Here is a 113,031-nt window from a genome sequence, read left to right as displayed (position 1 = left end):
GCCGTGGTCGACACCGGCTTGAAGTCGGCGACCTGGGAGCCGACGCCGTTGTCCAGCGGGTCCACCCCGGTGTTGGAGAGCGGGTCGAGGCTGAGGTGCCGGACCGGCTCGACACCGGCGCCCAGGGCGCCGGTCACGGTGCCGGTCGGGAGCGCGGCGTCGGGGGCGGCCGTCCCGGCAGGTGCCGGGGTGGCCGCCACCGCGGCGGCGGCCGGCAGGAGGGTCGCCGCGGCGGCGGTCAGGCTGAGGGTGAGAGCGGTACGCAGGCGTGACATGGTCCCAGGGTAACGGAACGAGTGCGGTGAGTAGTTGCGTCACGCCCCGGGATCACTCGGCCGGGGATACGGGAGAATGGTGTCCCGTGAGTTCACTTCCCGCCCGCGTGATCCTGCTGGCCGGGCCGTCAGGCTCGGGCAAGTCCTCGCTGGCCGCCCGTACCGGGTTGCCGGTGCTGGCGCTCGACGACTTCTACAAGGACGGCGACGACCCGTCGCTGCCGTTGCTGCCCGGCGGCACCGCGATCGACTGGGACGCGCCGCAGTCCTGGAACGCCGAGGCGGCTGTCGCCGCGATAGCGGAACTCTGCGCGGAGGGCGCCGCGGACACGCCCGTCTACGACATCTCCACGAGCGCGGCCGGCGGCTGGGACCGGCTGGAGCTGGACGGGGCGCAACTCTTCGTCGCCGAGGGGATCTTCGCGGCGGAGATCGTCGGACGCTGCCGTGAGCTCGGTCTCCTCGCGGACGCGCTCTGCCTGCGAGGCCGTCCCTCCACGACGGCTCGCCGGCGCTTCGCGCGGGACCTGCGCGAGGGGCGGAAGGCGGTGCCCTTCCTCCTGCGCAGGGGCTGGCACCTCATGCGCGCGGAGCGCGCGATCGTCGAACGCCAGGTCGCGCTGGGCTGCCACCCCTGCGGTGCGGCCACCGCCCTGACCCGCATCCTCGCCACCCCCACCCCAAGCCTGCGGCCCGCCTGACCCCCGTCCCCGCCCGTGCACCCGGCGGGACGCCGGGGACCGGCGGCTACGGAGTGGGGACGTGGGTGGCGGCGAGGGGGGCACCCTCGCGCAGGAAGACGGCGTCGCGACGGCGCAGCCGGCGCCGCACGGCCGGCACGACCAGCAGATGCGCCAGCGCGACGCCCGCCGTGTTGAGGATCAGCGCGTCGACGTCGAACAGCTGGCCAGGGACCATCGTCTGGGTGAACTCGACCGAGATCGAGACCATCAGCCCGGCGAAGACGGTACGGACGAAGGACGCCACGCCGGACGTCTCGACCCGCCCGCCGGCCATCGGCAGCAGCACCCCGAGCGGGGCCAGCAGGGCCAGGCCCGCCAGCAGATGGCGGGTCGCCTGCTCGGGGCCCATCCGCAGGTCCGCCCTGATCGTGTCGAAGGGCCGCAGGTTCGGCGACGGCACCCACGCCACGTAGTGCGGCCGCAGCAGCAGCCAGGCGGCGAACGCGAGGTACGCGGCGGTGAGCAGGAGCCCGGCCGCGCGCACCCGGTACAAAGAGCCTTCGTGCTGCACACCGCCGAAGACGCGGCGCGGTCGCCTTCCGGTTCCCGTACCCCCGGTGTGACGCCCCGCACGTCGGCCGCCGGTCAGGACACCTCGACGCCTGCCGTGTCGGCTGCCTGCGGGCGGGTCCGCAGGTCGGGCGTGCAGGTGTAGCGGCGGACCTTGTCGCCGTTCTCGGGGCCGCCGAGCACCACGCTGTGGCCTGCGGAGGCCAGCGGGCTCACCGCGAGCGTGCAGACGATCTGCGCCAGCGCGAAGGACGGCAGGTCCTCGATCGGCTGGCCGAGCCGCAGCGCGTCGTCCGGGTCACCGGGCGCGGGACCCGAGACCTCGAGCGTGCCCGGCACCGCCGTGGCGAAGCCGGCCTTCGCCTCGTCGCCGAGCACGCTGCGCTGCAACTGGGCGATCAGCTCCCTGACCTGCTCGACCCGGCCGGCCTGCCGGGCCCGTATCTGCACGGTCCGCGGCACGGGTGTGGTCTGGCTCCCGCACACCAGGTAGACCTGCTCCACCGCCGCGTCCGTCACGCCCGGCGAGTTGTCGGCCTTCGGCACCGCGCAGGAGACCCGCGAGGGCGCGGGCCCCGCGTCGACCGGCACCGTCGTCGTACGGATGCCGCAGCCGGACGCCAGCGGCAGCACCGCGAGCAGCACGGCACCGATCGCGGCGAGGCCGCCGGAGGGCCGGGAGGCCCGGGTCGGGATGCGCCCGCTCATCGCGCACCGCCCCCGGCTCCGCCGGCGGGGCCGCCGCCGTTGACCGCGTCTGAGGCCACGTCCTCGCGCGGGTGGCGGGGAAGCCGCAGCGTGAAGACGGCGCCGCCGGACGGGTCGTTCGCGGCGGTGATGTCCCCGCCGTGGATGTGGGCGTTCTCCATCGCGATGGACAGGCCGAGCCCGCTGCCCTCGGACCGGGCCCTGGAGGCGTCGGCCTTGTAGAAGCGGTCGAAGACGTGCGGCAGCACCTCCTCGGGGATGCCGGGCCCGTGGTCGGTGACCGCGACCTCGATGTACTCCTCGTCATCCGGCCCCGCCTCGGTACCGCGGACCGTGACCTTCACCGGCGATCCGCCGTGCTTGAGCGCGTTGCCGATCAGATTCGCCATGATCACGTCCAGCCGCCGCGGGTCGAGCGTGGCCAGCACCCCGCGGGGCGCGTCCAGCTCCACGGAGTCCAGCCAGGCCCTGGCGTCCATGCAGGCCATCACCTGCTCACCGACGTCCACCTCGTCCACCCGCAGCTTCGCGGTACCCGCGTCGAACCGGGTGACCTCCATCAGCGTCTCCACCAGTTCGTTGAGCCGCCGGGTCTCGCTGACCACCAGGCGGACGGCGGGCGCGATCATCGGGTCCAGCGCCTCCGCCTCGTCCTCCAGCACATCGCTGACTGCGGTGATCGCGGTCAGCGGGGTGCGCAGCTCGTGCGACATGTCCGCGACGAAGCGGCGGCTGGACGCCTCCCGGGCGCTCAGCTCCTCGACCCGGGTCTCCAGGGCCTCCGCCGCGTTGTTGAACGTCCGTGACATCTCTGCCAGTTCGTCGGTGCCCGACACCTTCAGCCGGGTGTCCAGGTGCCCCTCCCCCAGCCGCTGCGCGGCCTCGCCGAGCCGCCGCACCGGGCGCAGCACCGCGGCGCCCGCGGCCTGCGCGAGCAGCGCGGAGCCGATCAGCGCCAGCAGCGTCGCGATGCCGAGCGACCAGGCCAGCGAGTTGAGGTCCTTGCGCTCCGCGTCCAGCGACTTGAGCATGTAGCCGGTCGGCCCGTCGCCGTTGATCCGGGCGCCCGCCACCAGGTACGGCCTGCCCTGCAGGGATATGCGCTCCCAGAGCAGGTGGTATTTGCTGTCGTCCTTGGTGTGCACGGTGTTCACGGCCGTCTGCAGGGTCGGCGGCACGTCGTCCAGGGTGAAGACGTCGCGGTTCGACGTCGCCGCGCACTCCTGGTTGTCGGGGCCGGTGCTGATCAGCACCACCTGGTAGGTGTCAGGGCCGCCTATCCGGCTCGCGGTGCTGTCCAGCGACTGGCACGTCGGGCTGACCGGCAGCGAGGCGGCATTGCGCTGCAACGAGTCGCGGAAGTCGTTCAGCGCGCTGTTCTGGGCGCGGGTGAGCACGGCGTCGCGGTTCAGCCAGTAGGCGATGCCGGACACCGACACCGCCGCGGTCAGGGCGACCGCCGCGAAGACGGCGACCAGCCGCAGGCGCAGGCTCGTCCAGCGCAGCAGGCCGAAGCGCCACCTGCCACCGGGGCCTGACGTCACTGCGGCGTGTCCAGGCGGTAGCCGACACCGCGGACGGTACGGATCAGCGCCGGCGAGGACGGCACATCCTCGATCTTGGCGCGCAGCCGCTGCACGCAGGCGTCCACCAGCCGGGAGTCGCCCAGGTAGTCGTGCTCCCACACCAGCCGCAGCAGCTGCTGGCGGGACAGCGCCTGCCCCGGCCGGCGGCTCAGTTCGAGCAGCAGCCGCAGCTCGGTCGGCGTGAGCTGGAGGTCCTCGCCGTCCTTGGTCACCGTCATGGCGTTGCGGTCGATGACGATCGAGCCGAAGGCCGCGGAGTCGGTGCTGTCCCGCTCCCCGCGGCGCAGCACGGCACGGATCCGGGCGTCGAGCACCCGGGGCTGCACCGGTTTGATCACGTAGTCGTCGGCGCCGGACTCCAGGCCCACCACCACGTCGATGTCGTCACTGCGCGCGGTGAGCAGGATGATCGGCAGCTGGTCGGTGCGCCGGATACGCCGGCACACCTCGAAGCCGTCGATACCCGGCAGCATCACGTCGAGCACGATCAGGTCAGGACGCTGCTCCTTGAGGAGCTTCAGGCCGTCCTCGCCCGTCGCCGCGGCCACCACGCGGTGACCCTGGCGGGACAGGCCGAGTTCGAGACCGGTGCGGATGGCGTCGTCATCCTCGATCAGCAACAGGAAGGGCACGCCGGACATTGTTGCCTACCTCTGGTGGCCTGATGAAGTGCGGGGCCACAGGCACCCTCGCCGGACGGACCTCTGTGACGGGCCTGTGACACTCGGCGGACAGCCCCATGAAACTGGCCCGGCAGTCTTGTGGCACATCGGAAGAGCGCACGCCGCACAGGCTGCGACGCCGGAAACCACGCTGAAGGTTCCATCGACGGGGGCGCGACATGAACGCACTGCTCGGCACCACCACCGCCGCGGTCCACTCGACGCGTGCGCACTCCGTTGCCAGGTCCACCGAGATGTCCGGCGCCGCGAGCGGACGGGGGTACGCCCGCGGCGCCGGACGCACCACGGGTACGACGGTGGTAAGGCAGCGGCCCGCGTACATCACACCGCTCGAGCCGCAGGCCGCGCCGGTCGCGCCCTCGGTCGACGCGGAGGCCGAGTTCACCGCGTACGTCCAGGAGCGCCGCGCGTCGCTCTACGCGACGGCCTACCACCTGACCGGCGACCGCTTCGCGGCCGAGGACCTGCTGCAGAGCGCGCTGTTCTCGACCTACCGGGCGTGGGACCGCATCAGTGACAAGGCCGCCGTGGGCGGGTACCTGCGCCGCACCATGACCAACCTGCACATCAGCGCCTGGCGGCGCCGCAAGCTCAACGAATACCCGACGGAGGAGCTGCCGGAGACGGTCGGCGACACCGACGAGATGGGCGGCACCGAGCTGCGCGCCGTCCTGTGGCAGGCGCTGGCGCGGCTGCCCGAGCAGCAGCGGACCATGCTGGTACTGCGCTACTACGAGGGCCGTACCGACCCGGAGATCGCCGACATACTCGGCATCAGCGTCGGCACGGTCAAGAGCAGCATCTGGCGCTCGCTGCGCCGGATGCGCGATGACGAGGCGCTGAGCTTCGGCCGCGACGAGGACTCGGCCTTCGGCGAGCTCGTCGCCTAGGACCAGGGGGTACGGGGGGCAAGGGGGCGCGGGGGTACGGGGGAACAGCGGGGCCGGACGGCAGGGGGGATGCCGTCCGGCCCCGTCGCGTGCGCCAGGCGCGGGTCAGCGGACCGGGATGCCTCCGAGCAGCCCGGAGACGGGGGCGATCTGGTTGCCGTCCAGGTGGTTGCCCGAGGGCAGCAGCTTCGCGGGGTTGCCGGAGAGCGCCGAGGTGCCGTTGGCCAGCGCGTTCTGGGCACCGCCCGTGGAGTCGAGGGCGCCGGGGACCAGGCGGGTGGCCGATCCGCCGATCACGTCCGCCGGGGCGGCGGCGGAAGCGGTGCCGGCCGCCGCGGCGGCGAAGGCCAGGCCGAGTGCAGTGGTCGCGAGGGTCTTCTTCGTTCGGGTCTGCATGACTCCGGAACGTAGTCATGCCTTCACCCGCCGCGCAAGCGGCGCCGCCGCGAGGCCGCCGGGCCGCAGGACGCGCCGCCCGTGAGCGGGTGTCAGCCCTCGCCGGTGGCGGAACCGCTGGCCAGCGGCCGTCCCCCGGTCGCCTGGTCGAAGAGCCATTCGGCCTTGAGTTCGGCGTAACCCGGCTTGATCACCTCGTTGATCATGGCCAGACGTTCATCGAAAGGGATGAACGCTGATTTCATCGCATTGACGGTGAACCACTGCATGTCGTCGAGCGAGTATCCGAAGGCCTCGACCAGGTGCTCGAACTCCCGGCTCATACTCGTGCCCGACATGAGCCTGTTGTCCGTATTGACCGTCACCCGGAAATACAGCCGCCGCAACAGCCCGATCGGATGCTCGGCATACGAACTGGCCGCACCCGTCTGCAGGTTGGACGTCGGGCACATCTCCAGCGGGATCCGCTTGTCGCGCACGTACGACGCCAGCCGGCCGAGCGAGACCTCACCGCCGGGCCCGGTCTCGATGTCGTCGATGATCCGCACCCCGTGGCCGAGCCGGTCGGCGCCGCACCACTGGAGCGCCTGCCAGATCGACGGCAGGCCGAACGCCTCGCCCGCATGGATGGTGAAGTGGTTGTTCTCGCGCTTCAGGTAGTCGAAGGCGTCCAGGTGCCGGGTGGGCGGGTAACCGGCCTCCGCACCCGCGATGTCGAAGCCGACGACACCCGAGTCGCGGTAGGAGTTGGCCAGTTCGGCGATCTCCTGGGAGCGGGCGGCGTGCCGCATCGCGGTGAGCAGGGCGCCGACCCTGATCCTGTTGCCTCCGCCGGTGCCCGCGGCCCGGGAGCCACCCCCCTCGCGCGCCCGGCGTTCGCCCTCGCGGAAGCCCGCGTTGACCGCCTCCACGACCTCTTCGAGGGTGAGCCCGCCCTCCAGGTGCTGCTCGGGCGCGTAGCGGACCTCGGCGTAGACGACGCCGTCGGCCGCCAGGTCCTCCGCGCACTCGGCGGCGACCCGGAAAAGTGCGTCACGGGTCTGCATCACCGCACAGGTGTGCGCGAAGGTTTCCAGGTACCGTTCCAGTGAGCCGGAATCGGCGGCCTCCCTGAACCAGGTCCCCAGCTTGTCGGGGTCGGTCTCGGGCAGCGCCTCGTAACCGGTCGCCCGTGCCAGGTCGACGATGGTGCCGGGTCGCAGCCCACCGTCGAGATGGTCGTGCAGCAGCACCTTGGGGGCGCGGCGGATCTGTTCCCGGGTCGGAACGCCCGGTTTCGGCTTCTGCATGGTCGAAACGATACGCCCTACGCGCGTAGAACTGGCGGACGGGGCAAGAATTTTCCACCCGGCCATACTGTGCACACCCCTGTGTCTGCCATCGTTGCGACATGGCTTCACAAGCATTACCGGCGCGTGGCGCCCGGCTCGGGCGCCCGGTCGCGCCCGGGCTGGTACCGGCGCCGGGCCGCGGGCACCTGCCCGGTCAGCGGCACCGCGGAAGCGAACGGCCCGACGACGGCGACGCCGCCGGCGCGACCGTCCGCGCCGTCGTGCTCGCGCTGCCCGGCGGCGACGCGCTGAGCACCCGGCGGCGCTCCCCGATGGCCGCCGCCGTGATGTGGCCGCTGGCCCGGCACCTGGTCCGCCAGGGGCAGGCCGACGGAGTCGTGGCGCACGTCGTCCACTACCGCTTCCGCGGCTGGAACGGCGGCCACGCGCATCCCGCGGAGGACGCCGAGTGGGCCGTCGGCGAAGCGGTGCGCCGCTACGGCGACGTGCCGGTGTGCCTGGTCGGCATGGACATGGGGGCGCGCGCCGCCCTGCACGCCGCGGGGCACCCCGCGGTGGGCTCCGTGGTGGCCCTCGCCCCCTGGCTCCCCGGCGGCCCGGAACCCGAGCCGGTCAAGCAGCTGATCGGCCGTCGCGTGCTGATGGTGCACGGCACCCAGGACGACTCCACCGACCCCGACCTGTCCTACCGCTTCGCGGAACGCGCCAAGAAGGTCAACCGCCAGGTCTGCCGGTTCGAGGTCCACTCCGACGGCCACAGCCTGCACCAGCACCGGGCCGAAGTCTTCGCCCTCACCACGGACTTCGTCCTCGGCTCACTCCTCGACCGCCCCTACGCCCGCCCGGTCGCCGACGCCTTGGCGGCCCCCCCGCCCCTCGGCCTCCGCATGCCCCTGGCCACGGGCTTCGGCCGCGCCCTACGCGCATAGCGCGCGTCTGCCCGAGTGGGTGCCCTCGCGGCGGGCGGTCCGCCTCTCCCCCTGCGGGGGTGCCCTCTCCGCAAGAGGGCACCCCCGGGGGCGCGGGGAACTGCGCGACAAGCCACGACGAACCGTCGTGTGAAAACGGGCAGCAACCGCCCCTGGGGCTCGGGGAACGGCGGACCCGGCCCCCACCGGGTACAAGGCGCGCGGACCACCGCACCTGGCACCCCTTACCCGGCCGGAAGGCCCACCGCAGGGGTTGTTCAGGCGATGCGGTCGAGGATGATCGGGCCGGCGGTGAAGGTCGCGGGGTCGGGTGCGACCGTGATCGCCTCGGCCAGGGCCTCCTGGGCGTAGGGGAACTTCTCCGGGGTGTCGGTGTGGAGGGTGAGCAGCGGCTCGCCCTCGCGTACCCGGTCGCCGGGCCTGGCGTGCCACTCGACGCCGGCGCCGGCCTGGACGGCGTCCTCCTTGCGGGCGCGGCCCGCGCCGAGGCGCCAGGCCGCCAGGCCCACGGCGTAGGCGTCCAGGCCGGTGAGGACGCCGGTCGCGGGGGCCGTGACGACGTGCCGTTCGCGGGCGGTGGGCAGGGTCGCGTCCGGGTCGCCGCCCTGCGCCCGGATCATGCGGCGCCAGACGTCCATCGCGGAGCCGTCCGCGAGGGCCTTGGCCGGGTCGGCGTCCGGCAGACCGGCGGCGGCGAGCATCTCGCGGGCCAGCGCGAGGGTGAGCTCGACGACGTCGGCGGGCCCGCCGCCCGCCAGCACCTCGACGGACTCGCGGACTTCCAGCGCGTTGCCCGCGGTCAGGCCGAGCGGTACGGACATGTCGGTGAGCAGCGCGACGGTGCGCACCCCGTGGTCGGTGCCGAGCCCGACCATCGTGGCCGCCAGCTCCCGCGCGTCATCGAGGGACTTCATGAAGGCGCCGGAGCCGACCTTCACGTCGAGCACCAGCGAGCCGGTGCCCTCGGCGATCTTCTTGGACATGATGGACGAGGCGATCAGCGGGATCGCCTCGACCGTACCGGTGACGTCACGCAGCGCGTAGAGCTTGCGGTCCGCCGGCGCCAGGCCGTCGCCCGCCGCGCAGATGACGGCGCCCGCGTCGCCGAGCACGCCCAGCATCTCGTCGTTGGACAGCGACGCCCGCCAGCCGGGGATGGACTCCAGCTTGTCCAGGGTGCCGCCGGTGTGGCCGAGTCCGCGCCCGGACAGCTGCGGCACCGCGGCGCCGCACGCGGCGACCAGCGGGGCCAGCGGGAGGGTGATCTTGTCGCCGACACCGCCGGTGGAGTGCTTGTCGGCGGTGGGGCGGTCGAGCGACGAGAAGTCCATCCGCTCGCCGGAGGCGATCATCGCCGCGGTCCAGCGGGCGATCTCGGCGCGGTCCATACCGTTGAGCAGGATCGCCATGGCGAGTGCCGACATCTGCTCGTCGGCGACCGCTCCGCGGGTGTACGCGTCGACCACCCAGTCGATCTGCTCGTCGCTGAGCCGGCCGCGGTCACGCTTGGCGCGGATGACGGAAATGACGTCCATGGTGCTCTGCTTCCTTGCGGTTTCCGGGGGCCGGTGCGGCCCTTGCTCGCGGCGGGGTGCCGCCCGGCGGACGGCGCGTGCCGTCCGCCGGGGGCTGCGTACCGCCCTACCGCCCGAGGTCGTCCGCCCCGAAGGCGTCGGGCAGGATCTCGCTCATCGGGCGCACTCCTGCCGCGGTGTCGACCAGCAGCGCGGGGCCGCCGTTCTCCCACAGCAGCTGGCGGCAGCGCCCGCACGGCATCAGCGGGTCGCCGTGCCGGTCCACGCAGCTGAAGGCGGTCAGCCGGCCGCCGCCCGAGGCGTGCAGGGCCGAGACCAGGCCGCACTCCGCGCACAGCGCGACCCCGTAGGCCGCGTTCTCGACGTTGCAGCCGACGACCGTGCGCCCGTCGTCGACCAGCGCGGCGGCGCCGACCGGGAAGCCGGAGTAGGGCGCGTAAGCCCGCTCCATGACCTCCCTGGCGGCGGCCCGCAGCGCCTTCCAGTCGACGTCGTCAGGCGTCATCCGCCCTGTCCCTTCCGGTACGGCAGCCCGTCCGCCTTCGGCATCCGCAGCCGCTGCGAGAACAGGCCCATCACCAGCAGCGTGGCGACGTAAGGCGAGGCCTGGACGACCTCGGACGGCACGGTGTCGGTGGTCGTGTACCAGACTGCCAGCAGCACCGCGAAGCCGAGCGCGAAGCCCGCCGAGATGTACGCCTTGCGGACGTACTTCCAGATCGCCATGGCCAGCAGCAGCACCGCGAGCAGCAGGAGCAGCGCGTGCACCGAGTCGCTGCCGCTGCGCAGCTGGAGGCTGTCGGCGTAGCCGAACAGGCCCGCGCCCATGGCGAGGCCGCCGGGCCGCCAGTTGCCGAAGATCATCGCGGCGAGGCCGATGTAGCCGCGGCCGCTGGTCTGGCCTTCGAGGTAGAAGTGCGTGCCGACGGCCAGGAAGTAGCCGCCGAGCCCGGCGAGGCCGCCGGAGACCACCACGGCCACGTACTTGTACAGGTAGACGTTGACGCCGAGGGACTCCGCGGCCACCGGGTTCTCACCGCAGGAGCGCAGCCGCAGGCCGAAGGACGTGCGCCACAGCACGAAGAAGGTGCCGACGAAGAGCAGTACGGCAAGCAGCGCCAGCGAGGAGATGTTGGTGACCAGGCCGCCGACGATGCCGGCCAGGTCGGAGACCAGGAACCAGTGGTGCTTCTCCAGGCCGGCCAGCCAGTGCGAGAGTCCCGGCACGGTGAAGGACTTGATGTCGTCGATGGGCGGCGACTGCTTGGGGGTGCCGCCCTCGGTGGCCGCCTGGCCGACGTTGAAGATCCGCTTGGCGAGGTACTGGGTGACGCCCGCGGCCAGGATGTTCATCGCCACACCGGCGATGATGTGGTCCACGCCGAAGGTGACGGTGACGATCGCGTGCAGCAGGCCGCCGGCCATGCCGCCGAGGATGCCGGCGAGGACGCCCATCCACGGGTTGAGGCTCCAGCCGGCCCAGGCGCCGAAGAAGGTGCCGAGGATCATCATGCCTTCGAGGCCGATGTTGACCACGCCGGCCCGCTCGGCCCACAGGCCGCCGAGGCCGGCCAGCGCGATCGGTACCGCGCCGGTCAGCGCGCCGGCCATCTGGCCCGACGAGGTGACGTCGTCGGCGCCGGCGATGGCGCGGACCGCGGAGACCACGACCAGGACCGCGGCCACGATCAGCAGGATCACCGGGACGGAGAGCCTTGCCCTGCCGCCCCTGCCACCGGCGGCCTTGGCTGCGGCGGGCGGCGGGGTCTGGGTTGCGGTGGCAGTCACGCCGTCACCTCCTGCTTGTCGACGGAGCCGGCCGCGGCGAGTTCCGCGCCGACCTGGCGCTGCTGCCGCGTGAGGCCGTAGCGACGTACGAGTTCGTAGGCGATGACGACGGCCAGCACGATGGCGCCCTGGATCACGCCCACGATCTCCTTGTCGTAGCCCTCGAACTCCAGGCCGTTGGAGGCACGCTCCAGGAAGGCCCACAGCAGCGCGCCGACTGCGATACCGATCGGGTTGTTGCGGCCGAGCAGGGCGACCGCGATGCCGGTGAAGCCGATGCCGGCCGGGAAGTCGGTGCTGAACTGGTAGGACTGGTTGAGCAGGGTGGACATGCCGACCAGGCCGGCCATGCCGCCGGAGATCAGCATGCTGACGATGACCATCTTCTTCACGCTCACGCCGCTGGCCTGTGCCGCGGACTCCGAGCGGCCCACCGAGCGCAGGTCGAAGCCGAAGCGGGTGCGGGAGAGCACGAACCAGTACAGGACGCCCGCGAGGCCGGCGAAGACGATGAAGCCGACGACCGGGTCGGTCTGGGTGGTGAAGTTGAACAGGTGGCTGCCGGACGGGATCGGCTTGGTGGTGATGGTGTTGGCCAGCTTGTCGGTCACCCCGAGCCGGCCGTCCTGCAGGAAGAAGCCGATGACGATGCCCGCGATCGAGTTGAGCATGATCGTCGAGATGACCTCGCTGACCCCGCGGGTCACCTTCAGCACGCCGGCGATCGCCGCCCACGCGGCGCCCACGACCATCGCGGTCGCGATGATGATCGGGATCTGGATGAAGCCGGGGATCGACATCGACCCGCCGACGGCGGCCGCGAAGAACGCGGCGAGCCGGTACTGCCCGTCGACACCGATGTTGAACAGGTTCATCCGGAAGCCGATGGCCACCGCGAGACCCGACAGGTAGTAGGGGGTCGCCTTGTTGAGGATGTAGACCTGGCTGTCGGACTTGCTGCCGTAGGTCAGCATCACGTGGAAGGCGTGGAAGGGCTCCTTGCCGCTGACCAGCAGCACGAGGCCGGTGACGACCAGCGCGCCGAGCACGGCGAGCACCGGGGCGGCCAGCCCGAGCAGCGCCCGGTCCTTGTCGAACTTCTTCATCGGTCCTCTCCCCCGGCCGTCTCCGCCGCCGCCTCTTCGGGCTGCGCCTGCTTCGGTACGGCGGTGTCCGCCGCGGCCGGCTCGTGTTCCAGGTGGCCGGCGGCCGCTCCGGTCATGGCGGAACCCAGCTCCTCCGGGGTGATGGTGGCGGGGTCGGCGTCCGCGACGAGCCGGCCGCGGTACATCACCCGCAGCGTGTCGGACAGGCCGATCAGCTCGTCGAGGTCGGCGGATATCAGCAGCACCGCCAGGCCCTCGCGGCGGGCCGCCCTGATCTGGTCCCAGATCTGCGCCTGCGCGCCGACGTCCACGCCCCGGGTGGGGTGCGCGGCGATCAGCAGCTTGGGCAGGTGGCTCATCTCGCGGCCGACGATCAGCTTCTGCTGGTTGCCGCCGGACAGGGACGCGGCGGTCACCTCGATACCGGGGGTGCGGACGTCGTAGTCGGCGACGATCCGCTCGGTGTCGCGGCGGGCGGCGGCCGGGTCGATCAGGAACCCGCGGCTGTTGGGGCGCTCGGTGACGTGCCCGAGGATGCGGTTCTCCCACAGCGGCGCCTCCAGCAGCAGGCCGTGCCGGTGCCGGTCCTCGGGGATGTAGCCGATGCCGTCCTCGCGCCGGGCGCGGGTGGGCACCCGGGAGATGTCCCTGCCGTCCAGGGTGAGGACGCCCGCGTTCAGCGCGCGCATGCCCATGACGGCCTCGACGAGTTCGGCCTGGCCGTTGCCCTCGACGCCCGCGATGCCGAGGACCTCGCCCTTGTGGATGGTGAAGCCGATGTCGTCCAGGACCGTCCGCTCGACGCCGTCGGAGTCGGTCTCCGACAGCCGCAGGCCCTCGACCGTGAGCATCGGCTCGGTGGTGACGGTGGACTCGCGGGTCTCCGGCGACGGCAGCTCGCTGCCGACCATGAGCTCGGCGAGCTGCTTGGCGGTGGTGCTCCTCGGGTCGGCGTCGCCGACCGTGGTGCCGCGCCTGATGACGCTGATCGCGTCGGCGACGGAGAGCACCTCGCCGAGCTTGTGCGAGATGAAGATGACGGTCAGGCCCTCGGACTTCAGCCCGCGCAGGTTCTCGAACAGCGCCTCGACCTCCTGCGGGACCAGCACCGCGGTCGGCTCGTCGAGAATGAGGATGCGCGCGCCGCGGTAGAGGACCTTGAGGATCTCCACCCGCTGCCGGTCGGCGACGCCCAGGTCCTCCACGAGCACGTCGGGGCGCACCCCGAGGCCGTAGGCGTCGGAGATCTCCTTGATACGGGCGCGGGCGCGTCCGCCGATGCCGTACGCCTTCTCGCTGCCGAGGACGACGTTCTCCAGCACGGTGAGGTTGTCGGCGAGCATGAAGTGCTGGTGCACCATGCCGATACCGCGGGCGATGGCGTCGCCCGGGTCACCGAAGGCGACCTGCTCCCCGTTGATCGCGATGGTGCCCTCGTCCGGCTTCTGCATGCCGTAGAGGATCTTCATCAGGGTGGACTTGCCGGCGCCGTTCTCGCCCACGAGGGCGTGCACGGTGCCGCTGCGCACGGTGATGTCGATGTCGTGGTTGGCGACGACACCGGGGAACCGCTTGGTGATGCCGCGCAGCTCGACGGCGGGTGGACTCGTGGACGCGTTGATGGCGCACTCTCCTCGGGGGAAAGGCTCGGGGCGGTGGTGGTGGCGAACGTATCGCGACAGAAAGACGCTACGCGCGTAGCGTCGGGTTTTTACAGCACGGAATCGTCACGAACCGGTCGGCGGGCGAAGAGGCCGCCGCGGGTCGGCCGTCGGCCGGCCCGGCGGACCCGGTACAGCTCGGGATCGTACGGGACCGGACCGTGACCGAGGCCCGGCGGGGGGCTGCCGCAGCATCCCCCCGCCGGGCCTCGCAGGCCGTGCCGGCTCAACCCGTCACGGGGTGGAGCTCACCTTGATCTGGCCCGAGACGATCTTCTGCTTGGCGGCGTCGATCTGCGACTGGACGTCGGTGATGAAGCCACCCGAGGTCGCCAGCGACACACCGTTGTTGGCGAGGTTGTAGGTGTTGGTGCCGACCTTCGGCTTGTTGTCCTTCTTCACGGACACGATCAGGTCGTAGACCGCCACGTCGACGTTCTTGATCGCCGAGGTGAGGATGCTGTTCTTGTACTTCGACAGCGCCGGGTCCTGGAACTGGTCGGAGTCCACACCGATCGCCCAGGCACCGGACTTGCCGGCGACCTTCTGGATCGAGCCGTCACCGGACAGGCCGGCCGCGGTGTAGATGACGTCGACGCCCTTGTCCAGCATGCCCTGGGCCTTGGCGGCCGCCGAGGTCGCGTCGTTGAAGCCGCGCGGGTCGGTCTTGTAGAGGTACTCGCGGGTCAGCTGGACGCTGGGCTTGGTGTCCTTGACGCCCTGCGCGAAGCCGGCGTCGAAGGTGCCGATCAGGGTGTTCTGCACGCCGCCGATGAAGCCGACCTTGCCGGTCTTCGTCTTGAGCGCCGCCGCGACACCGGCCAGGTACGAGCTCTGCTCGGTCGCGAAGACCATGCTGTCGACGTTCGGCGCGTCGACGACCGAGTCGACGAGGCCGAAGGTGGTGTTCGGGTACTTCTTGGCAACCGTCGTGACCGACGTACCGTAGGTGTAGCCGACCGCGACGACGGGGTTGTAGCCGGCCGCGGCGAGCGACTCGAGCCGCTGCACGCGGTCCGACTCGGTCTCGCCGTTGGCGGCCGTCTGGTCCTTGGAGTCGAGGTTCAGCTCGCTGTCGGCCTTGTCCAGGCCGCGCGCTGCGGAGTCGTTGAAGGAGTGGTCACCGCGACCGCCGACGTCGAAGGCGATACCGGCGCCCTTGGTCTTGCCGCCGCCACCGGCAGAGCTGCTGGTGGTGCCGCCGTCCTTCGAGCCGCTGTCCGACGTGGTGCTGCTGCCGCACGCGGTGGCGGTCAGCGCGAGAGCCGCGGAGACCACACCCGCGGCAGCGATCTTGGATACCCGGCGCAAGAGGGTCCCCTTCGGTTCGAAGCGCCCCGTCCGGCGCTGGCTAAGCCGGAGCTTAACGCGCGTAGATGTCAGGTAAAGACCGTATGAAGGCCTGTTATCGGATCGACGCATTTCCGCCGGGTGAAGCTCCGGTAGCCAGGCCCTCACCCGGTGTCAGACCAGCAGCGCAACCCCGGTGAACAGCTCCACGCCGACGGTGATCGCGCCTTCGTCCGCGTCGAAGTCGCCCTGGTGGAGGTCGCGCTTGGCGGTGTCGCCCACCGGCCGCACCCCGAGCCGGGCCAGCGCGCCGGGCACCTGCTCCAGATACCAGGAGAAGTCCTCGCCGCCGAGGCTCTGCTCGGTGTCCTCCACCGAGTGCAGGCCGCGCCGCGCGGCCATCGCGTCCCGCAGCATCTCGGTGGACACCGCCTCGTTCACCACCGGCGGCACCCCGCGCTGGTAGGTGATCTCGCACTTGGCCCGGTACATCGCGGCGACCTGGTCGATCACCTCGTGCACCAGGTCGGGCGCCTCGTGCCAGGCCACCAGGTCGAGGCAGCGGACGGTGCCCTCGAGCTCGGCGTGCTGCGGGATGACGTTCGCCGCGTGGCCGGCCTCGATACGGCCCCACACCACGCTCAGGCCCGAGCGCGGGTCGGCGCGCCGGGTCAGCACGACCGGCAGCTCCGTGGCCAGCTTGGCGGCGGCCATCACCAGGTCGGTGGTCAGGTGCGGGCGGGCGCTGTGGCCGCCGGGGCCGTCGAGGGCGAGCAGCAGCTTGTCGGCGGCCGAGGTGATCGGGCCCTGCCGCAGGCCGATCCGGCCGACCTCGACCTTGGGATCGCAGTGCACGGCGAAGATACGTTCCACCCCGTCCAGCACGCCGGCCTTCACCGCGTCGAGCGCGCCACCGGGCATGACCTCCTCGGCCGCCTGGAAGATCAGCCGCACCGGCCGCGGCAGCACGCCGCGCGCCGCCAGGTCGGCGAGCACCAGTCCTGCGCCCAGCACGACGGAGGTGTGCACGTCGTGCCCGCAGGCGTGCGCCACGCCCTTGACGGTCGAGCGGTACTCCACGTTCTTGGTGTCGGGCACCGGCAGCGCGTCGATGTCGGCCCGCAGCGCCAGGCGCCCCCTGACCGGGTCGTCCGCGCCGATGTCGCACATCAGGCCGGTCCCGCCGGGGAGCACGACGGGGTCGAGCCCCGCGAGCTCGAGCCTGGCCCTGATCTTCTCGGTGGTCCTGAACTCGCGGCGGCTCAGCTCCGGGTGCCGGTGCAGGTCGCGGCGGAACGCGATGAGCTCGTTGCGCAGTTCTTCGGACAGCGCACCGGACGGCGCTGTGGGTGAGTGGTTCACCCCAGTCAGGGTAGGCCCCATGACCGGCTCCTCTGGGCTGATCGGACAAAAACAAGTGCGGCTGGAGGAGAAGAAGTCGCCCGATCGGCGCATACCCGGTCATCCTCTGGGGTATGCCCTCCCTTTTGGGGTTCGGACATGAACACACCCATACTCGCTCAACGAGCAGCCGCCCGCGAGGCAACGCGCGCCGGTCGGGCGACGCTGCTGTGCCGGCTGGGACCAACCTACGCCCCGGTTGTTTCGGAAACGTGGCGAGCGCCGGCCGACCGGGCCGCGCGCCCTTTTCCGCGGCAACTGAACTCCATGGTTCAGTTTCCCTGGGCGGAGGGCGCATCGGGCTCCGGCGGCGGACCGCCTCAGCTCGTACGGGCCGGCCTCGGCCTCATGGACCCAGCAGGCGGGCGTAGAGGTCGAGCAGGGGGGCGGACTGGGTCTGCCAGGACCAGTCGTTCAGCACGTCGACGCGGTCGTAGGCCTTGCGGTAGCGGCGCGGGTTGGTGAGGACCGCGCCGACCGCGCGGACGAAGTCCGCGGTGTCGCCCGCCCGGAAGACCTCGCCGTTGCCCAGCTCCAGCGTCGCCGCGGCCATCGCGCGCACATCGCTGACCACCACCGGCAGCCTGGCGTGGGCGTACTCGAAGTAGCGGGTGGCCAGCACCGACTGGTGGTGCGGGAGCTTGTGCACCGGGAGCACGCCGATGTCGGCCGACGCAAGGAAGGCAGGGATCTCCGCGACGGGTACGTACGGCAGCACGTGCAGCCTGGCGTGCACGCCGAGCTGGGCGGCGCGCTCGCGCAGGGCGGCCAGGTCGGGGTGGGCGGGGTCGGGCACCACGAAGGCCGCGTGCAGGTCGTACAGCTTGGGCAGCGCCTCGATGACGGTGGCGGGGCCGCGGTCGGGCGTGACAGGACCCGCGTGCACCAGCAGCGGGACGTCGGGCGCCAGCCGGCAGCGGTCGCGAACCCCCAGCGGGTGCCGGGTGCCGGCCTCGGTCAGCGGCGGGGCGTTGCGCACCACGGCGGGGGCCGCCGCCAGCCGGTGCCTGGCCCGCAGCTCGCGGGCCAGCCCCTCGCCGACGGTGACGACGCCGTCCGCCTCGCGGGCGAACGACCGCTCGTGCGCGTCGCCCGCGACGGTCGCCCGGCGCGACGGGCCCGGGGCGCGCGGCGGGACGTCCCACACCACCTCGATGCGGTGCCCCGCGCCCTCCGCACGCAGCGCGGCCCTGATCGCGACGCCCAGCGCCCGGTGGCCCAGCGCGTGGATCAGGTGCGGGCGCACCTCGTCGAGCACCGGGCCGTAGGCGACCTCCTCGTCCAGCAGGCCGGGGTCGAGCCGGCGCCAGGCCCTGCGGCCGAGCAGCAGCCGGGTGACGTCCGTCATCAGGTTGTCGAGCCGCGCGTCGGGGCTGCGCCTGCGGCGTACCGCGGCGAGATACTGCGCCGCCCGCACCCGCGTCCAGCCGGCACGTACCCCGTAGCGCAGCCAGGCCGCGGCGTGGCCGCACCTGGCGAGGGCGAGCAGCGGCAACGGGCGGTGCACCAGGTTCAGTTCTGCCGACCGGGTCACCAGCAGCGCACGGGCCGCGGTGATCCGGACGGTGCGGTGGTCGTGCGCGCCCGCGCTGCGGTAGGCCAGCGGCCAGCGCAGGCCGGGGCGCGGGCGCCGGACCCGGTGGTTGCCCAGCACGCCCTGGACGACGACCCGCCGTACCTCGATGCCGGGCGGCGCCACGGTCGCGGGCGCCTGGCCCACCAGGGTCACCCGGTAGCCCGCGGCCTGTGCGGCCGCCGCCACTCTCAGCGCCCGGGAGTCGCCGTCGACTCCGCCGCCGGCCACGACCGCGACGGTACGCGCCGCGGGCGCGGAGTTCTCAGGGTCCGGGGAAGGACCCGCTTCCGAGGGGTGCGCCGGCTCGGTGCCGCGTAAGGATCCCGCCATTCCCGCACCCAATCCTACGGAGATGATCATTGGGTTACGCCGGGTTGGACGCGAGGCGAACGGGCCGTCAGGCGCGCGGATGCGGCGCTGCGGGCCTTCAGACGCTGGGAGTTGCCGCCGGGGGCAGTTTGTGGAGGTCGCGGGCCGTGTGGGTGATCCCCGAGAGGAAGGTGTGCGCGCGGGGTCCCGCGCCCGCGGTGAGCCAGCTCGGGTCGATGTCGACCGCGACGATGTCGATGCCCGTGCCGTCCAGCACCAGCGGCAGGGTGTGGACCACCGTCGAGGGGAAGGACAGCACCTTGCGCCCGGTCGGCCCGCGGCGGGCGACGAGTTCGAGCGGCAGGTCGGGGCGGACGATCTCAAGGCCGGTCTCGGCGGCCAGCCGGTGCAGCTTGTCCGGTGCCTCCTTGCGGTGCGCGAAATACCGCTTCGCCCCGTGCCTGCGGGCCAGGTCCGCGACCACCGCCGCGTAGCGCTCGGGGTCGACGACGCCGGTCTCCACCAGGGAGGTGCCGATCAGGTCGGTGCTGTCGAGCACGGTCGGCGGCCCGAAGCGGCTGCGGGTCCACGCGAAGCGGTTGGCGCGCAGCGCCATCCCGGCCGGCGGTGTCGCGGGCATGGCGCTGAACAGCTCGACCCGGCGCCGGCCGCCGGGCGTGAGGCGGCGCCTCGCGGCGGAGGCGAAGACCCCGAAGGCGGCGTCGACGGGTGAGCGCCGCCGCCCGCTGCGGTGCCAGCGCACCAGCCGCCCGCCGCGGGTCAGGATGTCGGTGAACTCCATGGTGGCGGTGCCGTCGTCCACCACCGTCAGCTCCTTGGCCCGGCACAGCGGCAGCAGCACCTGCACCAGGCGGGAGAAGGGGTCCCCGATGACCAGTTGCCTGACCCGCAGCAGCAGCGGCGCGAGCGCGATCGCGGTGCGCAGCAGGCCGCCCCGGCCGCCGCGGGCCTCGTACCAGCGCACGACCGCGCCCTCGTCGCGGGCGAGTTCGGCCATCCGCCGCAGCTGGCCGCGGCTGGTGGGGTCGGCGGGTGAGAGCACCACGACGGTCAGCGGCCGCACGGCGGACTCCCGTCGGGGAGTGCCGCCGTGGCCGCCGCGGGCGGCGGGGATCGCGGGTGGATCCGTGTGCGCCCATTCCAGGACGTTGAGCAGCTGAACGGGTGACTCGACCAGCGCTACGGCCCCCTTGCCCGGTTCGGGCTGCGGGAGGGTGCCGGCGGCGTGGGTGTCGGTCATCGACTCGTCCTTGTCCTGACTCGTTGCCGGTTGATGGGCGCCGGCCCGCGGTCTCCGCCGCCGGCCGGCGTCAGCTGGTCCGTGTCAGACCGAGACCGATTCGCCCTCCGCCTCGGCGACCACACCGGCGACCCGGCGCAGCTTCTTCATCGGGCCGAGCTCGCCCTCGTAGACCTTCTTGACGCCGTCGCCGAGCGAGGTCTCGATGATGCGGATGTCGCGGACCAGCCGCTCCAGGCCCTGCGACTCGACCGAGGCGGCCTGGTCGGAGCCCCACATGGCGCGGTCGAGGGTGATGTGGCGCTCGACGAAGACGGCGCCGAGCGCGACGGCGGCCAGCGTCGTCTGCAGGCCGACCTCGTGGCCGCTGTAGCCGACGGGCACGTTGGGGTACTCGTTCTGCAGCGTGTTGATCATCCGCAGGTTGAGCTCTTCGTGCTTGGCCGGGTAGGTCGACGTGGCGTGGCAGAGCACGATGTTGTCGCTGCCCAGCACCTCGACGGCGTGCCGGATCTGCTTCGGCGTCGACATGCCGGTGGACAGGATCACCGTGCGGCCGGTGGCGCGCAGCGCGCGCAGCAGGTCGTCGTCGGTCAGGCAGGCGGACGCCACCTTGTGCGCGGGCACGTCGAACTTCTCCAGGAACGCGACGGACTCCACGTCCCACGGCGACGCGAACCAGTCGATGCCCCGCTTGCGGCAGTACTCGTCGATCGAGCGGTAGCCGGCCTCGTCGAACTCGACCCGGTGCCGGTAGTCGATGTAGGTCATCCGGCCCCAGGGGGTGTCCCGCTCGATCTCCCACTGGTCGCGCGGGGTGCAGATCTCCGGGGTGCGCTTCTGGAACTTGACCGCGTCGCAGCCCGCGGCGACGGCGGCGTCGATCAGGGCGAACGCGTTCTCCAGGTCGCCGTTGTGGTTGATGCCGATCTCGCCGGTGATGTACACGGGCTGGCCGTTGCCGATGTGGCGGGAGCCGACCGGGCGGAGATTGGAGGGGAGGGAAGCGAGAGGAGAGGTCACGGGGAGTTCCTTACGGTTTTCGGGACTGAAGGGGGTGAGGTGGCCGGGTCAGCGGGCCAGAGTGGGGCCGAGCAGCCACGCGGCGATCTCGCGGATCGCTCCGTGGCCGCCCTCGGCTGTGGTGATCGCGCGGGCCGCGGCCCGTACGACGTCATGGGCCCCGGCGACGGCGACGGGCCAGCCGACCAGGCCGAAGCACGGCAGGTCGTTGACGTCGTTGCCGGCGTAGAGCACCCGCTCGGGCGCGATGCCGTTCTCCTCGCACCACTGCTTGAGCGCGAGGTCCTTGCGGTCGATGCCGTGCAGCACGGGGACGTCGAGCTTCCTGGCCCGCGCGGCGACGACCGGGTTGGTCTCGGTGGACAGGATGAGGACGGGAAGTCCCGCACGGCGGATGGCCGCGATCCCGAGCCCGTCACCGCGGTGCACGGTGACGGCCTCATGTCCGTCCGAATCGATCAGCACCCGGTCGTCCGTCTGGGTGCCGTCGAAGTCCAGTACGACCGCGTCGACGTCGTCGCGGGTCGGGGTGGCCGCCGTCGGGTCGAGCAGCGGGGCGAGCACGCGGGCGCGCTGGAGGTCGGCGGGCTCGTCGATCTCCAGCACCTTCGCGGGGTCGGTGCGGACCAGGGCGGTACGCCCGAAGAAGCGGTGGCCCGCGGCGCGGAAGCCGTCGGCGCGCATGGCGTAGGCGGCGCCGGTCTCCAGCAGGTCCTGCGGCCGGTCCTGGCGGCGCGGGCGGGTGGCCTTGTCGTGGTTGACGCCGTAGGCAGAGTCACCGCCGGCGAAGTCCTCGGCCAGGTCCTCGGCGGCCTCGCGCCAGATGAAGCCGTGGAAGGGGGCGACGGTGTGGGCGGTGTCGGCGCCGCCGTCGACGACCGCGGCCACCACGCCGTCTATCTCGTCCGGGGTGATGAAGGGGCTGGTGCACTGCACGAGCAGCACCACGTCCGCGGCCCTGCCGGCCGACGCCTCGTGCGCGTCCATCGCGTGCAGGACGGCGGCCTCGCTGGTCGCGGTGTCGCCCGCGATGGCGACCGGCCGCAGGACGACCTCTGCGCCCGCGGTCCTGGCGACCTCGGCGATCGACGGGTCGTCGGTGGACACCACGACGGCGCCGACCCGCCTGGCCCGTACGCAGGCCAGCACCGCCCGCGCGACCAGGGGTATGCCGCCGACCGGGGCCAGGTTCTTGCCGGGTACGCCCTTGGACCCGCCGCGGGCGGGGATCACGGCCAGCACGGCGGCGCCCGCGTGGTCCTCGGTCTCCGCCGGCGGGCGGAAGGTCTCGGTCATCGGGTGGCTCCTGTCGTACGTGCGGCTCTGCTGCGCTGCCCACGCAGCCGGGGGCGCCCGAAGGGCGCGCGGGCGCGGGGGCCGGTCACAGCTGGCCCCAGCGGCGGATGGTGGGGGCCACGCGCTGGACCCCCTGCCGGTAGGCGGTGCGTGCGGAGTTGCGGACGAATTCGCGGACCGCCTGCCGGACCGGGCCCGCCTCGCGCGGGGCGAAGCCGGCGATCGGCTCGCCCTTGGGGTCGAGGCCGTGGCGGGCCAGCACGCCGGGGAGGTAACCGGGGGCGGTGCGCAGCGTGTAGTAAGGGGACAGGTCCGGGAGTTCGGGCTCGTCGAGCAGCGCGCGGACCCGGCCGCGCAGGGCGGCGTAGGGCGAGCTGCCGGCGACGCCGTGCGCCGCGGTCCAGTCCGCCGAGGCCCGCGGGCGGTGCCCGCCGTCCAGTTCGTCCCACGAGGCGTAGCAGCCCGAGCCCAGGAAGTGGTGGTTGCCCAGGGACTCGCGGATGCCGAGGTCGGTGAGGATCGCGGTCGGTATGCCGCGGTGCAGCGACTCCAGTGCCGCCGTGGAGCTGACCGTCGCCAGCAGGTCGGTGCGGTCCAGGACTTCGGCCATGTTGCCGTAGACCAGGCGCAGGTTGGCCGGCGGGTCGAGGGAGGCGGCCAGCTTCTGGTAGGGCTGCTCCTCGATGTGCGTGGTGTGCTCGCCCGGCTTGCTGCGCAGCTTGACCAGCACCTCGCGTGCCGGGTGCAGCCGGGCGTGGTCGACGGCGCGCCGCAGCAGGTAGAGCCGGTCGGTGCGGCTGTCGGGTACGGAGGGCTGCACCGCGAAGGTGACGGTGAAGGGCCGGCTGTCGTCGGCCCGGTAGGGGTCGCCGCCGAGGAAGGGCAGCGCGGTCTCGACGATGCTGCCGGTCCGCTGGCCGACGCCCTCGTAGACGTCCTTGAACCGCCGTGCGTCGTCGGCGCTGTTGGCCAGGACGACGTCCGCGCCCGCGCGCAGCAGCAGCCCGTCGGCGAGCTTCTCGTAGACCACGCCGACGTATCCGGTGACGACGACCGGGCGCCAGTCGCGGCCCTGCCAGGCGCGGGACAGGCCGTGCAGCAGTGCCTGGACGGTGCCGCCGACGCAGGAGACGACGACCACGTCGCAGGTGCCCGCGTGCGTCTCCGCCAGGATCTCGGCCGCGGTCGACTCGACCATCGAGTCGGCGGGGATCCCGAGTTCGGCGAGCTGCCGCGGGGTGGGAGTGGCCCGGCCGCGGAGCAGCCGTGCGTCGAGGCGGGCATCGGGGTCGATTCGGCGCGCGGTCAGCGCACCCCATTTCCACCGGGTGTCCGAGTCGGCGATCACAGTGACCCGCAAAGGTCCTGGCGTACGTTCTGGCACACGCCGACAGTAGGAAGCAGGCGGGTGGAAAGCGCTAATCGCAGGCCAACAGCAGGTAAACAGAATGCCGCTACTTCGAAAGTACGCCCACGCGTTGATCACATCACCCGGCGGCCATTTTCCGTTTACCCAAACGTTCCCCGCCCGCCCATCGTGCCGCCGAACGAGACCTTAGGATTCGGCGGGTGGTCAAGCTCTCCGTCATCGTGACATTTTTCAACGTGCAGCAATTCGTCCCCGACGCGCTCCGCAGCATCGAGGCGAACGCCCGTTCCGACTTCGAGTTCCTGCTCATGGATGACGGGTCCACGGATCAGACGCCCCGCCTGCTGGAGGAGGGCGCCCGCACGCTGCCCGGCGCCCGGGTGATGCGGCGGGAGCACGCCGGGGTCTCGGCCCTGCGCAACGCGGGCATCGACGCGGCCGAAGGCGAATACCTGACCTTCATGGACGGCGACGACTGGATGGCCCCCGGCTACCTGCCCCAGCTGGTCAGCGCCATGGACCGGTTGGACGTGGACTTCCTGCGCACCGACCACGTCAAGTGCACCGGCAGCTCCCGCGAGATCGTCCGGGTGCCGCACGGCCGCCGCAACGCCCCGCTCGATCCGCGCACCGCCATCCTGCCCGCCGACCGGCCCTCGCTCGTCGACTACCCCAACCTCCCCTTCGGCGCCTACCACCGCCGCACGGTCGACCGCGGCCTGCTGCGGATGCCGGAGGAACTGCGCACCGCCGAGGACCGGTTGTGGTCCTGGCGGATGCACCTCCAGGCCGAGTCCGTCGCCGTGGTCGGCCTGATGGGCATGCACTACCGCCGCAGCGTGGCGACTTCGCTGACGCAGATCGGCGACGAGCGGCAGCTGGACTTCATCCGCTCCTGCGAACTCGTCTTCGAGATGCTGGCCGAGGACCCGGAAGGTGAGCGCTTCCTGCCGAAGGCCGTCCGCCAGTTCTGCGCGCTCATCGTCTTCCACCTGGACCAGATCGACCGCTTCGAACCGGCGATGGCCCGGCGGCTCAAGTCCTCCTGCGCGGCCGCACTCGGCCGGCTGCCCAAGGACGTGCTGAACACCGTCCTCGACTCGATGGACATCGAGCGGAGCACCAAGATCCGCAGGCTGCGCCGGCGGATACCGGGCAAGGACGACCCCGACGCCCGCACCAACACCAACGGAACGGCGGTCGCGTGATGGCCACCACCCAGCTCTTCCTCGCGTCCACCCTCTACGGCGCCGCCACCCTGGCGGCGGCCATGGACGTCGGCACCATACCCCCCGCCGACCGGCGCATCCTCGTGGTCAGCAACAACGCGTCGGTCCCCGAGACGCACCCGGGCCTCGACCTGGCGCCCGGCTTCGAGGCGCTGCGCTCCCGCTTCGACCGCCTGGTGTCGTGGAACGAGGTGATCCTCCCGCTGCACCCCGGCGGCTGGACCCCCCGCGCCAACGAGGTCCCCATGTGGGAGCGGCACCTGCGGATGCTCTGGCAGCTCGGCGACAACGACGTCGAGCTGATCGTGGAATCCTTGCAGGTCCCGCCCGCGCTGTCCTTCGCGCAGATCTTCCTCGGCGCCCCGATCACGGTGTACGCCGACGGCCTGATGTCCTACGGCCCGACCCGCAACAAGCTCGGGCTGCTGGTCGACACCAGGATCGACCGGCTGCTGCACCTGGACCTGGTGCCCGGCCTGGAACCGCTGCTGCTCACCGAGTTCGGGGTGCCCTCGCAGGTGGTGCCGAGCGCCGAGTTCACCAAGGTGCTCACCGAGGTGGCCGACGCGGCGGAGGCCGCGGTCGGCCGCGACCTCGACGGCGTCCCGCGGGACGCGGCCCTGCTGCTCGGCCAGTACCTGTCGGCACTGGGCATCCTCAGCGCCGACGAGGAGGAGCAACTGCACCTGTCGCTGATCCGCGGCGCCGTCGCGCTCGGGCACAAGAAGATCGTCTTCAAGCCGCACCCCACCGCCCCCGCCCACTGGATGGAGCCGCTCAGGGCCGAAGCCGCCGGTCTCGGCGCCGAGTTGACCGTCCTTGACACCCCGGTGCTCGCCGAGGTGATCTACCAGCGGGCACGTCCCGCGCTGGTGGCCGGCTGCTTCTCCACCGCGCTGCTCACCGCGTCGGTGCTCTACGGCATACCGGTCGCGCGTACCGGCACCGGGCTGCTGCTCGACCGCCTGGCGCCCTACCAGAACAGCAACCGGGTGCCGGTGACCCTGGTGCACGCCATGCTGCCCGACCTGGCCGACGCCGCCGCGGTACGCGGCTGGGCGCCGCCGTCGCCCGAGCAGGTGGCGGCCGAACTGAAGCCGCTGCTGCGGGCGGTGGGCTACTGCATGCAGGCGCAGGCCCACCCGGAGCTGCGGGACGAGACGGTGGCCTGGCTCGGCGCGCACCTGACCGCCGAGACCTGGCCGTACTTCAAGCGGCGGCGGCTCACCTCGCTCGGGCTGCCGGGCGCGGTCCCGGCCCGCCTGGCGTTCGTGCCGCGCAACCGCACCGTCCGCAGGGTGGCCCGGCGGGCCCGCGCGCTGAAGAAGGCCGCGCTCGGCTGAGCGCGGCCTTCCCACCCCGGGGCCGGGGCGCTCACACCGTGGGCGCCCCGGCCCTGTTCGCGTTCCCGGCCACCCGCCGGTACCACCAGCCGGTCGCGATCAGGCAGACGAGCGCGGCGACCCCGACCGCCCCGCCGAGCTTGAGGCCCGGCGGCTGGAAGGTGCAGCTGATCGACGTCGCCTTGCCGTCGAGCGGTACGGCGATCAGGCCGAGGTACTTCTTCGCGGCCGTGGCCGACCCGTCGCCCGCGGAGCACCGCCAGCCGTTGATCCGCGGCACCGCGACGACCGCGGTGCCGGTGCTGCCGGCAGGCAGGTCGGCGCTGAGGGTGTGGCCGTCGACGTGCACGGCGGTCGCGCCGGTCGCCGTCAGCTTGCTCACCGCCGCGTCCAGCCGGCTCTTCACCAGGCAGCCGATCGACTGCTCGGGCAGCCTGAGGTGGCCGGTGAAGCGCAGCGCGACCTGCACGGCGCCGGACGCGGGGACGGTGCCGACGGCCGCCATCCCGCTGCGGACGGCGGGCAGATGGCCGTCGAAGCCCACCGGCTGCCCCTGGCCGAGAGCGGCGGTGCCCTTGTACTGCGGTGCCCAGAAGTAGACCTGCGCGCCGGGGGTGCAGGTGGTGCTCAAGGTGGCGGCGCCGATGGCGGTGTCGGTCCGCACGATCGGGGCCTGCCGGTCGTAGACCTTGGCGCCGAGCACCATCTCCTGGTTGGCGAAGGCGGAGTCGTCCCAGTGCTGCGCCGTGCCGGCCAGCCGCAGGTCAGGGCGTACGGTCACCAGCGGCGGCACCGCCATGGTGGTGGACGTGGTGGTGGCGCGCGGCAGCCGGTCGCTGCGCACCGGGCCGATCGGGGTGGAGTGCAGCCGGGTGCCGATGGAGAAGATGGCGTCGGTGACCGGGTTGGCGAGGGAGACCGGGTGGCGGCCCTTGGCGTAGTAGCCGAAGCCCAGTTCCGACAGCATCCACGAGGTGTCGTCCGCCGTCAGGCTGCTGTAGTACTCGGCGCCCTGCCCGCCGACGACCATCTCGTCGTTGCCGCCGGGCACGTTGTCGGGGTCGGTGCGCGACGCCGGCCAGTCGTCCTTCGCGGCGACGGCCGCCGCCATGTCCTGCTGCGCCGGGCCGAGCCGCGGTGTCCAGGACACCTCCTTGAGCTGGAGTTCCGCGACCCGCATGCCGGTCACCGCGGTCTCACCGCCCTGGGCCAGGACCAGCAGGGCGACGGCCGCCACCGGCAGCGCCCGCGCGCCGACCCCGTACCGCCGTGCGACCAGCACCGCGGCGGCGGCCAGCGCGCCGAGCAGCAGTGCGACCGCGAAGCTCGGGTAGGTCCACCGGTCGACGACCTCGCGGCCGTGGGCCGCCAGGGTGAGGACGGCGAGCACGGCCGCGCCGCCGAGCAGTGCGGGCAGCGCGGGCAGGCCGTCGGCGGTGGACAGCCAGGCCGCGATCAGCAGCAGGCCGCACACCACGAAGGTCTGCCGGTAGGGGATGCCGTTGGGCGACGCGCCGGCGTGCCAGATCAGGTGGGTCGGCTCCCAGTTCAGCGACAGGGTCACCAGGCACACGCACGCCGACCAGGCGACGCGTACCCGGGTGGCGACGGCCCGATTGAAGGGCAGTGTCAGCGCCAGCACCAGGGCGGGGGTGCCGATGTAGAGGGCGGGCGTGGCCGTGCTGGTCGTCGCGGGCAGCAGACGGGCGAGGATGTCCGCCCATGCGGCCGGGGCGAAGACCACCTCGGGGGTGGGGTCGGCGACCTTGGTGGCCTTGTAGATCACCAGCACCAGCGGGGCGGCGAGGCCGATGCCGATCAGCACCCCGCGGGTGGCGTGCAGCAGCCCGGCCAGCCTCCGCCTGCCGGCCTCGTCGGCGGTGAACAGCCGCACCACCAGCACGATGGCGGCGCCGATGGTGGCCATGTAGGCGGTGTAGAAGTTCGCCACCCAGAACAGGCCCACCACCAGCGGCCCCACCACGGGCCGCCGGCCGGCCCGCGCCCACTCGCCCACCAGGCACAGCAGCGGGAAGGCCAGCAGGCCGTCGAGCCACATCGGCACCGAGGCGCCGTTGTCGAGCGCCCAGCCCGACAGGGCGTAGGCCGCGCCCAGCACCGCGGCGACCGGCCACGGCCCGCGGCGCAGCCGCAGCAGCAGCACCGCCATCGCGGCGCCCGCCGCGGTGATCTTCGCCGCGGTGATGACGTAGAGCGCCAACTCGATCCGGTCGGCGGGGAAGAGCACCACCAGCAGGTCGAAGGGGCTGCTGAGATACGTGCCGAAGTCGCCGAGGAAGTTCGAGCCGAACCCGGAGTTCCAGTTGACGAACATGTCGCCGTCGGCGCCGCCGAGCAGCATCTTGCGCCAGTAGGCGTGGTAGGGCAGGTACTGGTTGCCGAGGTCCACGATGTTGCGGGTGTGCGAACCGAGCGGGTAGCTGCCGGCCATCAGACCGCCGAGGCAGAAGACCACGCAGGCCATCAGCGCGGCGCCGAGTCCGCCGCGCAGCGTGTGGCTGCGCCGGGCCCGGTCGAGGAGCCGCCGCCCGGCACCGCCGGGCAGCGGCCGGTCCTCCGCTGTCGTGACAGCTTCGTCCTGGTCGGATACGGCCTCGGCAGAAGGAGACACAGGTCCTCCGGAATATGGTGCGCGGCGCGCCCGATGCGCGTATCCCGGTGAGTCGTGTCACCGCACCAGTGGAGGGCCATCCCAGCCGAGCCGGGCGACGTTCATCCGACGACCGGACCAACCGACTGCTTCGGTCGGGTGAACGGCAGGCGCCGTACGCCCGTCGGAGCCCGACCGCTCAGAAGGCGTCGGTCGGCACGTACGTGCCCCACACCTCGCGCAACGCGTTGCAGACCTCGCCGACCGTGGCCCGCGCCCTGAGCGCGTCCTTCATCGGGTAGAGCACGTTGTCGCTGCCCGCCGCGGCCTTCCGGAGCGCGTCGAGCGCCGCCTCGACGGCGTCCCCGTCGCGGGCCGCCCGCAGCTTCCCCAGCCGGGCCGCCTGCTGCGCCTCGATCGCCGGGTCCACCCGCAGCGGCTCGTACGGCTCCTCCTCGTCGAGCTTGTAGCGGTTGACGCCGACCACCACCCGCTCGCCCGCGTCGGTCTCCAGGGCGATGCGGTAGGCGTTCCGCTCGATCTCCCCCTTCTGGAAGCCGTGCTCGATGGCGGGGACCGCGCCGCCGAGGTCCTCGACCTTCGCCATCAGCGCGACAGCCGCGGCCTCGACGTCGTCGGTGAGCTTCTCCACCACGTAACTGCCCGCGAAGGGGTCGACGGTGGCGGTGACGTCGGTCTCGTAGGCCAGCACCTGCTGGGTGCGCAGCGCGAGCCTGGCCGACTTGTCGGTGGGCAGCGCGATGGCCTCGTCGAAGGAGTTGGTGTGCAGCGACTGCGTGCCGCCGAACACCGCCGCCAGGCCCTGGACGGCCACCCGCACCAGGTTGACCTCGGGCTGCTGCGCCGTGAGCTGCACACCCGCGGTCTGGGTGTGGAAGCGCAGCATCAGCGACTTGGGATTCTTCGCGCCGAACTCCTCGCGCATCACCCGCGCCCAGATCCGCCGGGCCGCGCGGAATTTCGCGACCTCCTCCAGGATCGTGGTGCGCGACACGAAGAAGAAGGACAGCCGCGGCGCGAAATCGTCCACGTCCATTCCCGCGGCGACCGCGGTACGGACGTATTCGATGCCGTCGGCGAGCGTGAAGGCGATCTCCTGCGCGGGCGAGGCCCCGGCCTCCGCCATGTGGTAGCCCGAGATCGAGATGGTGTTCCACTTCGGGATCTCGGTCCTGCAGTAGGCGAAGATGTCGGCGATCAGCCGCAGCGACGGCTTGGGCGGGAAGATGTACGTCCCCCGCGCGATGTACTCCTTGAGCACGTCGTTCTGGATGGTGCCGGTCAGCCGGTCGGCGGAGACGCCCTGCTCCTCGCCGACGAGCTGGTAGAGCAGCAGCAGCAGGGCGGCGGGCGCGTTGATCGTCATCGAGGTGGACACCTTGTCCAGCGGGATGCCGTCGAAGAGCACCAGCATGTCGTCGATCGAGTCGATGGCGACCCCGACCTTGCCGACCTCGCCGTGCGCGATGGGCGCGTCCGAGTCGTGGCCCATCTGGGTGGGCAGGTCGAAGGCGACCGACAGGCCCATGGTGCCGTTGGCGATGAGCTGCTTGTAGCGCGCGTTCGACTCCGACGCGGTGCCGAAGCCGGCGTACTGCCGCATCGTCCAGGGCCGTCCTGTGTACATCGACGGGTAGACCCCGCGGGTGAACGGGTACCCGCCGGGCTCCCCCAGCTTCTCCGCCGGGTCCCAGTCCCCCAGTGCCTCCGGACCGTAGACCGGCTCGATCGGCAGGCCGCTTTCCGACTCGCGCGTCATGCTTCACGCCTCCGCAATGCTGGTGGGGTGGGATCGAGGGGGGTTCCCGCCACGGACTGTAGCGGCGAGCGTGCACGCGGTGCACCGCTCCGCGCTGGGACCTTCCTCACAGTCCACCCGCGGGCCGCGGCGGATCGGCCGCCGCCCCGCCCGCGGCCCGCTGCCGTTGCGGAGTCTCCACCGGGGGGCCGCAACCGTGCGGGCCGGAAAGATGTCTAGTGGTGCACAAGGGCAGACACAGGGGGATGAGAGTGATGTCGACACGCAGGAACAGGGGAAGACGCCGGGTCTCGGTGACGGTGGCGGCCGCCGGGGCGGCGCTCGCCATGGCGGTGCTCGCCGCGTGCGGCCCGCAGGACACCGGGGCCGACCAGCAGCCGTCGTCGAGCACGACCGCGGCAGGCACCACGGAACCGGCCACCACGAGCGCGGCCCCGGCCACCACGCAGGCGCCGACCACGCCTGCCACCACCGCGCCCGCCAAGTCCACCAAGCCGGCCGCCCCGAAGACCAAGGCTCCGACCAAGCCGCCGGTCGAGCCGGCCGTGATGAAGGTGGGCACGACCAGCTCCCAGGTGCGCGAACTCCAGGCAAGGCTGGGCCAGCTGCACCTGTTCTCGCAGAATCCGACCGGCTACTACGGCAGCGTCACCCAGCACGCGGTGAGCGACTTCCAGGAGCGGCACGCGCTGGCCTCGACCGGCAGCGTCAGCCAGGCCACCTGGTCCAAGCTGCGGTCGCTGACCCACCAGCCGACCCACAAGGAGCTCTACCCGCCGATCCCGGCGAAGCCGGCCGGCAAGCTGGACGCGCGCTGCATGACCGGCCGCGCGCTGTGCATCAGCAAGACCAGCCGCACCCTGTCATGGGTGGTGAACGGCAAGGTGCAGGCCACCATGGACGTCCGCTTCGGGTCGCAGTACACCCCGACCCGCGAGGGCCTGTTCCACGTGGACTCCAAGAGCCGCGACCACGTCTCGACGATCTACCACACGTCGATGCCGTACGCGATGTTCTTCAGCGGCGGCCAGGCGGTGCACTATTCGTCCGACTTCGCCGCCCGCGGCTACGCGGGGGCCTCGCACGGCTGCGTCAACGTCCGGGACAAGGCCGCGATCTCGCGGCTCTTCGACGAGGTGCACGTCGGCGACAAGGTCGTCGTCTACTGGTGAGCGCCCGGCGGCGGTGAGAAGGGAGCGCGACCGGGCAGGGGGAAATGCGCCCGGCCGCGCTCCGTTCCGCCCGACCCCGGTACGGGGAGAACCGGGGTCGAGGGGGCCGATGACCAGTCGGCCTTACTCCCTACAGCGCACGGACCGTCAGAAGTGTCACCTGCCCGGCGCACGTGACGCCGAGTGCCGCCCGGGGCGGATGTGACGCGGGCCGCCGCCGCCGTGCCGCTTGTCCGCCTTGCCGCCCTTGCCGCCTGTTGCGCCCTTGCCGCCCTTCCCGCCGCCGCCCTGCGATGCGGGCCAGTCGGCCTTCCCCCCGGACCTGCCGCCCGGGCAGTGGCCGGGGTGCGTCCGGTGGCAGGAGTGCCCGCGCCCTTCGTGGCCGGCGCCGCGCCGCTGCTCGTCGACGCCGCTGTGGGCCGGCGGTGGCGCGCTGACGCCCCCGTTGATGCGGGGGCCCGCCGTCCACGGCCCTGACGTGCTGCTGTCGGGCGACACCGCCGCCGGGGGCCTGGTGCCCACCGGCGCGTTCCCCGCGCCCTCCCCAGGGGTGAACGACCTGGCGACCGCGGCCATCCCCACCGCCACCCCGCCGAGCGCCAGCGCCGACATGACGGCCGCCGCCATCACCCGGGGCCGCCGCACCGTGAAGGCCGCCCGCAGCGCGGCCAGCGGGCCGCCGCCCTTGCCGCGGGCCCGCCCCACGGCGGCCGTGCGGAAGGCCGCGAGCGCGGCCGCCTCGCGGACCGGGTCGAGCGGCGCGCGCCCGCCGCGGGCCGCGGCGAGCAGCCGGACCAGCCGGTCGGCGGGCACGCTGGGCGGCGCGCAGGACCCGTCACCGGTGAGCAGGATCTCCGCGGTGCGCGCGTCCGGCCAGCTGCCGGCGCGGGGCACCGGAAGGCACTGGGGCGGGTGGGGGTCGCGGGCCGGGTGGGGCAGGTCCGCGGATGCGGCTTCGCGTCGGGTGTTGTCGCTCATCCCACTTCCTCACAGCGCCTTGGACGCGGAAAACGTGACATCCGCGTGCGGCCGGTCCGTGGGACGCTGCCCCGGGACCGCGCCGGGGGCCTCGCCGTAGGTGTCCCCGTCGCCGTACTGGTCCCCGTGGTCGTACTCCAGGATCTCCGCCAGCCGCCGCAGGCCGCGGTGGGTCGCCATTCGCACCGAGCCGGCGCGTTTGCCGAGCACCCGCGCGGCGCTGGTCGAGTCCAGCCCCATCACCACCCGCAGCAGCACCGCCTCCGCCTGCTCGCGCGGCAGCGCGGCGATGGCGGCGAGCGCCCGGTCGGTGGCGACCGCGTCCAGGGCCTCGCCCGCGGTGTCGGCCCGGTCCGGCAGCTGGATGAGGTCGTCCACGCCGCCGCCGGGCACCGGGCGCCTGCTGCGCGCCCTTATGTGGTCGAGCGCGCGGTTGCGGGCGATCCTGGCCGCCCAGCCGCGTATCGACCCGCTGCCGCAGCGGTAGTTGGGCAGATCGCGGGCGATCTGCAACCAGGCCTCGGACGCCACGTCCTCGGCGTCCACCGGCCCGACCAGGCTGCGGACGTAGTTCAGCAACTGCGGCTGGACAGCCCGGTAGACGGTACGGAACGCGGCGTCGTCGCCCTGCTGGGCCGCGCTGACCGCGGCCTCCAGAGTCTCGTGCGGTTCCACGTCGGGCCCCACCCCCTCGAACACAGGGCCAATCCTGCCTCATGCGCGGCTGTGACACTTTTGCTCTGGGATACGCAGTACAAGTCGGCGGCCGGGGACGCTCCTGTGGGGGGAGGCGGCCCCCGGCCGTCGTCACTCTTCCGTGTGGCCCACAGGAGAGCATCCTCCGCCTGCCCGTGGACCGCCCCCGCCGTGACCGTTTCCGGTGGGACGGAGTGCGGGGCGGCGCCGGGAGACCGGGGCGTATCCGCGTCCGAGCAGGGCGGCAGCGTCAACCGGCGGGTCAGCAGCACTTCGTACGAGTGAAGTTCGCACACCTGCGTGCCTCGTTCGAACCGGCCCCGCCTACAGTGGAGTTCTCCCCCGCCGAATCCGCCGTACGGGGTTCCCGTACGTCCGCCCATCACGCCCCTGGAGCTCCGCTGCTGTCCAGCGACACCGCGTCCGACGCTCCGCCGTCCCCGCTGACGCGGCTCAACGAGGCGCCGGCCACCGCCGCCGAGACGGCGCTGCTGGCCTGCTGCGGCAGCCACAGGTGGGCCCGGCGGATGACCGCCCACCGCCCGTATCCGACCGTCGAGGCGCTGCTGGCCGCGGCGGACGAGGCCGCGTACGACCTGACCTCGGGCGATCTCGCCGAGGCGCTGGCCGGCGAGGCGACCACGGCGCTCACCGACCGCGGCGGCCTGACCGTGCACACCGCGCTGCGCGCCGCCCACGCGCACTACGAGGCGAAATTCGGCCACGCCTTCATCCTCGCCCTCGACGAGCCCACCGCCGCCGACCCGGCCGCGGCCCTCGACGAGACCCTGGCCAGCCTGCGCGAAAGGCTCGGGCACGACGAGGACGAGGAGCGGGTGGTCACCGCGGAGCAGCTGCGCAGGCTCTGCAGGACCCGGCTGATCCGGCTGACCGGGCATACGGACCTGTCCGCGCGGGCATTCGAGGCCGCCGGTTCACCCGACCGTGCGGGATCGATCACACCTGGCCTACCCCGCGGTACTCAGGCCGTATCGCGTCGCTACGATGGCCGGGGCCGGTGGACCGTACCCGGCCGGGCGTGACCGACACCCCTAGCCGGCACCCCTCGCCCCGCTCCCGGAGGGTTTTTTCCGTGCCGGCTGGAACGCTTTACCGCGGCCGGGAAGGCATGTGGTCGTGGGTGGCTCATCGAGTCACCGGTGTCCTCATCTTCTTCTTCCTGTTCGTGCATGTCCTCGACACCGCCCTGGTGCGGGTCTCCCCCGAGGACTACGACAAGGTCGTCTCCACCTACAAGACGCCGATCGTCAGCCTGCTGGAGTACGGCCTCGTCGCCGCGATCCTCTTCCACGCGCTGAACGGACTGCGGATCATCGCCGTCGACTACTGGACCCAGGGCCCGCGCTACCAGAAGCAGATGCTGTGGACCGTGGTCGGCCTGTGGATCCTGCTGATGCTCGGCGCGATCTACCCGGTCCTCGGCCACGCCGCTCGAGTCCTGTTCGGGAGCTGAACGACACATGTCCACTGACATCACCGACGCCGTCGAGCTGACCGGCTCCAGCGTCGCCCCGTACAGCCCGCAGAATCCCGCCCCGGTCATCGAGCCGCCGCGGGCCCGCACCAAGCGCACCCCGCGCAGCAGCCGCACCAACTTCGAGATGTACGGCTGGCTCTTCATGCGGCTGTCCGGTGTGGTCCTCGTCGTGCTGGTGCTCGGCCACCTGCTGATCCAGCTGGTGCTGGACGGCGGTGTGCAGAAGGTCGGTTTCGCCTTCGTCGCGGGCCGCTGGGCGTCGCCGTTCTGGCAGTACTGGGACCTGGCGATGCTCTGGCTCGCGATGCTGCACGGCGGCAACGGTCTGCGGACCGTCATCAACGACTACGCCGAGCAGGCCAACACCCGCGTCTGGCTCAAGACGCTGCTGTTCACCGCAGTGGCGTTCACCATCGTGCTCGGTTCGCTGGTGATCTTCACCTTCGACCCGAACATCCGCTAAGCCAGGGCTGGACAGGGAAAGCGACCCCATGCAGATCCACAAGTACGACACCGTCATCGTCGGCGCGGGCGGCGCCGGTATGCGCGCCGCCATCGAGGCCACCAAGCGCAGCCGCACCGCCGTCCTGACCAAGCTCTACCCGACCCGCTCCCACACCGGCGCCGCCCAGGGCGGCATGGCCGCCGCCCTCGCGAACGTCGAGGAGGACAACTGGGAGTGGCACACCTTCGACACGATCAAGGGCGGCGACTACCTGGTCGACCAGGACGCCGCCGAGATCCTGGCGAAGGAGGCCATCGACGCGGTCCTCGACCTGGAGAAGATGGGCCTGCCGTTCAACCGGACGCCCGAGGGCCGGATCGACCAGCGCCGGTTCGGCGGCCACACCCGCAACCACGGCGAGGCCGCGGTCCGCAGGGCGTGCTACGCCGCCGACCGCACCGGTCACATGATCCTCCAGACGCTTTACCAGAACTGCGTCAAGGAGGGCGTGGAGTTCTTCAACGAGTTCTACGTCCTCGACCAGCTGCTCACCGAGGTCGACGGCGTGCAGCGGTCCGCGGGTGTGGTGGCGTACGAGCTGGCCACCGGCGAGATCCACGTCTTCCAGGCGAAGGCCGTGATCTACGCGTCCGGCGGCACCGGAAAGTTCTTCAAGGTGACCTCCAACGCGCACACCCTCACCGGTGACGGCCAGGCGGCCGTCTACCGCCGCGGGCTGCCGCTGGAGGACATGGAGTTCTTCCAGTTCCACCCGACGGGCATCTGGCGGATGGGCATCCTGCTGACGGAGGGCGCCCGCGGTGAGGGCGGCATCCTCCGCAACAAGGACGGCGAGCGCTTCATGGAGAAGTACGCCCCCGTCATGAAGGACCTCGCCTCGCGCGACGTCGTCTCCCGGGCGATCTACACCGAGATCCGCGAGGGCCGCGGCTGCGGTCCCGAGGGCGACCACGTCTACCTCGACCTGACCCACCTGCCGCCGGAGCAGCTGGACGCGAAGCTGCCGGACATCACCGAGTTCGCGCGCACCTACCTGGGCATCGAGCCGTACACCGACCCGATCCCGATCCAGCCGACCGCGCACTACGCCATGGGCGGCATCCCCACCAACGTCCAGGGCGAGGTGCTGCGCGACAACACCACCGTCGTGCCCGGCCTGTACGCGGCCGGCGAGGTCGCCTGCGTCTCGGTGCACGGCGCCAACCGGCTCGGCACCAACTCGCTGCTCGACATCAACGTCTTCGGCCGCCGCTCCGGCATCGCCGCCGCCGAGTACGCGCACTCCTCGGACTTCGCGCCGCTCCCGGACGACCCGGCCTCGCTCGTCGAGGCCCAGGTCGAGCGGCTGCGCTCGGCCACCGGCAGCGAGCGGGTGTCCGACATCCGGCGCGAGCTCCAGGAGTGCATGGACGCCAACGTGATGGTCTTCCGCACCGAGCAGACCATCAAGACCGCCGTCGAGAAGATCGGCGAGCTGCGCGAGCGCTACCTCAACGTGTCCATCCAGGACAAGGGCAAGCGGTTCAACACCGACCTGCTGGAAGCCGTCGAGCTGGGCAACCTGCTGGACCTCGCCGAGGTCATGGCCGTCTCCGCGCTGGCCCGCAAGGAGTCCCGCGGCGGCCACTACCGCGAGGACTACCCCAACCGCGACGACGTCAACTTCATGCGGCACACGATGGCCTACCGCGAGGTGGACGCCACGAGCGGCGCCGAGTCGATCCGCCTGGACTACAAGCCGGTCGTGCAGACCCGCTACCAGCCGATGGAGCGTAAGTACTGATGAGCACCCCGAACACTCCGACGCTGGACAAGCACTCGTCCGCACTGGACGCCGCGGAGAGCGGTACATCCCACCTGATCACGGTCACCATGCGGGTCCGCCGCTTCAACCCCGAGGTCTCGGCCGAGGCCGCGTGGGTCGACTACCAGCTGCCGATGGACCCCAAGGAGCGCGTCCTCGACGCCCTCCACAAGATCAAGTGGGAGATCGACGGCACCCTCACCTTCCGCCGCTCCTGCGCCCACGGCGTCTGCGGCTCGGACGCGGTCCGCATCAACGGCCGCAACCGCCTCGCGTGCAAGACCCTGATCAAGGACATCAACCCCGAGAAGCCCATCACGGTCGAGCCCATCAAGGGCCTCACCGTGCTCAAGGACCTCGTGGTCGACATGGACCCCTTCTTCCAGGCCTACCGCGACGTGATGCCCTTCCTCATCACGAAGGGCAACGAGCCCACCCGCGAGCGCCTGCAGTCCGCCGAGGACCGCGAGCGCTTCGACGACACCACCAAGTGCATCCTCTGCGCCGCCTGCACCTCGTCCTGCCCGGTCTTCTGGAACGACGGCCAGTACTTCGGTCCCGCGGCCATCGTCAACGCCCACCGCTTCATCTTCGACTCCCGCGACGAGGGCGGTGAGCAGCGCCTGGAGATCCTGAACGACAAGGACGGCGTCTGGCGCTGCCGCACCACCTTCAACTGCACGGACGCCTGCCCGCGCGGCATCGAGGTGACGAAGGCGATCCAGGAGGTCAAGCGGGCGCTGATCACGCGCCGCTTCTGACCCTTCTCCACACCCGAGGCCCGCTCCCCTTCACCGGGGGCGGGCCTTCGGCGTGCCCGCGGCCGGTCCAGAGCGGCTCATGGGCGGCCGTCCACAGCGGCCGGTCCGCACCGGCCGGCTCATGGGCGGCCAGGCGGGCGTGTCGAGGCCCAGCTCACGGGCGGTCGGCGGGGACCGGCCGGAGGGTCGGCCAGCGGGCGAGCATCCGGCCGTGGAGGGCGGCCGTCAGGGTGTGCAGGGCGGGCAGCGCGTCGGAAGCCGCGGTCATACGGGTGACGACGGCCAGGCGGTGGGCGAGGCGCTGGCGGGCGGTCGCGGTACCCCATTGCCAGTCGCGGTCGGGAAGGCGCGCCAGGTGGTCGGCGGACTCGCGGTGGGCGCGCTCGACCAGGGCGTCGCCCCGGATCAGCCAGCCCGCGCACGCGTCGGTCAGGCCGGGGCCGAGGTCGACACCGGTGCCGGTCTCGGCGTGCCAGGCGGCGGCGTAGGCCTGCTCGGCCCGCTCCAGCAGCGGCGCGGCGGCGGCGGTGACGCACCAGCAGGTGGGGAAGCCGATGCGCAGGTAGGCGAGTTCGACCAGGCCGCTGCCCCAGGACGCCTGCTCGAAGTCGATGAATCTGACGCCGCCCGCGGTGTGCAGGTCGTTGCCGGGACACGGGTCGCCGTGCAGCAGAGCCTGCCCAGGTGCCCGGGCGAGGCGGTCGACGAGCGCGTCGAGTTCCGCGGCGGCGCCGGCCGGGACCGGGCTTCCGAGGCGGTCGGCCAGCCGCAGGAAGGCCTCGGCGTCGGCCGCGTCCGGGCCCTTCCAGCGCGGGAGGACATCCGCCACGGCCGGTCCCGCGCAGGCGTGCAGCCGCGCCAGCGCGGTGGCGTAGTCGACGATCCAGTAGGCGCCCGGCCGCCGGTCCTCCACGCGTTCGAGGACCAGGACCCGCTCGGCCGGGTCGGTCCCCAGCAGCGCCGGCACCACGGGCGCCGCGGCCCGCAGCGCGAGCCGCAGTGCGGCCACCTCGCGGGCGTACCGCTGCTCGGCGTCGGGGCCGCCGACGATCTGCTTCACGACCGCGGGCCCGGCGGCCAGTTCGACGCGCCAGACCCGCGAGCGAGGACTGCTGCCCAGCCTGCGGGGCCGCCGGGGCGGCCCCAGTACTTCCCGCAGCGCGTCTCCGAACGGCAGTCGCGAGAGCGGCATGGGTGCCTTCCGTCGGGGGCGGCGGGTCTGCGTCGTGCGTCCCACCGTACCGACACCGCCGGGTGCCGCGCCGAGGGCGGCACCCGGCGGCCGGCGCGAACTCGGCCGTGGCCCCTCCCTGGTGCGGCCGCTCCCCCGGTCCGGGAGACAATCCAGACCCGCAGGTTTCCCGGGCAGAGGATCGTGAGCTTGTGACCGAGTACGCACTGCGCCCCGTCGGGCGCGTCCAGTCGGCGCTGACCGAGCGGGCGGCGGCGCCCAAGCAGGCCGACGAAGGAGCGCCGGACGCCTGGCTGATCCTGGACGAGCGCTACGCGCCCGCCCTGGAAGGCCTCGAGCCCGGCATGGACGTGGTGCTGCTGACCTGGCTCGACCGTGCCGACCGGGACACGCTCACGGTGCGGCCGCGCGGTGACGCCGCCCGCCCGCTCAGCGGTGTCTTCGCCACCCGCGCGCCCGACCGGCCCAACCCGATCGGGCTGCACACCGTCCGCGTCCTGGCCATCGCCGGCACGCACATCCACGTCCGCAGCCTCGAAGCGCTCGACGGCACCCCGGTCCTGGACGTCAAGCCCGTGCTCACCGACGACCGCTGAGCCCGGCCGTCACAACTGGCTGAGGATCGTGCGGTCGGTGATCTCCCTGTCGCGGGACAGCATCAGCGCCTTGCTCAGGATGAGGCTGAGGGTGCGGTCGCCCTCGAAGGGGAGATAGCCGTCGTAGCCGGTGCCCGGCCCGGACTTCGGGACGATGCACAGGTAGCGGTCGTGCGGCGAGATCAGGATGTTGCCCGAGCCGAGGTGGATCCGGTACGTGTGCAGGTCGCCGCGCACGTGCAGGAATCGGCCCTCGACGCTGCACCGGTCGGCTATCGCCAGCCGGGGGACGAGCCGGCTGAGCAGGTCGCGGCGCCCCTGGGCGGTCTGGGTGAGGTCGCCGAAGCCGAAGGACTGCCAGTAGTCGCGGTAGCGCCCCTGCGGGCCGCCGTCCTGCCAGGCGGGGTCGTTCCCCACGCTGGCGACCCCGACGAAGAGGTCGACGTCGCGCAGGACCTCGCTGAGGACCAGCGCGGGCACCTGGTCGAGCGGCAGCCCGTCGGCGGGCGCGCCACCCGAGGGGTGGTGGTAGCCGCCGCCTCCCGCGTAGGCCTGGTTGACCGGCTCGTCCAGCGGGTGGAAGCGGACCTGGTCGGTGGTCAGGTGGCGGAAGCTGCCGGACTCGGTGAGGTCGTCCTCGCCCGCGCCCTCGATCCAGAACTCGGCCCGCAGCCCCCACTGCGGCAGTTCCCGCACCGCGGGCGGGTAGCAGTCGTCCACCGCGAGCCGCAGCTTGCTGGTCCAGCCGCGGACGGCGGCAAGCGACTGGAACTGGTGCTGCCGCAGGATATGCGCGGCAAAGCGGTTGGAGTACGTACGGGTGCCGCGCTCCGCGTCGGTCAGCAGATAGACCTCGCGGTGCGCCTGCTTGAAGGGCTGGGTGATCGCGTGCCGCTCCAGCCAGTCGCGCCACGCGACGACCTCGGCGGGCTCCCGGTCCACCGGGTGCCACAGCTCCACCGTGCTCCCCGCGGGCACGGGCGCGCCCGCGAGCGTGCGCAGCTGTCCCTCGGCGTATCCGCAGGAGCGCCCGTCGACCGTCCAGAGCAGGCGGCGGGCGAGGGTGCCGACCAGCGGGTGGTCCAGGCAGCGCTCCCGCCATGCCTCGTACGCCCACTGCCTGCGGGCGAGGAACTGCCGGTCGAGCCGCTCGGCCTGTGCGGTCAGCATCCGGTCGATGTCCTTCGCGGCGGCCTTGAGCTCGGCGACCTCCTCGGGGTGGTCGCGCCGGACCGCCGCGGGGATGCCCCTGACCTCCTTGCCCGCCGCGTTGCGCCAGCTCAGGACAGTTTTGCCGGCGCGCACCGCCAGCTCGCCGTGCTCATGCCGCAGCAGCCCGACCTCGGTCAGGCCGTAAGCGGGCACCGCCAGCTCCTCGACCTCCTCGCGGCTCAGGCCGAGGGCCGCGGCCCGCGCCTCCAGGGCCAGGTCGAGCTGCTTGAGGGTGCCGCGGAAGGTCACCCGGGAGGCCAGCCTGGCGATCTCGCCGAGCGCGGACCCGCCCTCGCAGCGGGCCAGCGCGAGCACCCCTGCGTTGGCGAGCTTGGGGTTGCGTGGGCCGTGGCCGGGGACCTTGCGCAGCGACATGTCCACCAGCGCGCCCAGCGCCCGCGTGATGGCGGGGTCCGGCGGCAGCAGTGCCAGCAGCCAGGCCAGGCCGCGCAGGGCGTTGGCGTTGAAGGGGTCGAGCAGCGTGTTGGGGTCGGGGCCGTACTCCTGGGGCGCGAAGGGCACAGGCCTCGGGCGCCCGGCCAGGCCGAGCCAGCGCACCGCCTTCTCCTGCACGGCGTCGGCGCCGAGCCGGTCGATCAGCGCCCTGGCGTCCTTCTCCCAGCGGGGGGAGGGCCGGGCGGCGGTCGCGGCGGCGGCCAGCCGCAGCAGCCGCGGCCAGGGGTCGCCGAGCAGGGCCGCGGTGGCCAGCGCGTCGTCCGACCACTCCTCGCCCGCGTTGACCGGCGGATCGGGGAGCCGTCTCAGCAGCGCGGGCAGGCCGTCGGGGGGATACGTGCAGGCCGCGGTCCTGCGCATGACGGCGACGGCGTCGGCGGGCACCGTGCGGCCCGCGGCGATCTCGGCCTCGGCGAGCAGGTCGGGGCGCTTGTGGTCGTGCCAGACGGTGCTGACCCCGGTGAACTCGGCGAGCCGGGCGGCGCGCTCCTCCGGCAGCGGGTCGGCGTCGAGGCCGCGGGCGGCCATGATGGCAAGCAGCAGCAGGGCGTAGCGCGCGTCGTCGGCGGACGGCGGTGTCGCGTCGTGCCGGTCAGAGAGCCGCTCCACCAGTTCGAGCCGCTGCGGGGTCGTCAGCTCCGCGACGCACGCCAGCATCTTCCGGGTGGAACTGTGGTCGAGCATCGGCGGGCTCTGGACGGCGTCGGCCAGCCGGCAGGCGAGCCCCTCGACGTCCCCGGCGGCGGCGAGCCGCCGCACCGCCACCACGTGCTCCCCAGGACTGGCCATCAGCCACCCACCAGCGGAACGAGCTTGAGGAAGACGACCTCGGTGCCCGCGGGCAGGTCGACCTCGTCGTCCAGGTCCTCGACCTGGCGGTCCGCGACCAGCATCAGGAAGCCGTTGCGGCCGAAGGCGTCGAGCGCCAGCTCGCACTGCCGCTCGGGGTCCAGGCGGCGCGGAGTGCGCAACCGGTAGCCGTTGAGCGTGTGTTCGGTGTCGGTGGGCTGGACGAGGCCGTGGAAGACCTCGGGCTGCCGCGCGTTGTACTCCGCCACTTCCCTGAGGACCCGGCGCCTTATCAACTCGCGGGCGCTGAGGCGCTCTTCCGCGAAATCCAGCCCCCAGGAGCCGCGGGTCTCCCCTGATGTCGTCTCGTCGACGAAGGTCACCATTCCCATGACCGCGAGCGTAGGGGCGGCCACTGACAACAGGGGCTCCGGGCGCCCGCACCCCGGTGGCGGGGTGGGCGAAGGGCCGAGGGGACGGGTCGGCGGCCCAGGTGTTCGGGTGCGCGGGTGGTCGGGTGCTGGTGGGTGTATCCGATGATCTTTCCGTTCCGGAAAAGTTTTCCACAGGGAGATTTTTCCGGACCGGCAAAAATGCTAGATTGGCAAGCATGGACACCAGGGAGGGCCCGGTGGAGCCGGCGGACGCGGCCGACGCCACCGACGGGCTGCGCGAGCGGAAGAAGCGGCAGACGCGGGCCGCGCTGAGCCGGGCCACGATCGCGCTGAGCGTCGAGCGCGGCTGGGACGGGGTCCGGATGGAGGACATCGCCGCGGCGGTGAACGTCTCGGAGCGCACCTTCCGCAACTACTTCTCCAGCAGGGCGGAGGCGGTGGCCGCCACCCACCTGGACCGGATGCTGCGCGTCGCCAGGGCGCTGGACGAGCGGCCGGCCGGGGAGCCGCTGTGGGAGTCGATAAAGGCGTCGGTGCAAGCCGAGTTCAGCCCCGAGGACAGCAGGCCGGCCGACCCGGCGGCGGGCAGGCGGCACACCGCGGCGATCTGGAAGGTCCTCTCGGAGCCCGCCGTGCAGGGCGAGGTGCTGCGCGCCGACCAGGCAGCGCAGGTGGTGCTGGCCGAGTCGATCGGCGCGCGCACCGGCTCGGACCCGCGGGCCGACCTCTATCCGAAGCTGGTCGCCGCCTCGGTCGGGGCCGCCATCGGCACAGCGCTGGGCCACTGGCTGCGGGCCGATCCCCCGGTCCCGCTGGGACCGCTGATAAGCGACGTGCTCGGACAGCTGACGGCCGGCCTGCCCGCACCGGCACGCACCGGGAGCCGACCGCCGGACCTGCCGGCCTGACCCGCGGCACGGCACACGAGGACACCGGGCACGAAGAGTCGAGGCACGAAGAGTCGAGAGGGGTGCGTCGTGATGGCCAACGAAGCAGATGTGGATGTGGATGTCGCGATCGTCGGCGGGGGTCCCACCGGACTGATGCTGGCCGCGGAATTGGGGCTGCTGGGCGTGCGCCCCGTGGTGCTGGAGAGCCTGCGGGAGCCGAGTCCTGAACCCCGGGCGAACGGGCTGGTGGGCCAGGTCGTCCAGGCGCTCGACCGGCGCGGGCTCTTCGAGAGCCTCAGTGGCAGCGCGGGACCGCCCCAGCCCGACACCGCGTATTTCATGTTCGCCGGGCTGCCGCTCGACCTGAGCCGGCTGGAGGAGAGCCCGGTCCACACCCTCGCGGTGCCGCAGCACCGCATCGTGCAGGTGCTGACCGCCCGCGCCGCCGAGCTGGGCGCGGAGATCCGCGCCGGGCACCGGGTGACCGGCCTGGCGCAGCGGGAGGACAGGGTCGAGCTGGAGACAGCCGGGCCCGACGGGCCCTACCGGCTGACGGCCCGCCATGCCGTCGGCGCCGACGGGGCGCACAGCGTCATACGCAAGCTCTCCGGCATCGGCTTCCCCGGCGTCACCTACGACCGCTCGGTCAACCGCCACGCGCATGTGAGCGTCCCCGACGGGTGGGCGGGCCCCGAGGGGCTGCGAGTGCCGGGCGCCGGGGCGGTGCCGCCGTTCCTGCCGCGGCGCACCGAGCGGGGGGCGTTCACCTGGGCGCCGCTGCCGGGCCGGCCGCCGCTGGTGGCCACCACCGAGTGGGATCCGGTGGAGGGCGACGAGCCGATGAGCCTGGCCGAGATGGCGGCGAGCATAGGGAGGGTGCTCGGGGCCGAGGTGCCGGTGGCGGCGCCCGAGGGGCAGGGGCCGTTCGTGCTGCGCCGGCTACTCGGGGGCAACACGCGGGTGGCCGACCGGTTCAGGGACGGGCGGGTCTTCCTGATCGGCGACGCGGCCCATGTCTATGCCTCGGGCGGCGGCCCCGGGCTGAATGCCGGGCTCCAGGACGCCCTCAACCTCGGCTGGAAGCTGGCGGCGCAGCTGGCCGGCACCGCGCCCGAGGGGCTGCTCGACACCTATGCCGCCGAGCGCACCGCCGCCGCCCGCCGCACCCTGGTCTCCGCCCAGGCGCAGGCCGCGCTGCTGGCACCCGGCAGCGATGTGGACGCGCTGCGTGCGGTGTTCGGCGAGCTGCTGGGGGACCCGGCGGCGGTCCAGCGGGTGGGCGCCCTCGTCGCGGGATCCGATCTGCGCTACGACCCCGGCTCCGACGGCGCCCACCCGCTGGTCGGGTACCACGTCAGGGACGTGGCGCTGACCACCGCGGCCGGCCCGACGCGGCTCGCGGAACTGATGCGCGGCGGACGCCCGTTGCTGCTCGACCTCACCGAGTCGGCGACGGCGGCGAAGGTGGCGGCCGGCTGGTCCGACCGGGTGGACGTGGTGACGGCCCACGCCCGGCCGCCGGCCGGGGCCGGCTTCACGGCGGCTTTGATCCGGCCCGACTCGTATGTCGCCTGGGCCTCCTCCGCCCCGGTCCCGGACGCGCGCGAATTCGGGGAGCTGCGGGTCGCGGGGGGACGGTGGTTCGGGGTGGGGTGAAGGACGGGCCCCGAGGGCCGGCCGCGCCCGCGGCACCGGGCGCGGGGGTCAGGAGGCCGCGTCCCGCTCCGCGAAGATCTCGCGGGCGGCGGCCACCCCGTTGAGGGCGGCGGGGAAGCCCGCGTAGCCGGCGAGCTGGGTGAGGAGGGCGACGAGCTCCTCCCGGGTGCCGCCGACGTTGAGGAAGCCGCGGATGTGGACACGCAGTTGCGGGGCCGCGGTGCCCAGGGCGGTGCACATGGCCACGGAGGCGAGTTCACGGGTGACCAGGTCGAGGCCGGTGCGGGCGTAGACGTCGCCGAAGACGTAGTCGACCACGAAGCGGCCGAGGTCGGGGGCCAGGTCCGCCAGGGAGTCGATGATGCGGGGTCCCGCCGGGCCGTCGACCTGCTCGAGCAGGGCCACACCGCGGGCGCGGCGCTCGTCGGCCGGGGTCGACTCCGGCTCCGGGTCCCCCGCGCCCTCGGGGTGGGCGGCGAAGACCTCGCGGGCGGCGGTCAGCGCGTTGAGGGCGGCGGGGAAGCCGGCGTAGACGGTCGTGTGGATGACGGTCTCCACGATCTCCCGCCGGGTGCAGCCGACGTTGAGTGCCCCGGCGATGTGGAAGCGCAGCTGCGGGGCCGCGTTGCCGAGGGCGGCGAGGGCGGCGACCGTGCCGATCTGCCGCTGCCGCGGGGTCAGGCCGGGCTGCGACCAGACGTCGCCGTAGCCGAACTCGACGGTGAAGCGGGCCAGGTCCGGGGCGATCTCGGCGACCGGGTCGAGCACCGTGGGGTGTTCGGTGCCGGTGACCAGGCTGAGCGCGGCCAGACCGCGGGCGTAGCGGTCGTCGGTGCCGGATGCGGAGGGCGTTGCGGAAGCGGGTGCTGGCGTCATGGTCACGACGCTACGAGTTGGAGTTCACTCCAACGCAAGTCCCTTTCCCGAGGCCGCTGGCTCGGGCGCGGGGGCGGGTGGGCAGGCGGGCGGCAGCGTGATGCGGACGGTGAAGCCCTGGCCGGGCGCGGTGTCGAGGGTGACGGTGCCGTGGTGGGCCTGCACGGCGGCTTGGACTATCGCCATGCCAAGACCCGCCCCGCCGGTGTCGGGGGCGCGCTCGGGGTCGGCGCGGAAGAAGCGGTCGAAGGCCCTGGCGGCGTCCCGCGGTTCGAGCCCGGGGCCCGAGTCGGCGACCCGCAGCCGCACCGCGGACTCGTCGCCTTCGACCTCGATGACCAGCAGCGCGTCCGGGGGCGTGTGGATCCTGACGTTGCTGAGCAGGTTGCCGACGATCTGCCGCAGCTCCGCCTCGTCGCCGAGCGCGTACGCGGTGCGGCCGTCCGCAGGCAGCAGCAGGGTCTGCGGGCGGCCGGGCTGCTGGGCGGCCAGGTCGGCGGCCGCGTCCCGTACCAGCGCGCAGACGTCGACCGGCTGGAAGTCCAGCGCGGGGCGCTCCTCCAGCCGGGCGAGCGCCAGGAGTTCGTCGACCAGGCGGCTCATCCGGGTGGCCTCCGCGGCCACCCGGTGCAGGGCGCGCTCCTTGTCGTCGGCGTCGAGCATGCCCTTCTCGTAGAGCTGGAGGTAGCCCTGGACGGAGGCCAGCGGGGTGCGCAGCTCATGCGAGGCGTCGGCGAGGAAGTGCCGCAGCTGGGCGGTGGCGCGCTCGCTCTCGGTGAGCGCGGTCTCGATCTGCTGGAGCATCGCGTTGAGCGCGGTGCTCAACTGCCTGACCTCACTCGATCCGTGGCGTGCGGTGGCGATCCGCCGTGACAGGTCGCCCTCGGCGATGGCGGAGGCGGTCTCGACCATGGTCTCCAGCGGGCTGAGCCGCCGCCTGGCGGCGGTCAGCGAGCCGATCGCGAGCAGCCCGAGCAGCCCGAGCCCGGCGATCGACTCCCAGATCAGCAGCTTGTGGATGGCGTGTTCCAGCCCGCTGTAGCGCATGCCCTGGACGACCATGCTGCCGTCGCTGAGCCGGGTGACGACCACCCGGTAGTCGGTGCCGTCGGCACGGACGTTGACGGGCTTGCCGCTGCGGGCGAGCCCGGCGGGGTCGGCCAGTGCCTTGTTCAGGTCCTCGCGGATCCGGCTGTTGGCGCCGCTGGTCTTCTCGCACACCGACGAGCTGCCGCCGTCGGAGTCGAGCACCACGAACAGGTCCTGCTTGAAGGCCTTGGCGAAGGACAGGCCGTCCTCCTTGCCGTCCTGGAGGATGTCGGCGAGCGTGCACAGCTGCTGGAGGCCCACGGCGGTGACCGGTGCGCTGCTCACCGAGCGCTGCGAGTCCCGCAGGGTGTTGTCGATCTCGGTGCCCAGCACCTTGTAGGTGGCCATCACGCTGAAGGCGGCGGTGGCCAGCAGCCCGAGCGCGACGAAGGCGACGTTGGCGAGGGTGAGGCGGGCGCGCAGGGTCTTGGGCTGCGGCACCAGGCGTCGTCGGGTCACCGTGCCACGCCTGTCCCCGGGGTCGATGCGCAGGTTCTTCGGGTCACGGGGTCACGCCTGTTCCACCGCCCGCAGTCCGTAGCCGATGCCGCGCCTGGTCTCGATCATGGGCGGTCCGAAGCGGTCGAGTTTGCGCCGCAGGTAGGAGATGTAGGTCTCGACGACGGTCGACGGCACGACGGTCTCGTACTGCCACACGTGCTGGAGCAGCTGCTCCTTGGAGATGATCCTCCCGGCGTGCCGCAGCAGGTGCCGCAGCAGGTTGTACTCGGTCGGGGTCAGTTCGACGGGCTGGCCGGCCCGCCGGACGGAGTAGGTGGCCTCGTCCATCTCCAGGTCGCCGTGCCGCAGCACCCGGTCGGCGACGCCGGTGTCACGCCGGGTGCGGCGCAGCACCGCGTGCACCCGGGCGACGACCTCGTCGACGCCGAAGGGCTTGGTGATGTAGTCGTCGCCGCCGAGGGCGAGGCCCGCGACCACGTCGCGCGGGGCGTCACGGGCGGTGACGAAGATGACGGCGAGGTCGTCCGTTCCGGGTTCCGCGGCATGTTCTGCGGCGTGTTCCGCGCGCAGGGCGCGGCACACCTCCCATCCGTTGCCGTCGGGCAGCATCACGTCGAGCAGGACGAGGTCGGGGCGGTGCGCCCGGACGGCGGCGAGCGCCTCCCGTCTGGTCGCGGCACAGTGCACCGTGAAGCCGTTGTAGCTGAGCGTGATGCGCAGGATGTCTGCGATTCCGGGCTCGTCCTCGACGACGAGCACCCTGGGAGCCGTGCCGACAGCTGTCTCCATGTGTCAAGTATCCGCACCCCGGGTCGCCGTCGGCGGCCGCGAACTTTGGAGTTCCTTGAGAGAAGTCGTTTCGGCTTGGTCCGGGCGCGAGGACCACTGACTCTGGAGTGGGGCGAGTGGATCAGCCGACACGGTCACGTGGCGACGGATCACGTGGCATGACGACGTAGATGACGTAGATGACGTAGATGGGGGATGGATCGTGGCCGTTCTGGCGCGATGGTGCTTCCGGCACAAATGGCTGGTGATTCTGCTGTGGGTGGCGGCGCTGCTCGGTGCCGGGTCCGCGGGCAGGATCGCCGGCGACACCTACTCGAATGTGTTCTCGCTCCCCAACACCGAGTCGAGCAAGGTCATCGACCTGCTGGACAAGGCGGTGCACGACCAGTCGGGCGAGTCCGACACGGTGGTGTGGCATGTCGACTCGGGTTCGGTACGCGACGCGTCGGTGCGGCAGCGCATCGCGCCGATGCTGGAGAAGGTCCGGCACCAGAAGGACGTCGGCAAGGTCGTGAGCCCTTACGACCCGGCGGGGGCGGCTCAGATCAGCAAGGACGGCAGGACGGCGTACGCGACGGTGACGTACGACGTGCTCGGCGCCGAGCTGGACAAGTCGCAGGTGCACGACCTGATCGACACGGCGCAGGGCGCGCGGGCCGACGGGCTCAAGGTGGAACTGGGCGGCAACATCATCGCCTCGGTCGAGGAGCCGCCCGCCGGGCTGAGCGAGTTCGTCGGCATCGCCGCGGCCGCGGTGGTGCTCTTCCTGGCGTTCGGCTCGCTTTTCGGCATGCTGACGCCGATCGTGACGGCCCTGTTCGCCATCGCGATCTCCGGGTCGATGATCACACTGCTCACCCACACCATGAACGTGCCGGACTTCGCGGGCCAGCTGGCCATGCTGGTCGGCCTGGGAGTGGGCATCGACTACGCGCTGTTCATCGTGACCAGGCACCGCAAGGGCATCCTGAGCGGCAAGTCGCCCGAGGAGTCCGCGGTCACGGCGGTGAACACCTCCGGCCGTGCGGTGCTCTTCGCCGGCGGCACGGTCTGCATCGCACTGCTGGGCATGTTCACGGTCGGCCTGCCGCTGCTCTACGGCGTGGCCATCTCGGCCGCGATGACCGTGGTGGTGTCGGTGCTGGCGGCGATCACGCTGCTGCCCGCGATGCTCGGGGTGTTCGGGATGCGGGTGCTCAGCCGCCGCCAGCGGCGGAAGTTCGCCGCGACCGGACCGCGGACCGGGGACGCGGTCGGCGCGGCGATGCGCTGGTCGACCTTCGTGCAGCGGCACCCGAAGTCGCTGGCCGTGGTCGCGGTCGTGGTGATGGCGACGCTGGCGATCCCGACGCTGGCGCTGCGGCTCGGCTCGTCCGACCAGGGCAATGACCAGAAGTCCAGCACCACCCGCAAGGCGTACGACATCCTCGCGGACGGTTTCGGGCCCGGCTTCAACGGGCCGCTGACCATCCTGGCGGAGGTGCCGGGCGGCGCCGGTGACAAGGCGGCGCTCGACAGCCTGGTCACCACGCTCGGCCACACCAAGGGCATCGCCCAGGCCGCCGCGATGCCGATGCAGCCGAACAGCACGGTCGCGCTGGTCCGCGCGGTGCCGACGACGTCGCCGCAGGACAAGGCCACGACCGAGCTGATCAACCATCTGCGGGACGACGTGGTTCCTGCCGCAGAGCGCGGCACCACCATGAAGGCCTACGTCGGCGGTCCGACCGCCACCTTCAAGGACTTCGCGTCGGTGCTGGGCGGCAAGCTGCCGCTCTTCATCGGGGCGATCATCGCGCTGGGCTTCGTGCTGCTGCTGCTCGCCTTCCGCAGCGTGGTCGTGCCCTTGACCGCGGCGGTGATGAACATGGTCGCGGCGGCCGCGTCGTTCGGCGTGCTGGTGGCGACCTTCCAGTGGGCGTGGGGCGGCAGCCTGCTCGGGGCGACCCGGGAGGGGCCGATCGACGCCTTCCTGCCGGTGATCATGCTGGCGCTGCTGTTCGGCCTGTCGATGGACTACCAGGTCTTCCTGGTCAGCCGGATGCACGAGGAGTGGGTCCACACCAAGGACAGCGCCCGTGCGGTGCGGGTCGGCCTGGCCGAGACCAGCCGGGTGATCAACTCGGCGGCCGTGATCATGATCTGCGTCTTCGGCGCCTTCGCGCTCAGCGGGGTGCGGGTGCTGGGCATGTTCGGCATCGGCCTGGCCGGCGCGGTCGCGCTGGACGCGTTCATCCTGCGGACGGTGCTGGTGCCCTCGCTGATGCACATGTTCGGCAAGGCGAACTGGTGGCTGCCGGCCTGGCTGGACAAGCGGCTGCCGCACATGGCGGTGGAGCCGGCCGAGGACGAGCCGGCCGCGCCGAAGGACGGGCACCCCCACGACCTGGCGCTGGCTTCTTCCGCCGACTGAGGCAACGACCGGCACGACCGCGCCGGCAGATCCGGCAGATCCGGCAGATCCGGCAGGCGCGAAGGACCGGCCCGGCTCCGAACACTCGGAGCCGGGCCGGTCCTTTTCTTCTGCCCGCGAGGGTGTGCGGCGGGTCACAGACCGGCACCCCAGCGCCAGCTTGAACATGTTCAAAAACGGGTCTAGTGTCGGCGACATCAGAGTTTTGAACACGTTCAAGGAATGTCTGGGGAGTGGAACTCGACATGGACCTGACCGTCCTCGCCTACGCCGTCTACCTGGTGATCAGCATCGGGCTGACCGTCTGGGTCGCCAGGACACTCAGCAGCAACGGCAGGGTCTTCCTCGCCGATGTGCTGCACGGCAACGAACAGCTCGCCGACGCCGTCAACCACCTGCTGGTCGTCGGCTTCTACCTGGTCAACCTGGGCTTCGTCGCCCTCTACCTCAAGTCGGCTGACACCGTCGACAACGCCCGGGGGGTCTTCGAGCAGCTGTCGGTCAAGCTCGGGGTGGTGCTGCTGGTGCTCGGCGTCATGCACCTCGGCAACGTGTACGTGCTCAACAAGATCCGCCGCCGCGGCCTGCTGGAGCGCGAGCAGTTCCCGCCGGTGGACCCCGACGGGCAGACCGCGACCGGCGCGCACCCCGCGGTGGTCTGAAATGGGCATCCCTGCCACCCCTGCCACCCCGACCACCCCTGCCACCCCCGGGCCGCCGCCCGCAGGGCCCGCCGCGGCCGGCCGGCAGGCGGCCCCGCGGCGGCAGCCGCTGCGCGGCCTGACCGTGCTCTTCGACCCGGACTGCCGGGTCTGCGCCTTCGTCGGGAGCTGGCTGAACCGGCAGCGCAAGCTGATCCCGGTCCTGCTGGTCCCGGTCGGCTCCGCGCAGGCCCGCAGGCTCTTCCCCGCCCTCGACCACGACGGCGCTACCCGCAGGGAGATCACCGTCGTCGGCGACGCCGGCCAGGTCTACATCGGCGACTCCGCCTGGGTGGTGTGCCTGTGGGCGCTCGCAGAGCACAGGACGCTCGCCCACACCATGAGCACCCCGGCAGGCCGCCGGCTGGCCCGGGCGGCGCTGCTGGCCGTCGCCAAATACCGCGGCACCCAGAGCAGCGCCCCCGGCGCAGGCCACGGCGGCGGTCACGGCGGCGGACTGCCGTCCTACCCGCCGGCCCAGCGGGCGGCGGCACGCACCCCCGCCCCGCGGCGCCCCGCTGGCCGGCGGGCACCAGGCCGCCCGCACGCGTACGGCCTGGTCATACGACGGCGACGGCGGCTGGACCGCGCTCGGCCGGGACCCCGCCGACCGCCCGTCGGCAGGCGGCTGCGCCGACGGCTGCGAACCACCGCCCTAGGCGGCGGCCGAGCGGGACCTCCCGGGTCATTCCCGCCCACGAGAGGCCCTAGGCTCACGGTGATGGAGGACAACAGCAGCCCTACGCCAGGACCCGCCGCGGATCCCGCCGCCGGTGCCGCCGCAGGCTCCGCCGAGGAGCTGCCGGGCGGCCGGGCGCGGCCCAAGACCGGCAAGAGCGAGCAGACCCGGGCGCTGATCCTGGAGACCGCGATGCGGCTCTTCAAGGAGCGGGGCTACGACAAGACCACCATGCGGGCCATCGCCCAGGAGGCCGGCGTCTCGGTCGGGAACGCGTACTACTACTTCGAGTCCAAGGAATTCCTGATCCAGGGCTTCTACGACCGGATGACGTATGCGCACGCGCTGGACGCCACCGCCCGGATGGCCGGCGAGCGGGACTTCGACGTCCGGCTGCGGACCGCCCTGGAGTCCTGGCTCGACTGCGCGGCCGAGTACCACGGGTTCGCCGCGCAGTTCTTCCGTACGGCGGCCGACCCGGACAGCTCGCTCAGCCCGTTCTCCAACGAGTCGCATCCGGCGAGGGAGACCGCGGTCGAGCTCTTCCGTGACGTCCTGTCGGGGTCCGACCTGGCCCCCAAGCTCGACGCGGAGCTGGCGGAGCTGCTGCCCGACCTGCTCTGGCTGCACCTGATGGTCGTCGTCCTCTACTGGGTCTTCGACCGCACCCCCGACACCGAGCGCACCCGCGAGTTCGTCCGCCGCTCCACCCCGCTGGTGGCCAAGTTGATCGCCCTGTCCCGCTACCGGGTCTTCCGCCCGATGGTCCGCGACGCCAAGGGCCTGATCCACGACTTCATCCTGCCGACCATCGGCAGGACCGCCGTCACCCGCAGCGCCCCACCGTCCGCTCCCCCGCGGCGCACCTGACCCAGGGTCGGGCGTCGCCGCCCCCGCCCCAGGAAAGGCCCGGCGATGCCCGCAACGACCCACCTCCCCGAGGCATGGCCCCCGCGCGCCCCGGCCGACGACCGGGCCGGCTGCGGCTGCGCGCTCCTGGTCATGACCGCCCTGCTCGGCACCCTGGTGTGCGGGGTGCTGGCCGGGACGCGGCTCGGCGGTCCGCCGTCAGTTCTGCCGGACCAGGACCGCTGGGACGCCTACCTCCTCACCGCGCTGCTCTGGGGCACCGCAGCAGGGGCCGCCGCCGTCGTGGCGGCCTTCGCCCCTTCGGCGCGGGGCGGCAGGGCCACCGCCCGGCGGATCGCGGTGCTGGACGCGGGCATGGCGCTCGCGATCCTGTGGCCGGTGCAGGCAGCGGCGCTCGCCGTCCGGTTCGCCACCCGCCGGGGTCTGCGGCCCTGGATACGTCCGGCCGTCCTCGCGCTGGGCACGGCCGCGCTGGTCGGCGGCGGATGGTGGGGCGCCACGGGTTACGGCGAGGCCACGCCGCACCGAGCGGCGGGCGTCACACAGGCCTCACTGGTCGGCGGATGGCGCACCTCGAACGGCGGCCTGCTGCGGCTGGAGGCGGACGGCCGGTTCACCGCGACGGGAGTGTCGGGCGGCCTCTTCACCCTCGGCTCGGAGTTCGACGACCGCACCGACGCCGCCGGCACCTGGTCGTACGGCTGGAACAGCGACACCCATGTCAGCGGGTTCACCTTCAGCGCCGGAGCCGCCGGCGGCCTGGAGGCTCATCTGGACGTCTACAGGACAGGGTCGACGCTGATGCTGTGCGTGGTGGAGGACCCCGACACGCCCTGCGCGGACGGCCTCACCTTCCTGCGGGTGCCGGGTCCTGCCGCTGCGGCTCGGTGACCTCCGGCTGCCGGCGGCGCAGCGCGCGCAGGCCGCGCAGGCCGCGCAGGCCGATGACGCCGATGGCAGTGCCGAAGACCGTGGAGACCACGGCCAGGGTCAGGTGGATCCAGAAGTACGCGGTCGGCGACGAGTGGTCTCCGTGGTGGAAGGCCAGACCGCTGGTGTCCTTCCACAGATTCTTCACAAAGGTGACCCAGACGATCCACGACCACACCCCGAAGGCGGCGAGGAACCAGGACACCGGGCGACTGAGCTTCATACGTCCCAGTATGGGCGGCACCGGGGTGCACCCGGCAACCGGGGCGGGACCCGGGAAAGGGGCATCTTCACCCGGCTGCGTGCGCACCCTGGCGAGGGCGCCGGCACCTGAGCCCTGTACGTTCTTGCGGGTGCTTACGCCTCAGACCGCGCCCGCCCGCCGCACGCTGCGCCACCGCGTCATGGCCGTGACCGCGACCGCCACGACCGCCGTACTGCTGGGCGGCACCGCACTCGCCGGCACGGCGGGAGCCGCCCCGGGCCGCGGGCCGAAGGTGCCGCAGCCGCCCGCGCGGATGTCGACTGTCGGCGGCGACCGGCTGGGGTCGCCCGGCACCCAGGTGGACCTCGCCGGGGCGCCCGCGCTGCCCGGCAAGCTGAGCGCCCGCTCGTGGATCGTGGCGGACGCCGAGACCGGCGACATCCTCGCCGCGCACAACGCGCACTGGCAGCTCGCCCCGGCCAGCACCCTGAAGATGCTCTTCGCGGACGCCGTGCTGCCCAAATTCCCCAAGACCGAGCAGCACATCGTCGCGGCGAGCGACCTCAAGGGCATGGGCGAGGGCAGCAGCCTGGTCGGGATACAGGAGAACCAGGGCTACTCCGTGAAGGACCTGTGGCTCGGCGTCTTCCTGCGCTCGGGAAATGACGCGGTCCATGTCCTCGCCGCGATGAACGGCGGCGTGCCCAAGACCGTGTCCGACATGAACGCCCTGGCCAAGGAGTTGCAGGCGAACGACACCAACGTCGTCACGCCCGACGGCTACGACGAGCCCGGCCAGCACAGCAGCGCCTACGACCTCACGCTCTTCGCGCGGCAGGGCCTGCAGAACCCGGACTTCCGCGCCTACTGCTCCACGGTCACCGCGCAGTTCCCCGGCGACTTCAAGAAGGACAAGAAGGGCAAGCCGACCAAGATCCGCGAGTCCTTCCAGATCCAGAACACCGACCGCCTGCTCAGCGGCGACTACGACCTCGCCCGCTACCCGGGCATCGCCGGTGTGAAGAACGGCAACACCACCAACGCCGGCGCCACGTACACCGGCGTCGCGCAGCGCAACGGGCGCACCCTGCTGGTCACCGTGATGAACCCGGCGCCGGGGCACAACGAGGTCTACCGCGAGGCCGGCGCCCTGCTGGACTGGGGCTTCAAGGCCGCGGGCACCGCCCAGCCGGTCGGCACGCTCGTGCCGCCGCTCAGCCAGGTGAAGGCGTCGGCCTCGGCCACGCCCAAGCCGAACGGCACCGCGGGCGCCAAGCGGATCGACGCGTCCGCGAGCACCTCGTCGTCCTCGTCGTCCCACGGCATGTGGACGGCCGCCGGCATCACCCTCGGTACCGCGCTGGTCCTGGCGGTCGTCATCACCGTCATCCGCCGCCGGCGCCCGCTGCCGGCTGAGGGAGCCGCCGGGGCAGGGACGTCGGAAGGGCCCGGGACGTCCGGGACTGCCGAGGCGTCCGCGGTGTCCGACGAGCCCTCGGCGACCGGGACGTCGGAAGGAACCGGTACCGCCGAAGGAACCGGTACCGCCGAAGCCACCGGTGCCGCCGAAGCCACCACGGCGACCCCGCGACCCAGGGAGAAGGGCCACCGCCGGCGCCGCCGGTGATCACGCAACCCGTAGCCGTACAACCGTTGTTCACCCCTGATGGTCTTGTCGTTCATGAACGAGAGCAGGGGGGGCGTTGTCATGGCGAGGTACAAGGCGCGGAGATCGAGGGGGCGGAAGCCGTGGTGGGCGATGCGGTCGGCAAGGGGGGCGGCCGCGGTCCTCGCGGCGGCGTGCGTGCTGTGGGCGGGCGGCGCCGCGCCGGCCTTCGCCGCCGACAGCCTGTCCCTGACGAGCCCGGCCGAGCTGACGCTGCCGCTGGGGCCTGAGGGCGGGAGCGTGCCGGCGAAGACGCTCTCGGTGAAACTCCACCACTCCGACTGGCAGCACCCTGCCGAGGGCCGGCTGGTGTTCGACACCACGGACCTCGCAGGTGTCGCGGACGTGGCCTGGCCCGCGGCCTGCACGCCGGCCGCCGGCGGTGGCGGGGCCACCTGCGACGCCCCCACCGACACGGGGACGAGCGACGGCACGATCGTGCTGAGCCTGACGCCTGCCCACGGCTCCGGCGACGGCACGTCCGGTGCGCTCCGCTACACCGGCTCAGGGGCCGCCGGCCTCGCGGAGGTGCACGGGCAGACGAAGGTGACCGTGCGGTCGCAGCCGGACATCTTCCTGAGCGGGGTGCCGCAGAGGATGACCGCCAAGCCGGGAGACACCCTGGCGCTGCCCTTCGCGCTGACCAACCGCGGCGGCGAGCCGGGCCCCGGCAGCATCCTCCAGATCATCCCGACGCTGGGGCTCGACGTCGTCGGGCGGCACTCGAACTGCGAGTACGAGGAGAGCGGCACCGCCGGCCGCCCGCACGCGAAGTGGATCCTGTGCGTGCTCGACCCGGTGGAGGCCGGTGCCACCGCCTCGTACGGGAAGGGGCTGTCCTTCGTCGCCGGCCCCGACTCGCTGATCGAGGACGCCGAGTTCGATCTGAGCCCGTACTCGCAGGCGAGGCTCGACCAGATGCGCAAGGGCCACTCGATGACCCCCGGCACGGGACCGGCGATGGCACCGGAGAAGGCCGGCGCCACCACCCAGGCCTGGCCCTACTCGGGCGACGACTGGGCCGACGCGAAGATCACCGTCGACAACATCGCGGACTTCTCGCTGGCCACGGCGAACCTCAAGGGCGCCAGAGGCGCGGTCGTCACCGCGAAGGTCGACATGACCAACAACGGCCCGGCCGGCTACGCGGACAACTGGAACGAGAGGTCGGCGGCCCGCATCGACTTCCGGCCGCCGCCCGGCACCACCGTCGTCAAGGCGAGCGAATTCTGCGACGCCTTCGACAAGAACGGCAAGCGGCTGGGCTACGGGGTCCCCGGCGTCCTCTACACCTGCAAGCAGAGGTACTACTTCCTGGCCGGCGCGACCGCCACCGAGAGCTTCGGCCTGCGGATCGACAAGGTCATTCCCAACGCCACCGGCAGCGCCACCATCGCGCCGGAGTCGGTGACGCCGTACGACAAGAACCCGGCGAACAACACGGTGAAGATCGTGCTGAACGCCTCGGCGGGCGGCGGCACCTCGGGCGCCGCTTCCGGCGGCGGCCAGACCGGCGGTGCCGGCGGCTCCACGGCGGGCGGCACCACCACGGGCGGCAGCGCGTCGGGCACCACGGGAGGCAGCAGCGCCACCGGCGGTACGAGCGGCACCTCCGGGTCCTCCGGCGGCGACCTCGCCGCCACCGGCGGCGGCCCGGTCGCCCTGATCGGCGAGATCGCCCTGGGATGCGGCCTGCTCGGCGGGGCCCTGCTGCTCGTGCTGCGTTCGCGGCGCCGGCGCACCGCGGCCTGACGCGGCCGGCCGCCGGCCGGAAGCCGTGGCCGTACGGGCGTCACGCCCCCGCGGCCACGGCTTCCAGCGGGTCACGGCTTCCAGCGGGTCGCGCCGCCCTCGGGCTGCTCCTGCGGCTCCTCGGGCGGCAGCGGGTCGGGGGCGTGCCGCGGGGTCACGGTCCAGGCGGCGCAGTAGAGCAGCAGTTTGGCCATGAAGTTGAACCAGAGCAGCAGGGCGACGGGCGTGCCGAAGGCACCGTAGATGTTGCGTCCCGCGACCTGCTGGAGATAGCCGGCGAGGGCCACCTTGAGGGCTTCGAGGCCGACGGCGCCGATCAGCGAGGCGACGACCACCGACTGGCGGGGCGGGTCGACGCCCGGCATCAGGGTCAGCAGGTAGATCAGGATCAGGAAGTCGGCGACGACGGCGATGAGGTAGCCCACGACGGTCAGCAGGACCCGTCCGCCGCTGTGTTCCGAGAGGCCGATGTGGTCGGCGGTCCAGTTGACCGCGGCGGTGGCGAAGCCGGACGCGCCGAGCGAGACGAGCACGGCGATGCCGAGGCCGAAGAGGATGCCCGCGTCGGTGAGCTTGCCCACCACCACGTTCTGGTCGCTCTTGTCCCTGCGCCACACCGCCCGCAGGCAGTCCCGCAGCGAGCTGACCCAGCCGATCCCGGTGAAGAGCAGCACCCCGGAGGCGATCAGGCCGACGGTGCCCGCGTTGGCGACCAGGCCGTTGATGTCGATCTGGTCGGCGATGCCGGGGATCTGGTCGGTGAGCTTGCTCTCCAGCCGGTCGAGCTGACGCTGCGACAGCAGTGCCGCGCCCACCGCGGCGGCGACGGTGATCAGCGGGAAGAGCGCCAGGAAGCTGGTGAAGGTCATCGCGGCGGCCAGCCGCGTCCAGTGCACGTCCAGCAGATGCGCGAACGCCCGCCAGGCGTGGGTCCGCGCCCCGCGGTCGACCAGCGGCTGCACACGCCTGCCGTACCACGGCCCGAGCCGTGGACCGATCCACGGCACCCGGGTCAGCCAGTCCATGTGGGTCGGCTACCCTCCTCCGCCCGCGGCACGCCGCCGCTACGCCGGTTGGCGGTGCGGAAGACCAGGGTGCGGGTGCCCCAGAAGCGCAGGGCGGTCGCCAGCGCCATCCCGACACCCGCGCCCGACACGATGTCCGCGCCGGGGCTGGTGAAGCCCAGGACGTAGTGCGACCCGGTCAGGCAGAGCAGCTGGACGCCCGCGCCCGCGGTGTTGACGGCGAAGAAGACGCCGTAGCGGCGGGCGCGGCTGGTCACGGGGACGCGGCGGCGGTAGGTGCCGAGGGCGTTGCCGAGATACGCGACGGTGCAGCCGGCCAGGAAGGACAGCGACTTGGCGGTGAGCGGCCCGAGGCCGGTGTGGGCGCGCAGCCAGACGAAAAGGCCGAGGTCGGCGGCGTAGGCGGCGCCCCCCGCGAGCGCGAAGCCGGCGATCTCCGGCAGCATCGCGCGCAGCCGGCCGCCGCGCCTCCTGCGCGGGCGGTGCGTACGGCGTGGCGGCCGTGGCGTCGCTTTGCGGGCCGGCTCCGCGCGAGCGCTCATCTGTTGACCGCGGCGAGCACGTAGAGCGCGCCCCAGGCCAGGCCGATCACCATGAGGGCGCGGTCGCGGAGCAGGACGTCCTCCGGGGCGCCGGCCGATCCCGCGTCGGCGAAGACGGCGTAGCGCAGCACCCAGAGGATGAACGGGACCATCGACACCTGGCGCCACGGCAGCCAGCCCGACGCCTCACCGCCGGTCTCCATCGCCCACAGGCAGTACGCGAGCACCCCGACGCCTGCCGCGAGCTGCCACACGAAGCGCAGGTAGCCGGTGGTGTACTCGCCGAGCAGCGCGCGCGACGCGCCTATCTCGCCGCTCTCGGCCGACATCAGCACCAGCTCGGAGTAGCGCTTGGCGGCGACGACGAACAGCGCGCAGAAGCCGGAGGTGATCAGGAACCAGCGGGACAGGCCGATGCCGAGGGCCAGGCCGCCGGCCATGGCGCGCATCAGGAAGCCGGTGGTGACGATCACCAGGTCGACGACCAGCATGTGCTTGAGCCAGACGCAGTAGGCGAGCTGCATGACCACGTAGCCGGCCAGGAGGCCCGCGGTGTCGGGGTTGCACACCAGCGCGGCCGTCGCGGGCGCGGCCACCGCGAGCAGGCCGCCCGCGGTGTAGGCGGCGCCGACCGGCACCTGCCCGCACGCCACGGGGCGCTGCCGCTTGACCGGGTGGGCCCGGTCGGCCTCGGCGTCGCGGGCGTCGTTGATCAGATAGACGGCCGACGCGCAGGCGGTGAACAGCACGAGGACGACGCCGAGCTGGACGGAGTCGCGCAGCGAGAGCAGCCGGCCGGCGGCGAAGGGGGCGGCGAGCACCAGGCCGTTCTTGACCCACTGCCGCGGCCGCGCGGTCCGCAGCAGCCCGGCGGGCAGCCCGCCCGCGGGCTTGCCGCGCACCGCGATCCCGGCGACGCCGGCCGCGCCCGAGGTCTCCTCGACGAGGACGGCTGAGGGGTCACCCATGGAGCCCACCCCCTGCACCGGCCCGCACGGCCCGCCCCGCCGCCGCGGCGTGCACCACGGCCCGGACGTTCCTCACCACCGGCCGCGCCGGCCGGGCCGCACGCGCGGCGCCCCCGGGCAGGACGCGTGCGGCGAGGGCGCCCATGGACCCGGCGGCCGCGCCGGTGTGCGCGAAGCCGGCGGCGAACCCGGCGACGGGCAGCACGCACCACCCGCCCCCGGAACCGCCGGCCGCCCCCGGAACCGGGAGACCGGCGACGCGCGCCACGTCCGCACCCGCAGGGGTGGCCTGGAGCCCCGCACCCAGGACGCCAGGACCTGCGGCCGGCACGAGGTCCGCACCCGCCGCCCGGACCCGGCCGCCATGGGCGACCCCGAACCTCTCACCCGAAACGGCGATACCGGCGACGCGCGCCGCCTCGACCCGCGCCGGCCTGGCAGGGGTGGGCCCGGGCCCCGCGTCCGCGGGGGCGGAACCGGCGGGGCGGCCCTGGCGGCGGGCGGCTCGGGTCGGGCGGGTGAGGGCCGCGCCCGCGAGGACGGCGGCGGCGAGGGGCAGGGCCAGCCGGGGGGTGGCGGGCGGGCGCCCGGTCAGGGACCAGGTGCGCCCCAGCCGGCCCGCCGCCGCTCCGAGCAGCGCGCCGCAGGCGACATCGCTCGGGTGGTGGACGCCCGCGACGAGGCGGGAGACGCATATGGCGCCGGCGACGAAGGGCACCGTGGTCGCGCCCGGCAGCAGCGCGCCGAAGGCGATCACCGCGGCGGCCGAGGACGTGGCGTGCGAGGAGGGGAAGCTGTGCAGTCCCGCGGTGCGGACCAGGGGTGCCGCGCCGGGGATGCGCGGGCGGGGGCGGCGTACCAGCCGCTTGACGCCCATGCTCGCCCCGTGGGCGGCGCCGACGACGGCGGTGGCGCGCAGCCAGGCCCGGCGGCGTTCGCCGTCCGCGAGGGCGCCGGCGGCGCCCGCGGCCATCCACACGGCGCTGTGTTCGCCGATCTGCCCGAGTACCCGGGCGGCGCCGGCGATCCGCGGGTCGGTGCCGCAGTCGCGCAGGGCGGTGAGCAGCCTGCGCTCGGCCCGCGCGGCCGCCGCGGCGAGCGGCTGGGTCGGACCGGGTGGCCAGGGCGGCCCGGCCGCGACGGGGCGGGGCTGCCGGGATATCGAGGTGCCGCGCTGTGCGGTGGAGTCGGATCTGCGCATCGGCGGTTTCTCCCTCCGCGTGGTGGCCCGCGGTGGTGGCCGCGAGGCCGCGGCCCGCGGTGTGTCCACGGGCCGCCCGCGGAGCTTTTCCGCGGGGCGCACGCCGGGCGTGCTCGGGCTGTCCGCACGTGGGGCGACGTAGGGGGCGAGCGCCGCACCGCGATGCGTCCAGCCCTGAGTGATTACCGTGCGGGCAGCCCGCTCACGCAGCGGCACTCACCCTTTACGGTGAGAAATGCGGCATAACCCCCTTTTGGTATCTTCCGGACGATACGGTCAGCGATATGCCCGTACCCTTCGCCGCCGAGACCACCTCCGTCACCGGTTGGGGCCGCACCGCGCCCAGCTCCGCCCAGGTGCTGCGTCCCCGGTCGTACGAGGAGGCGGTGCGTGCCGTGCGCGAGTGCGGCGGGCGCGGCACGATCGCCCGCGGGCTCGGGCGCGCGTACGGCGACGCGGCGCAGAACGCCGGGGGTGCGGTGCTTGACATGACGGGTCTCGACCGCATCCACGAGATCGACGCGGTCAACGGCCTGGTGGTGTGCGACGCGGGGGTCTCGCTGCACCGGCTCATGGAGGTGCTGCTGCCGCTGGGCTGGTTCGTTCCGGTCACCCCCGGCACCCGCTATGTCACCGTCGGCGGGGCGATCGGCGCGGACATCCACGGCAAGAATCACCATCAGTCCGGCTCCTTCTCCCGCCATGTCCGCGCCATCGAGCTGCTCACCGGTGACGGCGAGACCCGGCTGGTGACACCCGAGGACGAGCCGAAGCTGTTCTGGGCGACGGCGGGCGGCATGGGCCTGACCGGCATCGTCCTGGCGGCCACGATCGAACTGCTGCCGGTGGAGACGTCGCTGATGACGGTGGACACCGAGCGGGCCGACGATCTGAACGACCTGCTGGCGCGCCTGACCGCGGACGACCACCGCTACCGCTATTCGGTGGCCTGGATCGACCTGCTCGCGCGCGGCGCGAAGACCGGCCGCGCGGTGCTGACCCGCGGCGACCACGCCCCGCTCGACGCGCTCCCGACCCGCGCCCGCGCCACCCCGCTCGCCTTCCGCCCCGGGCGCCTTCCGGCGACCCCCCGGCACCTGCCGGACGGCCTGCTGGGCCGCCGCAGCGTGAGCCTTTTCAACGAGTTCTGGTATCGCAAGGCGCCGCGCGAGCAGCGTGGCAGGCTCCAGAAGCTGTCGTCCTTCTTCCACCCGCTCGACGGCCTGCCCGAGTGGAATCGGATCTACGGCCGCGGCGGCTTCGTGCAGTACCAGTTCGTCGTCGGCCGCGGTGAGGAGGACGCGCTGCGACGCATCGTCCGGCGGATCGGCTCGCGCCGCTGCCCCTCCTTCCTCGCGGTGCTCAAGCGCTTCGGCGAGGGCGATCCCGGCTGGCTGTCCTTCCCGATGGCCGGCTGGACCCTGGCCCTGGACATCCCGGCCACGCTGCCCGGCCTTGCCGCCTTCCTCGACGAGCTCGACGACGAGGTCGCGGTGGCGGGCGGCCGGGTCTATCTGGCCAAGGACGCCCGGCTGCGACCCGACGTGCTCGCCCGGATGTATCCGCGCCTCGACGACTTCCGCACGCTGCGCGCCCGCTATGACCCGCGCGGCGCCATCACCTCCGACCTCGCCCGACGACTGGGCGTATGAGGCAGGACCCCACTCCCGAGGAGAGCCCATGAAGGACGCCTTCGGTGCGCCGCAGACCCTGCTGGTCCTCGGCGGCACGTCGGAGATCGGGCTGGCGACCGCCCGCCGGCTGATCACCCGCCGCACCCGCAGGGTCTTCCTGGCCGGGCGGCCGTCCGACGAGCTGGAGGCGGCCGCGGAGTCGCTGCGCGCGATCGGCGCGGAGGCGCACACGGTGGCCTTCGACGCGCTCGACCCGGGTTCGCACGAGGTCGCCCTTGGCAAGGTCTTCGCCGAGGGCGACATCGACATGGTGCTGCTCGCCTTCGGCGTGCTCGGCGACCAGGCGCGCGACGAGCAGGAGCCGATGGCCGCCGTGCACGTGGCGCAGGTCAACTACACAGGTGCGGTCTCCGCGTCGCTGGTGTGCGCCGCGGCCCTCCAGGAGCAGGGCCACGGCTCGCTCGTGGTGCTGTCCTCGGTCGCGGGCGAGCGGGCCCGCCGCACCAACTTCATCTACGGCAGCAGCAAAGCGGGCCTCGACGCCTTCTGCCAGGGCCTGGCCGACGCCATGCACGGCTCGGGGGTGCACGTGATGACGGTCAGGCCCGGTTTCGTCCGCACCCGTATGACGGCGGGCCGCCACGAGACCCCGCTCGCCACCACACCGGACGCGGTCGCCACCGCGATCGAGCTGGGCCTGCGCCGCAGGAGCGGCACGATCTGGGTCCCCGGCACGCTGCGCGTGGTGATGTCCGCCGTACGCCACCTGCCCCGCCCGCTCTTCCGCCGCCTGGCGATGTGAGCCGCCCCGCGGGGCGCCGCTCCCCGGCGGGCGGGCCGGGCTCAGCGGCTGAGGAAGTCCCGCAGGACCGCGGTGAGTTCCGCGGGGGCGTCCAGCGGGATCAGGTGGGCGGCACCGGGGAATTCGACCAGGGCGGCGCCCGGGATCTCCGCGGCGTGGCGGCGGCCGAAGGCCTGGAAGTCGGCGACGTCGAGCAGTCCGATGCCCACCAGGGTGGGCACGGCGATGTCGGCGGCGACGCCGGCGTCGGTGTCCTCGGAGTACCCCTCGACGGTGTCCTGGTTCACCAGCGACGTCCGCAGCGGGCCGCGCAGCGCCTCGGCCAGGCCGGGGGCGACGTCCTCCCAGCCGCGCGAGGGCCCGCGCAGCCACATGTCCAGGTTCACCCGGACCGCGGTGTCCAGGTCGCCCGCGGCCAGCGCCGCCGCCTCCGCGCGGTCGTAGCCGGACAGTTCGGCTGACCTGGGGCTGCCGGGCCACGGCGGGGAGAACAGCGCGAGGGAGTGCACCCGGCCGGGGTGGGTGAGGGTGAATTCCACGGCCACCAGGCATCCGAACGACGCGCCCACGAGCCGGACCCGGTCGTGGCCGAGGTGGTCGAGCAGCCGGCGCAGATCGTCGGTCTCGCCGAACGGCCCGCTGGGCGGTGCGGACTCGCCGAATCCGCGCAGGTCGTAGCGGATGACGGTGTGCCCCTCCGCGAGGGCGGGCACGACCGCGTCCCACATCCGGTGGTCGGCGACGCCTGCGTGCACGAGGACGACGGGCGGGCCCTCGCCCTCGACGACGTAGCAGAGCCGGCCGCGGTCGTCCTCGAGTTCGCGCATGCGCCCCATGGTCACAGCTCCGGCCCGGCGGCCGCCACCCGATTGGCGGCCGGCCGCAGCGAAGGCCGATCAGAGGCGGGCGGTCACAGGCGGGGTGGTCACAGGCGGGGTGGTCACAGGCGGGTGGTGGCGCGGGCCGTCTGCTGGTGCGGGACGGTCGGTGGCTCAGTGCCGAAAGGGTAGTCACGCATCTTGCGCCACACCCCGTCGCCGCCCTGCTCGTAGAGCGCGAAGCCGGTGGCGGTCCAGTGCGCCGCGAAGTCGGCGAGCTCGCGCTGGGCGCGGTCCATGGCCGGCTCGGGGATGCCGTGCGCGACGGTCACATGCGGGTGGTAGGGGAACTGGAGGTCGCGGACGACCGGCCCGGACCTGACCCGCTCCTGGAGCTCGGCGCAGGCCCCCGCGCCCTCGGCCAGCCGGACGTAGACCACGGGGGACAGCGGGCGGAAGGTGTCGGTGCCGTGCAGCCGCATCGCGAAGGCCGCGCCCTCCGCGGCCACCTGGGCGAGATGGCGCCGGAAGGGCGGCAGCTCGGTGCGGGCGACCTCGGTGGGCGGCAGCAGCGTCACATGGGTGGGGATGGCGTAAGCGGCCAGGTCGCCGAAGGCCGCCCGCCGATCCTGGAGCAGCCGTCCGTACGGCTCCGGGACCGCGATGGACACGCCGATCGTGGTGGTGGTCTCCATGGCGTTCACCCCTTTCCCCCAGGTCGGTGCCGACGGCAGATCGTCGCCGTCGCCTTGCGTCTTTCCTCGTGCGTACCCCGTCGTCCGCGTCGTCCCCTTGGTCCTTGCCGTCGTGCCTCGTGCTCCCCGTGCCGCCCCGCGCTAGTGCTTGGCGGGCACCAGGCCCAGTCGGTCGTACGCCGCCGCCAGCGTCTCCGCCGCGACGGCCCTGGCCTTCTCCGCACCCTTGGCCAGTACGGAGTCCAGGCTCTCCGGATCCCCCAGATACTCCCTCGTACGCTCGTGGAACGGTGTGACCCACTCCACGAAGATGTCCGCGAGGTCGGTCTTGAGCGCACCGTAGCCCTTACCCTCGTACTGCTGTTCCAGTTCCGGAATTCCGGTACCGGTGAGGGCGGAGTGAATGGTGAGCAGGTTGCTGACGCCCGGCTTTTCCGTTTCGTCGTACCGGATGACCGTGTCGGTGTCGGTGACCGCGCTGCGGAACTTCTTCGCCGAGACCTTCGGGTCGTCCAGCAGGTTGACCAGGCCCTTCGGGGACGGCGCAGACTTGCTCATCTTGGCGGCCGGGTCCTGGAGGTCGTAGATCTTGGCGACCTCGCGCACGATGTGCGGGGCGGGGATGGTGAAGGTCTGCCCGTAGCGGCCGTTGAACCGCTCGGCCAGGTCGCGGGTCAGCTCGATGTGCTGGCGCTGGTCCTCGCCGACCGGGACGGCGTCCGCCTGGTAGAGCAGGATGTCGGCGACCTGGAGGATCGGGTAGGTGAACAGGCCGACCGTGGCGCGGTCGGCACCCTGCTTGGCGGACTTGTCCTTGAACTGCGTCATCCGGGAGGCCTCGCCGAACCCGGTGATGCAGTTCATGACCCAGCCGAGCTGCGCGTGCTCGGGCACGTGGCTCTGGATGAAGAGCGTGCAGCGCTCGGGGTCGAGCCCGGCGGCCAGCAGCTGGGCGGCTGCCAGCCGGGTGTTCGCGCGCAGCTCCGCCGGGTCCTGCGGGACGGTGATCGCGTGCAGGTCCACGACCATGTAGAACGCGTCGTGCGACTCCTGGAGCGCCACGTACTGGCGGATCGCACCGAGGTAGTTCCCCAGGTGGAAGGAGCCGGCGGTGGGCTGGATGCCCGAGAGGGCGCGGGGACGGTCTGTGGCCATGTTCACCATTCTCTCAGGTCGGCGCGCGGTCCCACACCCCTGATCGTGACGGGCGGATCTGCGACGACACGGCGTTTTCGCCGTAAGGTTTCACGCCATCGCCGGTGAGCGACGATAGAAATGGGGCCGCAGCCCCAGGGGCACACCCCGCCCCGCTCCCAGGCGAGGGCCTGGCTCCCGACGCACGACGAACGGAGTACCCACGTGAGCACCAGCACATCCCGGACCCCCGCTGCCGACGGCAGCCCCGCCGCCTCCGCCGCCTCCGCCACCGGCCGGCAGATCGCCGAGACCGAGGCGCACAGCGCGCACAACTACCACCCGCTGCCGGTGGTGATCACCGAGGCGGAGGGCGCCTGGGTGACCGACGTCGAGGGCCGCCGCTACGTCGACATGCTCGCCGGCTACTCGGCGCTGAACTTCGGCCACGCGCACCCGCGGCTGATCGCCGCGGCCAAGGCGCAGCTCGACCGGGTCACCCTCACGTCGCGGGCCTTCCACCACGACCGCTTCGCGCAGTTCTGCACGGAGCTGGCGGAGCTGTGCGGCATGGAGATGGTGCTGCCGATGAACACCGGGGCGGAGGCGGTGGAGACCGCCGTCAAGACGGCCCGCAAGTGGGGCTACCAGGTCAAGGGCGTACCCGACGGCCAGGCGAAGATCGTCGTCGCCGACGGCAACTTCCACGGCCGCACCACGACGATCATCAGCTTCTCGACCGATCCCGAGGCGCGGGCCGACTTCGGCCCCTACACCCCCGGCTTCGAGATCGTCCCCTACGGCGACCTGGCCGCGCTCGACGCGGCGGTCGACGCGGACACCGTCGCGGTGCTGCTCGAGCCGATCCAGGGCGAGGCGGGCGTGCTGGTCCCGCCGCCCGGCTATCTCGCCGGGGTGCGCAGGCTCACCGCCGAGCGCGGGGTGCTCTTCATCGCCGACGAGATCCAGTCGGGCCTCGGCCGCACCGGCCGCACCTTCGCGTGCGAGCACGAGGACGTCGTGCCCGACATGTACGTCCTCGGCAAGGCGCTCGGCGGCGGGGTCGTCCCGGTCTCGGCGGTCGTGTCGTCGCGGGACGTACTCGGGGTCTTCCGGCCGGGCGAGCACGGGTCCACCTTCGGCGGGAATCCGCTGGCCTGCGCGGTCGGCCTCGAGGTCATCGGGATGCTGCGTACCGGCGAACACCAGCGGCGCGCCGCCGACCTCGGCGACCACCTGCACCGGGAGCTCGGCACCCTGCTGGCCGCGGGTTCGCTCACCGCGGTACGGGGGCGGGGGCTGTGGGCGGGACTGGACATCCCGCCGGCCCTCGGCACCGGCCGCAGCGTCTCCGAGGCGCTGCTCGCGCGGGGCGTGCTGGCCAAGGACACGCACACCTCCACGATCCGGCTGGCGCCGCCGCTGGTCATCTCCAAGGACGACCTGGACTGGTCGCTGACGCAGCTCCGCACCGTCCTCACCTCCTGAGGTACCCGCCCTCCCCCACGTGCGGTACCGCCCCCACCGGGGGTCCCGCGGACACCACCGCGCGCGGCGGTGCCGCCGGGACGGCGGGAGGCACCCCCGCAGCCGTAGGGTGCGGGGGTGATCATCGGGATGGTGGCGGCACTCGGCGCGGCCCTGTGCTTCGGCGTGGCGTCCGTGCTGCAAGCCGTGGGCGCCCGCGCCGCGGAGCCGGGAAGCGGCTCGGGCGTGGACACCCGGCTGCTCGCGCGGGCGCTGGCCCAGCGCACCTACGTCGCCGGGCTCGCCTTCGACGCGATGGGCTTCGCGCTGGAGCTGGTCGCGCTGAAGGCGCTGCCCATCTACGCCGTCGGCGCCGCGATCGCCGCGAGCCTCGCGGTGACCGCCGTCACCGCGAGCCGGCTGCTGCACGTGACGCTGCAACGCGTCGAGTGGGCTGCGGTCGGCACCGTCTGCGGCGGCCTGGCCCTGCTCGGGCTGGCCTCCGGCAGCGAGGGGCACGGGCACGGCAGTGCCGCGCTGGGCTGGGGCACGCTCGCGGCGGCCGGTGCGGTGCTGCTGGTGGGGGTCGCCGCGGGGCGGCTGCCGGACCGCACCCGGGCCGCCGTGCTGGGTCTGGGCGCCGGGTTCGGCTTCGGCGTCGTCGAGGTCGCGGTGCGGCTCGTCGACGGCCTGGCCGGCCCGGCCCTCTACGCCCTGCTGCTCGGCGGCGGCGCCGCCTTCCTGCTGCTGACCTCGGCCCTGAGCCGCGGCTCCGTCACGACGGCGACCGCGGGGATGGTCATCGGCGAGACCGTCGGACCGGCCCTGGTCGGCGTGCTGGCCCTGCACGACCGCACCCGCCCCGGCTGGGGCCCGGTCGCGGTCGCGGGCTTCGCGCTGGCCGTCCTGGGCGCCCTGGTGCTGGCCCGCTTCGGCGAAGTCGGCACCCCCGCGCCCCCCGCGGAGCCCGCCCCCGAGCCCACCGCGCCGGCCACCCCTTCCCACGGCACCGGCTGAGACCGCCCGCGGCGCCTCGAAGACCCGCGGGCGCCTCCCCCGCGGCACCCCCGGCTGACCCGCCGCACCGTCCCGGGACTCCCCCCGCGGCAGCCCCGGGACGGGACGGTGGCAGCACCTCCCGCGGCGGCCCGCAGGCGCGCCGCCGGGTCGGCCTGCCCCGCGGGACTACGGGCGCGGCGCCGGGGAGAGGCGGCAGGTCACGCCGATGCGGTTCCAGGCGTTCATCGCCACCCCCATCGCGATGAGCCGCGGCATCTCGTCCTCGTCGAAGAGCTGTGCGGCCTCGTCGTAGACGTCGTCGGGCACGCCGTGGCCGCCCAGGTGGGTCATCGCCTCGGCCAGGGCGAGCGCGGCGCGTTCGCGGGCGGTGAAGAAGGGCGTCTCGCGCCACACCGTCAGGCCGTGCACCTTCTGCTCGGACACGCCGATCTTGCGGGCGTCGGCGGTGTGCTTGTCGACGCAGTAGGCGCAGCCGTTGAGCTGCGAGACGCGGATCCTGACCAGCTCGCGCACCACCGGGTCGAGGCCCAGGGCCGCGGCCTTGTCGAGGGCGAACATCGCCTGGTAGAAGTCCGGCGCCTTGTCGTTCAGGTCGATCCGGCGGACCGGAGCGGGAACGGCTTCTTCAACTGGGGAGATCGTGGTCATGCAGCCACCGTAGACGCGAAGTGGCACGGCACTGTGGTCCACTTGGAGGGTGAACGACTGGGCCACTCCGAAGCGCGGCAGCGGCAACTACGACCTGCTGATCGACCTGGCGGGGCAGCGTACCCGGGCCGGCCTTGAGGAGGCGCTGCGGGCGGCGGTACGCGACGGGCGCCTCGCCCCCGGCACCCGGCTGCCGTCCAGCCGGGTGCTGTCCCATGACCTGGGCCTGGCCCGCAACACCGTCGCCGACGCCTACGGCCAGCTGGTCGCCGAGGGCTGGCTCACCGCCAGGCAGGGTTCGGGCACGACGGTCGCCGCGCGTCCGGCGGTGCCGCCGCGCAGGCCGCCCGCGCCGCCCGCGCCGCCGGCCCAGGTCCTGCCGCGTACCGGGACCAGGGACGTCGTACCGCACGACATCCGGCTGCCCTACGTGCTGTGGCCGGGATCGCCCGACCTGTCGTCCTTCCCCCGCGCCGCCTGGCTCCAGGCCGCCCGCCGCGCGCTGACCGCGGCGCCCAACGAGGCCTTCGGCTACACCGATCCGCGCGGCCGCCCGGAGTTGCGCACCGCGCTGGCCGGCTACCTCGCCCGGGTCCGCGGGGTCCGCACCGACCCCGACCACCTGGTGGTGTGCAGCGGCTACACCCAGGCCGTCGGCCTGCTCGCCCGGGTCCTGCGCGGCCGCGGGGCGCGCGCGGTCGCCGTCGAGTCGGTCGGCCTGCCCGACATCCCGACGGTGCTGCGGTCCGCGGGGCTCGACCCGGTGGCCCTCCCCGTCGACGCGGACGGCGCCCGCGTGGCGGACCTGGACGCCGGCGTCCCCGCGGTGCTGCTCACCCCCGCGCACCAGTTCCCGCTGGGCGTGCGGCTGTCCCCCGAGCGCCGCACCGCGGTCGTCGCTTGGGCCAGGTCCACCGGCGGACTGGTCGTCGAGGACGACTACGACGGGGAATTCCGCTACGACCGGCAGCCGGTCGCGGCGCTTCAGGCGCTCGCCCCCGACCATGTCGTCTACGCCGGTACCGCGAGCAAGAGCCTGGCCCCGGGGCTGCGGCTCGCCTGGATCGCCGTACCGCCGCAACTGCTGGACGCGGTGGTGCGGGAGAAGCGCCTCGCCGACCACCAGTCCCCCGCGCTCGACCAGTTGACGCTTGCGGAGTTCATCCGCTCGGGCTCCTACGACCGGCATGTGCGGCGGATGCGGGTGCGGTACAGGACCCGGCGGGACCGGGTGGTGGAGGTGCTGGCCGCGCGGGCGCCGGGGGCGCGGGTGTCCGGGATCGCCGCCGGGCTGCACGCGGTGGTCGAACTCCCGGCGGGCGCGCCGCCGCTCGACACCGTGATCGCCCGCGCCCACCGGCTGGGCCTGGCCGTCCCCGGCCTGTCCGACTTCGGCTCGACTCCCGGCCGTCCCCCGGCCCTGGTCGTCGGCTACGGCACCCCGCCGGACCACGCCTTCGCGACCGCGCTCGACCTCCTGTGCGACGCGCTCGGCACCAGGGCGTGAAGCGGACCCGGCCGCGCCGGCCGTCAGGAGGAGGAGTCCTTCACATGGCCTGACAGGGCGCAGGCGCGGGTCGGTGACGTGGAGTGGGGCGGGGTCCACCGGAACACACCCCGGCCCCGCAGCCGGCGTGCGGCGGCGGGGCCGTGACGAGCCATCGGGCCCGGATCGGAGCGATCGGGCTCAGATCAGGCCGAGTTCGCGCACCGCGGCACGCTCCTCCTCGAGCTCCTTGACCGACGCGTCGATCCGCGTCCGCGAGAAGTCGTTGATGTCCAGGCCCTGGACGATCTCGAACGCGCCGTCCTTGGTGGTGACGGGGAAGGACGAGATGAGGCCGGCCGGGACGCCGTAGGAGCCGTCGGAGACGATGCCCATCGAGGTCCAGTCGCCGTCCGCGGTGCCGTTGACCCAGGTGTGCACGTGGTCGATGGCGGCGGACGCGGCCGAGGCGGCCGAGGAGGCGCCGCGGGCCTCGATGATGGCGGCGCCGCGCTTGGCGACGGTCGGGATGAAGGTGTCGGCCAGCCACTGCTGGTCGTCGACGACCTCGGCGGCGTTCTTGCCCGCGACCTCGGCGTGGAAGATGTCCGGGTACTGCGTGGCGGAGTGGTTGCCCCAGATCGTGACGCGGCGGATGTCGGCGACCGCGGCGCCGGTCTTCTTCGCCAGCTGCGCGATGGCGCGGTTGTGGTCCAGGCGGGTCATCGCGGTGAAGCGCTCGGCCGGTACGTCGGGGGCCGCGGACTGCGCGATGAGCGCGTTGGTGTTGGCCGGGTTGCCGACCACCAGGACCTTGATGTCGTCGGCCGCGTTGTCGTTGATGGCCTTGCCCTGCGGCTTGAAGATCCCGCCGTTGGCGGACAGCAGGTCGCCGCGCTCCATGCCCTTGGTGCGGGGGCGGGCGCCGACCAGCAGGGCGACGTTCGCGCCGGCGAAGGCGATGTTCGGGTCGTCGGTGATGTCGATGCCGCGCAGCAGCGGGAAGGCGGCGTCGTCGAGCTCCATGGCGGTGCCCTCGGCGGCCTTGAGGCCCTGCGGGATCTCCAGCAGCCTGAGCTTCACCGGCACGTCCGCGCCGAGCAGGTGGCCCGAGGCGATGCGGAAGAGGAGGGCGTAGCCGATCTGGCCGGCCGCTCCGGTGACGGTGACGTTGACGGGAGTGCGAGTCATTGCCTTCTCCTGGCCTTTGCTGCGGTCTGCTGCGGTCGCGGGGTTGGCCGCTACGGCAGTGGCCCGAGCGGCCCCGAACGCGGATCTCTCGTCGTCAAGAGAGCCACCCGTCAGGCTATCGCGCGCCGCGCACGCCGTCGGACCGCGGTCGTGTGGCGGCGGTCACCGCGTCAGGACCCGCCGGCCCGGGGTCAGCCTATGCAGACGCCCAGCACGATCAGTCCCAGGCACAGGCCGGTGTGCGTCGGGCTCGGGGTGGCGCCGCCGCCCGACGCGGTCGGTGCGGGGGTGCCGGTCGGCGTGGCGGTGCCCGGCGCGGGCGGCGCCGCCGTCGTGCCGGCGGCGGACGGCGGCGGCTGCGAGCCGCCCGCCGCGGGCGCGGTCGGGGCGGCGGCGGTGGTCGGGGCGGACGGCGCGGCGCCGCCTGCCGTGCCCGCCGCGCTCGGAGCTGCCGGGCCGCGGCCCGGCAGGCTCGCGCCGGGCGCCGGCTTACGGGTCGGGTGCGAGGCACCGGCGGGTACGGAGGCGCCGGTGGCGGCGGTGCCGTCGCCCGGGGTGCCGGCGTCGCCCCCGGGGGCGCGGCCGTCGCTGGTCCCCGCCATCAGCACCACCGCCAGCAGCGCGCCCACCGCGAGCAGGCCAGCGGCGGCGAGCAGGACGAGGCGCCTGCGGCCTGGGGGGAGGCCGTCCTGCGCGCTCAGCGGGTCGAGCGGGTCGGGCTGCGGCACGGGCTTGCCCTGCCCGCGGTCGCCGGTGCCGGCGGAGGCCTTCTCGGCGAGCTTCCACAGGGCGCCGACGCGGTCGTAGTCCGCGCCGCTCGCCTGCGCCAGCACCTCGACGGCGGCGAGCGGCGGCACCTTGCGGGCGGCGAGGTAGGCGGCCCACGCGTCGGCGGGCTCCGCCGTCCGCGCGGCGAGTGCGGGCACCGTCATGCCGCTGCGGTCCTTCATCCGGCGCAACTGCGTCGCGAGGCGCCGCATGTCCACAGGGATGCGGTCGGCCAGCGGCTCCCACTGCCCCATGACGTACCCTCCGTGTCCCGCCGAATACCCGGGGCAACGGTAGGACACCGCTGACCGTACGGATGTTCTTTCGCCAACTCCGCACGCGCGCAGCACCGTTGTGGCATTGTTGCCCCGGCGCGTGCCCGTCGCGGCCGCCGGGGGGTCAGCGCACGGAGAAGTGGATGATGTCCTCGAGGAACGGGATCCGGATCAGCGGATCCGGCTGAGCCATCAGCGCCAGCAGGACGATCGCGACGCCGAGGATCCCGTACGTGATCACGTCGGTGAAGCGGCTGCGCACCGCCAGCATCCCCACCGACTGCATCCCCCACCGCAGGGCCCCGCCGACCAGCAGCGAGACCCCCACCACTATCGCGCCCGCGCGGAACTGCCCCGCGGCCGTGACGACCAGGCCGGCCACCGCGCCGCCGATGACCAGCAGGATGGGCCACTGGCGGGCGGGGGCGGGCGCGCCCCCGGCGGCGGCGCGGCCGCCGCCCTCAGGGCGGGCAGTGGAGGTGGTCACGGCGGGGCGGCCGCCGGGCCCGAGGTCACCGGACATCGGTCGCCGCCCGCTCCGCCGCTTCCACCACGTTCTGGAGCAGCAGCGCACGGGTCATCGGGCCCACGCCGCCGGGGTTCGGGGAGATCCAGTCGGCGACCTCGCCCACGCCGGGGTGGACGTCGCCGACGATCTTGCCGTGCTCGTCACGGCTGACGCCGACGTCGAGGACGGCGGCGCCGGGCTTGACGTCCTCCGGCTTGACGATGTGCGGCACGCCGGCCGCGGCGACGATGATGTCGGCCTGGCGCAGCTGCGCGGACAGGTCGCGGGTGCCGGTGTGGCACAGGGTGACCGTGGCGTTCTCCGACTTGCGGGTGAGCAGCAGGCCGATGGAGCGGCCGACGGTGATGCCGCGGCCGACGACCACCACATGGGCGCCGTTGACGGCCACGCCGTGCCGGCGCAGGAGTTCGACGATGCCGTTGGGGGTGCAGGGCAGCGGGGCGGGCACGCCGAGCACCAGCCGGCCCAGGTTCGTCGGGTGCAGCCCGTCCGCGTCCTTGGCGGGGTCCATGAGCTCGAGCACCCGGTTGGTGTCGATGCCCTTGGGGAGCGGGAGCTGCACGATGTAGCCGGTGCAGGTGGGGTCGTCGTTGAGCTCGCGGACGACCGCCTCGATCTCGTCCTGCGTGGCGGTGTCGGGGAGTTCGCGCTGGATGGAGCCGATGCCGACCTGCGCGCAGTCGCGGTGCTTGCCCGCGACGTACCACTTGCTGCCCGGGTCGTCGCCGACCAGCAGGGTGCCGAGGCCGGGTGCGACACCGCGGGCCTTGAGCGCCTCGACGCGCTCGGTCAGTTCGGACTTGATCGCGGCGGCGGTGGCCTTGCCATCGAGAATCTGGGCGGTCATGGACCCCATACTCCCGGATCGGGGGCCTGCGGTACCAATCAGTCCCCTTCCTGTGCAGTGTTGCCCCTTGCGCCCCGGCGCCGCCGGGCCGGACGATGTGGCGGATCCGTCCCGTCCTCCCGCTCACTAAGGAATCCGCACGTGAGTCAGCCACCCGGCCCGCCGAACCCGTACAGCGGCCCTCCCCAGCAGCCCTACGGCCAGCAGCAGCCCCCCGGCATCCCGCAGCAGCCGTATTACGGGCAGCAGCAGCCGGGCTACGGCTACCCTCCGCAGCAGCAGTACGGGGCCTACCCGCAGCCGGGCGGGCTGCCGCCGGGCGTACCGCCGCTGGCGAGCTGGGGCGCGCGGCTGGGGGCGTACATGCTCGACTTCCTGATGTTCAACCTGGTGCCGACCGGATTGATATTCGCGGCGGACATCCCGTACAGCATGAAGGTGCAGGACGCCAGGGACGCCTGCACCGACCAGGGCATCCCGTCCGGCAGCTGCGAACTGCCCCACATGTCGAGCACCGGCGTGACGCTGCTCGTGGTCGGCGGCATCCTCAGCCTCGCCGTGTTGGTCTTCCTCAGCATCCGCGAGGGGAAGACCGGGCAGACGCCGGGCAAGAAGATCGTCGGCATCCGGCTGCTGCGCGCCTCCGACGGCGCCGCCCTCGGCTTCGGCCGCGCCTTCGGCCGCCGCTGGCTGCACCTGCTCGACGCCGTCCCCTGCGCCCTGGGCTTCCTGTGGCCGCTGTGGGACGACAAGAACCAGACCTGGGCCGACAAGATGGTCAGCACCGTGGTGATCAAAGACCAGTTCTGAGCCGCGAGGCGCGGACGCACCGAGGCCGTACCCCTGGCGCGGGGTACGGCCTCGGTGCGCTGCGGCTCTGCCGCCCCGGGCGTCGGCGGCTCAGTGGAAGAAGTGCCGGGTGCCCGTCAGGTACATCGTCACGCCGGCCTTCCGCGCCGCCTCGATCACCGCTTCGTCGCGGATCGAGCCGCCGGGCTGCGCCACCGCGCGGACGCCGGCCTCGGCCAGCACCTCGAAGCCGTCGGGGAAGGGGAAGAAGGCGTCGGACGCCGCGTACGAGCCGGCAGCGCGCTCCGCGCCGGCGCGGGCCACCGCGAGCTTGGCCGAGTCGACCCGGTTGACCTGGCCCATGCCGACGCCGACGGTGGCGCCGTCCTTGGCCAGCAGGATCGCGTTGGATTTCACGGCACGCGACGCGCGCCAGGCGAAGGCCAGTTCGGCCAGCTCCGCGGCCGCCAGCGGCTCGCCCGCGGCCAGCGTCCAGGTGGCCGGGTCGTCGCCCTCGGCCTGCAGCCGGTCCTTGACCTGGAGCAGGATGCCGCCCTCGATGGGCTTGTACTCGGCGACCGCGTCGGGGGCGGCGGCGACCCGCAGCACCCGGATGTTCTTCTTGCGGGCCAGCACCTCGACGGCGCCGTCCTCGTAGTCCGGAGCCACGATGACCTCGGTGAAGATCTCCGCGACCTGCTCGGCCATCGCCACCGACACCGGCCGGTTCACGGCGATGACGCCGCCGAAGGCGGAGAGCGGGTCGCAGGCGTGCGCCTTGCGGTGCGCGTCCGCGACATCGGAGCCGACGGCGATACCGCACGGGTTGGCGTGCTTGATGATCGCCACGCAGATGTCCTCGTGGTCGTGGGCGGCCCGGCGGGCGGCCTCGGTGTCCACGTAGTTGTTGAAGGACATCTCCTTGCCGTGCAGCTGCTCGGCGCCGGCCAGGCCGCCGCCGTCGCCGGTGACGTAGAGCGCGGCGGGCTGGTGCGGGTTCTCGCCGTAGCGCAGGGTCTGGCGGCGGGTGAAGACCTCGCCGACGAACTCCGGGAAGGCGCTGTCCTCGTCGGCCGCGTAGCCGTCCGCGAACCAGGACGCCACCGCCACGTCGTACGCCGCGGTGTGCCGGAACGCCTCGGCGGCGAGCCGCTTGCGGGTGTGCAGGTCGAAGCCGCCCGACTCGGCGGCCGCCAGCACGTCGGCGTAGCGGGCCGGGCTGGTGACCACGGCGACCGAGGGGTGGTTCTTGGCGGCGGCGCGCACCATCGAGGGCCCGCCGATGTCGATCTGCTCGACGCACTCGTCGTCGCCCGCGCCGGACGCCACCGTCTCCCTGAACGGGTAGAGGTTCACCACGACCAGCTCGAAGGGCTTGACGCCCAGCTCGTCCAGCTGCCGGCGGTGGTCGTCGAGCCGCAGGTCGGCGAGGATGCCGGCGTGCACCCGCGGGTGCAGCGTCTTGACCCGGCCGTCCAGGCACTCGGGGAAGCCGGTCAGCTCCTCGACCGGCGTCACCGGCAGCCCGGCGGCGGCGATACGGGCGGCCGTCGAGCCGGTCGACACCAGCTCCACGCCCGCCTCGTGCAGGCCGCGGGCCAGCTCCTCGAGACCGGTCTTGTCGTAGACGCTGATCAGCGCGCGGCGGAAGGGGCGAGTGCCCGCGCCCTGTCCTTGGCCCTGGGTGTCTTCGGCGCTCATGCCGGAATCCGTACCTTTCGTCCTTCGATGCGGTAGCCGTCGCGCGACAGCCGCCCTACGACGTCGACGAGCAGGCGCCGCTCGACGTCCTTGATGCGCTCGTGGAGCGCGTCCTCCGTGTCGTCCGCCCTGACCTCGACCACGCCCTGGGCGATGACCGGGCCGGTGTCGACGCCGTCGTCGACGAAGTGGACGGTGCACCCGGTGACCTTGGCGCCGTACGCGAGCGCATCGCGTACGCCGTGCGCCCCGGGGAAACTCGGCAGCAGCGCGGGGTGGGTGTTGATGAACCGGCCGCCGAAGGCCGCGAGGAAGTCCTTGCCGACGATCTTCATGAAGCCGGCCGACACCACGAGGTCGGGCTCGTACGCGGCCGTCGCCCCGGTCAGCGCGGCGTCCCAGGCGGCGCGGTCCGGGTGGTCGCCCACCTTCACCACGAAGGTGGGCAGCCCGGCGCGCGCGGCCCGCTCCAGCCCCGCGATGCCGTCGCGGTCGGCGCCGACCGCGACGATCCTGGCGCCGTAGGCGGGGTCGGCGTCGATGGCGTCGAGCAGCGCCTGGAGGTTGGTGCCGGAGCCGGAGACGAGGACGACCAAGCGCGCCGGGGTGCTGGCGGGAGTGTGGGCAGCCACTGGCGGGGGCTCTTCTCTCGCTGAAAATCGTTCGGATGATCGTACGAGTCGGGGATTGGCCGGATTCCGGGGAACCCTACGAGACCGCCGACCGTCAGCAACGATACCGGCACTCCGGACGGCCCCCACGGGACGGGGGACCGCGCGGGCGGTAGCGTCTGGCGGGAGCACGGGACTTCGCGCGCGCTGCGCGCGGGTGAACGTGATGTATCCGACACCTGTGTCACGTATGACTTGTGGTGCAGGACGGCGAAGAGCCCGGTAAGAGGAGTCGAGCCCAAGGGGATGGCGCATCACATCATGAGCAGCGGCCGTAATCATCTTGCGCTGCGCGCGCCCGAGGGCGACCAGGACCAGGACAACCCGTTCGCGCCGCCCCCGGAGGGGACGCCGGACCGGCCCTGGCAGCCCAGGCGGCCCGATGGATCGGGCGACGCCGACTCGGGCACGCACGGTTCCACGGGCCCGTCCGGGTCCTCGGGCTCGTCCGATCCGTCAGGTTCCGGGGGTACGCCCCCGCCCCCGCCGCCGGGACGGCGGCCCGGCGCGCCCCAGGCCTGGGGCCACCAATGGGGGAACCAGCAGCCGCAGGACGGCCGCCCCAACCCCCACCAGGGCCCGAACGGCCCCCAGGGCACAGGACCGCGCTTCGACCCCACCGACCCCGCGCAGCGGCGGTCCCGCTACGCGCTCGTCTGCGGCGGCTGGGGCCTGATCTTCGCGGTGCTCGGCTGGGTCGAGGTCGGCCTGCTGCTCGGGGCGCTCGCCCTCTACTGGGGGATCAGCGCACTGCGGATGACCCCGGAGGACCGGGCCGAGGCCAGGGCGACCGCCGCGTCGGCCCTCGCCGACGCCACGCAGACGCCGCGGCCGACGCCGCCGGCGCCGGGGCCCGACGCGCAGCGGTCCTTCATGACCGCGGCGTGGAGCGGGATCGTCACCAGTGCGGTGACGATCGCGATCGTCGCATCGAGCTTTGCGCTGCATCTCGCTTACCGCGACTACTACACGTGCAAGCAGGATGCGTTGACGCATCCTGCGTCGCAGGCGTGCCAGAAGCTGTTGCCCGAGCCGCTTCGGAGCATTCCCGCACTTCGCGGCTAGGCGGTTCCACCGCGGGGTTGCGCCGACGGGCCGCCCGCGGCGGGGTGACCTCCGGGGGCTTGCGCCCCTGGGGGCCCGCGGGGGGCGGTTGGCCGCCGGTGCGGTCTCGGCTGGGCGCGCCGTTCCCCGCGCCCCTGACGGGGTGCCCCCTTGCGGTGGGCGGTTGGCCGCCGGTCCGCGGTGGCCCGGCGCGCAGTTCCCCGCGCCCCTGACGGGGTGCCCCCTTGCGGTGGGCGGTTGGCCGCCGGTCCGCTGTGGCTGGGCGCGCAGTTCCCCGCACCCCTGACGGGGTGCCCCCTTGCGTTGGGCGGTTGGCCGCCGGTCCGCTGTGGCCGGACGCGCCGTTCCTCGCACCCCTGACGGGGGGCCCCTTGCGGTAGGCGGTTGGCCGCCGGCTCGCGGTGGCTGGGCGCGCCGTTCCTCGCACCCCTCAGGGGGTGCCCCTTGCCTTGTTTTGGTGCGGGTCAGTGTGGGGGGAGGGGTGGGGTCGGGGGGTAAGGGGGTGGTGGGGGGAGGGGTGACGGGCGGGTGCGGGTCCAGGAGATGAGGGTGGCGGTCGGGAGCGCCAAGGCCAGCGGCCAGACCGTTGCGGCGGCCGCGCACGACCACCAGGCCGGCCCGAAAGCGCCGAGCGCCCCCGTACCCATGGCCCCGCCGGACGCGGCGGCGAGGAGGCCGAAGGCGAGCCCGCACACGGCGGACCCTCCCGCGGCGACCAGGGCGGTACTGCGCACTCCGAGGCGCGCCCTGACGCAGCAGACGGCCAGCGCGCACCCCGCGGCGGCCGGCACGGCGAGCGCGGCCCAGCCGGCACCGTGGCCGCCGGGCCCCGGCACCGCGGCCAACAGCGGAAAGCGCGGCAGCAGCGGGTGTGCCGACACACCGTCAGGCGCGACCGTCCGGCCGGCGCCGAGTACGAACCCCGGCCCGAGACCGTAGGCGGCGGACCACACCGCGAGGTTCGGTACCAGCAGCACGCACAGCAGCATGACCGCCGCCTGCCCGGCGAGCCCCGCGCTGAGCTGCCCGAAGGTCCGTCCCGCGGCACCGGCGTGCCAGGCGAGCGCGGTGCCGCCGACGAGCGCGCCGCCGCCGACCAGGACACCGGTGGCGATGCCGCCGGACCGTAGCGCGACGGCGGCGTCCGCGCCCCACGGCACGTACCGCTCCAGCGGTGGCCTGCCGCTGCCGGCCCAGGCTCCGGCCGCGGTGGCCGCGGCCGCGAAGAGCGGTACGCAGACAGCCGCCGAGAGCGCGTCGACCCGCAGCGGCCCGCGGGCCGCGTACCCGGCGACGAGCGCGGCGACGGAGAGGTAGCCGCTGAGCACCCACCCGGCGGAGCGGTACGTACCACTGCTCGCGACCGCCGACGCGGTCCCCCGGTACAGCAGCCACCCCAGCAGTGCGCTGAGCAGCAGCGGCATGACGCCGATCGGGGCCGGCACCCCGGAGAGCGTGTCGTCGCGCACCAGGTCGGCGCCCTGCGCGAGCAGCCACACCGAGGCGCCGAGGTGCAGTGCCCCGCCGATTCCGCTGTCGGGGAACGGTGAGACCACCCAGAGCAGCAGGACGACCGCGGCCAGCACGGCGAGGGCGAGCCCGGCCGCGGCCGCCCCGGTGGCGGCGGCCGACGCGCGGGCCGCGGCGGCCGCCCGCCGGGTCTCCGGGTCGGATTCCGCGGGCGGGTAGGGCTGTGCCTGTTCGGTCAGTTGGGTCACGGCGTTCCATGGTGCCAAGAACACCCGTTTCGCCCCAGCAGCGGGCGTTTGGTCGTCGTGTCGCCCATGATGTCCCGTATACGTGCTTTTTTCGGACCGTCGGACGAAAGGCTTCGCCGGTGAGCGGGCGCAAAAGGTCACAGAGGACCGGGTCGAAGGCGGACCGGAAGCCGCCTTCCGCGTCCCGCGCGACGGCCGCGGCCCACCAGGCCACCGCCACCACCCCCGCTCCCCCGCCCGGCCCCAAGACCTCCCGCCCGCGCAAGCCCGGACCCTCGACGTGCCGCCCCGGCGTGCGACCGCCCGGCCCGATGCGGGTACGTGTCGTCTACCGCCCGGTCGCCGCGACCGTCATGCCGCTGAGCCCCGAGGGTGCGGCCGCCGCCGAGGACCCCAGGGGCGCCTTCGACATGCTCTACCTGCACGGCGCCGCCGCCCTGCGGCAGCAGGTGGCCGTACTGACGGCGGACCGGGGATTGGCGGCGCGGGCGGCACGGCGGGCGTTCGACCTGGCCTGGCAGAACTGGCCCGATGTGGCCCGCGACAGCGACCCCGCGGGGTGGGTGCGGGCCGCCGCGCACGGCTACGCGCTGACCCCGTGGCAGCGGCTGCTGCGGCGGCGCCGCGCCGCCGCCACCGGCGACCCGCACCGGGCGCTGGTACGGCTGCACCCGGAGCGGCGGCGGGCGCTGCTGCTGCACGACGGCCTCGGGCTGAGCCTGTCGGTGACCGCCGCGGAGGTCGAGTCGAGCACCACCGCCGTGGCGTCCCGGATCATCGGCGCCCGGCGCGAACTGGCCGCCGCGTTGCCCGACGACTACGACGGCGGCGACGCGGGCCCGCTGCTGACCGCCCTGCTGGCGGCGGAGCGGGACGCGCCAGGCGGCGAGCCCGAGCCGTCGCGGGTACGGAACACCAGCGAGCGGCGCACCCGGCTGCGTACGGTCGGGGCCTTCACGGTGGCCGGGGCGGTCGTGCTGGCGACCACCGTGGGCATGATCGTCGGACCGCAGCATGGCACGCCGCCCAGGCACGGTCCCGCGCACCAGCAGCACGCCGAGCCGGCAGCGGGCGGCTGACCCTACGGCGACGGCGTGGGCGCGCCCCCGTGCAGGGGCGGGCCCACGCCGTCGCGGGGTGACGCGGTGTCAGCCGACGAGGATCTCGCGGGCCAGCCTGGCGGTCTCGGACGGGGTCTTGCCGACCTTGACGCCCGCGGCCTCCAGGGCCTCCTTCTTGGCCTGCGCGGTGCCGGAGGAGCCGGAGACGATGGCGCCGGCGTGGCCCATGGTCTTGCCCTCGGGCGCGGTGAAGCCGGCGACGTAGCCGACGACCGGCTTCGTCACGTTCTTCTCGATGAAGGCCGCGGCCCGCTCCTCGGCGTCGCCGCCGATCTCGCCGATCATCACGATCAGGTCGGTGTCGGGGTCGGCCTCGAACGCGGCGAGCGCGTCGATGTGCGTGGTGCCGATGATCGGGTCGCCGCCGATGCCGACCGCGGACGAGAAGCCGATGTCGCGCAGCTCGTACATCATCTGGTACGTCAGGGTGCCGGACTTCGACACCAGGCCGATGCGGCCGGGCTTGGTGATGTCGCCCGGGATGATGCCGGCGTTGGACTGGCCGGGGGTGATCAGGCCGGGGCAGTTCGGACCGATGATGCGGGTCTTGTTGCCCTTCTGCTGGGCCAGCGCCCAGAACGCGGCGGAGTCGTGCACCGCGACGCCCTCGGTGATCACGACGGCCAGCGGGATCTCGGCCTCGATGGCCTCGACCACGGCGTCCTTGGTGAACTTCTCCGGGACGAAGATGACCGTCACGTCCGCGCCGGTGGCCTCCATGGCCTCCTTGACGCCGCCGAAGACCGGGACCTCGCGGCCCTGGTCGAAGGTGACGGTGGTGCCGGCCTTGCGCGGGTTGACACCGCCGACGATGTTCGTGCCGTCGCCGAGCATCAGCGTGGTGTGCTTCATGCCGGTGGCGCCGGTCATGCCCTGGACGATGACCTTGCTGTCCTTGGTGAGGAAGATAGCCATGGTTGTCTTGTGTCCTCGTCCCTTACTTCGCGGCCAGCTCGGCGGCCTTGTCGGCCGCGCCGTCCATGGTGTCCACCCGCTGCACCAGGGGGTGGTTCGCGTCGGAAAGGATCTTCCGACCCAGCTCCGCGTTGTTGCCGTCCAGGCGCACGACCAGGGGCTTGGTGACGTCCTCGCCCTTGGACTTGAGCAGTGCCAGGGCCTGCACGATGCCGTTGGCGACCTCGTCGCAGGCGGTGATTCCGCCGAAGACGTTGACGAACACCGAGCGCACGTCCGGGTCGCCGAGGATGATCTCCAGGCCGTTGGCCATGACCTCGGCGGAGGCGCCGCCGCCGATGTCCAGGAAGTTGGCGGGCTTCACGCCGCCGTGCGCCTCGCCGGCGTAGGCGACGACGTCGAGGGTGGACATGACCAGCCCCGCGCCGTTGCCGATGATGCCGACCTCGCCGTCGAGCTTGACGTAGTTGAGGCCCTTGGCCTTGGCCTTGGCCTCCAGCGGGTTGGCGGCGGCCTTGTCCTCCAGCGCCTCGTGCTCCGGCTGCCTGAAGGCGGCGTTCTCGTCGAGCGAGACCTTGCCGTCGAGCGCGACGATCTTGCCCTCGCCGGTCTTGACCAGCGGGTTGACCTCGACCAGCAGAGCGTCTTCCTTGATGAAGACGGTCCACAGCTGCTGCAGCACGTCGGCGACCTGGTCGGCGATGTCGGCGGGGAACTTCGCCGCGGCCACGATCTCGGCGGCCTTCTCCGGCGTCACGCCCTCCAGCGCGTCCACCGCGACCTTGGCGAGCGCGTCCGGGTTTTCCTCGGCCACGACCTCGATCTCGACACCGCCCTCGACCGACGCCATCGCCAGGAAGGTGCGGTTGGTGCGGTCCAGCAGGAAGGAGACGTAGTACTCCTCCTTGATGTCCGCGGTCTCGGCGAGCATCACCTTGTGGACCGTGTGGCCCTTGATGTCCATGCCGAGAATGGCCTCGGCCTTGGCGACCGCGTCGGCCGGGTCCGCGGCCAGCTTCACACCGCCGGCCTTGCCGCGGCCACCCACCTTGACCTGCGCCTTGACGACCGCTCGGCCGCCGAGTCGCTCCGCCGCCGCGCGTGCCGCCTCAGGCGTGTCGATGACTTCACCGGCCAGCACCGGTACACCGTGCTTGGCGAAGAGATCCCTCGCCTGGTACTCGAACAGGTCCACGCGCGTCCGTCTCCCTTTTCCCTGGAATCCGCTGGAAGTAAGCCTGGATGTCACTCCGACGTCGACAGGAGGCTGCCGCCATGAGTACAGCGCCGCCTGCCGGCTGGGCGTGCCGCTACGGGCAGGGCGACGGCACGTCACCAGCTGTCACCAGGGAAGCGCACGCGGTGTCCGAGTACGCGGCATGTCCGTCTTGCAGGCTATCGCCGCGCACGGGCACGTCCTAAATCGCGGATCGCTTGCGAGCGGTGAGAACGGTCACAGATCGGCTGCCACCTCCCCCGTTTCAGGCCTCGGGTACGGGGATGCGGCGCTTCTCGATCGCGGCCGCCATCACCTCGGGGAAGAGGTCGGGGGTGCAGGCGAACGCAGGCGCTCCGAGCGCGGCCAGCGCCGCCGCGTGCTCCCGGTCGTAGGCGGGCGCGCCCTCGTCGGACAGCGCCAGCAGTGCGACGAACTGCACCCCTGACGCCTTCATCGCCGCCACCCGCTTCAGCATCTCGTCCCGGATGCCGCCCTCGTAGAGGTCGGAGATCAGTACGACCACCGTGTCCGCCGGACGGGTGATCAGCGACTGGCAGTAGGCGAGCGCCCTGTTGATGTCGGTGCCGCCCCCGAGCTGGGTGCCGAACAGCACGTCGACCGGGTCGTCCAGCTGCTCGGTGAGGTCCACCACCGCCGTGTCGAAGACCACCAGCCGGGTGGCGATGGACCGCATCGAGGCCAGGACCGCGCCGAAGACCGACGCGTAGACGACGGACGCGGCCATCGAACCGGACTGGTCGATGCACAGCACCACGTCCTTCTTCACCGAGCGGTCCGCACGGCCGTAACCGATCAGCCGCTGCGGCACCACCGTGCCGTGCTCGGGGAGGTAGTGCCGCAGGTTGGCCCGGATGGTGCGGTCCCAGTCGATGTCGCGGTGCCGGGGCCTGCTCACCTTCGCCGACCGGTCGAGCGCCCCCGTCAGCGTGGCCCGGGTGCGGGTCGCGAGCCTGGACTCCAGGTCGTCGACCACCTTCCTGACCACGGCCCGCGCGGTCTCCTTGGTCGTCTCGGGCATCGCCTTGTTCAGCGACAGCAGGGTGCCGACCAGGTGGACGTCGGCCTCCGCCGCCTCCAGCATCTCCGGCTCGAGCAGCAGCGCGGACAGCCCGAGCCGGTCGATGGCGTCCCGCTGCATGACCTGGACGACGCTGCTGGGGAAATACCGGCGGATGTCACCGAGCCACCGGGCGACCTGCGGGGCCGACCCGCCGAGACCCGCGCCACGGTCGCCGCCGCGACTCTGCTGCCCGCCGCCGGTGCGGCCCGAGCCGTACAGCGCGGCGAGCGTGCGGTCCATCGCCGCGTCACGCCCGGCGAGTTCGCAGCCCGTGCCGTCGGCCGCAGGGCCGCCGCCCAGCACCAGACGCCAGCGCCGCAGCCGCTCCTCGGGCACGTCGGTGCTCCCGGCGCTACCGATGCCTCCGGTGCCTCCGGTGTCAGTCATCCTGCGCTCCCCCATCCCCGAGCGTGCCCAGGTCGGTCGTCGTGGTCGTCCCCAGCAGCAGCCGCACGGTGTGCGCCGCCGCGTCCGCCCTGGCCGGGTCGAGGGTGGCGCCGAAACCGGGCAGCCCCGGCTCCGCGGCTGCCCCGCCAGCCCGCCGCGCCGCCGAGGGGCCGCGCCGCACCAGTTCCCCGACGGTGCGCCGCACCCCCGGCTCGAACTCGGCGAAGGTCCGCCGCAGCAGGGGCAGCACATCGCTGAACGCCTCCGCCGACACCCCGCCGAGCCACCCGTCCACCAGCGCCAGCAGCTTCTCGTCGTGCACCAGCAGCATCCCGCCGCCCGCGAGGAAGCCCTCGATCCAGCCCGCCGACTCCGCCGGGCCCGTCCCCGCCGACAGCGCGAGGCCCATCAGCCGGGCCGCCTGGTCCGCGTCCAGCCGCCCGTCGTCCATCAGCAGCCGGGCGGCGGCGCCGCGCAGCAGCCCGGGTATGCCGCCGTCGCGCTCCGCCAGGGTCCGCAGCGCGGCCGCCCAACGGTCCCGCAGCGCCGGATCCGGGAGCAGCGCCACCGCCCGGTGCACCTCGTCGACCAGCGCCCGCATGGCGGCGGCGCCATCAGCGTCCAGACCCGTGCAGGCCGGCGGCAGCCCGACACAGATCCGCAGTGCCAGGCCCGCGGCGACCTCGCCGAGCGCCGCCGAGTCCGTGCCGCGCACATCCCCGTAGCGCACCGCCCGGACCAGCGCGGGCAGCGCCGCCGCCAGGTGCGCCACATCGGTGTCGAGTGCCGCCCGGTCCGCCAGCACCCGCATCACCACGGGCAGCGCGTCGGGCAGCCCGGCCAGCAGGCACGCCTCGGCTGTCCCCGTGACCTCGGCGAGGGTGCGGGAGTGCGTCGCCGCGTCCGCCGCCCGCGCGGTCGCGGCCGACACCACCGTCGTCCCCCATATCCCGGCCTCGGCGACCCGCACCGCCGACTCCGGCTCCCAACGCAGTCGCCACGCCTCCCGGAAGGTGCCCTTGTTCTCCCGGCCCCTCGCGGGCTCGCCCCAGCCGACGCCGAGCAGCGCCAGCCGGTGCAGCAGCCGGCTGCGGGCCGCGTCGGTGTCCTTGCGCAGGTCGAGGTCCACCTCGCGCTCCAGGGCCTCCGGCTTGAGCCGCAGGGTGCGCTGCTCCCTCGCCAGGTCCCGGGCCAGCGGCACCGCGGGCGCGTCCGGCGGGACCTCGCCGAGCACGTCTCCCACCACCAGCCGGTCCCTGATCAGCGCCAACGGCACATCGGAGCCGTCGCACATCACGGCACGGACCGCGTCCGTCGTCTCGCCGAGCCCCGCCAGCGGACGGCCGCGCATCGCCGCGAGCGTGTCGGCGAGCCGCACCGCCTCGATGACATGCGCCGAGGAGACCGGCAGGTCCTCCTCCCGCAGCAGGCCCGCGACCTTGGTCATCCACCGGGTGACCGGCCGGTCGGCGGCGGTGAACAGATGCCGATACCAGCCGGGCGAGTCGATCCCCGCGCCGTATCCGCTCGCCCGGGCCAGTCTGCGGTGCGTCCACGGCACCCAGGTCGTCTCGACCCGGGCCTTCGGCAGCCCCTTGAGCAGCTGCCGATCCGCGGCCACCGCCGTACGCGCGGCGAGCGCCGGCACATGCCACGCGCCGCACACCACGGCCGTCCGCTCGTGCGCCCGCCGGGCCTCACGCAGCCGCAGCCGCATGTGGGCTTCCCGCACCGGGTCATGGGGGTGGCCCCCGTCCCCGTGGATCGCCCGGATCGCGGCCATCGCCTCGCCGAGCGCGGCGAACGGTGCCAGCGGGTCCCCGCCGTCGCCGCCCCGGTGTTCGACCGCGTCCTCCCACCAGCGCTCCGGGTCGTCATACCCGGCCGTCGCGGCGAGCACCGCCAGCGGATCGACCCGCACGTCGATCCCCTCGGCGCCGGGCGCCCCAGGCGCCGCACCGTCCGCCGGGAGGTGCCCAGGTGCGGGACCGGGCTCCACGCCGGTCGCCGGACGCGCCCTCGGCACCGAGGGCTCGGGAACGAGCGGGTCGCCGCCGGAATTCCCCCGCCGCTCGCCCGGAGCCAGGCCGCGCTCCGCCCCCGCCCCCGAGACATCCGGAACACCCGCGCCACTGCCGGAACCCCCAGACGGGCCATCGCCCGAGGCCGGAACGGGCTCGGGCCCGGTCGCCGAAGGCGCCCCCGGTGGACGGCGACCCGGCACGGGCCAGGGCTCCTCCCCCGTCGCCGGGCGAAGGGCCAGGCTGTGGGCGGCCGGCAGGTCGATGAAGCGGACCTCGGCGCCGGCCTTGGCGGCCCACCGCAGGGCGACCCACTCGGGCGAGAACTCCGCGAAGGGCCAGAAGGCGGCCCGCGCCGGGTCGTCGACGACGTGGGAGAGCAGCGCCACCGGCGGGCGCATCGCCGGGTCGGCGGCCAGCCCGACCAGCGCGTCGGCCTCCGGCGGCCCCTCGATCAGCACCGCCTGCGGGCGATACGCATCGAGCGCGGCCAGCACCGCACGGGCGGAGCCCGGCCCGTGGTGCCGCACCCCGAGCAGGACGACGTCCCCGGCAGCCCGCGCCACCGCGGTGGCGGCCGCGCGGTCGGCGGCCTCCCGCGCACCCGGGTCCAGCGGGGCACCGGGCGCGCCAGGACCCCGGGCAGCGTCGGGCGCGGCGGCACCGGTCGGCCGGTCCATGGCGGGCCGGGTCATGACGACACCTCACGGCAGGCCCGGTAGAAGTCCTTCCACCCGTCCCGCTCCCGGATCACCGTCTCCAGATACTCCTGCCAGACCAGCCGGTCCGCCGCCGGGTCGCGGACGACCGCGCCGAGGATGCCGGCCGCGATGTCGCCCGCGCGCAGCACCCCGTCACCGAAGTGGGCTGCCAGGGCCAGCCCGTTGGTCACCACCGAGATCGCCTCGGCCGTCGAGAGCGTGCCCGAGGGCGACTTGACCTTCGTCCTGCCGTCCTCGGTGACGCCCCCGCGCAGTTCGCGGAAGACGGTGACGACCCGGCGGATCTCGTCGGCGCCCCGGGGAGCGGCCGGCAGGTCGAGGCCGCGACCGATCTGGTCGACCCGGCGGGAGACGATCTCCACCTCGTCCTCCGCGCTGGCGGGCAGCGGCAGCACCACGGTGTTGAACCGGCGGCGCAGGGCACTCGACAGGTCGTTGACCCCCCGGTCGCGGTTGTTGGCGGTCGCGATGAGGTTGAACCCGCGGACGGCCTGCGTCTCCGCGCCCAGCTCCGGGATCGGCAGCGTCTTCTCCGACAGGATCGTGATCAGCGAGTCCTGCACGTCGGCCGGGATGCGGGTCAGCTCCTCCACCCGGGCGATCCGGCCCTCCGCCATCGCCCGCATCACGGGGCTGTGCACCAGCGCGTCACGGCTCGGGCCGTGGGTGAGCAGCTGCGCGTAATTCCAGCCGTAGCGGATCGCCTCCTCCGGGGTGCCCGCGGTGCCCTGCACGAGAAGTGTCGAGTCGCCGCTGATCGCGGCGGCCAGATGCTCCGACACCCAGGTCTTCGCGGTGCCGGGCACGCCGAGCAGCAGCAGCGCCCGGTCGGTCGCGAGGGTGGTGACGGCCACCTCCACGATCCGCCGCGGCCCCACGTACTTGGGTGTGACGACCGTGCCGTCCGGCAGGCTCCCGCCGAGCAGATAGGTGGCGACCGCCCAGGGGGACAGATTCCAGCGCGCCGGGCGCGGGCGGTCGTCGGCGGCGGCGAGCGCGCCGAGCTCGGCCGCGAAGGCCTCCTCGGCATGCGGCCGCAGGGCCTGCTCGGCGCCGGCCGCGGCGCTCGTCGTAGCGGTCATGGCTCTCCCCCACTCCTCGAACGGACCCTCTCGATCCGTGCTGTTCCCACCTTGCACCCCACCACTGACAATCCGTCACAGCGCGCTATCCATGCAGGTCAGAGTGATTGTCAGTGGTCGGTCCTACCGTGGTTCGCATGGAGGAGACGGAAGCTCGGTGGACAGCGGACCAGGTGCTCGCACTCGCACCTGACACGGCGTCACGCACCGCGGGAGCACGGCTCGCGGCGCCCGCGCCGTGGTCCGGCACGGGGGCGTCGCGCACCGCGGTGTGGGGGCTGTGCGCGGGCAGCGGGAGCCGGCCGTATCAGACGGCCGTCGATCTGACCGGGCCGGCCTTCGCGTGCTCGTGCCCGAGCCGGAAGTTTCCCTGCAAGCACGCGCTCGGGCTGCTCCTGCTCTGGGCGGCGGGGGACGGCGGGCCGGTGCCGGAGGGGGCGGCGGAGCCGGAGTGGGCCGAGCAGTGGACGGCGGCGCGGCGCAAGAAGGCGGCGGAGGCCGCCGCGTCAGCGCCGCCTCCTGTGCCCGGTCAGGCCGGACAGGAGGCGGCGAGGAAGCGGGCCGATCGCCGGGCGGTCAGGGTGGAGGGGGGCGCCGCCGAGCTGGAGCAGCGGCTCACCGACCTGCTGAGGGGGGGTCTCGCGGGGTCGGATCGCGCGGGGTATCAGCAGTGGGACGAGATCGCCGCCCGCATGGTCGACGCTCAGGCCCCCGGTCTCGCCACCCGGGTGCGCGAGCTGGGGGCGGTGGCCGGTTCCGGGGGCGACTGGCCCTCCCGGATGCTGGAGGAGACGGGTCTGCTGCATCTGCTGGCCCGCGGCTTCCTCGGCCGCCAGCGGCTCCCGGCACCGCTGGCCGAGACGGTGCGCACCCGGATCGGCTTCACTGTCGACTCGGCAGAGCTGCTGGCGGGGCCGCTGGTCAGGGGGCAGTGGCTGGTCCTCGCGCAGTACGACTCGGCGGACGAGCGGCTGACGACCCGCCGGATCTGGCTGTATGACGGGGCGTCGGGGCGCTTCGCTCTCGTCCTCTCCTTCGGAGCGGCGGGCCGCGCACCCGAGCTCGCGCTGCCGGTCGGCTCGGTGCTCGACGCGGAAGTGGCCTTCCACCCGGCCGCGGTGCCACTCCGCGCGGTCCTCGGCGCCCGTTACGGCACCGGGTTGCCCGAGGCGGTGCCCTCGGGCATCGGGGTCGGCCAGGCGCTCGACTCCTACGGCACCGCACTCGCCGACGACCCCTGGCTCGACGCGTGGCCGGTGCTGCTCACCGACGTCGTCCCCCTTCCGGGCCGGGACCGCTGGCATGTGGCCGACGCCACGGGCGACGCGGCGGTACCGCTGCTCGGCTCGCAGCACTGGCGGCTCGCCGCGATATCCGGAGGGCATCCCGTCACCCTCTTCGCGGAGGCCGGCGCCACGGGCCTGCGCCCGCTCGCGGGGTGGACGCGGGCCTCGCCCCGACCGATTCCGCTGTAGGGCGCGACGCCGCAGAGCGCCGCCCGCGTCCACGGCCGGGCGCACCGTTCTCGCCTGAGCCGCGCCCGAGCGGCAAGCGGCACTCCCGGGCCCGGCACGGCACTCGGCCCGGCGACGGGGGGCGTTCCGAAGCTGGGGAAGGCGGTCGGCGGACGGGAGCCGGTGCCCCGGGGGGGGGTCGAGGCGGAAGGCGGTCGGGAGCCGGGAGTGGAGGGAGGTCGGCCAACGGGAGCCGGGGGCGGTCGAGAGCTGGGGGAGGTCGGCGAACAGGAGCCGGGGGCGGCCCGGGGGACGGGAGTGGAAGGCGGTCGGCGAACGGGAGCGGACGGGGGCGGGGGGTGACCGAAGGCGGGAGGTGACCGGCGCGGCGGAGGACCGGGGGTGGAAGGCGGTCGGCGGACGGATGGCGGCCCAGGGGGGCGGACGGGGGCGGGTTCGGCCGACCGGGTTCGGGGGACGCGATGGCGCGGCGGACCGCGCCGCAGGTGCTCGTGATCGAACGCGGAGGGATGCGGATGGACGCCGGTTGGGACGACCTCGTCGGAAGCGCGTTGCTCGGGACGGAGCGGCGGCGGCCCGGCGGTGTGGTGGGGGATGCGGAGGAGGCCGCCGCGGGCCTGCTGGACGCCGCGGCCGCGGGGGCGGTCCGTCGGCGGGCAGGGCTGCGGCCCGCCTCGGCCGGTGAGCGGCCCGCCGTGGCGGCGGACGACCGGCGGGCGGAGCTGCCGGAGGCGGCTCGCCGCCGGCTGGCGGTGCTGCTGGCCGACCGGGCAGGCGGCACCGGCGGGAGCCGGCGCGGCTCCGCGCCGAATCTGGCAGAACTGCTGCCGCAGTGGCTGGCGGCGGCGTGCGGCGAGGGCTATGCGGCACCGCCGGAGTTGCTGCCGGCGCTGCTGGACGCGGCCAGGGCGCGGACGGATCTGCGGACGGACGCGCTGGCCTTCGCCGGCCCGCGCGGTCAGTGGCTCGCGGGGCTGAATCCGGACTGGAAGTACGCCTTGCGGGCCGGCGCGGGGGCGGTTCCCGGGCCGGGCCCGCAGGATCGGGACGAGGTGGAAAGGCTGTGGGAGGAGGGGCTGTTCGCGGAGCGGATCGCCCTGCTGTCCCGGCTGCGGCTGGCGGCGCCCGCCGACGCCCTGGCGCTGCTGACCGCGACATGGAAGGGCGAGCGGGCCGAGGACCGGCTGATGTTCCTCGACTCGCTGCGGTCGGGGCTGTCCGCGGCGGACGAGGCGTTCCTCGATCAGGCGCTGACCGACCGCAGCCGCAATGTGCGGGCGACGGCGGCCGAACTCCTGTCGGCGCTGCCGGAATCGGCGCTGGCCGCACGGATGGCGGCCCGTGCCCGCAGTTGCGTGTCGCTCGGGCCCGACGGCATATCGGTGGAGGCGCCGTACGAGTGCGACGCGGCGATGGAGCGTGACGGGGTGGCCCCGCGGCCGCCCAACGGCCGCGGGGAGCGGGCGTGGTGGCTGGGGCAGCTGGTGGACGCGGCCCCGTTGGCGACCTGGCCCGCGCGGTTCGGGGGCCGCACCCCTGAGCAGATCATCGCGCTGCCGGTGCTGGACGACTGGCAGCCGGATCTGCACGCGGCGTGGTGCCGGGCCGCCGTCCGGCAGCGGGACACCGCGTGGGCGCGGGCGCTGCTGGGGCCGCCGCCCGCCCCTTCGGGACCGCTGGCCGCGGTCGGCGATCCGGCGAAACTGCTCTCGATACTGCCTGTGGAGGAGCGGGCGGAGTGGGTGGCGGCGTTCATCGAGGCGCACGGGTTGTCCGAGGCGTTCCAGATGCTCGGGGTGTGCGCGGTGCCGTGGGCCGCGCCGCTGGGGCGGGCGGTGGTGGACGCGCTGGACATCGCGCGGGACGCGGGGAGTTACCCGTGGAGCTTCAGCGGGGTGATGGGGCTGGCCGAGCGCTGCCTCGACCCGGCGGCGGCGGACCAGGTCGCCGCGCTGGCCGGGGGCGGGGACGAGCCGGCCGACTCCGCGCCGGGCGCCGCAGCGTACTGGGGTGAGGCGTTTTTGCGGCTGAGCGCCACGTTGGGGCTGCGCGCGACCATGCTGGGCGAGTTGCGGGCGGCCCCGGCGTGACCCCGCCGGGGTGTGGCCCCGGGCCGCCACCGGGGGTCAGAGGCTGCCTCGGACAAGGCCGTGCCAGCTCCAGCCGCCGGTGAGGACGACGTGTTGGAGGGCGTGCTTGAGGTCGTCGGTGTCGAAGCGGTGGGTCTCCGTCTTCTCGCGCCGGCCGTCAGGTCCGGGCCCGTGGGCGGTGCCCTGGAATCTGCGCCGCATCTGGCCTCGGCTGTGCGAGGTGGTCCTCCGCCGGGTGAAGCCGTCCCCTGACAGGGTGAATTCCATGGAGTGGTCCATGGCGCGGACCTCGCGGGCCTCCGGGACCAGGCGCATCCGGATCTGGAAGGCCTCGCCCGGTGTGAAGTGCCCGAAGACGCCCCGCCGGGTGCCGCGCAGGTGCTGCCACTCCCCGACGAGGTCGACGCCCTCCGGGGCGCCGTCGCGGATGACGTAGGGGACGTCGGAGGTGTCGAGCCCGAGCAGGGCGGCCCGGACCTCGGCCGCGGTGCGCGGCGGGACACCGGCGGCGGGGAGCAACGGGCTGTCGGACCGGTCGAAGAAGCTCATCGTCCCCCTGCACGGTCGGTCGGTACGTGGTAATCCGGCACCGGGGTCGTCCGGCGGCCCGGGTGGGGTCCACTGTCGCGGCCGCGGGCGGCGCCGGAGGCCTCAGGCCGCCGAGGGAACGTTCGCGTTGACCCAGTCCACGACGTCGCCCGTCGGGGTGCCGGGGGTGAAGATCGCGGCCACGCCGAGCGCCTTGAGGGATGGGATGTCCGCCTCGGGGATGATGCCGCCGCCGAAGACCTTGATGTCCTCGGCCTCGCGCTCCTTGAGCAGCTCGATCACCTTCGCGAAGAGGGTCATGTGGGCGCCGGAGAGGATGGACATGCCGATCGCGTCCGCGTCCTCCTGGATGGCGGTGTCGACGACCTGCTCGGGGGTCTGGTGGAGACCGGTGTAGATGACCTCCATGCCGGCGTCCCTGAGCGCCCGGGCGATGACCTTCGCCCCCCGGTCGTGGCCGTCGAGCCCAGGTTTGGCGACCACTACACGGATCGGACCGGACACACCCATTTCTGCCTCCATGCGTATGACCCGCGGGCCTCGGACAGCGCTGCGTGAACGCGTGTGAACGAACGTTATCGTCCACCTCCCGCACCCGTCAGTTTTACGGAGGGCGCCGAGGGGGAAATCACACAGTGGGACACATTCCCCAGATGTCGGGCCGACGGCGGCCTCCGAGGGCGAGGGACACGCCCGGGCTGTCCGCCGACCCGTCGGGTTCTCTGAGGAGCCGCTGTCAGGACGCCGCATTGCCGCGCTCACCAGCCGCAGGGCGCGGTGATGCGGCATCCGCGGAATCGTCCGCGGGCACCGGCTTCTCCGATGGCGCCGGGGTCAATGCGGACTCCGGGCCGCGACGGGAGGTGGGCCATGGCCGGCCAGTCGTCGGGGGCGGAGCAGGGTGCAGGCGCGGAAAAGGGCCCCGGAGAGGGTCAGGGAAAGGGTGTGGACCCGGAGGACGGGCCCGGCGACGGGTCCGAGGCCGCAGGCGGCACGGGGAGCCGCCTGTGGCACGGGGTCGGCCTGGCCAGGGCCACCGCGGTGGACCTGGCGGTCCTTGCGCGGCACCTGGTGCAGTATCCGACCGGCATGTTCCCCGAGCGCGATCAGGCGCGGGACACGGTCAGGGCGCACCAGCCGGTGCTGCTGCTGCACGGCTTCGTGGACAACCGCTCGGCGTTCGGCGTCCTGCGCCGGTCCCTGCACGAGCACGGCTGGACGCAGGTGCAGGCGTTCAACTACTCACCGCTGATCGGCGACATCCGGGCCGCTGCCGAGCTTCTGGACCGCCATGTGGAGGACATCTGCGCGCACAGCGGCCGCCGCAAGGTGGACATCGTCGCGCACAGTCTCGGCGGGCTGATCGCCCGCTATTACGTGCAGCGCCTCGGCGGTGACCACCGGATCCGCACCCTGGTCACGCTGGGTACACCGCATGCGGGCACCCGGGCGGTGCCGGCTCTCGCGCCGCATCCGATCATCCGGCAGATGCGGCCGGGTTCTGAGGTGCTGACCGAGTTGGCGGGGCCCGCTCCCGGGTGCCGTACACGCTTCGTTGCGTTCTGGAGCGACCTGGACCAGCTGATGATCCCGGTGGAGGCCGCCCGGCTGGTGCATCCGGACCTGCCGGCGGAGAATGTCAAGGTCAGCGGGGTGGGACACCTCGCGCTGCCGGTGCACGACACGGTGGTGGCGGAGATCAGGCAGGCCCTGACAGGGGGTGGACCGCTCCGGCGGGCCATCGAGGCCGCATAACGGACACATAACGGTCGGATTTCGACCGAACGCCGGGCAAGCCGGACGTCAGGTTACGGGCAGAGATTGTCGCCGTCCCCTACAGGCGGCTACAGTCACCGCTAATTCTCCTGCTGCCGAGGCGAAAGAGAAGCTGGCGGTGAACGAACGTCACCCGTCGGGGTACGCCCCCGACTACGACGCCTACGCGTACGACGTCTATTCCACGGGCGGCTACCAGGCTGTCGGAACCGTCTTCGCGGACGACACCACCACCGGGACGTATGCGTACATCCCGCCGCAGACGGCGCAGTACGGCTACGACCAGCCGCAGGCCGCTCCACAGGGCCAGGACTACGCGTACGGCACCGGCTACGGCTACGACCAGGGCCCGTCGCACGCCCAGCAGGAGCCGCAGGTCCAGCAGGAGCCCCAGGCCCAGCAGCAGAGCTACGACCCCTACGGATACCCGGCCGGCGCGACGTACTACGACACCGGCACCTACGACGCCCAGCAGTTCACGTCGTACCAGCCGCAGCCCGAGCCGCAGGCCTACGCCCCGCAGCAGGACTGGGACTCGGGCGCCTACCCGGCCTACGGCTACGGGTACGGCTACGACGCCGCCGGGGACACCGGCGTCCACGAGCAGTTCCCCGCGCAGCAGCACGGACAGCACGACCAGTACGACCCGTACGCGCAGCAGCAGCACCAGCAGGCGCCGGAGCCCGATCAGTATCCGGCCGCGGTGCAGACCGGGGCCGAGGCGGCACCGGAGGCCGCGGCCCCGACCGCGCCCGACGAGTACGAGTACGCCTACCCGTACGAGCCCGAGGCCCCCGGGTTCGGATCCGAGCCCGAGCCCGAATCCGAACCCGCCGCCGAGCGGCACGACTACGCCGCCGACGGCTACGAGCCCGGCGTGCCGGTGGCCCGCAGCCGGCGGCGCAAGCCCGCCAAGCGGTCCGCGCTGCTCACCGTCGCCGTGCCCTCGGTCGCGGTGATGGGTGTGGCCGCGGTCGGTGCCGCCGCCGTGACCGGAGTGGGCGTGGCGCAGGACTCGGGCAGCGCGCAGGCCGACGCCCCGACGACCGGCAAGGCGCCGACGACCCAGCTCGACCGGCAGCTCGCCGGGGTGAGCCAGGACGCCAACGACTTCGCGGACCGCGCCAGCCGTACCCAGGAGCGGATCGACCTCAAGGACCGGCAGGCGGCGGCGAAGCGTGCCGCGGCGGCCGCGGCGGCTCGCAAGGAGGCGCTGCGGCCGAAGTTCGTGCTGCCGGTGAAGCAGAAGGGGCTGAGCGCCTACTTCGGGCAGGCCGGCGTCAACTGGATGGCCCTGCACACCGGCATCGATTTCCCGGTGATGGTCGGCACCCCGGTGATGGCGGTGACCGACGGCACGGTCCGCACGCAGTGGAACAGCTCCTACGGCAACATGGCGATCGTGACGGCCCCCGACGGCACCGAGACCTGGTACTGCCACCTGAGCAGTACGAAGATCCGCAGCGGTTCCGTGAAGGCCGGCACCGTCATCGCCTACTCGGGCAACACCGGCAACACCACGGGTCCGCACCTCCACCTCGAGGTACGGCCGAACGGCGGCTCGCCGATAGACCCGCTGCCGTGGCTGCTCAAGCACGGCCTCGACCCGCGATAGCCGCACCCTCGACAGGCCGGCATCCGCAGGACCGCCCGCGACCCGCTCACGGCCCAGCCCTCGCCGGGCCGCGGGCCGGACGGCCCGGCCCGCCCGCCGTCCTGCCTACAGCTTCTGCACCGGCGCGTAGCGCAGCAGCAGCTGCTTGGGGCGTTCGTCGCCGAAGTCGATCGTCGCCTTCTCGTCGCCCGGCTGCCCGGTGACGGAGATGACCGTGCCCAGGCCGAACTGGTCGTGGGTGACCCGGTCGCCCACCTTGAGCGAGATGACCGGCCGGTCGCCCGCCGAGCGCCGGGTCGCGAACCCGCCGGAGCCGGAGGAGCCGCCGCGCCGTGCGCCGCCGAGCGTCGAGGACAGCGACGCGGCCGCCTTCGACACCGGGCTGCCGCCGACCGCGGGCCCGGTGCGCTTCCACTCGATGAGCGGCTCCGGGATCTCCTCGAGGAAGCGCGAGGGCGGGTTGTAGGAGGGCTGCCCCCAGGCGCTGCGCATCATCGAGCGGGTCAGGTAGAGCCGCTCGCGGGCGCGGGTGATGCCGACGTACGCCAGCCGCCGCTCCTCCTCGAGCTCCTTGACCTGCCCGAGCGCGCGCATGTGCGGGAAGACGCCGTCCTCCATGCCGGTCAGGAAGACGACGGGGAATTCCAGGCCCTTGGCGGTGTGCAGGGTCATCAGGGTGATGACGCCGTTGTTCTCCGCGTCGTCGTCGGGGATCTGGTCGGAGTCGGCGACCAGGGCGACGCGTTCCAGGAAGTCCGACAGGGTGCCCGGCTCTTCCTCGGCCCGCTCCTGCTCGAACTCCAGCGCCACCGCTGCGAGTTCCTGGAGGTTCTCCACCCGGGTCTCGTCCTGCGGATCGGTGGAGGCCTGCAACTCGGCGAGATACCCGGTGCGTTCGAGCACCGCTTCGAGGACGACGGCGGGACCCGCACCCGATTCGACGATCGTGCGCAGCTCGTCCAGCAGGGTGTTGAACCGCCGGACGGCGTTGGCCGAGCGCGCCGCCATGCCGTAGGCCTCGTCGACCCGGCGCAGGGCGGCGGCGAAGGAGATCTTCTCGCGCAGCGCGAGCGCGTCGATCATCGCCTCGGCCCGGTCGCCGATGCCGCGCTTGGGCACGTTGAGGATGCGGCGCAGCGGTACGCCGTCCTCGGGGTTGGCCAGCACCCGCAAGTAGGCCAGGACGTCGCGGACTTCGCGCCGCTCGTAGAAGCGGACGCCGCCGACGACCTTGTAGGGCAGGCCGACCCGGATGAAGACTTCCTCGAAGACCCGGGACTGCGCGTTGGTGCGGTAGAACACGGCGACGTCGCCTGGCCTGGCGTCACCCGCGTCCGAGAGGCGGTCTATCTCCTCGGCGACGAACTGCGCCTCGTCGTGCTCCTGGTCGGCGACGTAGCCGGTGATGACCGGGCCGTCGCCCGACTCGGTCCACAGGTTCTTCGCGCGCCGCCCGGCATTGCGCTCGATGACGGCGTTGGCGGCCGACAGGATGGTCTGCGTGGAGCGGTAGTTCTGCTCCAGCAGGATGGTGCGGGCGTCCGGGTAGTCCTCCTCGAACTGGAGGATGTTGCGGATGGTGGCGCCGCGGAAGGCGTAGATGGACTGGTCGGCGTCACCGACGACGCACAGCTCTGCGGTGTCCTCGCCGGTGCCCACCAGCTCGCGCACCAGGGTGTACTGGGCGTGGTTGGTGTCCTGGTACTCGTCGACCAGCACGTGCCGGAAGCGCCGCCGGTAGTGCTCGGCGACGTCGGGGAAGGCCTGGAGCAGGTTGACGGTGGTCATGATGATGTCGTCGAAGTCCAGCGCGTTGGCCTCGCGCAGCCGCGCCTGGTAGAGCGCGTAGGCCTCGGCGAGCTTCCGCTCGAACCCTCCGCCGGAGCCTCCGGCCTGGGACGCGCCGCCGTCGGCCTGCGCGGCGAAGGTCTCCTCGTCGATGAGCTCGTTCTTGAGGTTGGAGATCTTCGCGCTGAAGGACTTCGGCGGGTACTGCTTCGGGTCGAGGTCGAGGTCCCGGCAGACCAGGGCCATCAGGCGCTTGGAGTCGGCGGCGTCGTAGATCGAGAACGACGAGGTGAAGCCGAGCACCTTCGACTCGCGGCGCAGGATGCGCACGCAGGCGCTGTGGAAGGTGGAGACCCACATCACCTTGGCGCGCGGGCCGACCAGTTGCTCGACCCGCTCCTTCATCTCACCCGCGGCCTTGTTGGTGAAGGTGATCGCGAGGATCGAGCCGGGGTGGACGTCGCGGGCGGAGAGCAGGTGGGCGATGCGGTGGGTGAGGACCCGGGTCTTGCCGGAGCCCGCGCCTGCGACGATGAGCAGCGGGCCGCCTGCGTGCTCCACGGCCGCGCGCTGCTGGGGGTTGAGCCCTTCGAGCAGCTGGGCGGGGTCGGTGGCGGGGCGCGGGGCGCCGTCGCGGTAGTACGCGTCGCGTCCGCCGCCGGGGCCGCTGCCGGATCCCCAGTCCTCCGGGGGCGGCGGCGCGTCGGGATCGGCCGGTTCCGGCGCCACGTGCAGACCGGGCAGGAAGTCGTCGTCAAAGAGGCTGCTCATCGCCTCCCGAGTCTATGCGTCCGCACCGACACCGATGCCCGCTTCCTCATGGGTGGCCTCGTTGCCACCCTGCGTGACGAGCGGCCGGGAATCCGACTTGATTACGAAAAGGTATCGGGCCTATCGGACACCGCCCTTCCCAGCGGTGCCGTCGCCCGGCTACGGTGCCGCACCAGGCAGCGTCCGAAAGGAGTCCGCCCGGCATGGCGACACACCGTAAGGCCCGAACCGCGATACTCACCGCCCCACGCACAGCCGTGGGGCTGACGACGGCCGCGCTGGCCACCGTGACCCTGTTCTCCGAGACCGCGGGCGCCGCGCCCGCCGCGCCCGCGCCGCAGCCGTCGATCGCCGAGGTGAAGGCGAAGGTCGACTCGCTGATGCACCAGGCGGAGGTGGCCACCGAGAAGTACAACGGGGCCAAGGAGACGACCGCACAGCAGAACGCCACCGTCAACAAGCTGCTGGCGCAGGCAGCCCAGAAGACGCAGGCGCTGAACGACTCCCGCCGGGTGCTCGGGCAGTACGCGGCGGCGCAGTACCGCTCGGGCGGCGACGACTCGACCGGGCGCTACCTGATGGCGACCGACCCGCAGTCGCTGCTCGACCAGTCGCACCTGACCAGCCTGCTGGGCAAGCGGCAGAAGACGGCCGTCGAGTCCTACCGGGTGCAGCAGGCGGCAGCCACCCAGCAGCGCATCGAGGCGGCCAAGAGCCTGGCGACGCTGACCACCCAGCAGGCGCAACTGCGGACGGCCAAGGCCGATGTGCAGACCAAGCTGGGCGCGGCACAGCAACTGCTGAACAGCCTCACCGCGCAGGAGAAGGCGCGGCTCGCGGCGCTCCAGGCCAAGCAGGAGGCGGAGGCCAAGAAGAAGGCCGCCGCCATCGCGGCGCAGGAGAAGGCCAAGGCGGCGGCCGCGGCGAAGGCGGCCGCGAAGTCCGGCGCGAAGGCGCCCACGACCCCGGCGAATTCGTCGGTGGCGGCCAAGGCCATCGCCTTCGCGCACGACCAGCTGGGCAAGCCCTACGTGTGGGGCGCGACCGGCCCCTCGTCCTTCGACTGCTCGGGCCTGACGCAGGCGGCGTACAAGGCGGCCGGCATCACGTTGCCGCGGACGACCGGCGAGCAGGTCGGCGTGGGCACCCGGGTGTCGCAGTCGGACCTCGAACCTGGCGACCTGATCTTCTTCTACAGCGACCACAGCCACGTCGGCATCTACATCGGCGAGGGCAACATGATCCACGCTCCGCACACGGGAACGGTCGTCAAGGTCGCACCGATCACCGAAATGCCGTTCTATGGGGCGGTTCGCCCCTACTGATCCGGCACGGATCCCCACCGACCCGATCACCAACCGTAAGATCACAAAGCGATTTCGCTCACGTTGCAATCCAAACTTCCCAACCTCCGTACAAGTTGAGTACGGTATCCCGCTAGGTGGTGCGTTCGCCGCCGGTGAAAGTGCCGGTACCGCGCCGCCTCCGCTCAATCCGGCCCAGGCCGGAACCGGGGACCCACCAGGCACCATTGGGGTGAATCGGGACAGACGCAGCAATGCGTCCGGCCCGTAGGGCGACCTTCCCAGCCCGAACCCGTCAGCTAACCCGGTCGGCGGTTCACGGAAGGAGTCGCCTTCGTGGCGTCGCACCGCAAGCCGCGTCCTCGGATACTCGCCTCGACCGCCCCCCGTGCGGCGGTCGGTGTCACCGCGGCGGCCATCGCCTCCGTCACCCTGCTCAGCGAGAGCGCGACCGCGGCGCCCGCCAAGCCCTCCATCACCGAGGTCAAGGCGCAGATCGACACCCTGAACCAGCAGGCCGAGGTCGCCACGCAGAACTACGACCAGGCCAAGGAGCAGACCGACACGCAGCGGGACAAGACCAACCAGCTGCTGACGCAGGTCGCCCGGAAGACCCAGCAGATGAACGACAGCCGCCGGGTGCTGGGCCAGTTCGCCAGCGAGCAGTACCGCGACGGCGGCATCGACCAGACGGTGCAGCTGCTGCTCGCCGCCGACCCGGAGCAGTTCCTCAACCAGTCGCACATGGTCAGCCAGCTGTCCACGACGCAGACCGAGGCGCTGAAGAACTTCCAGATCCAGCAGGAGCAGGCGTCGATCCAGCGGGCCCAGGCCACCGCGAGCCTGACCCAGCTCACCAACGCGCAGAAGACGCTGGCCACCCAGAAGAAGACGGTGCAGACGAAGCTGGCGGCCGCGCAGAAGCTGCTCAACAGCCTCACCGCCGAGCAGCGCGCCAAGATCGCCGGCATGAACAAGGGCTCGTCGTCCAAGACGAGCTACACCTACTCGGGCCCCGCGACCGGCCGCGCCGCCGCCGCGATCAGCTTCGCCCTCGCCCAGCGCGGCAAGCCGTACGTCTACGGCGCCACGGGCCCCGGCTCGTACGACTGCTCCGGCCTGACGCAGGCCGCCTACCGCGCGGCGGGCGTCAAGATCGGCCGGACCACCTACGACCAGGCCAAGGAGGGCGTGCCCGTCTCGAAGGCCGATCTGCAACCCGGCGACCTGGTCTTCTTCTACTCCGGGCTGTCCCACGTGGGCATCTACCTGGGCAACGGGCAGATCGTGCACGCCCCGCACACCGGCGCGTTCGTCGAGGTCGCCCCGCTGAGCTGGATGCCTTTCGCCACCGCGCGCCGGGTCGCCTGACCGCCCGGCCGCCCCCGCCCGACCGGTCCACGGGGACGCCTTCCTCGCGCACCGATTCCTTTCGCCGCCGCACCGTGTCCATACCCGTGACAGGTCCGAGCGGTACGAGAGGAAGCCCTCCATGACCAGCACCACGACGCCCCAGGCCGCCGCGCAACACGAGCACGACCGCGCCGTCCGCGAGGTCTTCCGCGGTATGACGCGGGCCTGGGAGGCGGGTGACGCGGCCGCATTCACCGCGTGGTACGCGCCAGAGGCGTGGGTGATCCTGCCCGGCCGCCGGCTGGAGGGCGAGGAGGAGATCGGAACCGTCATGGCCGGCGCCTTCGCCGGCTCGCTGCACGGCACCCGGCGCAACCACGAGATCGAGCGCATCCGGCTGATCTCCCCGGACGTCGCCCTGGTGCGCACGCGCAGCGCCACCGTCACGGCGGAGCAGGACGAAGCCGGGTCCGGGCAGCACGAGACGGTGACCTGGGTCCTTGCCAGGCGCGACGGCCGCTGGCTCATCGAGGCCAACCACATCGGCCCGGCGGAATCGTCGTGACCACCGCGCCGCCGGAAGCCGACTTCACCCGGCGCACCGAGCCCTACCGCCGCGAACTGCTGGCGCACTGCTACCGGATGCTCGGCTCGGTGCACGACGCCGAGGACCTGGTGCAGGAGACGTATCTGCGGGCCTGGCGCGCCTACGGCCGCTTCGAGGGGCGGTCCTCGCTGCGGACCTGGCTGTACCAGATCGCGACCAACACCTGCCTGACCGCCCTGCGGCACGGGTCGCGGCGCCAGCTGCCCTCGGGGCTCGGCGCACCGGGCGAGGGCGTGGGGCCGGTCGCCGCCGAGGGCCACGCGGGCTGGCTGGAGCCGCTGCCCGACGCGATGGTGACGGCGGAGTCGGACGGCCCCGAGGCGGTCGCGGTGTCGCGGGAGCACCTGCGGCTCGCGCTGATCGCCGGCCTCCAGTATCTGCCGCCCCGGCAGCGGGCGGTGCTGCTGCTGCGCGAGGTGCTGGCCTTCCCGGCTGCGGAGGTCGCCGAGATGCTCGGCACCACCGTCGTCGCGGTCAAGAGCGGCCTACAGCGTGCCCGGGCCCGTATCGAGGCGGTCGCACCGGCCGCGGACCGGATCGTCGAGCCGGACGAACCGCAGGTCAGGGCGCTTCTCGCGCGCTACGTCGAGGCTTTCGTGACCGCGGACGCGGCCGCCCTGCAGCAGCTGTTGCGGGCCGACGCCACGCTGGAGCTGCCGCCGTCGGCTGTCTGGTACTCGGGGGAGGACGCGGCGGCGCAGGCCATGGCCGGCCTCGGCTCGCCCGGGGACTGGCGGATGGTCCCGGCCGGCGCGAACGGCCAGCCCGCGGCGGCGGTCTACCTGCGGGACGGCGGGGTCCACCGGGCCTTCGGTGTCGTCGTGCTCACCGCGGGACCGGCCGATGACGGCGCCGGCGCCGCGATCGCGCGGATCACGGTCTTCGCCGACCCCGGCCTGCCCGCGGTGTTCGGGCTGCCGCCGGTGTACGAGGGCGCGCCCGGACACCGGGAGGCGCCGGGGTACGGGGAGGCGCCGGCGGGCGCGGGCGTGGGCGCGCACGCCGGACGATGAGCGGGAAAACGGCTCATCGGTCAGGCTGGGTCCCTTTCCTGCCGGGTCACCCGTCGAACGGCGGTCGTTTCCTTGCAGGGGCCGACCGATACGGGACAGTCCCGGTCACCGCGGCCCGGTGCGGCCCCCGGCAGGTTTAGCGTCGCTCCTCAGGTGGCCGACACCCCACTGCCGTCCGATCGGGACGGCACCGGCCGCCCCCGCCGAAGGCCCGGCGGCTTCCTGCTCCCCCGTGCAGGCGCCGCCGGGCCGTCCCCTGGAAGGAGTGACGGCCCGCAATGGCCTCACACAGTCCCGTCCACACCGCCGCACACCGCAGGAAACGCCCCGCCCGCAACGACGGCGGCACCCGCTCGGCCTCCACCCGTACGACCGCCCGGATCGGGGTCACCCTCGCGCTGGCGTCCGCCGCCTCCGTCTCACTGCTCGCCGAGACCGGGCACGCGGAGCCGCAGCTCACCCCGGACCAGGTCAGGACGCAGGTGACGGCGCTCTACCAGCAGGCGGAGCAGGCCACGGAGGATTACGACGGAGCCAAGGAGCAGGCCGACACCGCGAGCGCCGCGGTCAGTGCCCTCCAGGACGAACTGGCCCGCAAGACCGCGAAGCTGAACAGCACCAGGGACGCGCTGGGCACCATCGCCGCGGCGCAGTACCGCACCGGGGGTGTCGACCCGCTGCTGCAACTCGCGCTCAGCTCGACCCCGGAGACGTATCTCGCCCGGGCCTCGTACATGGACCAGGCAGGCAGCCGGCAGAGCGCCGCGCTGTCCCGGCTGGCGACCCAGCAGCAGGGCATCGCCGACACCAGGGCGCGGGCCGCGGACAAGCTGGACGCGCTGCGTGACGCGCAGGCCAGGGTCGCGGACCACAAGCGCACCGTCACCTCGAAACTCGCCGCCGCCCAGGCGCTGCTCGCACGGCTGACCGCGGCCCAGCGGGCCGCCGTGGCCGCGTCGGACGGGCCGCTCCAGGCCGCCGGCGCGCCGGGGTCCGCCGCCCGCGACACCGCGCGCCCGCCGCTCACCGCCGTCAAGGCGCCCTCGTCGCGCGCCGCCCAGGCGGTGGCCTTCGCCACCCGCGCGCTCGGACTGCCCTACGTGTGGGGCGCCACGGGCCCGCACGCGTACGACTGCTCGGGGCTGACGCAGGCCGCCTGGCGCTCGGCGGGGGTCTCGCTGCCCCGCACCACCTACACCCAGATCAACGCCGGCACCCGGGTGCCCCGCTCCCAGCTCCAGCCGGGCGACCTGGTGTTCTTCTACTCGGGCGCGAGCCACGTGGGCCTCTACATCGGCGGCGGCAACATGATCCACGCACCGCACCCCGGCTCCCCTGTCCGTGTCGCCCCGATCAGCGAGATGCCCTTCGCTGCGGCGGTACGTCCCGGGTAGCCGGAGCGCGGTGGCGGCGTCCCGCCACCGCTGCGGCGCCACCGCCGCGGGAGCGGGTGGGGGTCAGCGCAGGGTGACCCGGGAGGGTCCGCGCAGCGGGGCGAGCGAGAGGACGGTCCGCGGGGTGCGCAGGCCGTCCTCGGTGGTGAAGAGGTCGCGGACGGCCGCGAAGTCCGGGTCGGGGCCCGCGGTGACGGCGGCGGCCCTGTCGTAGAGGTCGCGGATCGCGTCGGTCATGCCGGCCTCGTTCTCCGCGCCCGTGCCCCAGATGTCCCACAGCAGCGTCTCGACCTTGTTCAGCGCCGCCAGGTCCAGGCGGATGTCACCGGCCACGAACCAGGAGCCGACCATCGGGTTCTCCTCCAGGTCGAGGCCGAAACGGCTCGGGTCGGCCTCTCCCGCGCGGATCGCCTGCCAGGCCCTGCCCGCGACCAGGAAGCGGTCCCTGGGGACGTCCATCGGGTCGAAGTCCACCTGGTAGCGGTCGGGGTCGGCGATCTGCGGGTCGGCCAGCAGCCAGCCGCGCGACTCGTCCCAGTACTCGGTGACGACGTGGTCCCAGTGGAAGCCCTCGTCCGAGAAGTAGTCGGCGAAGCCGGAGCGGAGCCGTGCGGGTATCCCCAGGTGGCGCAGGAAGGAGACGTGCAGCAGCGTGAAGTCCCGGCAGATGCCGATGAACCGGTCCTGCCACTCCCGGCGGCAGGCCAGGCTCCGCCCGTCGCGGGCCGCGATCAGCCCGAGGATGTCGTCGATGTAGCGCGTCTCGGCGTCGTCCCGCATCCGGTCCTCGGCGATCGGCACCTCGAACTGCCCGCCCTCCGCCCGGTGCAGCATCACATCCCTGACGATCCTGGCCAGCCGGGCCGGGTCGCGCGGCAGGTCCGCGTACAGCCCGGCGTGGACCCCGGGATCGGAGGTGACGCTCTGCGAGCCGTAGAACGCCGCGACTTCGGGCGCGAGGGCGGGAGCGGCGACGGCCATGGCGGATCCTCCTGGAGGGATTCGGCCATGCCTTCAAGTCTGTGGCCGCTGCCCTTCACCGTGTCAAAATCCGCGCGGAAATGTCCAGACACGGTGTCAGGCCCCTGCGTCAGGACCCGATGACGCCTGCGGCGCCGGTGGCGGACGCCGGGTCAGCTGCTCGCGGGCAGCAGGTGCGGGGCGTACGCCGCCACCGCGTCCAGCACCTGCTGCTTGGACGGGTTGACCATCGCGTGCCCGGCGACGGTGATCGTGGGCACGGTCTCGTTGCCGTCCGCGACCGACCGCACGAAGGCGGCGGCCCCGGGGTCGCGGCGGATGTTCACCCGCGTGTACTCCAGCCCGGTCCTGCGCAGCCGCCATTGCAGGTCGATGCAGAACACGCAGCCGTGCCGCCAGTAGAACACCACGCCGTCGCCGCCTGCCGCCATCGTCGTCCCCCTCACGTTCGCTCCCGCCCATGACGTCGGCCCGGGGGCCGAAGGCCCCGTGGCCGCGGAATCAGACCAGCCGGCGGGCCGTCGCCCAGCGGGTGAGCTCGTGCCGGTTGGACAGCTGGAGCTTGCGCAGCACCGCCGAGACATGGGACTCGACCGTCTTCACCGAGATGAAGAGCTGCTTGGCGATCTCCTTGTACGCGTAGCCGCGGGCGATCAGGCGCAGCACCTCGCGCTCCCGCTGGGTCAGCCGGTCCAGGTCCTCGTCGACCGGCGGGGCGTCGGTGGAGGCGAAGGCGTCGAGGACGAAGCCGGCCAGCCGGGGCGAGAAGACGGCGTCGCCGTCGCGGACCCGGAAGACGGAGTTGATCAGGTCGGGCCCGGTGATGGTCTTGGTGACGTAGCCGCGGGCGCCGCCGCGGATGACGCCGATGACGTCCTCGGCCGCGTCGGAGACGGACAGCGCCAGGAAGCGCACCGGCTGCTCGGGGTCGGCCGCAAGCGCCGCGCAGCGGCGCAGCACCTCGACGCCGCCGCCGCCGGGCAGGTGGACGTCGAGCAGGACGACCTCGGGGCGGGTCGCGGTGACCACGCTGACCGCCTGGTCGACGTCGGCGGCCTCGCCGACCACCTCGACGCCGGTCTCCGCGGTGGTGCCGATCTCGGCCTGCACGCCGGTGCGGAACATCCGGTGGTCGTCCACCAGGACCACCCTGACCCGCCGCTCTTCCCCCTGCGCAGCCGAACCCGTGTCCGTCATGCCGTCACCCTCTCCATCTCAAGTTCGACTTCCGTGCCGCCGCCGGGCGCGGGGCGCAGCCTGGCCTCGCCGCCGTTGCGCCGCATCCGGCCGATGATCGATTCTCTGACGCCCATCCGGTCGCCTGGCACCGCGTCGAGGTCGAAGCCGGGTCCGTGGTCGCGTACCGACACGAAGACCTTCCCGTCCTCCACCTCGGCGTAGACCTGGACGGCCCCCCCGCCACCGTACTTGGCGCCGTTCACCATGGCTTCCCTCGCGGCCTGCATCGTCGCGACGAGGCGGTCGTCGAGCGGGCAGTCGCCGACGCAGACCACCTCGACGGGCACCCCGTGCGCGTCCTCCACCTCGGCGGCGGCGGCGCGTACGGCGTCGGCCAGCGTCGTCGGCTCGTCGTCGCGGCCCGTGCCCTCCGGGCGGTAGAGCCAGGCGCGCAGCTCGCGCTCCTGGGCGCGGGCCAGCCGGGAGACCTCGCGCGGATCCTCGGCGTTGCGCTGGATCAGGGTGAGGGTGTGCAGGACCGAGTCGTGCACGTGGGCGGCGACCTCGGCCCGCTCCTGGGCGCGGATGCGCATCAGCCGCTCCGCGGAGAGGTCCTGCGTCATGCGGACCAGGTAGGGGCCGGCTATCAGCGCGACACCGACCAGCACCGCGAGCGCGGCCTGCAGGATGCCGCCGAGGTGGCTGCCGGTGCCGCGGACCACGATGAAGCCGGTGACGCCCGCGACGACCAGCGCGACACCGCCGGCCGCCCTCACCAGCGGCCAGAAGCGCTTGCCGTGGCTCATCTCGACCCAGCGGGCCTTGCGCGCGTTGTCGGCCTGCCGCCACACCAGGGACACGCCGAGCGCGATGACCAGCAGCGGCCAGACCGCGCGGTTGGCGGCGCCGAGGTTGAGGTTGTCGATCAGGATGCCGGTGCCGACCGCGAGTGCGATCAGCGCCATGACCTGGCCCTTGTCGGGGCGTTTCCCGGCCAGCCAGGAGCGGGCGTCACGGGGCTCCTTCGCCTCCGCGACGCCGCCGACGCCGAGGGGGACGAAGAACCAGAAGACGGCGTAGAGGAGCACGCCGATGCCGTTGAAGGCGGCGAGCACCAGGAAGAGCACCCGCACCCACAGCACGGGCAGCCCGAGGTGCCCGGCGAGGCCGCGGGCGACGCCGCCGACCATCCGGCCCTCGGAGCTGCGGTAGAGCTTGCGCACCCCGGGGTCCGCGGGCTCGGGCGGGTTGAGGAAGGACGCACCGGTGGAGGCGCCGGGCGGACCCGCGGAGACACCGCCCGGCCCGCCCGCGGGACCGCCCCGCAGCCCGCCGCCGGGCGGTCCCGTGTGCGCCCCGGACGGGGCGCTGCTCGCTGACATACCCCCGATCGTCACACGTCCGGGCCCTTCGAGGCATCAGGGTCGATCCCCCAAGGGTTGCCCCGGGTGACCACCCAGGGTCGGATCAGGGTCCTTCCAGGGTCGGGGCGGGTGCCGGGCGGCGCCGGGAGCGGCCACCATGGTGGGTATGACGGAAGAGCCGCACGACGAGGCGCCACGGACCGGTGCCACCCGCGCCCCCTCCCCCGACACCCCCGGCTCCGGCGCCGAGGAGGGCAAGGGGGACACGGGCAGGCCGCGCATCACCCGGGGCCGGGAGCACAAGGTGCTCGCCGGGGTGTGCGACGGTGCGGGCCGCTACTTCGGCATCGACCCGGTGATCCTCCGCATCGTGCTGGCCGTGCTGTCGCTGACCGGCGGCATCGGTCTGATCATCTACGGCATGGGCTGGCTGGTCATCCCGCAGGAGGGCGAGGAGCAGAGCGAGGCGCACCGGCTGATGTCGGGCCGCATCGAGGGCGCGCCGCTGACCGCGGTGCTGATGACGCTGGTGGGCTGCGGCCTGTACGCCTCGATGCTCGGCAACGGCGCCAACCAGGCCTTCTCGCTGATCCTGCTGTTCGCGACCGCGGGCGCCGTCTACTGGTCGCAGCAGCGCCGCGCGGCCGGCGGAGAGGCGGCCTCGGCGACGGCGGCCGCGGCGGTGGCGGACGCGCCGCCCGCCGTGCAGGCGCCGCCGGAGCCCGGCGGGTCGCCGTCGTGGTGGCGGGATCCGCTGTCGAAGGAGCAGCCCGGCTATCTGTGGGGCCCGGACGACGGCCCGTACGGCGACACCGACCGGCAGGCGTGGCGGGACCGGAAGAAGGCGGTCAAGGCGGGCCGGGAGCGCAACTGGGCGTTCTCGCTCGCGGTCTTCCTGCTGACGGTGACCGCGCTCGGCGTCGGCACCGGGGTGTCCTGGCCCCACCAGCCGGCGCGCGCGAGCCTGGAGATCGGCCTCGCGGCGGCGCTCGGCGTCCTCGGGACCGCCTTCGTGATCGCGTCCTTCGCCGGGCGGGCCAGGGGCGGCACGATCTTCTTCTCGGTGCTGGCGCTGGCCGCCCTGGTCGGCACCACCGCGCTGCCCAGGACCGGCCACGGTGTCGGCAGCACCACATGGCGCCCGGTCACCGCGGCGGGCGTGCACCAGCTGTACGAAAGGGGTACGGGCCGCGGCCGGCTCGACCTGACGGCGCTCCCGCTGGACGGCGGCACCGTCCGCACCCACGTGAAGGTGGGCGCGGGCCAGGTGGAGGTGCTGCTGCCGCCGGGCGCCACGGTGGTGCTCGACTACGACCTCGGCGTCGGTGAGACCGTGCTGCCGGGAAAGGTGAACGACGGCGTGGACGTGAAGACGGGACAGCACCGCACGGTGACGCTGGAGCCGCCCGCGGGCACCGCGTCGACCGGCATCATCGACCTGCGGGTCGAGGTCGGCGTCGGCCAGGTCAAGGTGGTCCGGTGAGACGGCACCGCTTCGAGCCCGCCGCCCTGGTCATGGGCCTGGTCCTGCTCAGCCTGACGGTCTTCTTCCTGCTGGACGCGGGCGGGGTGTGGCATCTGCGCCCCGCCGAGGCCGGGCCGCTGGCCGTCGGCGGCCTGGCTCTGGCCGCCGCGGCCGGCATCCTCACGCAGGCGGTGCGGAGCGTACGGGCCCGGCGGGCGCGCCGGCATCCGTAGCCGGCGCGCTACGCGCCCCCGGCACGGTGCCGCGCTCCCGGCGTGCGCGCAGCCACCAGTCGAGCGAGAAGGTGGGCGCCCCGGCCAGCACCAGCGGCAGCCAGGCCATCAGGTACGCCAGGTCGTTGCCGTAGTAGTAGGGCGTGGTGGCCCAGCTGACGGTCAGCCACAGGCTCAGCGAGATCGCCGCGCCGCCTGCCGCCGCCACCCGCCCCAGCAGCCCGAAAAGCGTCCCGAGCCCGACCGCCAGCTCGCCCAGCGCGATCGCGTACCCGAAGGGGTGCGGCGCCTTGAGCGCCAGGTCGATCAGGCCGGGGACGCCCGCCGAGTCGTGCGACCCGTGCAGGGTCTGCACCAGCGACCCGTTGGCGCTGTCGGTGAAGAAGGTGTCGCTGGTCAGCTTGTCCAGCCCGGCGTAGACGAAGGTCACACCGAGGAAGATCCGCAACGGCAGCAGCGCATGGCGTCGAGCGGTCTCCCGCCAGGTGTCGATCGTGTCCCGCATCGTCTCCCGCCTCTCCCGCCGCGCGCGTCGTGGGGTGGAAGCGGTCTTCCGGTGCGCCGGCGTCAGACAGTCATACGTACACCAGCACGCTGTGACTCAACGCCGGCGGCGGAAACCCCGATCCGGTCCCCGGCCGGGATCCCGGCCGGAGGGTGGGAGCGGCTACTCCCACTCGATGGTGCCCGGGGGCTTGCTGGTGATGTCGAGGGTGACGCGGTTGACGTCCCTGACCTCGTTGGTGATGCGGGTGGAGATCCTGGCCAGCGTGTCGTAGGGCAGCCGGGACCAGTCGGCGGTCATCGCGTCCTCGGACGAGACCGGGCGCAGCACGATGGGGTGGCCGTAGGTGCGGCCGTCGCCCTGGACGCCGACCGAGCGGACGTCGGCGAGCAGCACCACGGGGCACTGCCAGATCTCGCGGTCGAGGCCCGCCGCGGTCAGCTCCTCGCGGGCGATCGCGTCGGCCTCGCGCAGCAGGTCGAGCCGCTCGCGGGTGACCTCGCCGACGATCCGGATGCCGAGGCCGGGGCCGGGGAAGGGCTGCCGCTGGACGATCTCCTCGGGCAGGCCGAGTTCCTGGCCGACCATGCGGACCTCGTCCTTGAACAGCTTGCGCAGCGGCTCGACCAGCTGGAATTCCAGGTCCTCTGGGAGCCCGCCGACATTGTGGTGCGACTTGATGTTGGCGGTGCCGCTGCCGCCGCCGGACTCGACCACGTCGGGGTAGAGGGTGCCCTGCACCAGGAACTCCACCGGGTGGTCGCCGGGGGCCTCGGCGACGATGTCGGCCTGCGCCTGCTCGAAGACCCGGATGAACTCCCGGCCGATGATCTTGCGCTTCTGCTCCGGGTCGGAGACCCCGGCCAGCGCGGCGAGGAAGCGCTCGGAGGCGTCCACGACCCTGAGCTGCACCCCGGTGGCGGCCACGAAGTCCTTCTCGACCTGCTCGGTCTCGCCCTTGCGCATCAGACCGTGGTCGACGTAGACGCAGGTCAGCTGGCTGCCGATGGCCTTCTGGACCAGGGCGGCCGCGACTGCGGAATCGACGCCGCCCGACAGGCCGCAGATCGCCCGGCTGCTGCCCACCTGGGCACGGATCAGCGCGACCTGCTCGTCCACCACGTTGGTGGTGGTCCAGGTCGGGGCCAGGCCGGCGCCGCGGTAGAGGAAGTGCTCGAGGATCTGCTGGCCGTGCGTGGTGTGCAGCACCTCGGGGTGGTACTGCACGCCGTAGAGCCGCTTCTCGTCGTTCTCGAACGCGGCGACCGGCACGACGTCGGTGGACGCGGTCACGGTGAAGCCCTCGGGCGCCGCCGAGCAGGCGTCGCCGTGCGACATCCACACCGACTGCTCGGCGGGGGTGCCCTCGAAGAGCGTCGAGCCCGGCTTGGACACGTCGAGCGCGGTGCGGCCGTACTCGCGCGCCCCGGTGTTGTCGACGGTGCCGCCGAGCGTGGTCGCCATCAGCTGGAAGCCGTAGCACATGCCGAACACCGGCACCCCGGCCTCGAACAGCGCCCGGTCGAGGGTGGGCGCGCCCGGCTCGTAGACCGAGGAGGGGCCGCCGGACAGGATGACCGCCTTCGGGCCCTTCGCCAGCATCTCGGCGACCGGCATGGTCGAGGGCACGATCTCGCTGTACACCCTCGCCTCGCGCACCCGGCGGGCGATGAGCTGGGCGTACTGTGCCCCGAAGTCGACGACGAGGACGGTGTCCGTGTCGGCTTCGGTGCTGCGGTCGGGGGCGGCGGGGGTCGCTGATGCCACGGGCTGCCTTCCGGCGGTTGCTGCAATGGGGTCGAGTTCCGATTCTACCGTCGCTACACTCGCCGCCATGACCCCGCACATCTTCGCGTTTACCTATGGCACCCGGCCCGGCCGGCTGCCATGGTCGCGTCGCGTGTGCCACTGACACAGCGACTTCCAGGCGCCCCGGGCCGTACGGCCCGGGGCGTCTGCCGTTCCACCCCCCGGGCCGTACGGTCCCCGCGGCGCCGCGGACGTCCTGCGGACCCGAGGAGCAGACCGTGACCGTACCCGCAGCAGCACCCGTACCCGCGCCGGCAGCCGTGCCCGCGGCCCTGCCCGAGCCGGTGTCCCCGGCCGCACCCGCGGCCGAACCCGCGCAGCCGGGCGCGCCGGTCTGCGCAGACGACGTCATCGCGGCGAACCGCGCCCGTATCGACGGGCTCGATGCCCGCATCATCGCCCTGGTCCAGGAGCGGGTGGCGGTGTCGCGTGCGGTCCAGGAGGCCAGGATGGGCTCCGGCGGGCGCCGGGTGCACCTGGCGCGCGAGCTGGAGATCCTGCGCGTCTACGGCGACGCCCTCGGCCGGCCCGGCACCTCGGTGGCGATGACGCTGCTGGAACTGTGCCGCGGCAGCGTCTGAGGCGGGCCGCCGCCGCGACCCTTTCGAGGGGGATCACCCAAACGGCACGTGACC

General features: G+C 73.2%; 99 protein-coding genes and 1 riboswitch (1 of these 100 only partly in view). Of the genes, 40 read left to right on the top strand and 59 right to left on the bottom strand.

The features are described 5' to 3' along the window. Positions 1 to 275 carry the 5' portion of a hypothetical protein gene (locus ACGFMP_RS21170; protein ID WP_393674274.1) on the bottom strand. 82 nt of this gene lie to the left of the window's left edge, so 275 of the gene's 357 nt are visible here — the first part of the coding sequence; the start codon lies at positions 273 to 275; its stop codon lies off the left edge, out of view. 86 nt (positions 276 to 361) lie between these two features. Between ACGFMP_RS21170 and ACGFMP_RS21165 the strand changes: the two genes are divergently transcribed. Then, the gene (locus ACGFMP_RS21165; RefSeq protein WP_393674273.1) at positions 362 to 976 is read left to right on the top strand and encodes a uridine kinase; all 615 of its coding nucleotides are present in this window, start codon (positions 362 to 364) and stop codon (positions 974 to 976) included. Between the two features lie 46 nt (positions 977 to 1,022). Here the strand turns inward: ACGFMP_RS21165 and ACGFMP_RS21160 are convergent, their stop codons facing one another. The 4 genes from ACGFMP_RS21160 to ACGFMP_RS21145 form a co-directional block, all read right to left on the bottom strand. Further along, positions 1,023 to 1,529: a VanZ family protein gene (locus ACGFMP_RS21160; protein WP_393674272.1), complete on the bottom strand. Its 507-nt coding sequence runs from the start codon at positions 1,527 to 1,529 to the stop codon at positions 1,023 to 1,025. Positions 1,530 to 1,603: 74 nt separating this feature from the next. Beyond that, positions 1,604 to 2,236, bottom strand: coding sequence for a hypothetical protein (locus tag ACGFMP_RS21155; protein ID WP_393674271.1), 633 nt, complete (start codon positions 2,234 to 2,236; stop codon positions 1,604 to 1,606). Next, the gene (locus tag ACGFMP_RS21150) at positions 2,233 to 3,780 is read right to left on the bottom strand and encodes an ATP-binding protein (RefSeq protein WP_393674269.1); all 1,548 of its coding nucleotides are present in this window, start codon (positions 3,778 to 3,780) and stop codon (positions 2,233 to 2,235) included. Before ACGFMP_RS21150 ends, ACGFMP_RS21155 begins: the two co-directional genes overlap by 4 nt. Continuing rightward, positions 3,777 to 4,454 (bottom strand): response regulator transcription factor, encoded by a 678-nt coding sequence (locus tag ACGFMP_RS21145; protein ID WP_327289075.1) that lies wholly within the window; start codon positions 4,452 to 4,454, stop codon positions 3,777 to 3,779. Before ACGFMP_RS21145 ends, ACGFMP_RS21150 begins: the two co-directional genes overlap by 4 nt. A gap of 209 nt (positions 4,455 to 4,663) precedes the next feature. Here ACGFMP_RS21145 and ACGFMP_RS21140 point away from each other — a divergent pair, with 209 nt between their 5' ends. After that, the gene (locus ACGFMP_RS21140) at positions 4,664 to 5,395 is read left to right on the top strand and encodes a SigE family RNA polymerase sigma factor (protein WP_393674268.1); all 732 of its coding nucleotides are present in this window, start codon (positions 4,664 to 4,666) and stop codon (positions 5,393 to 5,395) included. A 105-nt stretch (positions 5,396 to 5,500) separates the two neighbouring features. Here ACGFMP_RS21140 and ACGFMP_RS21135 read toward each other — a convergent pair whose 3' ends face one another. After that, entirely contained in the window at positions 5,501 to 5,791 is a 291-nt protein-coding gene (locus ACGFMP_RS21135) for an ATP-binding protein (RefSeq protein ID WP_393674267.1), read from the bottom strand. A 92-nt stretch (positions 5,792 to 5,883) separates the two neighbouring features. Then, the gene (locus ACGFMP_RS21130) at positions 5,884 to 7,080 is read right to left on the bottom strand and encodes an adenosine deaminase (protein ID WP_393674266.1); all 1,197 of its coding nucleotides are present in this window, start codon (positions 7,078 to 7,080) and stop codon (positions 5,884 to 5,886) included. 101 nt (positions 7,081 to 7,181) lie between these two features. Here ACGFMP_RS21130 and ACGFMP_RS21125 point away from each other — a divergent pair, with 101 nt between their 5' ends. Further along, positions 7,182 to 8,012: an alpha/beta hydrolase gene (locus ACGFMP_RS21125; protein WP_393674265.1), complete on the top strand. Its 831-nt coding sequence runs from the start codon at positions 7,182 to 7,184 to the stop codon at positions 8,010 to 8,012. 257 nt (positions 8,013 to 8,269) lie between these two features. On the opposite strand, the gene ACGFMP_RS21120 is transcribed toward ACGFMP_RS21125, so the two are convergent. The 12 genes from ACGFMP_RS21120 to ACGFMP_RS21065 form a co-directional block, all read right to left on the bottom strand. Then, positions 8,270 to 9,547: a thymidine phosphorylase gene (locus tag ACGFMP_RS21120; RefSeq protein WP_393674264.1), complete on the bottom strand. Its 1,278-nt coding sequence runs from the start codon at positions 9,545 to 9,547 to the stop codon at positions 8,270 to 8,272. Between the two features lie 106 nt (positions 9,548 to 9,653). After that, complete coding sequence (locus ACGFMP_RS21115) at positions 9,654 to 10,052, bottom strand: cytidine deaminase (RefSeq protein ID WP_393674263.1); 399 nt, start codon at positions 10,050 to 10,052, stop codon at positions 9,654 to 9,656. Then, complete coding sequence (locus tag ACGFMP_RS21110; RefSeq protein ID WP_393674262.1) at positions 10,049 to 11,335, bottom strand: ABC transporter permease; 1,287 nt, start codon at positions 11,333 to 11,335, stop codon at positions 10,049 to 10,051. Before ACGFMP_RS21110 ends, ACGFMP_RS21115 begins: the two co-directional genes overlap by 4 nt. Then, positions 11,332 to 12,441 carry an ABC transporter permease gene (locus ACGFMP_RS21105; RefSeq protein ID WP_393674261.1) on the bottom strand — a complete coding sequence of 370 codons (1,110 nt, stop codon included), beginning with the start codon at positions 12,439 to 12,441 and terminating at the stop codon, positions 11,332 to 11,334. Before ACGFMP_RS21105 ends, ACGFMP_RS21110 begins: the two co-directional genes overlap by 4 nt. Continuing rightward, positions 12,438 to 14,030 carry an ABC transporter ATP-binding protein gene (locus ACGFMP_RS21100; RefSeq protein ID WP_393674308.1) on the bottom strand — a complete coding sequence of 531 codons (1,593 nt, stop codon included), beginning with the start codon at positions 14,028 to 14,030 and terminating at the stop codon, positions 12,438 to 12,440. Before ACGFMP_RS21100 ends, ACGFMP_RS21105 begins: the two co-directional genes overlap by 4 nt. Before the next feature lie 306 nt (positions 14,031 to 14,336). Continuing rightward, entirely contained in the window at positions 14,337 to 15,413 is a 1,077-nt protein-coding gene (locus tag ACGFMP_RS21095) for a BMP family protein (RefSeq protein ID WP_393674259.1), read from the bottom strand. A gap of 153 nt (positions 15,414 to 15,566) precedes the next feature. Then, on the bottom strand, positions 15,567 to 16,775 hold the full coding sequence (locus tag ACGFMP_RS21090; protein WP_393674257.1) for an amidohydrolase: 1,209 nt from the start codon (positions 16,773 to 16,775) through the stop codon (positions 15,567 to 15,569). 364 nt (positions 16,776 to 17,139) lie between these two features. Beyond that, the gene (locus tag ACGFMP_RS21085) at positions 17,140 to 18,597 is read right to left on the bottom strand and encodes a glycosyltransferase (RefSeq protein ID WP_393674256.1); all 1,458 of its coding nucleotides are present in this window, start codon (positions 18,595 to 18,597) and stop codon (positions 17,140 to 17,142) included. 199 nt (positions 18,598 to 18,796) lie between these two features. Continuing rightward, positions 18,797 to 19,939, bottom strand: a complete 1,143-nt coding sequence (locus ACGFMP_RS21080; RefSeq protein WP_393674255.1) for a hypothetical protein — start codon at positions 19,937 to 19,939, stop codon at positions 18,797 to 18,799. A gap of 84 nt (positions 19,940 to 20,023) precedes the next feature. Then, a complete protein-coding gene (locus ACGFMP_RS21075) occupies positions 20,024 to 20,962 on the bottom strand; it encodes an N-acetylneuraminate synthase family protein (protein ID WP_393674254.1) in 939 nt (312 codons plus the stop codon). A gap of 48 nt (positions 20,963 to 21,010) precedes the next feature. Beyond that, positions 21,011 to 22,258 carry a cytidylyltransferase domain-containing protein gene (locus ACGFMP_RS21070; protein WP_393674253.1) on the bottom strand — a complete coding sequence of 416 codons (1,248 nt, stop codon included), beginning with the start codon at positions 22,256 to 22,258 and terminating at the stop codon, positions 21,011 to 21,013. Positions 22,259 to 22,343: 85 nt separating this feature from the next. Continuing rightward, a complete protein-coding gene (locus ACGFMP_RS21065) occupies positions 22,344 to 23,642 on the bottom strand; it encodes a DUF6716 putative glycosyltransferase (RefSeq protein WP_393674252.1) in 1,299 nt (432 codons plus the stop codon). 185 nt (positions 23,643 to 23,827) lie between these two features. Between ACGFMP_RS21065 and ACGFMP_RS21060 the strand changes: the two genes are divergently transcribed. Further along, a complete protein-coding gene (locus ACGFMP_RS21060; RefSeq protein WP_393674251.1) occupies positions 23,828 to 24,835 on the top strand; it encodes a glycosyltransferase family 2 protein in 1,008 nt (335 codons plus the stop codon). Further along, a complete protein-coding gene (locus ACGFMP_RS21055) occupies positions 24,835 to 26,199 on the top strand; it encodes a polysialyltransferase family glycosyltransferase (protein ID WP_393674250.1) in 1,365 nt (454 codons plus the stop codon). Before ACGFMP_RS21060 ends, ACGFMP_RS21055 begins: the two co-directional genes overlap by 1 nt. A 31-nt stretch (positions 26,200 to 26,230) precedes the next feature. Here ACGFMP_RS21055 and ACGFMP_RS21050 read toward each other — a convergent pair whose 3' ends face one another. After that, positions 26,231 to 28,831, bottom strand: a complete 2,601-nt coding sequence (locus ACGFMP_RS21050) for a YfhO family protein (RefSeq protein WP_393674249.1) — start codon at positions 28,829 to 28,831, stop codon at positions 26,231 to 26,233. A 178-nt stretch (positions 28,832 to 29,009) separates the two neighbouring features. Continuing rightward, the gene (locus ACGFMP_RS21045) at positions 29,010 to 30,590 is read right to left on the bottom strand and encodes a methylmalonyl-CoA mutase (RefSeq protein ID WP_393674247.1); all 1,581 of its coding nucleotides are present in this window, start codon (positions 30,588 to 30,590) and stop codon (positions 29,010 to 29,012) included. Positions 30,591 to 30,844: 254 nt separating this feature from the next. Between ACGFMP_RS21045 and ACGFMP_RS21040 the strand changes: the two genes are divergently transcribed. Further along, positions 30,845 to 31,762: a L,D-transpeptidase family protein gene (locus ACGFMP_RS21040; RefSeq protein ID WP_393674246.1), complete on the top strand. Its 918-nt coding sequence runs from the start codon at positions 30,845 to 30,847 to the stop codon at positions 31,760 to 31,762. 156 nt (positions 31,763 to 31,918) lie between these two features. Here the strand turns inward: ACGFMP_RS21040 and ACGFMP_RS21035 are convergent, their stop codons facing one another. Both ACGFMP_RS21035 and ACGFMP_RS21030 read right to left on the bottom strand, forming a co-directional pair. Beyond that, positions 31,919 to 32,740 carry a hypothetical protein gene (locus ACGFMP_RS21035; RefSeq protein WP_393674245.1) on the bottom strand — a complete coding sequence of 274 codons (822 nt, stop codon included), beginning with the start codon at positions 32,738 to 32,740 and terminating at the stop codon, positions 31,919 to 31,921. A 9-nt stretch (positions 32,741 to 32,749) separates the two neighbouring features. Continuing rightward, positions 32,750 to 33,439, bottom strand: coding sequence for an RNA polymerase sigma factor (locus tag ACGFMP_RS21030; RefSeq protein WP_393674243.1), 690 nt, complete (start codon positions 33,437 to 33,439; stop codon positions 32,750 to 32,752). Between the two features lie 278 nt (positions 33,440 to 33,717). On the opposite strand from ACGFMP_RS21030, the gene ACGFMP_RS21025 reads away from it, so the two are divergent. Genes ACGFMP_RS21025 through ACGFMP_RS21005 form a run of 5 tightly spaced genes read left to right on the top strand, consistent with a single transcriptional unit; the run spans position 33,718 to position 37,965 of the window. After that, positions 33,718 to 34,479 (top strand): 2-oxo-4-hydroxy-4-carboxy-5-ureidoimidazoline decarboxylase, encoded by a 762-nt coding sequence (locus tag ACGFMP_RS21025; protein ID WP_393674242.1) that lies wholly within the window; start codon positions 33,718 to 33,720, stop codon positions 34,477 to 34,479. Between the two features lie 50 nt (positions 34,480 to 34,529). Then, on the top strand, positions 34,530 to 34,910 hold the full coding sequence (sdhC, locus tag ACGFMP_RS21020) for a succinate dehydrogenase, cytochrome b556 subunit (RefSeq protein WP_393674241.1): 381 nt from the start codon (positions 34,530 to 34,532) through the stop codon (positions 34,908 to 34,910). Positions 34,911 to 34,917: 7 nt separating this feature from the next. Beyond that, the gene (locus tag ACGFMP_RS21015) at positions 34,918 to 35,397 is read left to right on the top strand and encodes a succinate dehydrogenase hydrophobic membrane anchor subunit (RefSeq protein ID WP_393674240.1); all 480 of its coding nucleotides are present in this window, start codon (positions 34,918 to 34,920) and stop codon (positions 35,395 to 35,397) included. A gap of 28 nt (positions 35,398 to 35,425) precedes the next feature. Continuing rightward, complete coding sequence (sdhA, locus tag ACGFMP_RS21010; RefSeq protein WP_393674239.1) at positions 35,426 to 37,183, top strand: succinate dehydrogenase flavoprotein subunit; 1,758 nt, start codon at positions 35,426 to 35,428, stop codon at positions 37,181 to 37,183. Then, positions 37,183 to 37,965: a succinate dehydrogenase iron-sulfur subunit gene (locus ACGFMP_RS21005; protein ID WP_393674238.1), complete on the top strand. Its 783-nt coding sequence runs from the start codon at positions 37,183 to 37,185 to the stop codon at positions 37,963 to 37,965. Before sdhA ends, ACGFMP_RS21005 begins: the two co-directional genes overlap by 1 nt. A 154-nt stretch (positions 37,966 to 38,119) precedes the next feature. Here the strand turns inward: ACGFMP_RS21005 and ACGFMP_RS21000 are convergent, their stop codons facing one another. Then, positions 38,120 to 39,157, bottom strand: coding sequence for a phosphotransferase family protein (locus ACGFMP_RS21000; protein ID WP_393674237.1), 1,038 nt, complete (start codon positions 39,155 to 39,157; stop codon positions 38,120 to 38,122). A gap of 191 nt (positions 39,158 to 39,348) precedes the next feature. On the opposite strand from ACGFMP_RS21000, the gene tsaA reads away from it, so the two are divergent. Further along, positions 39,349 to 39,753, top strand: coding sequence for a tRNA (N6-threonylcarbamoyladenosine(37)-N6)-methyltransferase TrmO (gene tsaA / locus ACGFMP_RS20995; RefSeq protein WP_393674236.1), 405 nt, complete (start codon positions 39,349 to 39,351; stop codon positions 39,751 to 39,753). Between the two features lie 9 nt (positions 39,754 to 39,762). Here the strand turns inward: tsaA and ACGFMP_RS20990 are convergent, their stop codons facing one another. Together ACGFMP_RS20990 and ACGFMP_RS20985 are read right to left on the bottom strand one after the other, a co-directional pair. Then, positions 39,763 to 42,210 carry a DUF4132 domain-containing protein gene (locus tag ACGFMP_RS20990; protein WP_393674234.1) on the bottom strand — a complete coding sequence of 816 codons (2,448 nt, stop codon included), beginning with the start codon at positions 42,208 to 42,210 and terminating at the stop codon, positions 39,763 to 39,765. Then, positions 42,210 to 42,602, bottom strand: a complete 393-nt coding sequence (locus ACGFMP_RS20985; protein WP_393674233.1) for a hypothetical protein — start codon at positions 42,600 to 42,602, stop codon at positions 42,210 to 42,212. The genes ACGFMP_RS20990 and ACGFMP_RS20985 overlap by 1 nt, the downstream gene beginning before the upstream one ends. A gap of 218 nt (positions 42,603 to 42,820) precedes the next feature. Between ACGFMP_RS20985 and ACGFMP_RS20980 the strand changes: the two genes are divergently transcribed. Together ACGFMP_RS20980 and ACGFMP_RS20975 are read left to right on the top strand one after the other, a co-directional pair. Beyond that, entirely contained in the window at positions 42,821 to 43,513 is a 693-nt protein-coding gene (locus ACGFMP_RS20980) for a TetR/AcrR family transcriptional regulator (RefSeq protein ID WP_393674232.1), read from the top strand. Positions 43,514 to 43,585: 72 nt separating this feature from the next. Next, on the top strand, positions 43,586 to 45,151 hold the full coding sequence (locus ACGFMP_RS20975; RefSeq protein WP_393674231.1) for an FAD-dependent monooxygenase: 1,566 nt from the start codon (positions 43,586 to 43,588) through the stop codon (positions 45,149 to 45,151). A gap of 48 nt (positions 45,152 to 45,199) precedes the next feature. Here ACGFMP_RS20975 and ACGFMP_RS20970 read toward each other — a convergent pair whose 3' ends face one another. From ACGFMP_RS20970 to ACGFMP_RS20960, 3 genes are read right to left on the bottom strand one after another with little or no spacing between them, the layout of a single operon-like run. Continuing rightward, a complete protein-coding gene (locus ACGFMP_RS20970; RefSeq protein WP_393674230.1) occupies positions 45,200 to 46,027 on the bottom strand; it encodes a carboxymuconolactone decarboxylase family protein in 828 nt (275 codons plus the stop codon). Between the two features lie 24 nt (positions 46,028 to 46,051). After that, the gene (locus ACGFMP_RS20965) at positions 46,052 to 47,575 is read right to left on the bottom strand and encodes a sensor histidine kinase (protein ID WP_393674229.1); all 1,524 of its coding nucleotides are present in this window, start codon (positions 47,573 to 47,575) and stop codon (positions 46,052 to 46,054) included. A gap of 51 nt (positions 47,576 to 47,626) precedes the next feature. After that, positions 47,627 to 48,367 carry a response regulator transcription factor gene (locus tag ACGFMP_RS20960; protein ID WP_393674228.1) on the bottom strand — a complete coding sequence of 247 codons (741 nt, stop codon included), beginning with the start codon at positions 48,365 to 48,367 and terminating at the stop codon, positions 47,627 to 47,629. Positions 48,368 to 48,569: 202 nt separating this feature from the next. Here ACGFMP_RS20960 and ACGFMP_RS20955 point away from each other — a divergent pair, with 202 nt between their 5' ends. The 4 genes from ACGFMP_RS20955 (at position 48,570) to ACGFMP_RS20940 (ending at position 53,921) form a co-directional block, all read left to right on the top strand. After that, positions 48,570 to 50,780, top strand: a complete 2,211-nt coding sequence (locus ACGFMP_RS20955) for an MMPL family transporter (protein ID WP_393674227.1) — start codon at positions 48,570 to 48,572, stop codon at positions 50,778 to 50,780. 245 nt (positions 50,781 to 51,025) lie between these two features. After that, complete coding sequence (locus tag ACGFMP_RS20950; protein ID WP_393674307.1) at positions 51,026 to 51,442, top strand: hypothetical protein; 417 nt, start codon at positions 51,026 to 51,028, stop codon at positions 51,440 to 51,442. A 1-nt stretch (position 51,443) separates the two neighbouring features. After that, complete coding sequence (locus tag ACGFMP_RS20945; protein WP_393674225.1) at positions 51,444 to 53,030, top strand: TetR family transcriptional regulator; 1,587 nt, start codon at positions 51,444 to 51,446, stop codon at positions 53,028 to 53,030. A 45-nt stretch (positions 53,031 to 53,075) separates the two neighbouring features. Next, positions 53,076 to 53,921, top strand: a complete 846-nt coding sequence (locus tag ACGFMP_RS20940; protein ID WP_393674224.1) for a hypothetical protein — start codon at positions 53,076 to 53,078, stop codon at positions 53,919 to 53,921. Here ACGFMP_RS20940 and ACGFMP_RS20935 read toward each other — a convergent pair. Next, positions 53,878 to 54,183 (bottom strand): SCO4848 family membrane protein, encoded by a 306-nt coding sequence (locus ACGFMP_RS20935; RefSeq protein ID WP_393674223.1) that lies wholly within the window; start codon positions 54,181 to 54,183, stop codon positions 53,878 to 53,880. The genes ACGFMP_RS20940 and ACGFMP_RS20935 overlap by 44 nt on opposite strands. 181 nt (positions 54,184 to 54,364) lie before the next feature. On the opposite strand from ACGFMP_RS20935, the gene ACGFMP_RS20930 reads away from it, so the two are divergent. Next, positions 54,365 to 55,792 (top strand): D-alanyl-D-alanine carboxypeptidase family protein, encoded by a 1,428-nt coding sequence (locus ACGFMP_RS20930; RefSeq protein WP_393674306.1) that lies wholly within the window; start codon positions 54,365 to 54,367, stop codon positions 55,790 to 55,792. 132 nt (positions 55,793 to 55,924) lie between these two features. Beyond that, a complete protein-coding gene (locus tag ACGFMP_RS20925; RefSeq protein ID WP_393674222.1) occupies positions 55,925 to 57,583 on the top strand; it encodes a hypothetical protein in 1,659 nt (552 codons plus the stop codon). A 71-nt stretch (positions 57,584 to 57,654) separates the two neighbouring features. Here ACGFMP_RS20925 and ACGFMP_RS20920 read toward each other — a convergent pair whose 3' ends face one another. The 4 genes from ACGFMP_RS20920 to ACGFMP_RS20905 form a co-directional block, all read right to left on the bottom strand. Further along, positions 57,655 to 58,608, bottom strand: coding sequence for a YihY/virulence factor BrkB family protein (locus ACGFMP_RS20920; RefSeq protein WP_393674220.1), 954 nt, complete (start codon positions 58,606 to 58,608; stop codon positions 57,655 to 57,657). After that, positions 58,596 to 59,054: a GtrA family protein gene (locus tag ACGFMP_RS20915; protein WP_393674305.1), complete on the bottom strand. Its 459-nt coding sequence runs from the start codon at positions 59,052 to 59,054 to the stop codon at positions 58,596 to 58,598. Before ACGFMP_RS20915 ends, ACGFMP_RS20920 begins: the two co-directional genes overlap by 13 nt. Before the next feature lie 92 nt (positions 59,055 to 59,146). Beyond that, on the bottom strand, positions 59,147 to 60,118 hold the full coding sequence (locus ACGFMP_RS20910; RefSeq protein ID WP_393674219.1) for a decaprenyl-phosphate phosphoribosyltransferase: 972 nt from the start codon (positions 60,116 to 60,118) through the stop codon (positions 59,147 to 59,149). Beyond that, entirely contained in the window at positions 60,111 to 61,319 is a 1,209-nt protein-coding gene (locus tag ACGFMP_RS20905) for a phosphatase PAP2 family protein (protein WP_393674218.1), read from the bottom strand. The genes ACGFMP_RS20910 and ACGFMP_RS20905 overlap by 8 nt, the downstream gene beginning before the upstream one ends. 284 nt (positions 61,320 to 61,603) lie before the next feature. Here ACGFMP_RS20905 and ACGFMP_RS20900 point away from each other — a divergent pair, with 284 nt between their 5' ends. Together ACGFMP_RS20900 and ACGFMP_RS20895 are read left to right on the top strand one after the other, a co-directional pair. Further along, complete coding sequence (locus ACGFMP_RS20900) at positions 61,604 to 62,971, top strand: FAD-binding protein (protein ID WP_393674217.1); 1,368 nt, start codon at positions 61,604 to 61,606, stop codon at positions 62,969 to 62,971. A 28-nt stretch (positions 62,972 to 62,999) separates the two neighbouring features. Further along, positions 63,000 to 63,755: a decaprenylphospho-beta-D-erythro-pentofuranosid-2-ulose 2-reductase gene (locus ACGFMP_RS20895; protein WP_393674216.1), complete on the top strand. Its 756-nt coding sequence runs from the start codon at positions 63,000 to 63,002 to the stop codon at positions 63,753 to 63,755. A 41-nt stretch (positions 63,756 to 63,796) separates the two neighbouring features. Here the strand turns inward: ACGFMP_RS20895 and ACGFMP_RS20890 are convergent, their stop codons facing one another. The 3 genes from ACGFMP_RS20890 to trpS all read right to left on the bottom strand — a co-directional run bounded on the left by ACGFMP_RS20890 (position 63,797) and on the right by trpS (position 66,423). Then, complete coding sequence (locus ACGFMP_RS20890; RefSeq protein WP_393674215.1) at positions 63,797 to 64,582, bottom strand: alpha/beta fold hydrolase; 786 nt, start codon at positions 64,580 to 64,582, stop codon at positions 63,797 to 63,799. A 113-nt stretch (positions 64,583 to 64,695) separates the two neighbouring features. After that, on the bottom strand, positions 64,696 to 65,268 hold the full coding sequence (locus ACGFMP_RS20885; protein WP_393674214.1) for a 2'-5' RNA ligase family protein: 573 nt from the start codon (positions 65,266 to 65,268) through the stop codon (positions 64,696 to 64,698). Positions 65,269 to 65,409: 141 nt separating this feature from the next. Beyond that, a complete protein-coding gene (gene trpS / locus ACGFMP_RS20880) occupies positions 65,410 to 66,423 on the bottom strand; it encodes a tryptophan--tRNA ligase (RefSeq protein ID WP_393674213.1) in 1,014 nt (337 codons plus the stop codon). A 282-nt stretch (positions 66,424 to 66,705) separates the two neighbouring features. Between trpS and rocD the strand changes: the two genes are divergently transcribed. Continuing rightward, on the top strand, positions 66,706 to 67,890 hold the full coding sequence (rocD, locus tag ACGFMP_RS20875; protein ID WP_393674304.1) for an ornithine--oxo-acid transaminase: 1,185 nt from the start codon (positions 66,706 to 66,708) through the stop codon (positions 67,888 to 67,890). A 129-nt stretch (positions 67,891 to 68,019) separates the two neighbouring features. Then, entirely contained in the window at positions 68,020 to 68,886 is an 867-nt protein-coding gene (locus ACGFMP_RS20870) for a hypothetical protein (protein ID WP_393674302.1), read from the top strand. 168 nt (positions 68,887 to 69,054) lie between these two features. Here the strand turns inward: ACGFMP_RS20870 and ACGFMP_RS20865 are convergent, their stop codons facing one another. Then, the gene (locus ACGFMP_RS20865) at positions 69,055 to 69,537 is read right to left on the bottom strand and encodes a carboxymuconolactone decarboxylase family protein (RefSeq protein WP_393674212.1); all 483 of its coding nucleotides are present in this window, start codon (positions 69,535 to 69,537) and stop codon (positions 69,055 to 69,057) included. A 49-nt stretch (positions 69,538 to 69,586) separates the two neighbouring features. Between ACGFMP_RS20865 and ACGFMP_RS20860 the strand changes: the two genes are divergently transcribed. Then, a complete protein-coding gene (locus ACGFMP_RS20860) occupies positions 69,587 to 71,044 on the top strand; it encodes a PLP-dependent aminotransferase family protein (RefSeq protein ID WP_393674211.1) in 1,458 nt (485 codons plus the stop codon). 180 nt (positions 71,045 to 71,224) lie between these two features. On the opposite strand, the gene ACGFMP_RS20855 is transcribed toward ACGFMP_RS20860, so the two are convergent. From ACGFMP_RS20855 to ACGFMP_RS20840, 4 genes are all read right to left on the bottom strand, one after another. Further along, entirely contained in the window at positions 71,225 to 72,214 is a 990-nt protein-coding gene (locus ACGFMP_RS20855) for a malate dehydrogenase (RefSeq protein ID WP_393674209.1), read from the bottom strand. Positions 72,215 to 72,405: 191 nt separating this feature from the next. Further along, positions 72,406 to 73,236 (bottom strand): helix-turn-helix domain-containing protein, encoded by an 831-nt coding sequence (locus ACGFMP_RS20850; protein WP_393674207.1) that lies wholly within the window; start codon positions 73,234 to 73,236, stop codon positions 72,406 to 72,408. A gap of 145 nt (positions 73,237 to 73,381) precedes the next feature. After that, a complete protein-coding gene (locus ACGFMP_RS20845) occupies positions 73,382 to 73,780 on the bottom strand; it encodes a DUF3017 domain-containing protein (RefSeq protein WP_393674206.1) in 399 nt (132 codons plus the stop codon). After that, positions 73,770 to 74,633, bottom strand: coding sequence for a bifunctional methylenetetrahydrofolate dehydrogenase/methenyltetrahydrofolate cyclohydrolase (locus tag ACGFMP_RS20840; protein WP_393674205.1), 864 nt, complete (start codon positions 74,631 to 74,633; stop codon positions 73,770 to 73,772). Before ACGFMP_RS20840 ends, ACGFMP_RS20845 begins: the two co-directional genes overlap by 11 nt. 141 nt (positions 74,634 to 74,774) lie before the next feature. Between ACGFMP_RS20840 and ACGFMP_RS20835 the strand changes: the two genes are divergently transcribed. Further along, a complete protein-coding gene (locus ACGFMP_RS20835) occupies positions 74,775 to 75,443 on the top strand; it encodes an RDD family protein (RefSeq protein ID WP_393674203.1) in 669 nt (222 codons plus the stop codon). Between the two features lie 90 nt (positions 75,444 to 75,533). On the opposite strand, the gene purH is transcribed toward ACGFMP_RS20835, so the two are convergent. Both purH and purN read right to left on the bottom strand, forming a co-directional pair. Next, positions 75,534 to 77,123: a bifunctional phosphoribosylaminoimidazolecarboxamide formyltransferase/IMP cyclohydrolase gene (gene purH / locus ACGFMP_RS20830; RefSeq protein ID WP_393674202.1), complete on the bottom strand. Its 1,590-nt coding sequence runs from the start codon at positions 77,121 to 77,123 to the stop codon at positions 75,534 to 75,536. Further along, positions 77,120 to 77,755, bottom strand: a complete 636-nt coding sequence (gene purN, locus ACGFMP_RS20825; protein ID WP_393674201.1) for a phosphoribosylglycinamide formyltransferase — start codon at positions 77,753 to 77,755, stop codon at positions 77,120 to 77,122. Before purN ends, purH begins: the two co-directional genes overlap by 4 nt. Positions 77,756 to 78,040: 285 nt before the next feature. Between purN and ACGFMP_RS20820 the strand changes: the two genes are divergently transcribed. After that, on the top strand, positions 78,041 to 78,859 hold the full coding sequence (locus ACGFMP_RS20820) for a hypothetical protein (RefSeq protein ID WP_393674199.1): 819 nt from the start codon (positions 78,041 to 78,043) through the stop codon (positions 78,857 to 78,859). A gap of 464 nt (positions 78,860 to 79,323) precedes the next feature. On the opposite strand, the gene ACGFMP_RS20815 is transcribed toward ACGFMP_RS20820, so the two are convergent. After that, entirely contained in the window at positions 79,324 to 80,577 is a 1,254-nt protein-coding gene (locus tag ACGFMP_RS20815) for a DUF6350 family protein (RefSeq protein ID WP_393674198.1), read from the bottom strand. A 311-nt stretch (positions 80,578 to 80,888) separates the two neighbouring features. Between ACGFMP_RS20815 and ACGFMP_RS20810 the strand changes: the two genes are divergently transcribed. Continuing rightward, positions 80,889 to 81,656 carry an RNA polymerase subunit sigma-70 gene (locus ACGFMP_RS20810; protein WP_393674196.1) on the top strand — a complete coding sequence of 256 codons (768 nt, stop codon included), beginning with the start codon at positions 80,889 to 80,891 and terminating at the stop codon, positions 81,654 to 81,656. A 69-nt stretch (positions 81,657 to 81,725) separates the two neighbouring features. Here the strand turns inward: ACGFMP_RS20810 and sucD are convergent, their stop codons facing one another. The 5 genes from sucD to ACGFMP_RS20785 form a co-directional block, all read right to left on the bottom strand. Then, positions 81,726 to 82,613: a succinate--CoA ligase subunit alpha gene (gene sucD / locus ACGFMP_RS20805; protein WP_393674195.1), complete on the bottom strand. Its 888-nt coding sequence runs from the start codon at positions 82,611 to 82,613 to the stop codon at positions 81,726 to 81,728. A 22-nt stretch (positions 82,614 to 82,635) separates the two neighbouring features. Continuing rightward, positions 82,636 to 83,808 carry an ADP-forming succinate--CoA ligase subunit beta gene (sucC, locus tag ACGFMP_RS20800; protein ID WP_393674194.1) on the bottom strand — a complete coding sequence of 391 codons (1,173 nt, stop codon included), beginning with the start codon at positions 83,806 to 83,808 and terminating at the stop codon, positions 82,636 to 82,638. A gap of 286 nt (positions 83,809 to 84,094) precedes the next feature. Beyond that, the gene (locus ACGFMP_RS20795) at positions 84,095 to 85,300 is read right to left on the bottom strand and encodes a VWA domain-containing protein (protein WP_393674193.1); all 1,206 of its coding nucleotides are present in this window, start codon (positions 85,298 to 85,300) and stop codon (positions 84,095 to 84,097) included. Then, positions 85,293 to 88,016 (bottom strand): DUF5682 family protein, encoded by a 2,724-nt coding sequence (locus tag ACGFMP_RS20790; protein ID WP_393674192.1) that lies wholly within the window; start codon positions 88,014 to 88,016, stop codon positions 85,293 to 85,295. Before ACGFMP_RS20790 ends, ACGFMP_RS20795 begins: the two co-directional genes overlap by 8 nt. Next, on the bottom strand, positions 88,013 to 89,125 hold the full coding sequence (locus tag ACGFMP_RS20785; RefSeq protein WP_393674191.1) for an AAA family ATPase: 1,113 nt from the start codon (positions 89,123 to 89,125) through the stop codon (positions 88,013 to 88,015). Before ACGFMP_RS20785 ends, ACGFMP_RS20790 begins: the two co-directional genes overlap by 4 nt. A gap of 137 nt (positions 89,126 to 89,262) precedes the next feature. Here ACGFMP_RS20785 and ACGFMP_RS20780 point away from each other — a divergent pair, with 137 nt between their 5' ends. Together ACGFMP_RS20780 and ACGFMP_RS20775 are read left to right on the top strand one after the other, a co-directional pair. After that, positions 89,263 to 90,600 carry an SWIM zinc finger family protein gene (locus ACGFMP_RS20780; protein ID WP_393674190.1) on the top strand — a complete coding sequence of 446 codons (1,338 nt, stop codon included), beginning with the start codon at positions 89,263 to 89,265 and terminating at the stop codon, positions 90,598 to 90,600. Positions 90,601 to 91,109: 509 nt separating this feature from the next. After that, positions 91,110 to 92,690 carry a DUF5691 domain-containing protein gene (locus ACGFMP_RS20775; RefSeq protein WP_393674301.1) on the top strand — a complete coding sequence of 527 codons (1,581 nt, stop codon included), beginning with the start codon at positions 91,110 to 91,112 and terminating at the stop codon, positions 92,688 to 92,690. Positions 92,691 to 92,726: 36 nt separating this feature from the next. Here ACGFMP_RS20775 and ACGFMP_RS20770 read toward each other — a convergent pair whose 3' ends face one another. Together ACGFMP_RS20770 and ACGFMP_RS20765 are read right to left on the bottom strand one after the other, a co-directional pair. Further along, on the bottom strand, positions 92,727 to 93,239 hold the full coding sequence (locus ACGFMP_RS20770) for a hypothetical protein (RefSeq protein WP_393674189.1): 513 nt from the start codon (positions 93,237 to 93,239) through the stop codon (positions 92,727 to 92,729). A gap of 102 nt (positions 93,240 to 93,341) precedes the next feature. Beyond that, positions 93,342 to 93,749 (bottom strand): cobalamin B12-binding domain-containing protein, encoded by a 408-nt coding sequence (locus tag ACGFMP_RS20765; RefSeq protein ID WP_393674187.1) that lies wholly within the window; start codon positions 93,747 to 93,749, stop codon positions 93,342 to 93,344. Between the two features lie 495 nt (positions 93,750 to 94,244). On the opposite strand from ACGFMP_RS20765, the gene ACGFMP_RS20760 reads away from it, so the two are divergent. Next, positions 94,245 to 94,994 carry an esterase/lipase family protein gene (locus tag ACGFMP_RS20760; protein WP_393674300.1) on the top strand — a complete coding sequence of 250 codons (750 nt, stop codon included), beginning with the start codon at positions 94,245 to 94,247 and terminating at the stop codon, positions 94,992 to 94,994. A 139-nt stretch (positions 94,995 to 95,133) separates the two neighbouring features. Beyond that, complete coding sequence (locus tag ACGFMP_RS20755; protein ID WP_393674186.1) at positions 95,134 to 96,630, top strand: M23 family metallopeptidase; 1,497 nt, start codon at positions 95,134 to 95,136, stop codon at positions 96,628 to 96,630. 105 nt (positions 96,631 to 96,735) lie between these two features. Here the strand turns inward: ACGFMP_RS20755 and pcrA are convergent, their stop codons facing one another. Continuing rightward, on the bottom strand, positions 96,736 to 99,189 hold the full coding sequence (pcrA, locus tag ACGFMP_RS20750; protein WP_393674185.1) for a DNA helicase PcrA: 2,454 nt from the start codon (positions 99,187 to 99,189) through the stop codon (positions 96,736 to 96,738). Positions 99,190 to 99,392: 203 nt separating this feature from the next. On the opposite strand from pcrA, the gene ACGFMP_RS20745 reads away from it, so the two are divergent. From ACGFMP_RS20745 to ACGFMP_RS20725, 5 genes are all read left to right on the top strand, one after another. Beyond that, complete coding sequence (locus ACGFMP_RS20745) at positions 99,393 to 100,514, top strand: NlpC/P60 family protein (RefSeq protein ID WP_393674184.1); 1,122 nt, start codon at positions 99,393 to 99,395, stop codon at positions 100,512 to 100,514. Between the two features lie 151 nt (positions 100,515 to 100,665). After that, a riboswitch (cyclic di-AMP (ydaO/yuaA leader) is annotated at positions 100,666 to 100,823 on the top strand. Positions 100,824 to 100,829: 6 nt separating this feature from the next. Then, positions 100,830 to 101,864, top strand: a complete 1,035-nt coding sequence (locus ACGFMP_RS20740) for an NlpC/P60 family protein (protein ID WP_393674183.1) — start codon at positions 100,830 to 100,832, stop codon at positions 101,862 to 101,864. Between the two features lie 121 nt (positions 101,865 to 101,985). Beyond that, on the top strand, positions 101,986 to 102,411 hold the full coding sequence (locus tag ACGFMP_RS20735; protein ID WP_393674181.1) for an SgcJ/EcaC family oxidoreductase: 426 nt from the start codon (positions 101,986 to 101,988) through the stop codon (positions 102,409 to 102,411). Beyond that, complete coding sequence (locus tag ACGFMP_RS20730; protein ID WP_393674180.1) at positions 102,408 to 103,466, top strand: sigma-70 family RNA polymerase sigma factor; 1,059 nt, start codon at positions 102,408 to 102,410, stop codon at positions 103,464 to 103,466. The genes ACGFMP_RS20735 and ACGFMP_RS20730 overlap by 4 nt, the downstream gene beginning before the upstream one ends. A gap of 278 nt (positions 103,467 to 103,744) precedes the next feature. Further along, positions 103,745 to 104,860 (top strand): NlpC/P60 family protein, encoded by a 1,116-nt coding sequence (locus ACGFMP_RS20725; RefSeq protein WP_393674179.1) that lies wholly within the window; start codon positions 103,745 to 103,747, stop codon positions 104,858 to 104,860. 63 nt (positions 104,861 to 104,923) lie between these two features. Here ACGFMP_RS20725 and ACGFMP_RS20720 read toward each other — a convergent pair whose 3' ends face one another. The 4 genes from ACGFMP_RS20720 to ACGFMP_RS20705 form a co-directional block, all read right to left on the bottom strand. Continuing rightward, a complete protein-coding gene (locus tag ACGFMP_RS20720; RefSeq protein ID WP_393674177.1) occupies positions 104,924 to 105,841 on the bottom strand; it encodes a transglutaminase-like domain-containing protein in 918 nt (305 codons plus the stop codon). Between the two features lie 152 nt (positions 105,842 to 105,993). After that, positions 105,994 to 106,287 (bottom strand): glutaredoxin domain-containing protein, encoded by a 294-nt coding sequence (locus ACGFMP_RS20715; protein WP_393674176.1) that lies wholly within the window; start codon positions 106,285 to 106,287, stop codon positions 105,994 to 105,996. Between the two features lie 55 nt (positions 106,288 to 106,342). After that, positions 106,343 to 107,038, bottom strand: a complete 696-nt coding sequence (locus tag ACGFMP_RS20710) for a LuxR C-terminal-related transcriptional regulator (protein ID WP_393674174.1) — start codon at positions 107,036 to 107,038, stop codon at positions 106,343 to 106,345. Beyond that, on the bottom strand, positions 107,035 to 108,402 hold the full coding sequence (locus ACGFMP_RS20705) for a PspC domain-containing protein (RefSeq protein ID WP_393674173.1): 1,368 nt from the start codon (positions 108,400 to 108,402) through the stop codon (positions 107,035 to 107,037). The genes ACGFMP_RS20710 and ACGFMP_RS20705 overlap by 4 nt, the downstream gene beginning before the upstream one ends. A 148-nt stretch (positions 108,403 to 108,550) precedes the next feature. On the opposite strand from ACGFMP_RS20705, the gene ACGFMP_RS20700 reads away from it, so the two are divergent. Both ACGFMP_RS20700 and ACGFMP_RS20695 read left to right on the top strand, forming a co-directional pair. After that, positions 108,551 to 109,867, top strand: a complete 1,317-nt coding sequence (locus ACGFMP_RS20700) for a PspC domain-containing protein (protein ID WP_393674172.1) — start codon at positions 108,551 to 108,553, stop codon at positions 109,865 to 109,867. After that, complete coding sequence (locus ACGFMP_RS20695) at positions 109,864 to 110,082, top strand: hypothetical protein (RefSeq protein ID WP_393674170.1); 219 nt, start codon at positions 109,864 to 109,866, stop codon at positions 110,080 to 110,082. The genes ACGFMP_RS20700 and ACGFMP_RS20695 overlap by 4 nt, the downstream gene beginning before the upstream one ends. Here the strand turns inward: ACGFMP_RS20695 and ACGFMP_RS20690 are convergent. Both ACGFMP_RS20690 and guaA read right to left on the bottom strand, forming a co-directional pair. Then, positions 110,030 to 110,587 carry a DoxX family membrane protein gene (locus ACGFMP_RS20690; RefSeq protein WP_393674168.1) on the bottom strand — a complete coding sequence of 186 codons (558 nt, stop codon included), beginning with the start codon at positions 110,585 to 110,587 and terminating at the stop codon, positions 110,030 to 110,032. The two genes, ACGFMP_RS20695 and ACGFMP_RS20690, sit on opposite strands and share 53 nt — an antisense overlap. Before the next feature lie 162 nt (positions 110,588 to 110,749). Continuing rightward, positions 110,750 to 112,354 (bottom strand): glutamine-hydrolyzing GMP synthase, encoded by a 1,605-nt coding sequence (gene guaA / locus ACGFMP_RS20685; protein WP_393674167.1) that lies wholly within the window; start codon positions 112,352 to 112,354, stop codon positions 110,750 to 110,752. A gap of 326 nt (positions 112,355 to 112,680) precedes the next feature. Between guaA and ACGFMP_RS20680 the strand changes: the two genes are divergently transcribed. After that, positions 112,681 to 112,977 (top strand): chorismate mutase, encoded by a 297-nt coding sequence (locus ACGFMP_RS20680; protein WP_393674299.1) that lies wholly within the window; start codon positions 112,681 to 112,683, stop codon positions 112,975 to 112,977. Positions 112,978 to 113,031 lie beyond the last annotated feature (54 nt).

Origin of the sequence: Streptomyces sp. NPDC049040 (assembly GCF_043197715.1) — a bacterium.
Classification (GTDB): Bacteria; Actinomycetota; Actinomycetes; order Streptomycetales; family Streptomycetaceae; genus Actinacidiphila.
Note: the sequence above shows the minus strand (reverse complement) of the source record. Positions and strands in the feature narration are given on the sequence as shown.

Coding starts and splice junctions, on each gene's coding strand:
- ACGFMP_RS21055 (WP_393674250.1), top strand. CDS start 24,835: ATGGCCACCACCCAGCTCTTCCTCGCGTCCACCCTCTACGGCGCCGCC.
- sucD (WP_393674195.1), bottom strand. CDS start 82,613: ATGGCTATCTTCCTCACCAAGGACAGCAAGGTCATCGTCCAGGGCATG.
- ACGFMP_RS20980 (WP_393674232.1), top strand. CDS start 42,821: ATGGACACCAGGGAGGGCCCGGTGGAGCCGGCGGACGCGGCCGACGCC.
- ACGFMP_RS20855 (WP_393674209.1), bottom strand. CDS start 72,214: ATGACTCGCACTCCCGTCAACGTCACCGTCACCGGAGCGGCCGGCCAG.
- ACGFMP_RS20745 (WP_393674184.1), top strand. CDS start 99,393: ATGGCGACACACCGTAAGGCCCGAACCGCGATACTCACCGCCCCACGC.
- ACGFMP_RS20700 (WP_393674172.1), top strand. CDS start 108,551: ATGACGGAAGAGCCGCACGACGAGGCGCCACGGACCGGTGCCACCCGC.
- ACGFMP_RS20850 (WP_393674207.1), bottom strand. CDS start 73,236: ATGGGGCAGTGGGAGCCGCTGGCCGACCGCATCCCTGTGGACATGCGG.
- ACGFMP_RS21090 (WP_393674257.1), bottom strand. CDS start 16,775: ATGGGGCCTACCCTGACTGGGGTGAACCACTCACCCACAGCGCCGTCC.
- ACGFMP_RS20890 (WP_393674215.1), bottom strand. CDS start 64,582: ATGCGCGAACTCGAGGACGACCGCGGCCGGCTCTGCTACGTCGTCGAG.
- trpS (WP_393674213.1), bottom strand. CDS start 66,423: ATGGCCACAGACCGTCCCCGCGCCCTCTCGGGCATCCAGCCCACCGCC.
- ACGFMP_RS21155 (WP_393674271.1), bottom strand. CDS start 2,236: ATGAGCGGGCGCATCCCGACCCGGGCCTCCCGGCCCTCCGGCGGCCTC.
- ACGFMP_RS21125 (WP_393674265.1), top strand. CDS start 7,182: ATGGCTTCACAAGCATTACCGGCGCGTGGCGCCCGGCTCGGGCGCCCG.
- ACGFMP_RS20905 (WP_393674218.1), bottom strand. CDS start 61,319: ATGCGCAGATCCGACTCCACCGCACAGCGCGGCACCTCGATATCCCGG.
- ACGFMP_RS20975 (WP_393674231.1), top strand. CDS start 43,586: ATGGCCAACGAAGCAGATGTGGATGTGGATGTCGCGATCGTCGGCGGG.
- ACGFMP_RS21035 (WP_393674245.1), bottom strand. CDS start 32,740: ATGAGCGACAACACCCGACGCGAAGCCGCATCCGCGGACCTGCCCCAC.
- ACGFMP_RS20930 (WP_393674306.1), top strand. CDS start 54,365: ATGGCCGTGACCGCGACCGCCACGACCGCCGTACTGCTGGGCGGCACC.
- ACGFMP_RS20710 (WP_393674174.1), bottom strand. CDS start 107,038: ATGACGGACACGGGTTCGGCTGCGCAGGGGGAAGAGCGGCGGGTCAGG.
- ACGFMP_RS21045 (WP_393674247.1), bottom strand. CDS start 30,590: ATGACGCGCGAGTCGGAAAGCGGCCTGCCGATCGAGCCGGTCTACGGT.
- ACGFMP_RS21000 (WP_393674237.1), bottom strand. CDS start 39,157: ATGCCGCTCTCGCGACTGCCGTTCGGAGACGCGCTGCGGGAAGTACTG.
- ACGFMP_RS21120 (WP_393674264.1), bottom strand. CDS start 9,547: ATGGACGTCATTTCCGTCATCCGCGCCAAGCGTGACCGCGGCCGGCTC.
- pcrA (WP_393674185.1), bottom strand. CDS start 99,189: ATGAGCAGCCTCTTTGACGACGACTTCCTGCCCGGTCTGCACGTGGCG.
- ACGFMP_RS20870 (WP_393674302.1), top strand. CDS start 68,020: ATGGTGGCGGCACTCGGCGCGGCCCTGTGCTTCGGCGTGGCGTCCGTG.
- sdhA (WP_393674239.1), top strand. CDS start 35,426: ATGCAGATCCACAAGTACGACACCGTCATCGTCGGCGCGGGCGGCGCC.
- ACGFMP_RS20725 (WP_393674179.1), top strand. CDS start 103,745: ATGGCCTCACACAGTCCCGTCCACACCGCCGCACACCGCAGGAAACGC.
- ACGFMP_RS21105 (WP_393674261.1), bottom strand. CDS start 12,441: ATGAAGAAGTTCGACAAGGACCGGGCGCTGCTCGGGCTGGCCGCCCCG.
- ACGFMP_RS20940 (WP_393674224.1), top strand. CDS start 53,076: ATGCCCGCAACGACCCACCTCCCCGAGGCATGGCCCCCGCGCGCCCCG.
- ACGFMP_RS20935 (WP_393674223.1), bottom strand. CDS start 54,183: ATGAAGCTCAGTCGCCCGGTGTCCTGGTTCCTCGCCGCCTTCGGGGTG.
- purH (WP_393674202.1), bottom strand. CDS start 77,123: ATGAGCGCCGAAGACACCCAGGGCCAAGGACAGGGCGCGGGCACTCGC.
- ACGFMP_RS21070 (WP_393674253.1), bottom strand. CDS start 22,258: ATGACCGAGACCTTCCGCCCGCCGGCGGAGACCGAGGACCACGCGGGC.
- ACGFMP_RS20770 (WP_393674189.1), bottom strand. CDS start 93,239: ATGAGCTTCTTCGACCGGTCCGACAGCCCGTTGCTCCCCGCCGCCGGT.
- ACGFMP_RS21130 (WP_393674266.1), bottom strand. CDS start 7,080: ATGCAGAAGCCGAAACCGGGCGTTCCGACCCGGGAACAGATCCGCCGC.
- ACGFMP_RS20820 (WP_393674199.1), top strand. CDS start 78,041: ATGGCGCATCACATCATGAGCAGCGGCCGTAATCATCTTGCGCTGCGC.
- ACGFMP_RS21080 (WP_393674255.1), bottom strand. CDS start 19,939: ATGACCGACACCCACGCCGCCGGCACCCTCCCGCAGCCCGAACCGGGC.
- ACGFMP_RS20735 (WP_393674181.1), top strand. CDS start 101,986: ATGACCAGCACCACGACGCCCCAGGCCGCCGCGCAACACGAGCACGAC.
- ACGFMP_RS20765 (WP_393674187.1), bottom strand. CDS start 93,749: ATGGGTGTGTCCGGTCCGATCCGTGTAGTGGTCGCCAAACCTGGGCTC.
- ACGFMP_RS20840 (WP_393674205.1), bottom strand. CDS start 74,633: ATGACCGCCCAGATTCTCGATGGCAAGGCCACCGCCGCCGCGATCAAG.
- ACGFMP_RS20885 (WP_393674214.1), bottom strand. CDS start 65,268: ATGGAGACCACCACCACGATCGGCGTGTCCATCGCGGTCCCGGAGCCG.
- ACGFMP_RS20785 (WP_393674191.1), bottom strand. CDS start 89,125: ATGACCGCTACGACGAGCGCCGCGGCCGGCGCCGAGCAGGCCCTGCGG.
- ACGFMP_RS20970 (WP_393674230.1), bottom strand. CDS start 46,027: ATGACGCCAGCACCCGCTTCCGCAACGCCCTCCGCATCCGGCACCGAC.
- ACGFMP_RS20845 (WP_393674206.1), bottom strand. CDS start 73,780: ATGTCCGGTGACCTCGGGCCCGGCGGCCGCCCCGCCGTGACCACCTCC.
- ACGFMP_RS21135 (WP_393674267.1), bottom strand. CDS start 5,791: ATGCAGACCCGAACGAAGAAGACCCTCGCGACCACTGCACTCGGCCTG.
- ACGFMP_RS20810 (WP_393674196.1), top strand. CDS start 80,889: ATGCGGGTACGTGTCGTCTACCGCCCGGTCGCCGCGACCGTCATGCCG.
- ACGFMP_RS20985 (WP_393674233.1), bottom strand. CDS start 42,602: ATGGGAATGGTGACCTTCGTCGACGAGACGACATCAGGGGAGACCCGC.
- ACGFMP_RS21015 (WP_393674240.1), top strand. CDS start 34,918: ATGTCCACTGACATCACCGACGCCGTCGAGCTGACCGGCTCCAGCGTC.
- ACGFMP_RS20925 (WP_393674222.1), top strand. CDS start 55,925: ATGCGGTCGGCAAGGGGGGCGGCCGCGGTCCTCGCGGCGGCGTGCGTG.
- ACGFMP_RS20720 (WP_393674177.1), bottom strand. CDS start 105,841: ATGGCCGTCGCCGCTCCCGCCCTCGCGCCCGAAGTCGCGGCGTTCTAC.
- ACGFMP_RS20705 (WP_393674173.1), bottom strand. CDS start 108,402: ATGTCAGCGAGCAGCGCCCCGTCCGGGGCGCACACGGGACCGCCCGGC.
- ACGFMP_RS20865 (WP_393674212.1), bottom strand. CDS start 69,537: ATGACCACGATCTCCCCAGTTGAAGAAGCCGTTCCCGCTCCGGTCCGC.
- ACGFMP_RS20775 (WP_393674301.1), top strand. CDS start 91,110: ATGCGGATGGACGCCGGTTGGGACGACCTCGTCGGAAGCGCGTTGCTC.
- ACGFMP_RS20960 (WP_393674228.1), bottom strand. CDS start 48,367: ATGGAGACAGCTGTCGGCACGGCTCCCAGGGTGCTCGTCGTCGAGGAC.
- ACGFMP_RS21005 (WP_393674238.1), top strand. CDS start 37,183: ATGAGCACCCCGAACACTCCGACGCTGGACAAGCACTCGTCCGCACTG.
- ACGFMP_RS20915 (WP_393674305.1), bottom strand. CDS start 59,054: ATGCTGCCGGAGATCGCCGGCTTCGCGCTCGCGGGGGGCGCCGCCTAC.
- ACGFMP_RS21040 (WP_393674246.1), top strand. CDS start 30,845: ATGTCGACACGCAGGAACAGGGGAAGACGCCGGGTCTCGGTGACGGTG.
- ACGFMP_RS20920 (WP_393674220.1), bottom strand. CDS start 58,608: ATGGACTGGCTGACCCGGGTGCCGTGGATCGGTCCACGGCTCGGGCCG.
- ACGFMP_RS20900 (WP_393674217.1), top strand. CDS start 61,604: ATGCCCGTACCCTTCGCCGCCGAGACCACCTCCGTCACCGGTTGGGGC.
- ACGFMP_RS20950 (WP_393674307.1), top strand. CDS start 51,026: ATGGACCTGACCGTCCTCGCCTACGCCGTCTACCTGGTGATCAGCATC.
- ACGFMP_RS20790 (WP_393674192.1), bottom strand. CDS start 88,016: ATGACCCGGCCCGCCATGGACCGGCCGACCGGTGCCGCCGCGCCCGAC.
- ACGFMP_RS20990 (WP_393674234.1), bottom strand. CDS start 42,210: ATGGCCAGTCCTGGGGAGCACGTGGTGGCGGTGCGGCGGCTCGCCGCC.
- ACGFMP_RS20690 (WP_393674168.1), bottom strand. CDS start 110,587: ATGCGGGACACGATCGACACCTGGCGGGAGACCGCTCGACGCCATGCG.
- ACGFMP_RS20795 (WP_393674193.1), bottom strand. CDS start 85,300: ATGACTGACACCGGAGGCACCGGAGGCATCGGTAGCGCCGGGAGCACC.
- ACGFMP_RS20895 (WP_393674216.1), top strand. CDS start 63,000: ATGAAGGACGCCTTCGGTGCGCCGCAGACCCTGCTGGTCCTCGGCGGC.
- ACGFMP_RS21115 (WP_393674263.1), bottom strand. CDS start 10,052: ATGACGCCTGACGACGTCGACTGGAAGGCGCTGCGGGCCGCCGCCAGG.
- ACGFMP_RS20910 (WP_393674219.1), bottom strand. CDS start 60,118: ATGGGTGACCCCTCAGCCGTCCTCGTCGAGGAGACCTCGGGCGCGGCC.
- ACGFMP_RS20780 (WP_393674190.1), top strand. CDS start 89,263: ATGGAGGAGACGGAAGCTCGGTGGACAGCGGACCAGGTGCTCGCACTC.
- ACGFMP_RS21140 (WP_393674268.1), top strand. CDS start 4,664: ATGAACGCACTGCTCGGCACCACCACCGCCGCGGTCCACTCGACGCGT.
- ACGFMP_RS20945 (WP_393674225.1), top strand. CDS start 51,444: ATGGGCATCCCTGCCACCCCTGCCACCCCGACCACCCCTGCCACCCCC.